This is a genomic window from Salegentibacter haimaensis, from assembly GCF_054121495.1.
In genome coordinates this window covers 1-103,412 of record NZ_JBSYGH010000013.1, presented here as the reverse complement: position 1 = coordinate 103,412, position 103,412 = coordinate 1, and the positions used below count along the sequence as shown (strand labels likewise).

The 103,412-nt window shown below is 41.3% G+C and carries 104 protein-coding genes; 23 read left to right on the top strand and 81 right to left on the bottom strand.

The features are described 5' to 3' along the window. Positions 1-98: 98 nt before the first annotated feature. The 5 genes from secDF to asnB all read right to left on the bottom strand — a co-directional run bounded on the left by secDF (position 99) and on the right by asnB (position 9,101). Positions 99-3,098 (bottom strand): protein translocase subunit SecDF, encoded by a 3,000-nt coding sequence (gene secDF / locus ACW6QP_RS12735; RefSeq protein WP_457911253.1) that lies wholly within the window; start codon positions 3,096-3,098, stop codon positions 99-101. 166 nt (positions 3,099-3,264) lie between these two features. Then, positions 3,265-4,191, bottom strand: coding sequence for a malate dehydrogenase (gene mdh / locus ACW6QP_RS12730; protein ID WP_457911252.1), 927 nt, complete (start codon positions 4,189-4,191; stop codon positions 3,265-3,267). 84 nt (positions 4,192-4,275) lie between these two features. Beyond that, the gene (locus ACW6QP_RS12725) at positions 4,276-5,244 is read right to left on the bottom strand and encodes a DUF6588 family protein (protein ID WP_457911251.1); all 969 of its coding nucleotides are present in this window, start codon (positions 5,242-5,244) and stop codon (positions 4,276-4,278) included. 115 nt (positions 5,245-5,359) lie between these two features. Further along, positions 5,360-7,300, bottom strand: a complete 1,941-nt coding sequence (gene gyrB, locus ACW6QP_RS12720) for a DNA topoisomerase (ATP-hydrolyzing) subunit B (RefSeq protein WP_457911250.1) — start codon at positions 7,298-7,300, stop codon at positions 5,360-5,362. Positions 7,301-7,478: 178 nt separating this feature from the next. Further along, a complete protein-coding gene (gene asnB / locus ACW6QP_RS12715) occupies positions 7,479-9,101 on the bottom strand; it encodes an asparagine synthase B (protein WP_457911249.1) in 1,623 nt (540 codons plus the stop codon). A 261-nt stretch (positions 9,102-9,362) separates the two neighbouring features. Between asnB and ACW6QP_RS12710 the strand changes: the two genes are divergently transcribed. Beyond that, positions 9,363-9,920 (top strand): DUF2911 domain-containing protein, encoded by a 558-nt coding sequence (locus ACW6QP_RS12710; RefSeq protein WP_457911248.1) that lies wholly within the window; start codon positions 9,363-9,365, stop codon positions 9,918-9,920. A gap of 92 nt (positions 9,921-10,012) precedes the next feature. Here the strand turns inward: ACW6QP_RS12710 and ACW6QP_RS12705 are convergent, their stop codons facing one another. From ACW6QP_RS12705 to ACW6QP_RS12685, 5 genes are all read right to left on the bottom strand, one after another. Further along, a complete protein-coding gene (locus ACW6QP_RS12705; RefSeq protein WP_457911247.1) occupies positions 10,013-10,645 on the bottom strand; it encodes a 7-carboxy-7-deazaguanine synthase QueE in 633 nt (210 codons plus the stop codon). A 55-nt stretch (positions 10,646-10,700) separates the two neighbouring features. Then, on the bottom strand, positions 10,701-12,146 hold the full coding sequence (locus ACW6QP_RS12700; RefSeq protein ID WP_457911246.1) for a M14 family metallopeptidase: 1,446 nt from the start codon (positions 12,144-12,146) through the stop codon (positions 10,701-10,703). Positions 12,147-12,153: 7 nt separating this feature from the next. Beyond that, positions 12,154-12,819: a peptidoglycan recognition protein family protein gene (locus ACW6QP_RS12695; protein WP_457911245.1), complete on the bottom strand. Its 666-nt coding sequence runs from the start codon at positions 12,817-12,819 to the stop codon at positions 12,154-12,156. Between the two features lie 67 nt (positions 12,820-12,886). Beyond that, positions 12,887-14,302 (bottom strand): SusD/RagB family nutrient-binding outer membrane lipoprotein, encoded by a 1,416-nt coding sequence (locus tag ACW6QP_RS12690; protein ID WP_457911244.1) that lies wholly within the window; start codon positions 14,300-14,302, stop codon positions 12,887-12,889. A 13-nt stretch (positions 14,303-14,315) separates the two neighbouring features. Next, positions 14,316-17,402: a SusC/RagA family TonB-linked outer membrane protein gene (locus tag ACW6QP_RS12685; protein WP_457911243.1), complete on the bottom strand. Its 3,087-nt coding sequence runs from the start codon at positions 17,400-17,402 to the stop codon at positions 14,316-14,318. A 182-nt stretch (positions 17,403-17,584) separates the two neighbouring features. Between ACW6QP_RS12685 and ACW6QP_RS12680 the strand changes: the two genes are divergently transcribed. The 5 genes from ACW6QP_RS12680 (at position 17,585) to ACW6QP_RS12660 (ending at position 22,447) form a co-directional block, all read left to right on the top strand. Continuing rightward, positions 17,585-18,892: a D-alanyl-D-alanine carboxypeptidase/D-alanyl-D-alanine-endopeptidase gene (locus ACW6QP_RS12680; RefSeq protein ID WP_457911242.1), complete on the top strand. Its 1,308-nt coding sequence runs from the start codon at positions 17,585-17,587 to the stop codon at positions 18,890-18,892. A gap of 50 nt (positions 18,893-18,942) precedes the next feature. Continuing rightward, a complete protein-coding gene (locus ACW6QP_RS12675) occupies positions 18,943-20,007 on the top strand; it encodes a S66 peptidase family protein (RefSeq protein ID WP_457911241.1) in 1,065 nt (354 codons plus the stop codon). Positions 20,008-20,014: 7 nt separating this feature from the next. Then, positions 20,015-21,544, top strand: a complete 1,530-nt coding sequence (locus ACW6QP_RS12670; protein ID WP_457911240.1) for a helicase HerA-like domain-containing protein — start codon at positions 20,015-20,017, stop codon at positions 21,542-21,544. An 18-nt stretch (positions 21,545-21,562) separates the two neighbouring features. Further along, a complete protein-coding gene (locus tag ACW6QP_RS12665; RefSeq protein ID WP_457911239.1) occupies positions 21,563-22,120 on the top strand; it encodes a hypothetical protein in 558 nt (185 codons plus the stop codon). Between the two features lie 126 nt (positions 22,121-22,246). Beyond that, complete coding sequence (locus ACW6QP_RS12660) at positions 22,247-22,447, top strand: hypothetical protein (RefSeq protein WP_457911238.1); 201 nt, start codon at positions 22,247-22,249, stop codon at positions 22,445-22,447. Between the two features lie 145 nt (positions 22,448-22,592). Here ACW6QP_RS12660 and ftsZ read toward each other — a convergent pair whose 3' ends face one another. From ftsZ to mraZ, 13 genes are read right to left on the bottom strand one after another with little or no spacing between them, the layout of a single operon-like run. Beyond that, positions 22,593-24,590: a cell division protein FtsZ gene (gene ftsZ / locus ACW6QP_RS12655; RefSeq protein ID WP_457911237.1), complete on the bottom strand. Its 1,998-nt coding sequence runs from the start codon at positions 24,588-24,590 to the stop codon at positions 22,593-22,595. Between the two features lie 28 nt (positions 24,591-24,618). Further along, positions 24,619-25,974, bottom strand: a complete 1,356-nt coding sequence (ftsA, locus tag ACW6QP_RS12650) for a cell division protein FtsA (RefSeq protein ID WP_457911236.1) — start codon at positions 25,972-25,974, stop codon at positions 24,619-24,621. Between the two features lie 2 nt (positions 25,975-25,976). Further along, positions 25,977-26,693 (bottom strand): cell division protein FtsQ/DivIB, encoded by a 717-nt coding sequence (locus tag ACW6QP_RS12645; RefSeq protein WP_457911235.1) that lies wholly within the window; start codon positions 26,691-26,693, stop codon positions 25,977-25,979. Continuing rightward, positions 26,683-28,038 carry a UDP-N-acetylmuramate--L-alanine ligase gene (murC, locus tag ACW6QP_RS12640; RefSeq protein ID WP_457911234.1) on the bottom strand — a complete coding sequence of 452 codons (1,356 nt, stop codon included), beginning with the start codon at positions 28,036-28,038 and terminating at the stop codon, positions 26,683-26,685. Before murC ends, ACW6QP_RS12645 begins: the two co-directional genes overlap by 11 nt. After that, positions 28,039-29,133, bottom strand: a complete 1,095-nt coding sequence (murG, locus tag ACW6QP_RS12635) for an undecaprenyldiphospho-muramoylpentapeptide beta-N-acetylglucosaminyltransferase (RefSeq protein ID WP_457911233.1) — start codon at positions 29,131-29,133, stop codon at positions 28,039-28,041. It abuts the gene before it with no gap. Then, positions 29,134-30,336, bottom strand: coding sequence for an FtsW/RodA/SpoVE family cell cycle protein (locus ACW6QP_RS12630; protein WP_457911232.1), 1,203 nt, complete (start codon positions 30,334-30,336; stop codon positions 29,134-29,136). A 15-nt stretch (positions 30,337-30,351) separates the two neighbouring features. Beyond that, on the bottom strand, positions 30,352-31,707 hold the full coding sequence (murD, locus tag ACW6QP_RS12625; protein WP_457911231.1) for a UDP-N-acetylmuramoyl-L-alanine--D-glutamate ligase: 1,356 nt from the start codon (positions 31,705-31,707) through the stop codon (positions 30,352-30,354). Beyond that, a complete protein-coding gene (gene mraY, locus ACW6QP_RS12620) occupies positions 31,707-32,942 on the bottom strand; it encodes a phospho-N-acetylmuramoyl-pentapeptide-transferase (RefSeq protein ID WP_457911230.1) in 1,236 nt (411 codons plus the stop codon). The genes murD and mraY overlap by 1 nt, the downstream gene beginning before the upstream one ends. A 6-nt stretch (positions 32,943-32,948) precedes the next feature. After that, positions 32,949-34,415, bottom strand: coding sequence for a UDP-N-acetylmuramoyl-L-alanyl-D-glutamate--2,6-diaminopimelate ligase (locus ACW6QP_RS12615; RefSeq protein WP_457911229.1), 1,467 nt, complete (start codon positions 34,413-34,415; stop codon positions 32,949-32,951). Then, a complete protein-coding gene (locus ACW6QP_RS12610; RefSeq protein ID WP_457911228.1) occupies positions 34,412-36,418 on the bottom strand; it encodes a penicillin-binding protein in 2,007 nt (668 codons plus the stop codon). Before ACW6QP_RS12610 ends, ACW6QP_RS12615 begins: the two co-directional genes overlap by 4 nt. Further along, positions 36,418-36,735 (bottom strand): FtsL-like putative cell division protein, encoded by a 318-nt coding sequence (locus ACW6QP_RS12605; RefSeq protein ID WP_457911227.1) that lies wholly within the window; start codon positions 36,733-36,735, stop codon positions 36,418-36,420. Before ACW6QP_RS12605 ends, ACW6QP_RS12610 begins: the two co-directional genes overlap by 1 nt. Positions 36,736-36,738: 3 nt before the next feature. Continuing rightward, positions 36,739-37,647, bottom strand: coding sequence for a 16S rRNA (cytosine(1402)-N(4))-methyltransferase RsmH (gene rsmH, locus ACW6QP_RS12600; protein ID WP_457911226.1), 909 nt, complete (start codon positions 37,645-37,647; stop codon positions 36,739-36,741). Further along, positions 37,622-38,089: a division/cell wall cluster transcriptional repressor MraZ gene (gene mraZ / locus ACW6QP_RS12595; protein WP_457911225.1), complete on the bottom strand. Its 468-nt coding sequence runs from the start codon at positions 38,087-38,089 to the stop codon at positions 37,622-37,624. The genes rsmH and mraZ overlap by 26 nt, the downstream gene beginning before the upstream one ends. 279 nt (positions 38,090-38,368) lie before the next feature. Between mraZ and ACW6QP_RS12590 the strand changes: the two genes are divergently transcribed. Next, the gene (locus ACW6QP_RS12590; RefSeq protein ID WP_457911224.1) at positions 38,369-39,133 is read left to right on the top strand and encodes an alpha/beta fold hydrolase; all 765 of its coding nucleotides are present in this window, start codon (positions 38,369-38,371) and stop codon (positions 39,131-39,133) included. A gap of 10 nt (positions 39,134-39,143) precedes the next feature. Continuing rightward, positions 39,144-39,746 carry a ribosome biogenesis GTP-binding protein YihA/YsxC gene (gene yihA / locus ACW6QP_RS12585; RefSeq protein WP_457911223.1) on the top strand — a complete coding sequence of 201 codons (603 nt, stop codon included), beginning with the start codon at positions 39,144-39,146 and terminating at the stop codon, positions 39,744-39,746. A 59-nt stretch (positions 39,747-39,805) separates the two neighbouring features. On the opposite strand, the gene ACW6QP_RS12580 is transcribed toward yihA, so the two are convergent. Genes ACW6QP_RS12580 through gldB form a run of 3 tightly spaced genes read right to left on the bottom strand, consistent with a single transcriptional unit; the run spans position 39,806 to position 41,459 of the window. Further along, the gene (locus tag ACW6QP_RS12580) at positions 39,806-40,165 is read right to left on the bottom strand and encodes a GTPase (RefSeq protein ID WP_457911222.1); all 360 of its coding nucleotides are present in this window, start codon (positions 40,163-40,165) and stop codon (positions 39,806-39,808) included. Beyond that, complete coding sequence (gene gldC, locus ACW6QP_RS12575; protein ID WP_457911221.1) at positions 40,165-40,500, bottom strand: gliding motility protein GldC; 336 nt, start codon at positions 40,498-40,500, stop codon at positions 40,165-40,167. Before gldC ends, ACW6QP_RS12580 begins: the two co-directional genes overlap by 1 nt. Next, positions 40,500-41,459: a gliding motility lipoprotein GldB gene (gene gldB, locus ACW6QP_RS12570; RefSeq protein WP_457911220.1), complete on the bottom strand. Its 960-nt coding sequence runs from the start codon at positions 41,457-41,459 to the stop codon at positions 40,500-40,502. The genes gldC and gldB overlap by 1 nt, the downstream gene beginning before the upstream one ends. A gap of 104 nt (positions 41,460-41,563) precedes the next feature. Here gldB and nadE point away from each other — a divergent pair, with 104 nt between their 5' ends. After that, entirely contained in the window at positions 41,564-42,355 is a 792-nt protein-coding gene (gene nadE / locus ACW6QP_RS12565; RefSeq protein WP_457911219.1) for an NAD(+) synthase, read from the top strand. A gap of 115 nt (positions 42,356-42,470) precedes the next feature. Continuing rightward, positions 42,471-43,112 carry a response regulator gene (locus ACW6QP_RS12560; RefSeq protein WP_457911218.1) on the top strand — a complete coding sequence of 214 codons (642 nt, stop codon included), beginning with the start codon at positions 42,471-42,473 and terminating at the stop codon, positions 43,110-43,112. On the opposite strand, the gene dnaG is transcribed toward ACW6QP_RS12560, so the two are convergent. The 4 genes from dnaG to ACW6QP_RS12540 all read right to left on the bottom strand — a co-directional run bounded on the left by dnaG (position 43,109) and on the right by ACW6QP_RS12540 (position 47,570). Further along, positions 43,109-45,067, bottom strand: a complete 1,959-nt coding sequence (gene dnaG, locus ACW6QP_RS12555) for a DNA primase (RefSeq protein ID WP_457911217.1) — start codon at positions 45,065-45,067, stop codon at positions 43,109-43,111. The genes ACW6QP_RS12560 and dnaG overlap by 4 nt on opposite strands. Before the next feature lie 117 nt (positions 45,068-45,184). Next, positions 45,185-46,216: a hypothetical protein gene (locus ACW6QP_RS12550; RefSeq protein ID WP_457911216.1), complete on the bottom strand. Its 1,032-nt coding sequence runs from the start codon at positions 46,214-46,216 to the stop codon at positions 45,185-45,187. Between the two features lie 69 nt (positions 46,217-46,285). Beyond that, a complete protein-coding gene (locus ACW6QP_RS12545) occupies positions 46,286-47,023 on the bottom strand; it encodes a hypothetical protein (RefSeq protein WP_457911215.1) in 738 nt (245 codons plus the stop codon). Beyond that, a complete protein-coding gene (locus tag ACW6QP_RS12540; RefSeq protein WP_457911214.1) occupies positions 47,010-47,570 on the bottom strand; it encodes an RNA polymerase sigma factor in 561 nt (186 codons plus the stop codon). The genes ACW6QP_RS12545 and ACW6QP_RS12540 overlap by 14 nt, the downstream gene beginning before the upstream one ends. Before the next feature lie 127 nt (positions 47,571-47,697). Between ACW6QP_RS12540 and rluF the strand changes: the two genes are divergently transcribed. From rluF to ACW6QP_RS12520, 4 genes are all read left to right on the top strand, one after another. Next, a complete protein-coding gene (gene rluF / locus ACW6QP_RS12535) occupies positions 47,698-48,525 on the top strand; it encodes a 23S rRNA pseudouridine(2604) synthase RluF (protein ID WP_457911213.1) in 828 nt (275 codons plus the stop codon). A 79-nt stretch (positions 48,526-48,604) separates the two neighbouring features. After that, a complete protein-coding gene (locus ACW6QP_RS12530) occupies positions 48,605-49,027 on the top strand; it encodes a VOC family protein (RefSeq protein ID WP_457911212.1) in 423 nt (140 codons plus the stop codon). A gap of 61 nt (positions 49,028-49,088) precedes the next feature. Further along, positions 49,089-50,108 (top strand): AI-2E family transporter, encoded by a 1,020-nt coding sequence (locus ACW6QP_RS12525; RefSeq protein WP_457911211.1) that lies wholly within the window; start codon positions 49,089-49,091, stop codon positions 50,106-50,108. 17 nt (positions 50,109-50,125) lie between these two features. After that, the gene (locus ACW6QP_RS12520) at positions 50,126-50,551 is read left to right on the top strand and encodes a YkvA family protein (protein ID WP_457911210.1); all 426 of its coding nucleotides are present in this window, start codon (positions 50,126-50,128) and stop codon (positions 50,549-50,551) included. A 56-nt stretch (positions 50,552-50,607) separates the two neighbouring features. Here ACW6QP_RS12520 and ACW6QP_RS12515 read toward each other — a convergent pair whose 3' ends face one another. The 4 genes from ACW6QP_RS12515 to argS form a co-directional block, all read right to left on the bottom strand. Continuing rightward, on the bottom strand, positions 50,608-51,501 hold the full coding sequence (locus tag ACW6QP_RS12515) for a bifunctional 5,10-methylenetetrahydrofolate dehydrogenase/5,10-methenyltetrahydrofolate cyclohydrolase (RefSeq protein WP_457911209.1): 894 nt from the start codon (positions 51,499-51,501) through the stop codon (positions 50,608-50,610). A gap of 34 nt (positions 51,502-51,535) precedes the next feature. Further along, entirely contained in the window at positions 51,536-51,901 is a 366-nt protein-coding gene (locus tag ACW6QP_RS12510) for a four helix bundle protein (RefSeq protein ID WP_457911208.1), read from the bottom strand. 115 nt (positions 51,902-52,016) lie between these two features. After that, on the bottom strand, positions 52,017-53,345 hold the full coding sequence (gene ffh, locus ACW6QP_RS12505; RefSeq protein WP_457911207.1) for a signal recognition particle protein: 1,329 nt from the start codon (positions 53,343-53,345) through the stop codon (positions 52,017-52,019). 117 nt (positions 53,346-53,462) lie between these two features. Next, a complete protein-coding gene (gene argS / locus ACW6QP_RS12500; protein ID WP_457911206.1) occupies positions 53,463-55,238 on the bottom strand; it encodes an arginine--tRNA ligase in 1,776 nt (591 codons plus the stop codon). A 113-nt stretch (positions 55,239-55,351) separates the two neighbouring features. On the opposite strand from argS, the gene ACW6QP_RS12495 reads away from it, so the two are divergent. Together ACW6QP_RS12495 and ACW6QP_RS12490 are read left to right on the top strand one after the other, a co-directional pair. Further along, positions 55,352-55,777, top strand: coding sequence for a hypothetical protein (locus ACW6QP_RS12495; protein ID WP_457911205.1), 426 nt, complete (start codon positions 55,352-55,354; stop codon positions 55,775-55,777). 99 nt (positions 55,778-55,876) lie between these two features. Continuing rightward, entirely contained in the window at positions 55,877-56,509 is a 633-nt protein-coding gene (locus ACW6QP_RS12490; RefSeq protein ID WP_457911204.1) for a MarC family protein, read from the top strand. Here the strand turns inward: ACW6QP_RS12490 and ACW6QP_RS12485 are convergent, their stop codons facing one another. Further along, positions 56,510-56,713, bottom strand: coding sequence for a hypothetical protein (locus ACW6QP_RS12485; RefSeq protein WP_457911203.1), 204 nt, complete (start codon positions 56,711-56,713; stop codon positions 56,510-56,512). A 71-nt stretch (positions 56,714-56,784) separates the two neighbouring features. Here ACW6QP_RS12485 and ACW6QP_RS12480 point away from each other — a divergent pair, with 71 nt between their 5' ends. Both ACW6QP_RS12480 and ACW6QP_RS12475 read left to right on the top strand, forming a co-directional pair. Continuing rightward, positions 56,785-58,218 carry an SDR family oxidoreductase gene (locus ACW6QP_RS12480; protein ID WP_457911202.1) on the top strand — a complete coding sequence of 478 codons (1,434 nt, stop codon included), beginning with the start codon at positions 56,785-56,787 and terminating at the stop codon, positions 58,216-58,218. A gap of 12 nt (positions 58,219-58,230) precedes the next feature. Further along, positions 58,231-59,718 carry a BCCT family transporter gene (locus tag ACW6QP_RS12475; RefSeq protein WP_457911201.1) on the top strand — a complete coding sequence of 496 codons (1,488 nt, stop codon included), beginning with the start codon at positions 58,231-58,233 and terminating at the stop codon, positions 59,716-59,718. 161 nt (positions 59,719-59,879) lie between these two features. On the opposite strand, the gene ctlX is transcribed toward ACW6QP_RS12475, so the two are convergent. From ctlX to rpsL, 37 genes are all read right to left on the bottom strand, one after another. Further along, positions 59,880-60,806: a citrulline utilization hydrolase CtlX gene (ctlX, locus tag ACW6QP_RS12470; protein ID WP_457911200.1), complete on the bottom strand. Its 927-nt coding sequence runs from the start codon at positions 60,804-60,806 to the stop codon at positions 59,880-59,882. 1 nt (position 60,807) lies between these two features. Then, positions 60,808-61,719 carry a dimethylarginine dimethylaminohydrolase family protein gene (locus ACW6QP_RS12465; RefSeq protein ID WP_457911199.1) on the bottom strand — a complete coding sequence of 304 codons (912 nt, stop codon included), beginning with the start codon at positions 61,717-61,719 and terminating at the stop codon, positions 60,808-60,810. Positions 61,720-61,800: 81 nt separating this feature from the next. Next, positions 61,801-63,084, bottom strand: coding sequence for a citrate synthase (locus tag ACW6QP_RS12460; RefSeq protein WP_457911198.1), 1,284 nt, complete (start codon positions 63,082-63,084; stop codon positions 61,801-61,803). A gap of 195 nt (positions 63,085-63,279) precedes the next feature. Further along, entirely contained in the window at positions 63,280-64,566 is a 1,287-nt protein-coding gene (eno, locus tag ACW6QP_RS12455; RefSeq protein WP_457911197.1) for a phosphopyruvate hydratase, read from the bottom strand. 257 nt (positions 64,567-64,823) lie between these two features. Then, a complete protein-coding gene (gene carA, locus ACW6QP_RS12450) occupies positions 64,824-65,936 on the bottom strand; it encodes a glutamine-hydrolyzing carbamoyl-phosphate synthase small subunit (RefSeq protein ID WP_457911196.1) in 1,113 nt (370 codons plus the stop codon). Positions 65,937-66,069: 133 nt separating this feature from the next. Further along, the gene (gene rplQ / locus ACW6QP_RS12445; protein WP_457911195.1) at positions 66,070-66,570 is read right to left on the bottom strand and encodes a 50S ribosomal protein L17; all 501 of its coding nucleotides are present in this window, start codon (positions 66,568-66,570) and stop codon (positions 66,070-66,072) included. Between the two features lie 70 nt (positions 66,571-66,640). Next, entirely contained in the window at positions 66,641-67,633 is a 993-nt protein-coding gene (locus tag ACW6QP_RS12440; RefSeq protein WP_457911194.1) for a DNA-directed RNA polymerase subunit alpha, read from the bottom strand. Between the two features lie 20 nt (positions 67,634-67,653). Continuing rightward, positions 67,654-68,259, bottom strand: a complete 606-nt coding sequence (gene rpsD / locus ACW6QP_RS12435; RefSeq protein WP_457911193.1) for a 30S ribosomal protein S4 — start codon at positions 68,257-68,259, stop codon at positions 67,654-67,656. A gap of 88 nt (positions 68,260-68,347) precedes the next feature. After that, positions 68,348-68,734 (bottom strand): 30S ribosomal protein S11, encoded by a 387-nt coding sequence (gene rpsK, locus ACW6QP_RS12430; protein ID WP_457911192.1) that lies wholly within the window; start codon positions 68,732-68,734, stop codon positions 68,348-68,350. 8 nt (positions 68,735-68,742) lie between these two features. After that, complete coding sequence (gene rpsM / locus ACW6QP_RS12425) at positions 68,743-69,117, bottom strand: 30S ribosomal protein S13 (protein ID WP_457911191.1); 375 nt, start codon at positions 69,115-69,117, stop codon at positions 68,743-68,745. Between the two features lie 2 nt (positions 69,118-69,119). Then, positions 69,120-69,236 carry a type B 50S ribosomal protein L36 gene (gene ykgO, locus ACW6QP_RS12420; protein ID WP_013621733.1) on the bottom strand — a complete coding sequence of 39 codons (117 nt, stop codon included), beginning with the start codon at positions 69,234-69,236 and terminating at the stop codon, positions 69,120-69,122. Positions 69,237-69,352: 116 nt separating this feature from the next. Further along, the gene (infA, locus tag ACW6QP_RS12415) at positions 69,353-69,568 is read right to left on the bottom strand and encodes a translation initiation factor IF-1 (RefSeq protein WP_013073244.1); all 216 of its coding nucleotides are present in this window, start codon (positions 69,566-69,568) and stop codon (positions 69,353-69,355) included. 2 nt (positions 69,569-69,570) lie between these two features. After that, a complete protein-coding gene (gene secY, locus ACW6QP_RS12410) occupies positions 69,571-70,908 on the bottom strand; it encodes a preprotein translocase subunit SecY (RefSeq protein WP_457911190.1) in 1,338 nt (445 codons plus the stop codon). 12 nt (positions 70,909-70,920) lie between these two features. After that, positions 70,921-71,373, bottom strand: coding sequence for a 50S ribosomal protein L15 (rplO, locus tag ACW6QP_RS12405; protein WP_457911189.1), 453 nt, complete (start codon positions 71,371-71,373; stop codon positions 70,921-70,923). Between the two features lie 9 nt (positions 71,374-71,382). Beyond that, entirely contained in the window at positions 71,383-71,565 is a 183-nt protein-coding gene (gene rpmD, locus ACW6QP_RS12400) for a 50S ribosomal protein L30 (protein WP_457911188.1), read from the bottom strand. Positions 71,566-71,578: 13 nt separating this feature from the next. Continuing rightward, on the bottom strand, positions 71,579-72,103 hold the full coding sequence (rpsE, locus tag ACW6QP_RS12395) for a 30S ribosomal protein S5 (RefSeq protein WP_457911187.1): 525 nt from the start codon (positions 72,101-72,103) through the stop codon (positions 71,579-71,581). 7 nt (positions 72,104-72,110) lie between these two features. Beyond that, the gene (gene rplR / locus ACW6QP_RS12390; protein ID WP_457911186.1) at positions 72,111-72,464 is read right to left on the bottom strand and encodes a 50S ribosomal protein L18; all 354 of its coding nucleotides are present in this window, start codon (positions 72,462-72,464) and stop codon (positions 72,111-72,113) included. Positions 72,465-72,476: 12 nt separating this feature from the next. Further along, on the bottom strand, positions 72,477-73,019 hold the full coding sequence (rplF, locus tag ACW6QP_RS12385; RefSeq protein WP_457911185.1) for a 50S ribosomal protein L6: 543 nt from the start codon (positions 73,017-73,019) through the stop codon (positions 72,477-72,479). A 19-nt stretch (positions 73,020-73,038) separates the two neighbouring features. Further along, a complete protein-coding gene (gene rpsH, locus ACW6QP_RS12380) occupies positions 73,039-73,437 on the bottom strand; it encodes a 30S ribosomal protein S8 (protein WP_457911184.1) in 399 nt (132 codons plus the stop codon). Between the two features lie 67 nt (positions 73,438-73,504). Beyond that, positions 73,505-73,774 (bottom strand): 30S ribosomal protein S14, encoded by a 270-nt coding sequence (rpsN, locus tag ACW6QP_RS12375; RefSeq protein WP_457911183.1) that lies wholly within the window; start codon positions 73,772-73,774, stop codon positions 73,505-73,507. A gap of 2 nt (positions 73,775-73,776) precedes the next feature. After that, entirely contained in the window at positions 73,777-74,328 is a 552-nt protein-coding gene (gene rplE, locus ACW6QP_RS12370) for a 50S ribosomal protein L5 (RefSeq protein WP_457911182.1), read from the bottom strand. A 2-nt stretch (positions 74,329-74,330) separates the two neighbouring features. After that, positions 74,331-74,642, bottom strand: coding sequence for a 50S ribosomal protein L24 (rplX, locus tag ACW6QP_RS12365; RefSeq protein WP_457911181.1), 312 nt, complete (start codon positions 74,640-74,642; stop codon positions 74,331-74,333). An 11-nt stretch (positions 74,643-74,653) separates the two neighbouring features. Further along, positions 74,654-75,022 carry a 50S ribosomal protein L14 gene (gene rplN, locus ACW6QP_RS12360; protein WP_457911180.1) on the bottom strand — a complete coding sequence of 123 codons (369 nt, stop codon included), beginning with the start codon at positions 75,020-75,022 and terminating at the stop codon, positions 74,654-74,656. A gap of 2 nt (positions 75,023-75,024) precedes the next feature. Then, entirely contained in the window at positions 75,025-75,282 is a 258-nt protein-coding gene (gene rpsQ / locus ACW6QP_RS12355) for a 30S ribosomal protein S17 (RefSeq protein WP_013073256.1), read from the bottom strand. A 17-nt stretch (positions 75,283-75,299) separates the two neighbouring features. Further along, positions 75,300-75,491, bottom strand: a complete 192-nt coding sequence (rpmC, locus tag ACW6QP_RS12350) for a 50S ribosomal protein L29 (RefSeq protein WP_457911179.1) — start codon at positions 75,489-75,491, stop codon at positions 75,300-75,302. Between the two features lie 12 nt (positions 75,492-75,503). Further along, complete coding sequence (gene rplP, locus ACW6QP_RS12345; protein ID WP_457911178.1) at positions 75,504-75,923, bottom strand: 50S ribosomal protein L16; 420 nt, start codon at positions 75,921-75,923, stop codon at positions 75,504-75,506. 19 nt (positions 75,924-75,942) lie between these two features. Further along, positions 75,943-76,662, bottom strand: a complete 720-nt coding sequence (gene rpsC / locus ACW6QP_RS12340) for a 30S ribosomal protein S3 (protein WP_457911177.1) — start codon at positions 76,660-76,662, stop codon at positions 75,943-75,945. 8 nt (positions 76,663-76,670) lie between these two features. After that, on the bottom strand, positions 76,671-77,078 hold the full coding sequence (gene rplV / locus ACW6QP_RS12335; protein ID WP_457911176.1) for a 50S ribosomal protein L22: 408 nt from the start codon (positions 77,076-77,078) through the stop codon (positions 76,671-76,673). Positions 77,079-77,086: 8 nt separating this feature from the next. Next, positions 77,087-77,365 (bottom strand): 30S ribosomal protein S19, encoded by a 279-nt coding sequence (gene rpsS, locus ACW6QP_RS12330; RefSeq protein ID WP_457911175.1) that lies wholly within the window; start codon positions 77,363-77,365, stop codon positions 77,087-77,089. A gap of 6 nt (positions 77,366-77,371) precedes the next feature. Then, entirely contained in the window at positions 77,372-78,199 is an 828-nt protein-coding gene (gene rplB, locus ACW6QP_RS12325) for a 50S ribosomal protein L2 (RefSeq protein WP_457911174.1), read from the bottom strand. Positions 78,200-78,208: 9 nt separating this feature from the next. Continuing rightward, positions 78,209-78,499 carry a 50S ribosomal protein L23 gene (rplW, locus tag ACW6QP_RS12320; RefSeq protein WP_457911173.1) on the bottom strand — a complete coding sequence of 97 codons (291 nt, stop codon included), beginning with the start codon at positions 78,497-78,499 and terminating at the stop codon, positions 78,209-78,211. A 5-nt stretch (positions 78,500-78,504) separates the two neighbouring features. After that, positions 78,505-79,134 (bottom strand): 50S ribosomal protein L4, encoded by a 630-nt coding sequence (gene rplD, locus ACW6QP_RS12315; RefSeq protein ID WP_457911172.1) that lies wholly within the window; start codon positions 79,132-79,134, stop codon positions 78,505-78,507. Next, positions 79,134-79,745 carry a 50S ribosomal protein L3 gene (gene rplC / locus ACW6QP_RS12310; RefSeq protein WP_457911171.1) on the bottom strand — a complete coding sequence of 204 codons (612 nt, stop codon included), beginning with the start codon at positions 79,743-79,745 and terminating at the stop codon, positions 79,134-79,136. The genes rplD and rplC overlap by 1 nt, the downstream gene beginning before the upstream one ends. A 203-nt stretch (positions 79,746-79,948) precedes the next feature. Further along, positions 79,949-80,254 (bottom strand): 30S ribosomal protein S10, encoded by a 306-nt coding sequence (gene rpsJ, locus ACW6QP_RS12305; protein ID WP_072318085.1) that lies wholly within the window; start codon positions 80,252-80,254, stop codon positions 79,949-79,951. Between the two features lie 10 nt (positions 80,255-80,264). After that, on the bottom strand, positions 80,265-82,373 hold the full coding sequence (fusA, locus tag ACW6QP_RS12300) for an elongation factor G (protein ID WP_457911170.1): 2,109 nt from the start codon (positions 82,371-82,373) through the stop codon (positions 80,265-80,267). Positions 82,374-82,377: 4 nt separating this feature from the next. Continuing rightward, positions 82,378-82,854: a 30S ribosomal protein S7 gene (rpsG, locus tag ACW6QP_RS12295; RefSeq protein WP_457911169.1), complete on the bottom strand. Its 477-nt coding sequence runs from the start codon at positions 82,852-82,854 to the stop codon at positions 82,378-82,380. Positions 82,855-82,878: 24 nt separating this feature from the next. Further along, a complete protein-coding gene (gene rpsL / locus ACW6QP_RS12290) occupies positions 82,879-83,253 on the bottom strand; it encodes a 30S ribosomal protein S12 (protein WP_010230128.1) in 375 nt (124 codons plus the stop codon). An 802-nt stretch (positions 83,254-84,055) separates the two neighbouring features. On the opposite strand from rpsL, the gene rlmB reads away from it, so the two are divergent. Then, the gene (gene rlmB / locus ACW6QP_RS12285) at positions 84,056-84,808 is read left to right on the top strand and encodes a 23S rRNA (guanosine(2251)-2'-O)-methyltransferase RlmB (protein ID WP_457911168.1); all 753 of its coding nucleotides are present in this window, start codon (positions 84,056-84,058) and stop codon (positions 84,806-84,808) included. Positions 84,809-84,834: 26 nt separating this feature from the next. Here rlmB and ACW6QP_RS12280 read toward each other — a convergent pair whose 3' ends face one another. Further along, positions 84,835-85,608 carry a rhomboid family intramembrane serine protease gene (locus ACW6QP_RS12280; RefSeq protein WP_457911167.1) on the bottom strand — a complete coding sequence of 258 codons (774 nt, stop codon included), beginning with the start codon at positions 85,606-85,608 and terminating at the stop codon, positions 84,835-84,837. Positions 85,609-85,697: 89 nt separating this feature from the next. On the opposite strand from ACW6QP_RS12280, the gene ACW6QP_RS12275 reads away from it, so the two are divergent. Beyond that, complete coding sequence (locus ACW6QP_RS12275) at positions 85,698-86,972, top strand: replication-associated recombination protein A (protein ID WP_457911166.1); 1,275 nt, start codon at positions 85,698-85,700, stop codon at positions 86,970-86,972. Here ACW6QP_RS12275 and ACW6QP_RS12270 read toward each other — a convergent pair. Genes ACW6QP_RS12270 through ACW6QP_RS12235 form a run of 8 tightly spaced genes read right to left on the bottom strand, consistent with a single transcriptional unit; the run spans position 86,969 to position 94,833 of the window. After that, positions 86,969-87,826 (bottom strand): hypothetical protein, encoded by an 858-nt coding sequence (locus ACW6QP_RS12270; protein ID WP_457911165.1) that lies wholly within the window; start codon positions 87,824-87,826, stop codon positions 86,969-86,971. The two genes, ACW6QP_RS12275 and ACW6QP_RS12270, sit on opposite strands and share 4 nt — an antisense overlap. An 11-nt stretch (positions 87,827-87,837) precedes the next feature. After that, positions 87,838-89,247, bottom strand: coding sequence for a DUF5723 family protein (locus ACW6QP_RS12265; RefSeq protein WP_457911164.1), 1,410 nt, complete (start codon positions 89,245-89,247; stop codon positions 87,838-87,840). 2 nt (positions 89,248-89,249) lie between these two features. Then, positions 89,250-89,801, bottom strand: coding sequence for a hypothetical protein (locus tag ACW6QP_RS12260; RefSeq protein WP_457911163.1), 552 nt, complete (start codon positions 89,799-89,801; stop codon positions 89,250-89,252). 51 nt (positions 89,802-89,852) lie between these two features. Next, positions 89,853-90,542, bottom strand: a complete 690-nt coding sequence (locus tag ACW6QP_RS12255) for a YjjG family noncanonical pyrimidine nucleotidase (protein ID WP_457911162.1) — start codon at positions 90,540-90,542, stop codon at positions 89,853-89,855. After that, complete coding sequence (locus ACW6QP_RS12250) at positions 90,529-91,818, bottom strand: polysaccharide deacetylase family protein (protein ID WP_457911161.1); 1,290 nt, start codon at positions 91,816-91,818, stop codon at positions 90,529-90,531. Before ACW6QP_RS12250 ends, ACW6QP_RS12255 begins: the two co-directional genes overlap by 14 nt. 9 nt (positions 91,819-91,827) lie before the next feature. After that, the gene (gene radC / locus ACW6QP_RS12245) at positions 91,828-92,529 is read right to left on the bottom strand and encodes a RadC family protein (protein WP_457911160.1); all 702 of its coding nucleotides are present in this window, start codon (positions 92,527-92,529) and stop codon (positions 91,828-91,830) included. A 49-nt stretch (positions 92,530-92,578) separates the two neighbouring features. After that, entirely contained in the window at positions 92,579-93,934 is a 1,356-nt protein-coding gene (locus ACW6QP_RS12240; RefSeq protein WP_457911159.1) for a UDP-N-acetylmuramate--L-alanine ligase, read from the bottom strand. Between the two features lie 59 nt (positions 93,935-93,993). Then, on the bottom strand, positions 93,994-94,833 hold the full coding sequence (locus tag ACW6QP_RS12235; RefSeq protein WP_457911158.1) for a tetratricopeptide repeat protein: 840 nt from the start codon (positions 94,831-94,833) through the stop codon (positions 93,994-93,996). A 244-nt stretch (positions 94,834-95,077) separates the two neighbouring features. On the opposite strand from ACW6QP_RS12235, the gene ACW6QP_RS12230 reads away from it, so the two are divergent. The 3 genes from ACW6QP_RS12230 to ACW6QP_RS12220 are packed head-to-tail and all read left to right on the top strand — an operon-like array spanning position 95,078 to position 103,299. After that, entirely contained in the window at positions 95,078-100,642 is a 5,565-nt protein-coding gene (locus ACW6QP_RS12230) for a gliding motility-associated C-terminal domain-containing protein (protein ID WP_457911157.1), read from the top strand. A 25-nt stretch (positions 100,643-100,667) separates the two neighbouring features. Continuing rightward, on the top strand, positions 100,668-101,609 hold the full coding sequence (locus ACW6QP_RS12225) for a PorP/SprF family type IX secretion system membrane protein (RefSeq protein ID WP_457911156.1): 942 nt from the start codon (positions 100,668-100,670) through the stop codon (positions 101,607-101,609). Between the two features lie 13 nt (positions 101,610-101,622). After that, a complete protein-coding gene (locus ACW6QP_RS12220) occupies positions 101,623-103,299 on the top strand; it encodes an OmpA family protein (protein ID WP_457911155.1) in 1,677 nt (558 codons plus the stop codon). Positions 103,300-103,412: the final 113 nt, after the last annotated feature.

Sequence of the window (103,412 nt, the reverse complement as noted above, 5' to 3'; positions counted from 1 at the left end):
GCTTTCATACCATGAAAATAATACTATCCTGAATTATTTCCAATAAAAAAGAGACTGCCTTTTCAGACAGCCTCTTTGTTTATTATAAAGATTCTAACCTAGGCAGTAGCTTCAGCTTCTTCTTCGGTTAACTTTTTCTTGCTTTCAATTTTAGATTTGTCGGTCACACTGTCTACCATCACCGGAGTGGCGATAAACATAGATGAGTAAGTACCCACAATCACACCAATAATCAGGGCAAACATAAATCCTCGAATACTTTCTCCACCAAAAATAAAGATGGCAAGTAGTACAAGTAAGGTAGTAAGCGAGGTATTTAAGGTACGGCTTAAAGTACTATTCAAAGCAGCGTTTACGGTTCTGTGTAGGGGCCACGAAGTATGTTCATTAACAAATTCACGAATTCTATCGAACACTACCACCGTATCGTTAAGCGAGTAACCAATTACGGTTAAGATCGCGGCAATAAAAGCCTGGTTAATCTCCATACTAAAAGGCATTACTTTGTAAAGCAAAGAGAAAATACCCAATACTATGACAACATCGTGAGCTACGGCAGCTACCGCTCCAATACTAAATTGCCACTTTCTGAATCGCAACAGGATGTAAAGGAAGATCACCACCAAAGATCCAAGAATCGCCCAGAAGGAATCGTTCTTAATATCATCGGCAATAGTTGGTCCCACTTTCATAGATTGCAGAATTCCAATTTGACCATCTTCAGGATTAACGAATTGCTCAAAAGTTACATTTTCGGGCAATTCAGCCTGAAGCGCATCGTACATCCCTTGTTGAATTTCACGATCAACTCCGGTACCATCTTCATCAACCTTATAGTTCGTGGTAACTTTTACCTGGTTTTTAGGTCCATAGGTTTTTACCTCTGCACTACCAAAAGCAGCTACAAGATTACTTTCAATTTCACTTGGGTTTACTTCCTTATCGAAACGAACTGTATAGGTTCTTCCTCCAACAAAATCAACTCCCATGTTTAGATTGTTCACAAATAGAGAACCAAGGCTGATCACAATTGCAATACCCGATATTACATAGGCGATTTTTCTCTTTCCTAACCAGTTGATATTTACATTCTGCAAAAGACCTTTTGTGGCCGAGGTTGAGAAAGCCAGCGATTTTCCGTTTTTACCATAGCCATCAATAAACAATCTGGTGATGAAAATAGCGGTGAAAAGAGAAGTTGCAATACCGATTAATAAGGTAGTTGCAAAACCCTTAATAGGTCCTGTTCCAAGAATGAACAGGATAAAGGCGGTTAAACCAGTGGTGATGTTCGCATCAAGAATTGAAGATAGTGCGTTGTTGAAACCATCTTTAATCGCATCTTTTTGAACTTTACCTTTTGCAAGTTCTTCGCGTATTCTTTCAAAAATAAGTACGTTCGCATCAACCGAAATACCTATGGTAAGAACAATACCGGCAATTCCGGGAAGGGTAAGTACCGCTCCAAGACCGGCCAGAATTCCGAAGATCAAAAGGATGTTAAGAGCAAGTGCCACATCGGCGAAGGCTCCGGCTTTTCCGTAGTAGAAAATCATCCAAAGCAAAACAAAAATAAGCGCGATGATAAATGACATCATCCCGGCATCGATTGCTTCCTGTCCCAATGACGGACCTACAATCTCACTCTGAATAATATCGGCTGAAGCTGGCAGCTTACCGGCTCTAAGCACATTAGCTAAATCCTGACCCTGGGTGATGGTAAAGTCTCCGGTAATTTCACTTCGACCACCTGAAATGGCTCCAGTTGATACACCCGGCGCAGAATACACTATATTATCAAGCACAATCGCTATTTGACTTTGTTGATTTGAAGCGTAACCGGTCATTTCTTCCCAAATCTTGGCTCCACGACCATCCATTTGCATCGAAACCGCTACTCTCCCCACCTGGTCATAGGTTTGTTGTGCATCTGTAATTACACTACCACTAAGTGGTGGCTCCATATTACGGTTTCCTTTTAACGCGTAAAGACCGGTAACCCCTTCATCTTCAACTCCCCAAACGAATTTAGCATAACGCTGGTCTCCGCTTAGAAGGTTTCTAACTTCCGATCTTTTAAGGTAAGAATTAACCTTTGCGGTATCTCTTACTGAAAAATAGGCCAACACAGGTCCTCCCTGATATCCGGGTCCCTGTACAAGCTCGATTAATGGGTTGTTTCCAGGAGCTACATCTGAAGTGTCTTCGGTTTCAGCCAATAACTCCTCCAAATCATCATCCTGCTCTACGGCAGTAGTATCGGTTTGAGCAGGAGTTTCGGTTTTTCTCTCTTTGGCAACTACATCTCTAAGCACATTATTGGCCTGGCCAAGGAAGTTACCTAATTCGGTATTTTTATATACGTGCCAGAATTCAAGTTGAGCAGTACTTTGAAGTAGGCCCTGAACCCGCTCGATATCTTTAGCTCCCGGAAGTTCTACCAAAATTCTTCCTGAATTTCCAAGTCTTTGGATGTTAGGTTGAGTTACCCCGAATTTATCGATACGCTTTCTCAAAACTTCGAAAGCAGAGGTAATCGATTCATCAACTTTACGGCGAATCACTTGCTCGGTTTCGCTGTTAGACATCTCATAATTCAACTCGCCGCTTAGGGTCTTATTGGCAAAAATATCGGGAGATGCCAGGCGGGCATCAGAAATTTTATTGAACTCCTCAAAGAATAGATCAATATAGTCGCTCTGGCTGTTTTTCTGGGCTTCGTCGGCTCTGTTTAAAGCCTGATTAAATGCAGGATCGTTGCTGTTATTAGCAAGACCTTTAAGAATATCTTTTACTGAAATTTGAAGAATTACGTTAATCCCTCCTTTAAGATCCAGACCCTTATTTAGCTCCTTTTCTTTAGCATTATTGTAAGTAATTCCTGCAATGATTTCATCATCTCCAATAGAATCAAGATATCTTTGCTGCTCAGCTTCTCTTAAAGCTGAATAATCCTCTACATCTTCACCAACTTTTTGAACGGCGTAATCTTCGGCTTTACTTTCAATATTACTTGTAATAAACGTAAAAGATAACTGGTAAATACACACCAGCCCAAACAAGATCGCAAAAACCTTAATCAGTCCTTTATTCTGCATTATTCCTTAAATTATAATTAATTAGGTCGATTTTAAAAACGGACAAATATAGGGTTTCAAAATTCAAATCCCAATATTTTTTTTTGGAATAATTTAACTTTTTAACAGCAAAAAGGCCGCGAATTTCGCGGCCTTATCTCATATTTTTAGAAAGCTTTCAGAATGTTTACACATCCAACAATGCATTGGTCTTTTTCACACCTTCTGCACTTTCTTTCATTTTGTTTTTCTCGGCTTTGTCTAGTTCAAGCTCTACGATTTTCTCCAAACCGTCTTTCCCTAAAATGGCAGGTACGCCAATACAAAGATCTTCCATTCCATATTCCCCTTCAAGTAAAGCTGAACAGGGGAACATTTTCTTCTGGTCACAGGCGATTGCCTGTACCAATGCTGAAACCGCAGCACCGGGGGCATACCAGGCACTGGTTCCCAGTAACTTGGTAAGAGTAGCTCCACCTACTTTGGTATCTTCGGCCACCTGTTCTAAACGCTCTTTCGAAAGAAATGCATTTACTGGAATACTGTTGCGGGTAGCAAATCGGGTAAGAGGCACCATTCCGGTATCGCTATGACCTCCAATTACCATCCCATCAACATCAGAAGTTGGGCATTCCAGGGCCTCAGCAAGTCTGTATTTAAAACGGGCACTGTCTAAAGCTCCTCCCATTCCTATAATTTTACTCTTCGGAAGGTTGGTGGTTTTATGAACAAGGTAAGTCATGGTATCCATAGGGTTGCTTACCACAATTAGGGTTACATCTGGAGAATGCTTAATAAGGTTTGAAGAAACCTCTTTTACAATCCCTGCATTAATTCCTATTAACTCCTCACGGGTCATCCCGGGTTTACGCGGAATTCCACTGGTGATTACAGCAATATGGCTATTCGCTGTTTTCGAATAATCGTTGGTGGTTCCGGTAATTTTGGTGTCGAAACCGTTTAAACTGGCAGTTTGCATAAGGTCCATCGCTTTTCCTTCAGCAAATCCTTCTTTAATATCCAGAATTACAACTTCTGAAGCGAAATCTTTAATCGCTATATATTCGGCACAACTGGCACCTACGGCACCGGCTCCTACTATGGTAACTTTCATTATAAATTATTTTAAATCGATTAGTAATTGTTGCGAAAATACAAATTATGCAACAGGATAAATAATAAGGAATGGTTAAAAGCCCTATATCCTGAAATGCAAACCAAGGTTCGCATTGAAGAAATTACCGGCCGATAACATGCTGCTAATTTTAAATCTATTGAGATAGAAATTAAATCCGAGGTCTCCCTTAAACTGAGCTTTGGCATCATCGATCTCTCCCAGGGCAGTATTGATTGCTCCCAGGGCTACACCGGTTCCTCCCATTTCGTAAGTGAAATTAGAATTTGTAGCTCCCAGGGCTCCAAAAACTTCAAAATCACCATAGCGTTTTGAGCCTAATACAGAAGCTACCCATAAATTGGCATTTACATCTATTACATTGAGGTTAGCAAGGTTGGGAATATCTACAGGATTAAATTCATATTCCACATCAAATTTTGAATAAGCTAAAATCGCAGCAAACTGGAAATCTTCAGGTTCATTAAACCTGAAATACTGACTGAAGTTATGCTTTAATCCTGCCCCGTAAGTGCTGAATTTCACTCCATCTATCGTCATTGCCGGAAGCACTCTTATTGCAAGTTCAGACTCGTAAGGCAGACCTACAGTCACCTGCGGAAAGGCGTGAGGCACAGCGCTTTTATTCACCCCTTCCAGGGCCTGAAATTCAAAGGAATTTCCTCTAACCTCACCTTCAAAAAACACATCGGTGTCGCCACCAAAAGCCGAGGGCACTCTCACTCCTCCACTTTCGTCCTTTATTCTTAATAAGCTAAAACGATTGTTATTTACTGTAAAATTTTGTTTGCTGGTGGGAACAAACAAGGCGTTCCCGTGAAAAGAAACTTCTACCCGCCACTTTTTCAAACTCTGTGCAGAAGTAAACCAACCGGCACTGGCCTGATAGGAAGCCCCGTCGGCTGCGGGTCGCGCAAAGTTATCGGCTATAAATAAAAGATCATTAATTACTCGTTCTTCATCACTCTGTGCTGTTGAAATATGCCCCCAAAGCATACATACTGAGAACAGCACTAAATTGAATTTTTTCACAATAAGTAGGTTTTTATTAGTTAGGTAAAAATAACAAAAAAAGCATAGCTAAAATGTGGATAAAAAAGAAACCCGCATCAAAAATGCAGGTTTCCTGTTATATTGAAATAAACAATTATGCGTCTATATTGGCATACTTTGCATTCTTCTCAATGAATTCACGTCTTGGCGGCACCTCATCCCCCATTAACATAGAGAAAATTCTATCGGCTTCACTACTGTTTTCTATAGAAACCTGTCTCAGTTTTCTGAATTCAGGATCCATTGTGGTATCCCAAAGCTGAATAGCATTCATCTCTCCCAAACCTTTATATCGCTGAATTTGAACACTTCCACCAAATTCTTCGGCTATAGCATCCCGGTCTTTCTCGTTCCAGGCATATCGCTTTTTATTTCCTTTTTTCACCAGATATAATGGCGGGGTTGCGATATAAATATGCCCGTTCTCAATGAGTTCTTTCATATACCTAAAAAAGAAGGTAAGAATCAGAGTTTCGATATGACTACCATCTACATCGGCATCACACATAATGATCACCTTATGGTAACGAAGTTTTTCAAGGTTTAGAGCTTTACTATCTTCTTCGGTTCCTATAGTAACACCAAGTGCGGTATAGATGTTTTTGATTTCCTCGTTATCAAAAACCCGATGGCTCATCGCTTTTTCAACATTCAGAATTTTTCCCCTTAAAGGCAAAATAGCCTGGAAATTTCGATCTCTACCAGATTTAGCCGTACCCCCTGCCGAGTCTCCCTCAACAAGGAAAACTTCACATTGAGTGGGATCCTGTTCTGAACAGTCTGATAATTTCCCGGGCAGACCTCCAATGCTCATCGCAGTTTTTCGCTGTACCATCTCACGGGCTTTCTTAGCCGCATTCCTGGCCTGGGCCGCAAGTATCACTTTTTGAATGATCGTTTTGGCATCGTTAGGGTTTTCCTCAAGGTAAATTTCCAGCATTTCAGAAACTGCCTGCGAAACCGCCGAAGTTACTTCCCGGTTCCCCAGTTTGGTCTTGGTTTGCCCCTCAAACTGAGGCTCGGCAACCTTTACCGAAATTATCGCAGTAAGCCCTTCGCGGAAGTCATCTCCGGTAATCTCAAATTTTAATTTATCCAGTAAGCCAGAGGCATCGGCATACTTTTTAAGAGTGGTAGTAAGCCCTCGTCTGAACCCCGAAAGGTGAGTTCCCCCTTCGTGAGTGTTGATATTATTTACATAAGAATGCAGGTTTTCATTAAAACTGGTGTTATACACCATAGCAACTTCAACCGGAATATCATTCTTTTCCCCTTCCATCGAAATCACATCGGCGGTAATACGCTCACGATTTCCATCAAGGTATTCAATAAATTCCTTTAATCCTTCTTCAGAATGAAAGCGCTCACTTTTAAATTCGCCTTTATCATCTTTCTCCCTTTTATCGGTGATAATGATCTCGATTCCTTTATTTAAAAAAGCGAGTTCACGCATACGGTTAGCGAGCGTATCGTAATTATATTCTGTAGTTTGCTGAAATATGGTGGGATCGGGCATAAAGGTCACCACAGTACCGCTAAGCTCGGTTTCCCCCACAGGTTTAACCGGATACATTGATTTACCTCTTTCGTATTCCTGCTCCCAGATTTTACCATCGCGATAAACCGTGGCTTTTAAATGGGTAGAAAGAGCGTTCACACAACTAACCCCTACCCCGTGAAGACCTCCTGAAACTTTATAGGAGTCTTTATCGAATTTACCACCTGCACCAATCTTGGTCATTACCACCTCGAGCGCAGAAACCCCTTCTTTTTTATGCAGGTCTACAGGAATACCCCTACCATTATCTTCGGTAGTTACAGAGCCGTCTTCATTAATAGTAACTTTAATGCTATCACAGTGACCTGCCATAGCTTCATCTATGGAGTTATCAACAACCTCATAAACCAAATGATGTAAACCTCTAACCCCGGTATCACCTATATACATCGAGGGTCGCATGCGCACATGCTCCATTCCCTCCAATGCCTGAATGCTTTCTGCCGAATAACTATGTTTCTTGGCTTCTTCGCTCATATAATTTGCTAATTAAATTCGTGTGATTCTATAACGAACAAATATAACAAAACGCATACTTATCAGGGCTCAGGACAGGTGATTAAGCCTTCAAGTTATTAACAATTTGTGTAAAAAAAGCCCACAGCAGGCTAATTCGTAACCTGTATCTGCGGGCTTAACAAACCACACGCTTGCTTTATGAGGCCTCGGCCAGTTTTTCCAATTCTTTCTTAGCTGTAGTAGCCACGTGAGAGGTGTTGGCACGCCCGCTTGGGTCGAGATCGGCCTGCCATTTTGGAACCCATCTTTTTACGGTTTTTGCCGCGCATTCCTGCGGAAAATGCTCTGCAAAAATCTCGCGATAAAAATAGGCCTCTTTGGTAGCCGGAGTGTTATATGGATATTTCTCTGAAGCCGCTTCCATCTCAGCATCACTTACACGAGCTGTGGCATAGGCAATAAGCTCGTCTATCCAGTTATACCCAACCCCATCGCTGAACTGTTCTTTTTGTCTCCACAAAACCTCTTCAGGCAGAAAAGGCTGCTCAGGAGTATCGAAGGCTTTTCTAAGTATATATTTCTCCACTCCGTCATAGGTATGCGGCATTTTAGCTTCAGGCCTGGTTTGCATTGCCACTTCCAGGAATTTCTTATCCAAAAACGGAACCCTGGCCTCCAGCCCGTGAGCCATTGTAGATTTATCGGCGCGAAGGCAATCGGCAGTTGCCAGCCTTTGAACCCTTCTAATGGTTTCCTTTTGAAACTCATCGGCCGAAGGTGCATTTTTAAAATACAGGTAACCCCCGAAAATCTCATCGGCTCCTTCGCCACTCAACACAACCTTCACTCCTTTTTCGGCGATGGCCTTCGAGAGAAAATACATAGGGGTACTGGCTCTGATGGAGGTCACATCGTAGGTTTCCAGATGCCATACCAGTTTTTTCAGGATTTCGATTCCTTCTTCTACCGTGAAATAAATTTCTGAATGCTCTGTACCCAGAAACTCTGCTACTTTTCTTGCGGCTATTAAATCGGGGGCATCGGCATCAAGACCTATCGAAAAAGAATGCAGCTTTTGCCCTGAATCTTTCATCAATCGGGCAGCGATCGAAGAAGTTAAGGAAGAATCCAGGCCTCCACTCAACAAGACGCCAAGGGGAACATCGGCCATCAATCTTTTTCGGGTGGCATCGATTAAGCTTTCTCTTAATTTATCGAGATCCAACTGTTTATCGGCTTTTTCAAAATCAAACCAATCTGGTGTATAATATTCTACAAACCCGGTTTTAGGGGTGTAGTAATGCCCGGGAGGAAATGCAGCGAAAGAACTACAGCTCTCGGCTAAAACCTTCATTTCAGAAGCAAACCAAATTGCACCGCTTTCGTCGGTTCCGTAATAAAGCGGTTTTACCCCAATCGGGTCACGGGCTGCGATAAAATCGTCGCCATCTACCACTACGAAAGAGAAAACCCCATCGAGCTTGTTGACAAACTCATATCCAAATTCTTCATATAGATGAACGATTACTTCCGAATCTCCGCTGGTTCTAAATTGGTGGGATTTCAGTTCATTTTCGCGCAGTGCCTTATGGTTATAAATCTCGCCATTGTGAACCATCCAGGCCGATTTACTGCCCTGAATAGGCTGCTGGCCGGTTTGGAGATCTACAATAGACAGGCGCTCGTGACTTAACACATAGCCTTTTTCGGTAACCTGAAAACCTCTTTCATCGGGACCCCTATGAGACATTCTTTTGGAAAGCTTACTTATTTGAGCTTGCTTAAGGTCTTTTCCAATTACTGCTAAAATTCCACACATAACATTTGCTTTATTAATTCAATACAAATATTACCCAACGGTTACATTTATTAAACATAAGTATCGCAAATGGTGTTATTTGAAAACAAAAATGATTAAATTTAGTTTCAAATGAAACATTCCGGCTTTAATTTTCAGCAAAATCTTGTCAGATGTAAATTCGACATATAATTTTAACGAAACCGCCCAAAGATTTAACTATGGCAAAGCTCTTGATATACTATCTTTAAACCCGTATCTTTAATTCAAACATTAAAACCGATGAAGAAAATACTTTTTACTGCCCTAATCGCAGTTGGATTTTTGGCAACTACGAATGTACAGGCTCAGGAAACCGATACTACAGGTCCTAATTTTCCTAAAGTTGATGCCAGCCCGCTAGATCTTGTGGTCTACCGCAATAACAATGATGAAGCAGTGGCCCGGGTGATCTACAGTAGACCTAAAAAACGTAATCGTGAAATTTTCGGAAAACTGGTTCCCTATGGCCAGGTTTGGAGAACCGGCGCAAACGAGGCGACCGAACTTACCTTTTATAAGGATATGCAAATTGGCGGCGAAACCGTTAAGAAAGGCACCTATACGTTATACACTATTCCTGAAGAAAAAGAATGGACTATTATCCTAAACAACAAAACTATGACCTGGGGTGCTTACGAGTACACCGACGAACAGGATATCGTGCGCATTAAAGTTCCCGTGAGAACTACCCCTACCCCGGTAGAGCATTTCTCAATGACCTTCGAAAACACTGAAGATGGCGCTAATCTTTTAATTGGTTGGGACACCAGTTATGTGAAAGTTCCATTTAAGGAATAAATTTAACTTCAGGTAAATAACAAAAAAGCTGCTTTTCAAGGCAGCTTTTTTGTTATACGAATAATTCTTTGAAAACCTCAATTTTCAATACTCTACGGAATATTCAAATACTTATGAGTTTGCAAACTCACCTTCCACTTTGGATTTTTCATTACATAATCTACGATGAGCGGCATCATTTTTTCCCGGTTACTCCACTCAGGCTGCAGGTATAAAATGCAATTCTCCCCTACTTTTGCGGCCTGCTCTTCAGCAAATTTAAAATCGCTTTTATTAAAAACAATCATTTTAAGCTCGTTGGCCATAGGGTAAATTTCATCTACCGGAAGTTTTATTTTCTTGGGTGAAAGGCATATCCAATCCCATTCGCCGGTCACCGGATAAGCTCCACTGGTTTCGATATGAGTTTGGCAGGAAAGGGCTTTTAGACCTTTAGTAAGATGATCCATATTCCAGGTGAGCGGTTCTCCCCCGGTAACCACCACAGTTTTACTGGAGGCTGCAGCTTTTTCGATGATTTGACCCACATGAGTGGGAGGATGTAATCCCGCATCCCAACTTTCTTTCACGTCACACCAATGGCAACCTACATCACAACCACCAATTCTAATAAAGTAGGCAGCAGTCCCTTTATGAAAGCCTTCCCCCTGTATGGTATAGAATTCTTCCATAAGCGGAAGCATAATCCCCTCCTCTACAAGCTCTTTTGTCTCTTCTGAAATCATAGCCTGCAAAGATAAGCAATCTTATCCTGTTTAAAACTCTATGCCTGGCCAGATTCTATTTCAGGATTAAAGCGTTTTCTATTGAAAGTATTTCTGAAGAAAGATCTATTAGAAACCCGTTGATCACGGCATATTTCAGACTCCCCTCTTTTTCCAGAAAGAAAGTTGGAGTTAAAGTTTGAGGCGCCTCAAAGTCTTCGCCTACAAAATTTACAGGCATTTCTGAATACGCCACATCTTCGGGCAGATTCTTTAGCTTCACGTAAGCGAAGCCATCATTCAGAATTTGACTAAGATCCTGGTCTTTCAAATCTTCGGGTTTTTCCAGGGTTTCCCCGTAAACTTTGGGTTCAACGATTTTATAGCCTGCCGCGTTAAAATCGGCATAGCCATAACTGGTTGACAAGTCGCCACGGTCGGCGATATAGCCTCGGTAATAAAAATCATCGCCTACCTCAACTTCCGAATGATTAATGCCCAAATCGATGATATATTCATTTCCGTGTAACTCATAACTCAAAGCTTCCAGTTTCAAGTCAAACAACATACGATCGTTATTGGGGATCTCTTCATAACTTTCAAGTTCGTTCATTTTATACGACTCATCGGCAATAGCGAAAAGTGAAGCTAGAATAATGCTGAAATTCAACCTGCGAATTTCCTGCTTTTCTGGATCGCCGGGATATCCGCCAGATTCGATCAAAATTGTGCTGGTGCCCCATTTCTGAATATTGTCACCAAAAGCCCTGGGCTCAAAATCATCGTTGTAACGTCCCACCTGCCCCGGGATTAACTCCTGAAGCAATTTGTTCATCTCAACTATAAGTTTCATCGCATCTCCCCTCACCTCATTAATTTCCTTTTCATAATTATAAGCCGGGGCCAAAAATGAAATAGTAGCCGGTTTTTCTGTTCTGGAAGCATTATAGTATTTGCTCTGGTCGTGCAGATTAAAACCAAAATCGGCATCGAGACTATCCCGTATTCGCTTCAGGGTTTTGCTCTCAGGATTCTGAAGCCGAAGTGCATCCCGGTTCAGGTCTACTCCCAAAGCATTGCGGCGTTGAAATTTCTCGGCACCATCGGGATTGAGCATAGGCAAAAAATGAAGTTTCAGCCTTGAAAGCATTTCTTTCTTTTCTTCGGAATAATCTTCAGATTTCAAAAAATTGAAAATATCGAAAAGCGCCATGGTTGCGGTGCTTTCATCGCCGTGCATTTGAGACCATAGAAAAACGTCTATATCCCCGGTCCCGGTGCTCAACAAATAAAGTTCCCGACCTTCTATGGAGGTGCCTACCTGGCTGATCTCAAAATTTTCAACAGACGATAGGTTTTCAAGACTCTTTTTAACCTGGCTGTGCTTGAAACGCCGTGTTTCAAAGCCTTCGGCCTTATACTTTGGCCAGGATTCGAATAATTCTTTATAAAGTTGAGGAACCTGTGCCTGGGCTGAAGAGACGATTAAAAAGAAAAGCAGGCTAAATTTTAAAAATTTCATGTTGAGTTTATTTTGTGGGAACGGGTTTAAAATTAAAGCTTTTGGTGGCATTTCTTAGCTCCTGCATAAAATTTTCGCCGGGATCGGTCTTTGTAGTGCGATAGTCCGCATCTCTTTCCAACCAGAGTGCATGTCCCTCAAAAAGGGTATATTCAAAATGACCAATTAAATAGTCGATTTCATATTGTTTTGAAAGATATTTAACGAGCTTAATATTTGCTTTAAGCTGGGCCCTGGTCAGGGGAGTTTCGGGAGTGCCACCTACATTTTCTATTCCTAGAGCCACGTGGTTAAGCCCAATTACGTGGCGGGCCATTATATTTTCGGGCATAAGGCGATAGATAGTTCCGTCTCGGTCTATTAAAAAATGAGCGGAAACATTCAAATCTCCCGCCGATTTGATATCTCCTCGCGCCCCGGGAAGTTTCACCGGGTCAAAAGCCTTAAAAGAAGCCTCTAAAGTTGGAATAGCCGTCCAATGCACCACGATCATTTTTGGGTTAATAGTGGCATCTTCCGCTTTTAAACCATAGCGTTCTTTTAAATATTCTCTTGTTAGTTCCAATCGTTGCTGGTTGAATTCAATTGGCCTATCTACAATTTCCGGGACGGTCTTAGCCGGCCCGCAGGAAATCTGAAAAGCGGTGAGTACAATTAATATTATTTTTTTCATAGCTATGCTCTTAAACAAAAATCTCCCGGGAGTGCCGGGAGATTTATTTTATTGATTTCAATTAAAATTACTCATCCCAAAAAATGCGATCCAGTAAAGTTACAGAAGGCACATTGCTTCCGTTTCTACTCAATTCAGAATCGGGATATCTTAATCTTCTTAAGAACTGCCCGTTTAAATTCGGGTTAAGGTTAGCCGGAAGATCAAAATTCTCATAAGCATAATCGAATCTTCTGGCGTCATTCCAGGCCTCTGGGTGCAGGAATAAAGCAACCCATTTTTCTTTGAAAATATCGGCGATGGTGAAGGCATCAACTCCCATTGCTACCTCAGGATTACTAAGATAAGCCTCTATTTGAGCACTCTCAACTCCAATCTTGGTCATATGAGCGCGAATTCCATCCAGGTAAGCCTGGTAAGCACGGGGCTTGTCAATCTCAAAGGCAGCTTCGGCCTCGATGAATTTTTGCTCGGCGTAAGTGGCGATTAAAACCGGAGAAGTTTCAGAAGTATAGAAATCGCCGGTCACTAAAGTAGAGCGTTCGCCTTGCTCTGAAGCGCTACCTCTACCGGCACCATTGGGCACCCCTACATAGTCACCATCATCGGTAGTACCGATCATATATCCAATTCTGGGATCTTCAACTCCAAAGGTAGTACCATCTGTAGCCTCTACTAATTGTTCAGAAATCCAGCCACCAAGCAACAGGTTTTCGTTGTTTAAAGCCAGTAGAAACCAGGGGTTTCGGGCTTCTTCAAAATACTCTACCTGCGCATCGTCGGCATTGGAATCGAAACCTGCATCTATAGCCGCAAGTATCTCAGATGGGCTATACTGGCCGGTTTTACTCAAATGATTGAGGTAACGTGCCTTAAGCATATTGGCAAATTTAATCCACTGCCCGGTGTCGCCTCCGTAAATAAAATCATCGGCTCCCATACTCAGGTCGCTTTCCTGGGATAAATTGGCGATTCCTGAATCAAGATATCCAAAAACTCTGGAATATAATTCAGCATCATCATCATAAGCAGGAGTGATACTTTCGAAGTTAAAACTCTGGCTAAATGGCACATCACCAAACAGGTCTACGGTCATAGCAAGGTTCAAAGCCATTAACACCTGGCCAGCACCTTCGTAATGCGGCGCGCCTGTCTCATTGGCTTCGATGATCATATCATTAAGATCGGTCATCACCCCGTACAGGTTTGCCCAGGTGTTATCGAAACTTTGAGGATCCATAACATCGGTTCCGCTTGCAGGGTTAGGCGAGGCCAAATGCTGTACATAAAATGAGGTAGTGCTACCTACTCTATAGGTATTCTGGGCCGTTTCATAAGTGGTATGTGCCATTAGACCGGCCAGAGGCGCATCGGTTGGATTATTAGGATTATCATTGATATCCAGATAATCATCACAGCCGGCAAAGGCGAAAAAGACAGTTGCCAGCATTAAAATTTTATATGTTTTATTAAAAATCTTCATAGTCATTGTTTTTTTATAGGCCTAAGTTAAGAGTAAAGAAGAAACTTTGAACTCCCGGATACCCAAGGCCGGTAAATCCGGTGGCATTCCCTCCGGCACCTGCGCTGAATGATTCAGGGTCAAATCCATCCCAGGGAGTGTAAAGAATGATATTATTAGCAGCTACCGAAACTCTGGCGGTTTCAATCGGCAGGTTACTTAATAAAGCATCACCAAAATTGTAGCCAAGGCTAATATTTCTCAATTTGATAAAAGAAGCATCGTGCACAAAGTTTTCACTCATTCTTCTATAGGTATTTCTATAGAAACCTGCACCGTAATCTCTTCCATCTGGTCCCACACCCTGGCCTAACCATACTTCCTGAGTATTTGGTGTTCCATCGGCAAGCACTCCTTCAAATACTCTGAAGTCATTTCTATCTAAAGTATATTCAGAAATACCAAAGGCAGAGAAGAAGTTATCATACTGGCTGTATTGTTCGATTCCTGTTCTAAAGTCGATAAGGAATGAAAGATCCCAGTTTTTGTAATTGAAGTTATTTCTTAATCCTCCAATCCATTTTGGAACGGAATTCCCCAGAACTTTAAGATCGAAATTCATATTTGGGAATCCATTTTCACCAATCACTACAGGTAAATCTCTGTTCAGGTAGATATTATCTTCTGAAGCACCAAAACGCTGGTAACTACTTCCCCAAAGGTTACCATAAGGCTCCCCTTCGGTAAGAATCGTATAAACTGTACTTCCCACGTATCCAAACTGGCTTCCTAACTGGATTTGTTCAATTCCCTCACGTATGCTAACCACTTCGTTTTGGTTATAGGCGGCGTTAAAAGATACATTCCACGAGAAATCTTCATTTCTTACCGGGGTGGCATTGATGATAAATTCAACCCCAGAGTTTTGAATTTCTCCGGCATTCGTGATAAAGGTTGAGAATCCTGATGTTTGAGATACCGGCACCGGAATTATCTGATCTTTTGAATTGGTTTTGTACCAGGTAAAATCAAGACCCAATCTATTATTGAAAAACCTAAGGTCTGTACCTAATTCCAAAGAAACCGTTCTTTCAGGAAGTAAGCCAAGGTCTCCAAACTGGCCGTTTCTGGAGAAACGCACCTGCCCGTTTAATGGCACTCCAACCGAGTTATAGGTTTGCCCTATTCGATAAGGATCGGTGTCTTTACCTACCTCAGCATAGGAAGCACGAATTTTTCCGAAGCTAAAAAAATCTGGCTGGTCGAATGACTCGGTGAACACATACCCAAGGTTTACCGAAGGATAGAAGAAAGAGTTATTTCCTATTGGTAGGGTTGAAGTCCAATCGTTACGTGCGGTGATATTAAGGAAAAGCATATCGTTATAATCTATGCTTAAATCACCGTATAAACCTACCAGTCTTCTTTTTCTAAGAAATTGATCGTTTGAAATCTGGCTGGCATAGTTGAGATGGTAAAATCTTGGAATCACAAAATCGGTTCCGGTGGCAGCTACTCTTTCATAATCTCTTTCGAATACATCATTACCTACTCTTAGAGTAGTGTTCCAACGCTCATCCCATTGTTTTTTAAGAGTCACAAACAGGTTGGAGTTAAGATCCCTACTATTAATGCGGGTTTCGGTGATAAAACCTGTAGCACTAAGCGGCACTTCTCCATCTATTCCCAGAGGCCCCGGTGTAATTTCGGTTCTTGAATCGTTGAACCAGTCAGTACCTACAATATAATTTACGTCCATCCATTCAAACGGCGAATAGGTAAAATTAAGATTACCGACCAGGCGGTTTACCTCGTCTTCAAAAGTACTGAAACGCGCGTCATAAATAGGGTTTGTATTACTCCCAATACTCTTCATCGTTCCATCTGGGTTTATATAGTCATTGATATCCTGCATTGGAGTATTGTACACCATACGCTCCATAAAGCGATCGTGTGGTACACGATTACCTCCCGATACTACATAATTCATATTGGCAGCAACCTTAAACTGGTCGCTGAATTTTAATTCTCCATTTAACCTGGTTGAAGTTCTACCCCAGTCACTAAAAGGAATTACCCCTTCCTGGTCCAGGTTGCTAAAGGACGCATAAAAGTTAGCAGTTTCTGTTCCTCCCGAAATATTAAATGAGTTCTCGAATTGAACTCCAGTTCTCATCGCCTCTCTCCAGATATCACGAATTTCGGCATCGGGATCGGTTTGTCTAATCTCATCTATTGAAGGACCCCAGTTTGGCCAGAAAGAGTTTGGATCGTAAACGCCACCAAATCCCTGTCCGTAAACATCCTGAATTCTTGGATATCTATTGATTTCTTCAAATCCGAGGCTGGAATTCAGGTTAATTCTAACAGCGCCTTCTTTACCTTTTTTGGTAGTAATAATTACCGCACCATTCGCTGCACGCACTCCATAAAGAGCAGTTGCCGCTGCACCCTTAAGTACGTTCATAGATTCTATGTCGTTAGGGTTTAGGTCGGCAGCACGGTTTGATAGACCACGCGGAGTCCCGGCACTTTCGGTGGTCGAGTTATCCATTGGCACCCCATCGATTACAAATAATGGCTGGTTATCGGCTCCGGGATCGAGCGAGTTGATACCACGAATAATAATTCGGGCACTTTGTCCCGGCGCACCTCCCGAGTTGGTAATCTGCACCCCTGCGGCCTGCCCCTGTAAGGCGCTCACCACGTTAGGCTGCTTGGTTCGGGTGATGTCTTCCCCGCTTACTTCCTGCACGGCATATCCCAGGGCTTTCTTTTCCCTTTCAATACCAAATGAGGTTACTACTACCTCCTCAAGACTTTCCAAATCTTCCTGAAGTCTAACATCGATAGTACTTTGGTTCCCTACCGTAACTTCACGGCGTTCAAATCCCAATGAAGAAAAAACCAAAACGGCTCCCTCATTTACATCAATCGAATAGTTCCCGTCAAAATCGGTTACGGTACCCTGATTGGTTCCCTTTACGAGTACGTTTACGCCGGGCAGGGGCATCCCGTCAGCTTCAGAGCTTACCTGACCGCTAACAGTACGTTGCTGCGCAAACAAAATCGTCATCTGAAAAACAGCTAAGACAGCCGTTAAAATAATTTTGTTTTTCATTCCTTGTTGTGTTAATGTTCTGTGAATTAAATTTAAATATAGATAAATCGATTCAACCTGTCCAAGAAAATTTGTTACAAATTTTAACTTTTGCTAAATTTTTTAAAATTAAACTACCTTAGTGAAAAATTCTAAAAAAGCATTTCAGCGATAATTAATCTTATAATTCCCTGACACTAAAAATGATAATCCGAAGCCTTAAATTTAGTATCCTTAGCCTGTTTAGTCTCATTCTCTTTTCCTGTGCCGGCACCAGGAAAATCGAGAAAAATGCTTACCAATCATTTAATAACTCCCCGGCCTTTAAGCAGGCTTTTGTAGGTTTTATGTTATATGACCCCGAGTCGGGAAAAACTTTGATCGAGCATAATGCCCATAAATACCACACCCCGGCTTCAAATACCAAATTATTTACCTTATATACAGGTCTTAAAATCCTGGGAGATTCCCTGCCCGCCTTAAAATACACTATCAAAAACGACAGCCTGTATTTTACCGGCACGGGAGATCCATCTTTTTTAAATCCTAATCTCGGGGAATCCCGGGTTTTAGAATTTCTAAAAAATAGAGCTGAAAACCTGGTGTACCTTCCACCAAATTTTACCGAGAAACGTCTGGGGCCGGGTTGGTCCTGGGATGATTATAATTCGTATTATTCGGCTGAACGTACCCCTTTTCCCATTTACGGAAACCTGGTGAACTTCAGCAAAGAGGAAAATGGAGAGCTTCAGGTTTTTCCTACTATTTTTAGGGATAGTCTCTCAAAAAATAAACTCCTAAGCCCACGAGGAATTAAACGAAATTCTGAAGCCAATATCTTTAATTATGGAGAGCTACGGGAAAGCTTCAGCCAAAATATCCCTTTTCATTATTCAGAACCTATGCTGGTAAAAGCATTAGAGGATACCTTAAAAAGAAAAATAAGCTTTCATAAAAATCCTTCCGAAGAAATTAATCTGGATAAGACCTTATATAGTATCCCGGCCGATAGTATCTATAAACGAATGATGGAGGTGAGCGATAATTTTATCGCAGAACAAATTCTCCTTATGGCCGCAGGGGTTTTAGAAGACAGTCTAAAAGCCGGAATCGCGATAGATTATATGAAAGAAAATCATTTAAATGATTTACCCGACGAACCCATTTGGGTAGATGGATCAGGCTTATCCCGCTATAATCTTTTTACGCCCAGGAGTATGGTAAAATTGCTGGATAAGATTCAGCAGGAAGTACCCCGCTCCAGGTTATTTTCAATGCTGGCCACCGGGGGAGTTTCGGGAACCCTTAGAAATTCATATGCAGGAGAACCTCCATATATTTTTGCAAAAACAGGCACTCTTCGCCATAACCACAGCCTTAGTGGATATTTAATAACAAACAGCGGCAGGATGCTGATTTTTAGTTTTATGAATAATAATTACACCGTTCCTACCAGCGATTTAAAGCTGGAGATGGAAAAGGTTTTACAAAGCATACGCGATAATTACTGATTTTTTCGGTTCAAAATTGCTATTTTAGAATTTCAATCAAGCAGCCCGATATGCAACGCAGAAAATTTATTCAGAATATTGGCCTGAGCAGCCTGGCACTTCCCCTGGCCGGCTTCGCCAATTCCAAGCCAATCAATTTTACCGATAGCCGCCTTCCCAACAATATCACAATACCAGCCGCCCTTAAACCCGGCGACACTATTGGAATTGTGAGCCCGGCCAGTGCAATTTTTGAGTCTGAACCCTATGAAATCGCCAAAGAATCATTTGAAGCGATGGGCTTAAAAGTGAAATTCGGAGCTTTTGTAAAAAACAGGCTCGGGCATCTTGCCGGAAGCGATGAAGAACGCGCCGAAGAGCTTAACGATATGTTTAGAGACCCCAAAGTTCACGGCATCATCGCACTAAGAGGCGGCTCGGGCTCGGCAAGAATTCTGGATAAACTGGATTACCAGGCCATAAAAAACAATCCAAAAGTTTTTATAGGCTACAGCGATATCACTGCGCTGCACCTGGCGATTTATAAGAAAACAGGATTGGTTACTTATCACGGCCCGGTGGCGGTTTCGGTTTGGAACCAGTTTAGCAGTGAGCATTTAAAAAGGTTACTGTTTGAAAAAGAAGCTATGCTTTTCCAAAACCCTTCAGAAAAAGGTGGCCAATTGGCGCAAACAAAAAATCGTATTAGAACTATTAATCCGGGAAGGGCTAAAGGCCATTTGCTAGGCGGAAACCTTTCTGTAATGACCGGGATTATGGGCTCTGATTTCTTTCCTGAAGACTGGGAGGGAAAAATTCTCTATCTCGAGGATGTTGGCGAGCAAATCTATGCCGTAGATCGCATGATGTCTCAACTATATTTAGGCGGAGTTTTAGATAAAATTGCCGGCTTTGTCTTCGGAAAATGCAGCAGTTGTAAACCCGGCGGTAGCGGCTATGGTTCCCTTACGCTCGAAGAAGTTATTGATCATTACATCAAACCCCTGGAAATCCCCGCATTCTCTGGAGCGATGATAGGACATATAGACGACAATATTACTGTTCCTAACGGAATTCAAGCTGAAATCGATGCTGAAAAAGGCCAAATTCAACTATTGACCTCTGCCGTTAAATAATCATATTATGAACAGGGAAAAGGAGTTTGTTGAGCATATTGCAAAGGGTTATCAGCCAAAAGGAAATTATATCCACCTGGGCGCGGCGATGCTGGAAGGCGTCACTTATGCTGAAGCCGCCGTTAAGATTCCGTTGAAAACCTTAAACCGGCACGGATTAATCGCGGGAGCCACCGGTACCGGGAAGACAAAAACCCTTCAAATCCTGGCCGAAAATCTATCCCGGCAGGGGGTGCCTTCGCTATTGATGGATCTTAAAGGCGATCTAAGCGGAATTGCACAAACAGCCGAAACAAAAGATTTTATCCTGGAGCGGCATCAAAAAATCGATCTGGAATTTAGCCCGGGCGCAAGCCCGGTAGAAATTTTAAGTATTTCAGAACAGGACGGCGTGCGACTAAGAGCTACTGTGAGCGAATTTGGCCCCGTCTTGCTCTCCCGAATTCTCGATCTTAGCGATGTTCAAATGGGTGTGATGGCGATTTTGTTTAAATATTGCGATGATCATCACCTACCCTTGCTTGACTTAAAGGACCTTAAAGAAATTATTCGGTATTCCACTAATGAAGGCAAGGAGGCTTTCGAAAAAGAATATGGAAGAATTTCAACCGCCTCTACCGGTGCGATTTTAAGAAAGATAATTGGCCTTGAACAACAGGGCGCCGAGCTGTTTTTTGGTGAACGCTCTTTTGATCCAGATGATCTCACCCGTCGCAATGAGAAGGGCGAAGGCATAGTGAATATTATAAGATTAGATGATATCCAGGATAAACCCGGCCTGTTTTCCTGCTTTATGCTGTGTTTGCTGGCCGAAATCTACAATACCTTCCCGGAAAAAGGCGACAGCGACAAACCCGAGCTGGTTCTATTTATAGATGAGGCGCATTTATTTTTTAAGGAGGCTTCTTCAGCGCTTTTAGATCAAATTGAAAGCATCGTAAAACTTATTCGTTCGAAAGGGGTTGGGCTTTTCTTTGTCACCCAAAACCCTACCGATGTTCCTGAAGCCATCCTCGGGCAATTAGGATTAAAAATTCAGCATTCGCTTAGGGCTTTTACCGCCAAAGACCGCAGGGCGATAAAACAGGCGGCAGAAAATTATCCCATATCAGAATTTTATGATACCAAAAACCTGCTAACCTCGTTAGGTATTGGGGAGGCTTTTGTTTCGGCTCTGGATGAAAAAGGCCGGCCCACGCCCCTGGCAGCTACTATGCTTAGAGCTCCTATGAGCAGAATGGATATTCTTAGCGAGCAGGAACTAAAAGAACTTTTAAAAACTTCAGTGCTAAAGCCGAAGTATAATGATAGTTTAGAGCGGGAAAGCGCTTATGAATTGCTTCAAAAGAAAGTAGCCTACGCAGAAACCGAAAAAGCAAAAAAAGAAGCCGAAGAGGAGCGTAAAAAATTAGAAAAACAAAGCAAAAGCAACCGAGGTTCAGGCAATAAAAAAACCCAGGGCGCCCTGATTAAAGTGCTCACCAGCGCTACATTTATTCGCGGCGTTATGGGAGTGCTCAATAAAATGATGAAATAAATCTTACTTAAATCTATTATGAAACGAAACCTGTTTTCACTACTACTAATTTCACTCGTACTTTTTTCATGTTCTAAAGATGAAGACAATCCATTTCTCATCACTGCAACCCAGGTGGGTCCTATAAAGAAAGAAACCCGTATTAACCAGTTAGATTCCATCTTTGCAGAAGATTCGCTGGTAAGTCAAACCAGCGGTAGCCAGCAGCTTCGAAGCACCGATGAGATCAAGATTTTTGAAAAAGGTGGGAAAGCTTTGTTATTGCTCGAACCGCTTCAGGAATTCGACAGCACCAGCACGATTGGCTATATTCGCATCCTGGATGCCCGCTACGAAACCAAAGCCGGGTTGAACACCGGGAGCAGCTTTAAAGACATCGTTGAGAATTACAATATCTCCCGCATTGAAAACACCCTGAATGCTGCGGTGATCTTTCTGGATGAAATAAATGCGTATATCACCATAGACAAGAAAGAACTCCCGGCCGATTTACGATATGATACCGACAGCAGAATTAGGGCCTCTCAAATCCCCGATGATGCGAAAATTAAATATTTCATGATCTACTGGGACTAATAGAGAAAAAGTTGAAATTAAGTTAAAAATCGACATATTTTCAGCTTTCAGTCTTTATTAAATGTTAATCATATTAGGAGTATTAAATCTTTATATAACTTTATCCTCTAACCAAAACCCTAAGCTATGATTAAAATTCTGGGAATTATTCTTACCATTGGTGGTGCCGTGGCACTGGTAATGGGAGTTTTAGGAATCTTTGGAAGTATTGGCCTTATGCTAAGCCCCTGGGCCCTTACCATTATTGGTTTTATTTTCTTTATTTCGGGTATTTCCCTGATTAAGCGAAGAAAAGACACCGAAGATATCGAAGCCGAAAATCATTAGGCTATTATCCTTATTTATAATACCAAAAGCCGTCTTACACGACGGCTTTTTTTGTGCCTTAATCCGTAGAATTTTCAAAAAAAAAGAGCCGTTTCAATCAAATTGAAACGGCTCGGAATTATGAACAGTAAAATAAATTGGGAAATTAGTCTACATTATCGTGCAGAAACGAATTATTTCTTCTGAAGTAAAGTTCATCGTTATCATCCTTTCCTACACTGGTTCGGGATAAATTGCCCTCCCCGGGCCTGTTTGAATCCAAATCTACCCCGGCTCTTTTATAAGCCGGCTGGCGTTCAATTTCATCTATTTGAGCCGCATTGCTTCTAAACCTATAATTGAACTCCTTCATTTTAGCCCGTCGCTCGGCAGCTCTTTCCTTTAAAATTTCTGAAATTGGCGCGTTAAACGGATCTTCCTCATTATTCTCTTCCTTTTGCTCTGGCGCTGCAGGAACTACCTTTCTTTCGATGGCAATTGTCTCGTCTTTAGGCTCGGCTTTTTGAGAAGGTCTGGAGCTTTCAAGGTTTTTTTCCAACTCCATATAATCCTCAAGGCTGTAGCGTTTTACCTGCTTTTGAGAATTTTCGCTGGCCGGAATAATCTCAATATGCTCATTTACCTCGATATTGCGGGTTTCCTCGTGCAATTCGTGGCGTACCAGGCGTGATTCGGGCATTTCGGCCTTCTTCTCCGGCATTTCCATTTTTGGAGTTTCGTTCTCTTTTTTCTCTTCGGAAGTATTCAACGGAAGATCGAAAGTAAACATAAACTGATCTTCATTTTGTGTTTTTTCAGGCTTTTCTTCCTCCTTCTTAACTTCAGCTGAAGCAGTATCGTTAATGATAAAATCTTCAGGATTTACCTCCTCAAACGAAACCTCCATTTCTTTTACCGCTCTGGGAGTGCTGAACTTATCTTCTTCCAGGCTGGTGATATTTCCCACTTCATCAACTTCTTCTACCGAATCATCGAGAGTGTGTACAATTTTGTTTTTTGGCTCTTGAGGCTCAGCTTTATTTTCTTCAGATTTTGGGCTAAAGAAATCCATCATTGGAGAAGAACCGGTGCTTTTCGGATTTAATTGCTGTTCAGCTTTCTGTTCGTCTTCAAGAGTGTGAATAATTTTCTTGGTTTCAGTATTCACAATTTCATTTTGCTGCTCCACGTTAAACCCCGTGGCAATAATAGTTACCGAGATTGCCTCATCGAGGGCTTCATCTTCTCCAACCCCCATAATGATGTTGGCAGAGTTCCCGGCTTCTGCCTGGATATGGTCGTTAATTTCTCCAATTTCATCTATAGTGATTTCTTCAGAACCAGAAACGATTAGCAGTAATACGTTTTGCGCTCCGGTAATCTTGTTATCATTAAGCAAAGGAGAATCCAGGGCTTTCGCGATAGCATCCTGCGCACGGTTGGCGCCAGAAGCCTGAGCCGATCCCATAATGGCAGTACCGCTGTTGCTTAGTACAGTTTTGGCATCGCGAAGGTCAATGTTTTGTGTGTAGTGATGGGTAATTACTTCGGCAATTCCGCGGGAAGCTGTAGCAAGAACCTCATCGGCTTTAGAAAAACCGGCTTTAAAACCAAGGTTTCCGTATACCTCACGTAGTTTATTGTTATTGATCACGATAAGGCTGTCTACGTGACTGCGAAGTCTTTCAACCCCGGCCTGGGCCTGCTCGTTTCTCATCTTACCTTCAAACTGAAACGGAATGGTAACAATCCCTACAGTAAGGATGTCCATTTCTTTGGCTTGTTTAGCGATGATAGGCGCTGCTCCCGTTCCGGTACCTCCGCCCATCCCGGCCGTGATAAATACCATTTTAGTATTGGTATCGAGCATTTGTTTTATCTCATCAAAACTCTCTACCGCGGCCTGTTCACCAATATGCGGATTCGCCCCTGCTCCAAGACCTTCAGTAAGGCTTACCCCTAACTGAATTTTATTAGGCACGGGACTGTTTTCAAGGGCCTGGGAATCGGTATTACAAATCACGAAATCCACTCCCTTGATTCCTAATTGGAACATGTGATTGATAGCGTTGCTTCCTCCACCACCAACACCAATAACTTTAATTACGTTCGATTGATTTTTGGGCAAATCAAATGCGATGTTTCCGAATTCTGTACTGCTCATAAATTCTATTTTACTGGTTCTCTCTCTTTTACTCTGCGTTATCTAAAAAATCTTTAAACTTCTCGGCCCATTTATCGAAAATGCTTTTGCGATTTTGCGATCTCTGGCGTTGCTCGGCCTGGATTTCTTCCTCTTCGTGGGTTAGGTCTCCCTGGGAATCGACCTCCATTACCGGTTCTTCTTCATTATTTGAAAGCACGGCTTCTTCCTGAAATTTCTTCTTGCCCTGCTCTAAACTGTTCATCACCAATCCAACTGCGGTGGCATACACCGGGCTGGTGGTTTCGGTATCATTGTTTCCGGCTAAATGCTCATTGGGATATCCAATTCGGGTATCCATACCGGTAATATATTCAGCCAGCTGTTTTAAGTGATTTAGCTGGGCGCCACCACCGGTTAATACCAAACCGGCGATAAGTTTTTTCTTTTGTTCTTCGTGCCCGTAATTTTTAATCTCGAGATATACCTGCTCGATAATCTCAACCACGCGGGCGTGAATGATCTTTGATAGGTTTTTCAAGGTAATTTCCTTGGGCTCCCTTCCGCGCAAGCCTGGAATAGATACAATCTCGTTGTCTTTATTTTCCCCCGGCCAGGCCGAACCGAATTTTATTTTCAATAATTCAGCCTGCTTTTCAATGATGCTGCAACCTTCTTTGATATCTTCAGTAATCACATTTCCACCAAAAGGAATTACAGCAGTATGGCGAATAATACCATCTTTAAAGATGGCCAGATCTGTAGTACCTCCACCTATATCGATAAGGGCCACTCCGGCTTCTTTCTCTTCCTGGCTCAACACCGCATTTGCCGAAGCAAGTGGCTCCAGGGTAACAGCAGAAAGGTCAAGCCCTGCACTTTTCACACAGCGCCCAATATTGCGAATTGAAGAAACCTGGCCTACCACTACGTGGAAGTTGGCTTCCAGCCTGCCGCCATACATCCCGATAGGCTCTTTGATCTCGGCCTGCCCGTCTACCTTATATTCCTGCGGAAGCACGTGAATAATTTCCTCTCCCGGCAGCATTACCAGTTTATGCACCTGGTTGCAAAGGCTGTGAATATCTTCAGCATCTATCACTTCATCGGGGTTTGGCCTGGTGATATAATCACTATGCTGCAGACTTCTAATGTGTTGACCCGCAATGCCCACCACCACTTCACTGATATCCAAACCAGAATCGGCTTCAGCTTCCTGAATAGCCTGTTGAATAGACTGAATGGTTTGAGTGATATTATTAACCACTCCGCGGTGCACCCCTAAACTTCGGGATTTTCCAATACCCACTATTTCAACCTTGCCGTACTCATTTTTGCGGCCGATCATTGCCACAATCTTAGTAGTTCCTATATCTAATCCTACTGCAATGTCGTTTTGTTCCATAATCATTTTTTAGTACAAACAACCTGATTTCCAAATTGCAGGTTCACGTTTTTGTATGTATTTAATTTGTCCTCTTTAAGGGCTTTCTTATAAAAAGCCTTGAAATTGTTAAACTTCAATTCAATATTTTCTGCTTTGCCAAAAAACACGCTAAAATCGAGTTTACGCATTTCCAGCTCATATCGATCTCCCGGAAACCGGGAAATCCCGGTGATATGCCGGGTTAAAAATTCATCGGTGGTGATATAAGCTACTAAAGGAAATACTGCATCCAGGTTTTCCTGATCAAAGTTGTAAAGAAAAGGAACTCTTGCCGAGTAGTAGGGAGACAGCGGCATTAGCTTCCCGTGACGGTCGATATAGGAGGCTGAAGATCCGGCAAGTCTTCCTATGGGCTTGCGCTGGCTGATATCAGCCTTAAGTTTTCCGTCCAGGCTAAGATAAACTTCAGCTTTTTCTATCATGTCGTGATCGGTCAGCAGGGATTCCACCCTATTCAAATCTAAAGTTTCTTTAACTATGCTCGCAGGCTCCAACTTATTTTGTATTAACAACTTATTAACCGCTTCCTCAGTCACATAGAGGTTTTCTCCCGGCGCAAACTGAATGCTTATCTCACTGATTTTGCGTGACTTATGGCGCTCCCCGGCAAAACCATAAAGAAAGGCTACCAAAACCAGCAAAAACAAGGCTTTTATGTATCCCATCTTAGACTTCATTCTGAAGGAATTTTTTAAGGGGTTCAACTTCTTCTCCAATATCTCCGGCGCCCATCATCACTACCACCTGCGCAGCTGAAGCCTTCACTTCCTGCTGAATTTCATCTTTAGAAATAAGCTTCTTATTTTGGTTGCTGATTTTATCCAAAAGCCACTGCGAATTCACTCCTTCAATAGGCAATTCTCTGGCAGGGTAAATATCCAGCAGTAAAAGCTCATCGAATTGTGAAAGGCTTTCAGCAAAATCATCTATAAAATCTCTGGTGCGGCTAAACAAATGCGGCTGAAAAACCGCCAAAACCCGCTTCCCGGGATGCATCTCCCTCACCGCCTGATGTACCGCCGAGATCTCGGTGGGATGGTGGGCATAATCATCGATAAGCACCAGCTTCTCAGTTCTTATTTTGTAGGTGAATCGTCTTCTTACACCTTGAAAGCTTATTAAAGCCCTGGCAAGTTCAGCGGTTGGGGAGCCGTACTGAATACTCATTGCCAGGGCTGTAACCACATTAAGTAGGTTGTGCTTCCCCGGAAGGTTGCACTGTAAATTCGTTATAGTTTCTGTAGGCGTTTTGAGATCAAAAATGTAACGCCCATTATCTATTTTAATATTTTGAGCCGAAAAATCGGCATCGTCTTCTATACCAAGGCTTGTACCCTTAAGCGGCAGCCCATTTTTTATAAAAAGCTTCCCGTCATTGGGCACCAAAGCAGCAAAGTCTCTGAAGGTTTTTTCCAGTTCTTCTTTTGCTCCATAGATATCCAAATGATCGGCATCCATCGATGTTACCGCGGCGATATTTGGTGATAACTGCATAAAAGAGCGATCGAATTCATCGGCTTCTACAACAATTACCTGGTCACCCTTAAGGATCAAATTGCTTTGAATATCTTCACTAATCCCGCCTAAAAAGCCGATTACCGGGGCACCTGTCTCTTTTAGTAAATGACCTAAAATGGCCGTGGTAGTGGTTTTTCCGTGGGTACCGGCCACTGCAAGGGTAGTTTTCCCACGAGTGATTAAGCCTAAAACCTCAGCGCGTTTTTTAAGCGGAAAGCCTTCAGCAATAAAAAATTGTAATTGGGGATGTTCTTTAGGAATGGCAGGGGTATAAACCACCAGCATATTTTCTTTACTTCTGAAATTTTCGGGCAGTGCTTCCAGCTTTTCATCATAAATCACCTTGATGCCTTCCTGCTCCAGTTCACGGGTAAGTTGGGTTGAAGTTTTATCATATCCCGCCACATTTTTACCCTGAAATTTAAAATACCGGGCCAGGGCGCTCATTCCAATACCGCCAATGCCGATAAAATAAATGTTCTCTATGTGCTTAAGATCCTTCAACTATGCTTTTATTAATTTTTCTACTTCGTCTACAATCGCGGCCGTCGCATTAGGCAGGGCCAGTTTTTTTATATTTTCAGATAGTTTGGTCTGCTTCTCTTCTGATGCCAATAACTCAAAAAGTTCGCCTTCAAAACGGGTTTCCAGGTCGGTTTCCCTGATCAATAACGCCGCATCTTTATCGGCTACCGCTTTGGCGTTTTTGGTTTGATGATCTTCAGCCACATTGGGAGACGGGATGAAAATCACCGGTTTCCCCACAATGCATAATTCTGAAACGCTACCCGCGCCGGCACGGGAAATTATAATATCGGCCGCAGCATAGGCCAGGTCCATTCGGTTTAAAAACTCGTGAACCTGAACGTACTTTCCGGCGTAATTTTTATACTCCTGGTAATACAGCTTCCCGGTTTGCCAGATAAGCTGAATTTTCTCCTTTTCAAATCTTTCGGCATAGGTTTCAATCAATTGATTGATTCTTCTTGCGCCAAGACTGCCACCAAGAACTAAAATTGTTTTGGTTGCGGGCTCGAGTTTAAAAAACTCCAGGGCTTCAGCCTTTTTAGAATTCACTTCCAGCAAATCCTGTCGTACGGGATTACCGGTGATAAGGGTTTTATCTTTCGGAAAAAATCTGTACACTTCTTCATAAGCCACACAAATTCTATCCACACGCTTAGAAAGAATGCGATTGGTAATTCCCGGCAATGAGTTTTGTTCCTGAATAAGGCAGGGAATTCCCTGGGAGCTGGCCACTTTGAGCAGTGGTCCACTGGCAAATCCGCCGGTGCCTATAGCCAAGTCTGGCTTAAAATCTTTGATTATTTTTCTCGATGCACTCAAACTGCTTAAAAGCTTGAACGGGAACATCAAATTATCCAGAGTCAATTTTCGCTGAATACCGCTAATCCATAAGCCTTTAATCTCGTAGCCGGCCGCAGGAACCTTTTCCATTTCCATACGATCTTTGGCGCCAACAAATAAAAATTCGGCATCGGGAAATCTTTGCCTGATTTCATTGGCAATGGCTATGGCCGGGTAAATATGCCCCCCGGTGCCTCCTCCAGATAATATGACGCGCAAATTCTTCTTCATTTATATAGCTTCGCTGAGTATATCCAGCGGATTTTCTTCTTCGTTTAATCTTTCTTCAGCTTCCTTGATCTCTTCCCGTTTGGCACTAACGCTTAAGATTATACCCAGGGCCATACAGGTCATCCAGATCGAGGTTCCTCCGCTACTAATAAGCGGCAGGGTTTGACCGGTAACCGGGAATAATTCCACGGCGACGGCCATATTTACAAAGGCCTGAAAAATTATGGGCAGACCCACCCCTATCACAACGAGCTTACCAAAGACTGTATTGGCTTTGGTAGCCACTATTATTATTCTAAAAAACAGCATGAGGTAAGCACTCATTACCAGCAAGCCTCCTATTAACCCCATTTCCTCTACAATTATCGCGTAGATAAAATCGGAAGAAGACTGGGGCAAAAAATTTCGCTGCACGCTTTTACCTACTCCAACTCCGGTTACCCCGCCACGGGCAATCGCGATTTTTGCCTTTTCGATTTGGTAATCGGCTTCGGTATCTTCAGCATTGGCAAAATTTTCGATTCGGCTGGTCCAGGTATCCACCCTGTTAGGTAAAACCCCGGGGAAAGCCTTGGCGATTAGAATGAAAATCGCAAAAATCACCACCGCCGAGCCTACTATGGCTCCCAGGTATTTTATAGGATAGCCTCCTAAAAACATCAACATCAACACCATACAAAATACAATAGCGGTTGTGCTGAAATTGGCCGGCAATATTAGCAATAATATCACTCCTACGGGCAGCCAAAGCGGTAAAATCGACTCTTTAAATGATGGGGTTTTATGCGTGATTTTTGACAGATATCTTGCCACATAAACCAATAAAACCACCGCTGCAAAAACCGAAGGCTGAAAAGACATCCCCAACACGGGAATTTGAATCCATCGGCTGGCATTTGCCCCGTCGATCACCGTGCCCTGTGCCGCGGTATATAATAGTAAAACGGCTACCACCGGCAATAATAAGATAGAAATCCCCCTAAAATAATGGTAGGGCACTTTGTGAACTGCAAACAGCAAACAAAACCCGAGCACCAAATGAAAAAAATGAACCACCAAATACTTAAAAGTACTGCCGTCTCCATAGAGATAGGCAAGATTACTACTGGCGCTATATACCGGCAAAAATGAAAATATTGCCAACAAGCCGGCTGTAGCCCAGATAACCTTGTCTCCTTTAAGATTTGAAAAAATATTGCTCATTCCTGGTTGTAACTGTTACAGGTTTCTTACTGCATTTTTAAACTGTCTCCCACGGTCTTCATAATTTTCGAAAAGATCGAAACTCGCACAGGCGGGAGATAACAAAACGGTATCTCCTTTTTCACCCATTCGGTAAGCCATTTTCACCGCTTCTTCCATAGACTGGGTTTCAACGATCATATCAACACAGTTTCCGAAAGCATTTAAAATCTTTGAATTATCCACACCAAGGCAGATAATCGCCTTTACTTTTTCATTGACCAGCGGTAAAAGATCATCGTAAATATTGCCTTTGTCTACTCCGCCAACAATCCAAATGGTTTCACTCTCCATACTGTCAAGCGCGTAAAAGGTGGCATTCACATTGGTAGCCTTAGAATCGTTGATGTACTGCACATTATTGATCTTAAGTACCTTTTCCAACCTGTGTTCTACCCCCTGAAAGCTTTCCATGCTCTCGCGAATGGTCTCTTTTCTAATTCTTAGCAACTGGGCCACGGTGGCCGCTGCCATTGCATTCTTGGTATTATGTTTCCCCTCTAAACCTAAAGTTGATGTTGGCATATTAAACTGATCGTTAGTTGTTTTAATTACAATATTTTCGTTTTCTATATATGCTCCGTTTTCTGTTTTCTGCTGAAGCGAAAACGGGAGTTTTTGTGCTTTAATCTTATTTTTCTGAAGCCAGCCTGCAATGATCTCATCGTCGCTATCATAGATGAAAAAATCATTCTCTCCCTGGTTCATCGTGATCCTGAATTTCGATTCGGTGTACTTCTGAAGCGAATTTTCATAACGGTCCAGATGATCGGGGGTGATGTTGGTCAACACCGCGATTTCGGGTTTAAAATCCACTATCCCATCCAGCTGAAAACTGCTTAATTCCAGTACATACCATTCGGGAGCAGTTTCGGCTACCTGTTTTGCAAAACTATCGCCCACATTCCCGGCCATCCCGACATTTATACCGGCTTGCTTAAGAATGTGATAAATGAATTTTGTGGTTGTGGTTTTTCCGTTGCTTCCGGTTACTCCAATGATTTTCGCTGAGGTATATCCTGCGGCGAACTCGATTTCAGAAATTACCGGGATTCCTTTTTCCCTTAGCTTTACAACCAGAGGCGCTGAATCGGGTATCCCCGGACTTTTCATCACCACATCGGCTTCAAGAATTACAGCTTCAGAATGAGTTCCCTCTTCCCACTGTACTTCGATATTTTCAAGAACTTCTTTATACTTTTCTTTTATCTTCCCTCCATCAGAAACAAAAACTTCAAAACCCTGTTTTTTGCCTAAAATGGCTGTTCCGGCACCGCTTTCGCCTGCACCCAGAATCACAAGTTTTTTCCCTTTTTGTCTCCAGTCTTTCATTATCTCACCTTAAGGGTTATAATGCTTACAATCGCCAGAAAAATCCCCACGATCCAAAAGCGTACAACGATTTTACTTTCATGGTATCCTCTTTTCTGATAATGATGATGCAAAGGCGACATCAGGAAAATTCTGCGGCCCTCGCCGTATTTTCTTTTGGTGATTTTAAACCAGGCAACCTGCAGCATTACCGATAGGTTTTCTATCAGGAAAATTCCGCAGAGAAGTGGAATCAATAATTCTTTGCGGGTGGCTATGGCCAGCACGGCGATGATCCCGCCAATGGTGAGACTTCCGGTATCGCCCATAAAAACCTGGGCCGGATAAGTGTTATACCAAAGAAAACCAACCAAAGCCCCGGCAAATGCCGTAATATAAATCGTCATCTCACCCGAACGGGGGATGTACATAATGTTGAGATAGTCTGAAAAAATGATGTTACCCGACACCCAGGCAAAAATCCCCAGGGTAAGCACAATGATAGCCGAAGACCCCGCTGCCAACCCGTCTATACCATCGGTTAAATTGGCCCCGTTAGAAACTGCGGCCACAATGAAAATCACGATGGGTATAAAAATTAGCCAGGCATAGTTTTTCAAGACCGGGTTAATCCAGGAAATAAGACTGGAATAATCAAATTCGTTATTCTTTACAAACGGGATGGTGGTTGTAGTCGTTTTCAATTCAGGCCCCATCACGATTTCATCTACATCGGTAATGAGTTCGGATTCGGCACGATTGCCGCGGTTTAATTCTTCCTTTACGGTGATTCCAGGGTGAAAGTACATTATAGAGCCAACTATTAAGCCAAGGCCCACCTGTCCTATAATCTTAAACTTACCTTGCAGCCCCTCCTTGTCCTTTTTAAAGGTCTTGATATAATCATCTATAAACCCAATAGTACCCATCCATAAGGTGGTGATGATTAGCAGGATCACATAAATATTTTCCAGTTTGGCGAAAAGAAAAACCGGGATTAGGGTAGCGATGATAATAATTAGCCCACCCATAGTAGGAGTACCGGCTTTCTCGCTTTGACCTTCAAGCCCTAAATCTCTTACACTTTCACCAATTTGTTTGGTGCGCAGGTAATTGATGATTCGTTTCCCGTATATGGTAGAAATAAGCAATGCGAAAATAATCGCCATCGCCGACCTAAATGAGAGATACTGAAATAAACGCGCCCCGGGCACCTGGTATTCGGCATCTAAATATTCGAATAAATAGTATAGCATGGCGGTTTACTTTTCGAGTTGTATCAAAAATTCGGTTACTATTTTCAAATCATCGAAATCAAATTTTTCATTATTGATTTCCTGATAGGTTTCATGTCCTTTGCCTGCAATAAGAATTATATCTTTCTCACCGGCGATTTGGCAAGCCGTTTTAATAGCCTGCTTTCGGTTGGTAACCGAAGTTGTTTTTTTGAAATTCTGAGGTTCAACTCCAGCTTCAATTTCTTCTATGATTTTTTCGGGGTCTTCGGTACGGGGGTTATCACTGGTAAAAATCACCCTGTCACTTAAAGCCGAGGCAATATGACCCATTTTGGGGCGCTTGGTTTTATCTCTGTCACCTCCACAACCTACCACCGTGATTAGATTCTCATTTTTAGTTCGAATGCTGTTGATGGTTTCTAACACATTTTTCAAAGCATCGGGAGTATGAGCATAGTCTACTATGGCGGTGATTTTTTTATTTTTTGAAATGCTGTATTGAAATCTTCCGCTTACAGAATTTAATTCGCTTATGATTTTCAAACTCTCCAGTGGATTTAAACCCAATAATTCTGAAGCTGCATAAATCGCAACAATATTATAGGCATTAAAATTCCCGATTAACTTGGTCCAAAGCTCCTGCCCGTTTACTTTCAGCAATAAGCCTGTAAATTGATTCTCCAGAATTTGCGCCTGATAATCGGCATAGGACTTCAAAGCATAGGTATATTTCCTGGCCTTTGTATTCTGAAGCATCACCGACCCGTTTTTGTCATCCTGATTGGTAAGCGCAAAAGCACTGGCTGGCAGTTCGTCAAAAAAGCGCTTTTTTACATCTCTGTATTCTGCGAAATCTTTGTGATAGTCGAGATGATCATGTGAAAGATTGGTGAATATTCCGCCGGCAAATTGCAAACCGGTGGTACGGTGTTGCGCTATTCCGTGGGAACTCACTTCCATAAAACAAAATTCCACCCCCGCATCGTTCATCTTACTCAGGTAAGAATTAATACTAATAGAATCGGGTGTGGTTCTTTCGGCCTTAAATTCCTCATTTCCCACCATCACTTTTACGGTAGACAGCAGTCCTACTTTATACCCGGCCATTGTACAGAGTTCATAAAGTAAAGTGGCAATGGTAGTTTTCCCATTGGTACCCGTAACCCCTACCAGCTTTAATTTTCCTGAAGGATTTCCGAAATAATTAGCAGCCATCAAAGCCAGGGCTTTTTGTGAATCGGACACCTGCACATAGGTTATCCCATTGACAAGATTCTTTGGCATTTCTTCACAAATAATAGCCAAAGCCCCCTGGTTTACCGCCTGCTCGATAAATTTATGCCCATCTGCCAGGCTTCCTCTAATTGCTACAAAAACATCATTGAGTTCCACCTTACGGGAATCAAAATGAATATCTTTAACCGTTACTGAAGTGCTTCCACTAACGGCTTCCATTGAAACTTTATATAGTATGTCTTTTAAGACCTTCAACCTAGATTGAGTTTTATTTGTTGATTAGTTTTTATTTTTTGTCCTGCGGTAACCGATTGTGAACTCACCTTTCCGCGGCCATCAAGAATTACTTTCAAACCCAGATTTTCAAGGAGAGACACCGCATCCATAGCAGGCATTCCCCGAACATCGGGCATCAGCAGTTTTTCATCCTGAAGCCGTGTAAAATATTGTTCAAAATCATCCTCGATTCTTTCATTTTCCACCTCAAGACCTTCGAGTTCATCTTCAATGGGAGTATCGGTGAAAATTTTCTGAGCGATTCTTTTAAATACCGGCCCGCTAACATCGGCACCGTAATAACCCTTGCGGGTACTGGGTTTGTGAATCACCACAATTGCCGAATATTTAGGATTTTCGGCCGGGAAAAATCCGGCGAAAGAAGAAATATATCTTGGGTTTCTACCCCAGTCTTCCATCCAGTATTCGGTTTGAGCTGTTCCGGTTTTTCCTGCCATCGAGAAACTTGGAGAATAAAGACTTTTCCCGGTACCACGCTCAACCACATTTTTGAGCATTTCCTGGACTTTTCCTAAAGTCTCAGGGGTACAAATAGCCGGGTTAATCACTTCCTTATCGAATTTCTCCACTGTTTTATCCCACTCTCTTATTTCCTTGATAAACCGGGGGCGAAGCATTTCGCCGTTATTCGCAATCGCGTTATAGAAATTTAGAATCTGCAATGGCGTCATTTGTACACTTCCGTAGCCATAAGCCATCCAGGGTAGCGACAAACCACTCCATTTTTTATCACCAGGCTGAGGTATATAAGGAACTCCTTCTCCCTTAATCGAAAGTCCCAAAGGCTCATTCAGGTGCATTTCGTTTAGTTTATTTACAAATTTCTTCGGGTTCTCCTTATAATTTTCATAGATCATTTTAACGGCTCCCACATTAGAAGAAACCTCGAAAGAACGGGCCAGGCTAATTTCCCCGTACCCACCGTGTCTTGAGTCTCTTACTCTTCTTCCACGGATAAAAATCTGACCTTTTTCAGTATCAACCACATCTCCTGTATCGACTACCTTATGGTCCAGGGCCGCTACCATCGCCATAAGTTTAAAAGTAGAACCGGGCTCGTGAAGCTCCCCTACGGCATAATTGAGCTTTTCGTAATAAGTGCCTTCTGATGTTCTACCCAGGTTTGAAATCGCTTTAATTTCGCCGGTTTTTACTTCCATCACTACCACGCTCCCGTGATCGGCTTCGTAGAGTTCCAACTGCTTCAGCAAAGCGTGATGGGCAATATCCTGGATATTCACATCTATAGTTGAGATTACATCATAGCCATCTTTTGGCTCTACTTCATTATTATCTGAAATAGGCTTCCACTGGCCTTTGGCGATTTTTTGCTTGAGTCTCCTCCCGTCGGTGCCACGTAAATAGTTACTGTAAGCTCCTTCAAGGCCAACCCTGGTATAGTACCCCTGGTCATCCTTGCGCTCGTAACCCACGGTTCGCTCACCCATTTTCCCCAGGGGATGTTCTCTAACCGTTTTCTGCTCCACAATCATCCCACCCTTATAGGTTCCCAGATTAAAAATGGGAAAGGATTTCATTTTTAAATATTCTGAGTAGCTTAGATTTCGGGCGATAAGCACATAGCGCTGGCCATTGCTGCGGGCCTGCCTGAGTAGCTGTGCATAATAGGTTTCAGATTTTCCCAGCATTCCTGCCAGGGCTTTGGCCAGGGGCATCACATTTTCCTGGAAGTCTTTTTCCGGAACCGTTACCGCATCAAATCTTATATCGTATTTTGGAACTGAAGTGGCCAGCAAATTTCCGGTGGCATCGTAAAGATTACCACGATTTGAAGGAATACTGAAGTTTTTATAAGTGCGCTCTTCTGCTAATTGACGGTAATGCTCCCCGTCTACGAACTGAATATCCATGAGTTTTACACCCACGGCTACTGCAAACAGAAACATTAGCCCTGCCACCACATATAAACGGTTCAATATGCCCTTCTCGCTTATTGCCATTATTCAGTTATATTCACTTTGATTTTAAAAGGAGGTGTGTCACTGGGACCAATCCCCCTGCTGCTCATTCTACGGGTAATGGTAGATTCCATCTTAATTTTCATCAATGCCGATCTCCTGTCTACAAACTCACTTTTCAATTCTCTAACTTCATGGTGCAATTGAGCAATCTTATGCACCTTTCTCTCGGCACTATGCGCACTGGCGATCATAATAATAGCCAATACCGTACAATACACTATAAACCGCCAGTTCTTCACCGCGTCGCGGCTCACTAAAAAATTCGCTTTTAAAAGATTGTAAAAACCTTCTTTCATAGATCAAATTCTTTCGGCGATTCTTAATTTGGCACTTCTGGCTCTGCTGTTTTGAGCAATTTCTTCTTTAGTAGGCACGATGAGTTTTCCCACCTTTTTAAACGGAACATTAATATTCCCGTACATATCTTTTTCGGGCTCACCTTTAAACAAACCACTTCGTATATAGCGCTTCACCAATCTATCTTCAAGAGAGTGATAGGATATAAGACTAATTCTCCCTCCCTTTTTCACCACTTCTTCGGTTTGCTGTAGAAACTCCTTCAGCACCTCTATTTCCTGATTTACCTCTATACGTATAGCCTGGTAAATTTGCGCCAGGATTTTATTTTCCTTTCCTTTAAACAAATGCGGCTTCAGCAATTCATTCAGGTCTTCGCTGCTTTCTATCGCCTTGTCATTGCGAGACTCACAAATCAACCTGGCAAGTTTGGGCGCATTTTTCAAATCGGCATATTCATAGAAAATACGTTTTAGGTCCTCTTCAGCATATTCATTAACCACCTCATAGGCACTTAAAGCTCCACTTTGGTTCATTCGCATATCCAGGCGTGCATCGAAACGGGTAGAAAAACCTCTTTCAGCCTCATTGAATTGGTGCGAGCTCACCCCAAAATCGCCTAAAATTCCATCTACCTGCTTAATGCCGTAAAAGCGCAAAAACCTCTTTAAAAACCTGAAATTTTCACTTATTAAAGTAAACCGGGGGTCTTCAATTTTATTCTGAAGCGCATCTTTGTCCTGATCGAAGGCAAATAATTTCCCCGACGGGCCCAGCCTGCTTAAAATCTCCCGGGAATGACCACCTCCACCAAAGGTGACATCGACATAAACCCCATCGGGTTTTATATCCAAACCTTCAACAGATTCTTTTAACAGTACCGGATTATGGTATTCCATGAAAGTCATCATTTCCCATTACCTCTTCGGCCAGTTCAGCAAAATCGTCTTCCCCGCCGTTTAATGAATTCTCATACTTATCTTTATCCCAAATTTCAATGATATTAATCGCCGAAGACAATACGATCTCCTTGCTTATTCCGGCAAAACCAACCAGGTCTTTCGGAATCAACAACCGGCCGTTTCCATCTACTTCCACCTGTTTTACCCCGGCAGTGAATTTTCGAATAAAGTCGTTGTTCTTTTTAACAAAGCGGTTTAGTTTATTCATTTTCGCCATTAGTTCGTTCCATTGATCCATAGGATACAACTCCAAACAAGGCTGAAACACCGAACGCTTTACAACAAACCCCTCCTGCAGCGCAGGCGCGAGCTGTTTTTTCAATGCTGAAGGCACCATTAACCGGCCCTTCGCATCTACTTTGCATTCGTATGTTCCAATGAGATTTACCACTTCTAATCTTTACAAAGTCAAATATATTGAAATTATTACCACTTTTTACCACCTTTTACCACTTTGTTGATAAGTTTTACCCACCTATTTTCCTGAAAGACTATTAAATACGCCTATTTCTCTATGATTCAACCTCTTGGTTTTTTCCTGAAATTTTTTGTTAAAAATATGCGCTTTGGCTGTTAATTTCGGCCGGAAAATAGCGGGGCTATTAGTGAAAATTGGTTATACTTGTATCGAATTCGCTATATTTGCGAATCCTAAACCGCAAGGGTATTCATGAAAAATAATCTAAAGCAAGAGGGAAAATTCACATATTTAGAAGTAGGAGAAGGTACCCCGATCGTGATCTTACACGGCCTTATGGGAGGTTTAAGTAATTTTGACGGTGTTGTAGACCACTTTCCCAAAAAAGGTTACAAGGTAGTAATCCCCGAACTCCCGCTATATTCAATGTCCCTTTTAAAGACCAGTGTGGGCACTTTTGCCAAATATCTCAAGGAGTTTATCGATTTTAAAGGCTACGAAGAAGTTATTTTGCTTGGAAATTCCCTGGGAGGCCATATAGCGCTTTTGGCTACAAAAATGTACCCCGAAGTTGTTAAAGCCCTTGTGATCACAGGAAGTTCCGGATTATATGAAAACGCTATGGGTGAGAGTTACCCAAGAAGGGGTGATTACGAATTTATAAAGAAGAAAGCACAGAACGTTTTTTACGACCCGGCAGTGGCGACCAAAGAAGTGGTAGATGATGTCTACGAAACGGTAAGCGACCGAAACAAATTGGTAAAAACCCTGGCTATTGCTAAAAGCGCCATAAGACACAATATGGCTAAAGATTTGCCAAAAATGGAAACTCCCACCTGCATAATTTGGGGGAAAGATGATAATGTAACCCCTCCAGAGGTGGCCGAAGATTTTCAACGGCTTCTACCCGATGCAGATCTATACTGGATCGACAAATGCGGACACGCTGCTATGATGGAACACCCTGAACTTTTTAATGAAATTTTGGGTAGCTGGCTGGATAAGCGAAACTTCTAATTTAACTTCCATGAAAATAAAAACTGCCGAGTTTGTTATAAGCAATTCGAAGGTGGAGAAATGTCCCGATTCCCGTCTTCCAGAATATGCCTTCATCGGCAGGAGTAACGTGGGAAAATCTTCCCTTATCAATATGCTTACAGGAAGAAAAGCCCTTGCAAAAACCTCGGCCAAACCGGGAAAAACCCAGCTCATAAACCACTTTCTGATCAATAAAAACTGGCATCTGGTAGATTTACCGGGTTATGGTTATGCGAAGGTTTCAAAATCGGTAAAGCGTACCTTTCAAAAATTTATCACGGCCTATTTTGAAAAGCGCAAGCAAATGGTATGCGCTTTTGTGTTGATAGACAGCAGGCACGAACCTCAAAAAATCGATTTGGAATTTATGCAATGGCTTGGTGAAAACCAGGTTCCGTTTTGTATAATTTTCACTAAAGCCGATAAATTAAAACCTAAAGCTTTAGAGCGAAACATCAACGAATATCAAAGACAAATGCTGGAATTCTGGGCAGAAATGCCTGAATTTTTCGTTAGCTCGGCCACTACCGGATTGGGTCAGGAAGAAATTTTAGGCTATATTGAGGCGATCAACCAACAACTTTCTGCATAAAGGCGAATCCTGAAATTTGCTTTTTTTAGAGTTAAATAATTCCTGAATTCTTCAGAAAATTAAACCCGCTCTTTAATTAAATTTATTAACCTGGTCACCGAATCGATTTCTGCCAATTCTTCAGCAGTTACAAGTATCTCCAGGTTTGCGCCATTAGACCTCAACACCACCGGGAAATCATACTTATAGCCGAATTTCGAAGCATATTGCTTTCTGAATTCATCGAGATGCAGAAACTCCATTTCAAAATTAGCTTCTTTCCGAAACTTTTTCCAATCAGATTTTTCAGAAAAAACCCCGTGAGTGATGCGGCAGAGATCACAGGTGTAAGTCCCGGGACTAAAAAATTTATGCATAGAATCCAGGACCCCATTATGAAGTCCTGAAAATGCATTATATACAAAGATTAAGCGATCCACTACTTTTTGGTGAGCTCGAGCTTTTCAGCGAAATAATCACAAAAATCTTTCATAGTGGCGGTCATTTTTTCATCCTGGGTGGCGCGTTGAAAGGTATCGCTCATCGAAACCAGGGTTTGATGAAAAAATTTCTTCATCTCATCTACCGGCATATCTTTGGTCCAAAGGTCTATTCGCAAAGTTTCCTGCTGCTTGCTGTCCCAAACCGAGAGCATCAGGGCTTTTGACTCCTCTTTATATACATTGCCATCTTCGGCAGTCCAGTAAATTTCTTCAGGCACCCGGTTTTCATCGGTTACTACCTCAATATTGATATTAGATTTTTTATATGCCATTATTTCTTAGGTTTATAATTTGAATTTTTAAAGATTTCTTCAGCAGTTTTTTCAAGCATTTTCTGCACACTCACCTCATTGCGATCCATATATTGCCGAAGCATTTGCAGCCCAATAAACTGCCCTAACCTATCGGGCGATTCATTGTCGAGTTCCAGGTAAAATTTGGAAAACGGCCCCGGATACAAAAATCGGGTATACAGTTGTGAATCAGTATCGTATATGATTTGGTTTTCTATAAAATACCGCCAGATCTGCTCTTCGTTAGCTTTTGCCCATTGCAACTCTTCTTCGGTATAACCTATAATTTCCCAATCTTTTTTAAAGGGAACAAAAACCTGTTTTAAATACTGAATTTTCCCATAATAGACCATATGGGCCAGAAAAGTTCGGTTTTCAGGGCGGGGAACGAATTTCTCGGCATAAGCCTGCGCTGCATCGGGGGCTATTTGCTCTCTTCGGAAATTTTTCTTCAAATAGGTTTGCAGGCCCATATAAAAATGATGCTCTTCGCCCAGGTAAGTATCCAGCGAGATCAACAATTTATCATCGGCTGCGATTACCTTGTTTTTGTAGTCAACTTCAGAAGTTAGCGTAATTACATCGGGAACCTCAAATTCAGGGAAATAATATTTTATATGCTGAAACAAACGATGCAATTCGTCTTTCTCCTTTTCTAAATTAGGAAAAGCCTTCTCCACTTCAATTTCGATCTCCTGCTGAATGCTGTCCTGCATCATCGCTACCCAAACCGAATCGGGGTATTGCGCAGGAAACAGAAACGGATATTTATCCTGTAATTCGGGCAGATCTTCAGGCTTTGCCTGGGCAAATTCCCTGTCAAATCGGTAGATCTCAAAATCTACATCTACCTGGGCTATTTCTTTCTCCACCCGGGATTCTTTCTTACAGGAAAAACAACAGGCAATTACGGCGAAAATCAATAAGTATTTAATCATAACAGAGTTTAGCAAGGCTTTAACGCAGCAGGCTTTTAAAAATTATCGCTAAAGCTTAGCTTTGTGTGCAAAGGTATTATTTAGAAACTTAATCGCACAATATTATGCAAGCTGAAAAAGTCGCCGATCATATTACACAATGGTTAAAAGATTACGCCACCAAAGCCGGAATGAGCGGATTTGTTATCGGAATAAGCGGCGGGGTAGATTCGGCAGTTACTTCAGCCTTATGTGCGCGCACAGGTATAAGATTGTTATGCCTTGAAATGCCTATTCATCAGGATCACTCGCAGGTAAGCCGGGGCCGAAAGCATATAGACTGGCTTAAGCAGAATTTTGCCAATGTAACCGATCTCGAAGTGAACCTCACCCCGGTTTTTGATGCTTTTACGGCAAGCGTACCAGATGCCAGCGAAAATGAAAACCGTGATCTTAGCCTGGCAAATACCAGGGCCCGTTTAAGAATGACCAGCCTTTATTATTTTGCCGGATTGCACAAATACCTGGTGGCCGGTACAGGCAATAAAGTGGAAGATTTTGGAGTAGGCTTTTTTACCAAATACGGAGATGGCGGGGTAGATCTTAGCCCCATCGCCGATTTGATGAAAAGCGAAGTCTATGAATTAGGGAAGTATTTAGGAGTGAGCGATGCGATACTGGAAGCCCAACCTACCGATGGCCTCTTTGATGACAGCCCCAGCGATGAGGAACAAATTGGTGCTTCTTACGATGAACTCGAATGGGCTATGAATGCCAAAGAAGAAGGAAAAACAGCTCAGGATTTTGAGGGTAGAAAAAGAGAAGTTTTTGAAATCTACCTCCAGAGACATCGTGCAAATCTGCATAAAATTGAACCTATCCCTGTGTGCGAAATTCCCGTTAATCTAAAGAATTAAGCTTTTTATCGAATAAATAGACTGGATTTCAGTAACATAGAAATTAAGGCTTAAATTAGAAGTAAGATTAAATTTTTGCCCCCCCTACCAGTACTACTTTACCAAGCAAAAAAATATGAATAAGGTTTTAATTGCAGACAATCATCCTGTGATTAGCCAGGGGATCGGCTATATTCTTAGAAATAATCCGGCGCTGGAAATCATTGGTAATGTAACAGGCGGGAAAGAATTATTTAAATACCTAAGCCATCGCGTACCCGATGTTCTTATCATCGAAATTGACCTTCCCGAAATAAATGGGATCAATGCGATTAGATTGATAAAAAAGGAACACCCGGGGATAAAAATTTTAATTTTCAGTTTTCATCCTGAAGAGATGTATGCTTTAAGCGCAATTAAAGCCGGGGCGGCAGGTTATCTTTCCAAAACCGCCGATCCTTCTACTATAGAATCTGCAATTTACCAGGTAGCAAGAGGTGGCATCTACCTCAACAAACAAATTTCTGAACGCATTAATACCGGTCTAAACCAAGGAAGAAACCTCATCTCAAAATTCAAAAAATTATCTACCAGGGAAGCCGAGGTGCTTAATTTACTGGCATCGGGCAAGCGAAATAAAGATATTGCCGAAGCGCTTTCTATCAATGAAAAAACGGTAAGTACCTACAAAACCAGGCTTATGAAAAAACTCAAGGCCGATAATGTAGCCGATCTCATTACCAGATCAAGACTGTTGCAAATAAATTCTGAAATTTAAACCACCCGGTTTAAATGATTGGAAAGCAATTTTTTTAATCCCTGATAATCCATAATTTCTGAAATCAATTCTGAATTATCGGTGTCGGGTTGATTCTGTTCTTTTACCCGCTCCATAAGTTCTTCTATCTTTTCATTTATAAGATAGCGACGCAGTGACAGTATGGTTTCACTTACCAGGCGGCAAACCGATTCTTCCTTTTGGGTCACAAAGATATTCTGGCTTTGCCAGTCGTGAAGTTCGTACTGCTCTTCCTCCATCAAAATATTGGTGATTTCTGAAGCCTGCTCGGGCTCTACCTGGCTCACAAAATTTTCGATTGCAAAATTTTCATCAGAATTTAAACGCTCTACTAAATGGGAATAAATATTTCTGAAGTTTTCATTGGCCAGGGCGATCTCATCTTCCTGCAGATCCATAAACACCTTTTCACAAACCTTTGCGGTATGCTTTTCGGGTTCCAGCACGATTTCTCCTTTTTCATTTTCCTTCAGCAACAAATCTTCAAACTCCTCTACTTTTGTTCCATAAAGCAGTAAGATGCTAATGATTTTTTTCTCCAGTTCATAGAGGTGGTCTACCCTGGCTACAGGTTTTTCTTCAGCCTTAACCGGGCCGGGAGCAGCCTGCGGTTTGGGAGCCGGGGCTTTTCCTACTTTAGCATGCTGCTGCGCCAAACTTGAAAAAAGCACCTCTTCAGAAATATCCATAATGCGTGAACATTCCTGTATATAGACCTCGCGTTGAATGGTATCGGGAATTTTAGAAATACTGGTCACCATATCCCGAATAAGCCCTGCCTTTTTCACCGGGTCGCTCTTGGCCTCATCCATTAGCAATTCAGCCTTAAAGCGAATAAAGTCGCGGCTGTTCTCCTGTAAATATTCCTTTAATTCTTCATCTGAATTTTTTCTGGCAAAACTATCGGGGTCTTCTCCATTGGGGAAACCACAAACCCTCACGTTCATTCCCTGCTCAAGAATAAGGTCTATCCCTCGCAGAGAAGCCCGAATCCCGGCGGCATCACCATCAAAAAGCACGGTGATGTTTTTGGTTAGCCGGTTGATAAGACGAATTTGTTCGCTGGTAAGCGCCGTTCCCGAAGAGGAAACCACATTCTCAATCCCGCTTTGATGAAACTGAATCACATCGGTATACCCCTCTACCAGGTAACAGTTATCTTCTTTGGCGATGGCCTGTTTGGCGAAATTGATTCCATACAGCACCTTGCTTTTGTGATAAATTTCACTCTCGGGAGAATTAAGGTATTTGGCGGCTTTTTTATCATTCTGAAGAATTCGCCCACCAAACCCCAGCACCCGGCCAGACATGGAATGAATAGGGAACATTACCCGGCCTTTAAATCTGTCGAATTGTTTTTCGCCTTTTACAATACTAAGCCCGGTTTTTTCAAGATACTCGAGTTTATAACCCTCGGCCAGGGCTTCCCGGGTAAAGGCGTCCCACTCATCGAGGCAGTAACCCAGTTGAAATTTCTCAATGGTTTCAGCGGTGAATCCGCGTTCTTTGAAATAGCTATAGCCTATTGCCCGGCCGGGATCGGTTTTATGAAGTATTTTCTGAAAATATTTATTGGCAAATTCAGACACCAGGTACATGCTCTCTTTCTCATTCGCCTGCTCCTTTTGCTCATCGCTTTGTTGAGTTTCCTCAATCTCAATCCCGTATTTTTTGGCGAGATATTTTATGGCTTCAGGATAAGTGAAATGCTCATGCTCCATTAAAAAGGAAACTGCATTCCCACCTTTCCCACTGGAAAAATCTTTCCAGATCTGCTTCACCGGCGACACCATAAAACTGGGGGTGCGTTCATCGGAAAAAGGGCTTAATCCCTTAAAATTCGCCCCAGATTTTTTCAGCTGGACGAAATCGCCGATAACCTCCTCAACCCGGGCGGTTTCAAAAACAGTATCTATGGTAGATTTGGAGATCAAATTTAAATAGTTTAAGTCTATAGCCCTCACAGTCCCGATGCATCGGGACTGTGAGGGCTACAAAATTAAGAAATAAAATGTGGCTAATTCCTATAATTTAGCGAGGATGAAGTTTCCTTAATCTACATCGAAACGCAGGCCTAAAGAGAAATTATGCAATTCGCGGTTAGGATCTTTAAATATGGGATTAAGGTCATACTTTCCATAAAGGGTTGCACCTCCCCAGCCTAAATAAGCACTTAAACCATAGACCAGATCATTGGTATTATAGTTGTTTTTGAGCTTTTCTTTAACCTTTTCCCCATCTACTTCATATTTGAGTTTTTGGCGTTGACCAATATTAAATCCGGCATAACCTCCCAGACCAACTTTAATTTTGCCTGCGGTAGAAAACCGCACCTTATCTTCGTACTCATTCCTCTTCGAAGGCCCAAATTCAAAATGCACCGGCACTACAAGGTTGTCCATTCTAAATTTTGATTTGTTCAGATCTATATCGAATTCCTGAAGAAAAGTTTCCTCGCCATCCTGCATAAAAATGCGGTTGTTAGTAGGTTTTAAGCCATTAAACTGAAATGAGACCCCATATCGAAACCTCAGCCAATTTGATCTTTCGAAAACGCGGGTCTTCCAGGCCCAGCCAATTTCAAAGAAACGACTTCCCGCAAGTTTAAAATCGGAATCATTTAGAGACTGACCTTCTTCCAGGGCATTGTTAAATCCGGCAGCAATGACAATATCATTCGTTGTACGTTTGTCATATTTATTAAAATTCGTTTTAAAACTCCCTACGGTGCCATCTTCTCCTAGAAGCAAAAGAACTCTTTTAGAATTGGGGCGGTTTCTGGCTTCCAGAGCTAATTCATTCTCCAAAATTGCAATTCTATTTTCGATGTTCTGTGCGTGTTTTTCGGCGGCAGCTTCCTTTTGAGCCTTTGAAGATTCTTCAGATATTTTACCCTGTTCCAGAAGACGGTTTAAGCTTGCAACGGTTTTTCTTAGTTCTTCTTTTTCTTCCGCAATAATTTCCTCTTTCAATTTCTCAATTCGTTCCTCTTTCTGATAATCTGAATTTTGGGTTTGAGCGGAAATTTGCTGATGCATAAAGAGACTCAAACTAAGAATTAAATAAATGATAACTGCTTTCATATAAATTATTATTGATGATTGATGAATGACCCTTGATGGGCTACTTATTAATGATTAATTTTTCTCTACTTACCTGTTTGATAAAGCATAACTGGCTTCCTGAAAACCTTCTTTTAAAAGTTCAAATACTTTTCTGCGGAAGGATTGATCTATTTCTGAATTCACCTCAGCAAGGAGGCTCGAAGCACTAATTGAAATATCTGTATTATAATTCTTCTTAGCAGCAATACGATTAGCGGCCTCCAATAATAATTTGTCAACCTCCTGCTCTGAAAGGTCATTTTCTAGCTGTTCGGCTATTACCCCGGCAATAAGATTTTGCATTTCATTATTGTTGGTCTTAATCTGTTCTTCAGGCTGCTCAATTTTCAATTTAGACATCACTTCCCTGGAAGAAACATCGATTTCAGTCACAGCGGTTATTTGTTTGCGTTCAAAGTTTTGATTCTGCGGCTTTGGAATCAATACTGAAGGTGATTTTTCAGCTTCGTTCTCAGGCCTATTTTCTTTTGAAGCCATTTGAACCGGAACAGTAAAATCTTCAGTCTCCCCTGTTTTTTCCTTGAAATTTTCTTTTGGTTCTTCTACAATAGCAGGTGGACTTTGAAAATTCTCAAAAAATGGATTCGCTACGAGAAAAGCCACGACCGCTATGGCTGCAATCGCAAACCAATACTTCGTAAAATTTCTTTTGCCTTTCTCTCCTTTAAGTTTAGCGTCCAGTTTTTCCCAACTCCCTTCAGAAGCGTTTATTTCCCGGGAAGCCAATTTCTTTTTCGCTATTTTTTCAAAATCATTCAGTTCCATAACCGGCCATATTTTTAATTTTCAACTTTTCCTGCAACATCTTCCTCGCTTTAAACAGCTGTGATTTGGAGGTACCTTCAGTAATATTCAATTCGCTGGCAATTTCACTGTGTTTGTAGCCTTCTATGGCATACATCACAAAAACCAGTTTATACCCCTCGGGAAGGCTGTCAATTATCGCCTGGATTTCTTCAGCTTCCAGCTCGCCCGAGATATTTTCATCGACTTCAGCCTCGAATTTATTTTCCTCCAGGAACTCGATTTTCTTATTTTTCCGAAGAAAACTCAGGCATTCCCTTAGCATAATTTTTCGCATCCAGCCTTCAAAACTACCTTCGAACCTGAATTTATCCAGATTGAGGAAAACCTTGTAAAAAGCCTCCAGCATCACCTCTTCTGCCTGTTGCAGGTCTTTTATATATTGCCGGCAAACCCCCAGCATTTTTGGCGAATACTGCTCATAAAGATGCCTTTGGGCGTCCCGGTTGTTTTTGGAAGCTTTTTTAATAAGCTGATTTTCGTTTTTAAAGAGTTGAATTACTTTCATTAAGGCAGCCTTCTATTCTATAGACGCAGGAAAGTTACGAAAGGTTGCCTGAGCTTTAACTTTTTTGAAAAAATCTTTAATTGGGCGGCTTTTTAAAACTCGTATCTTTGCTTCAGAAGTGAAAAATATGGCTGAAGAAAATCTTACCCGCATCAACAAATTCCTTAGTGAAGCCGGTTATTGCTCCCGACGCGAGGCCGATAAACTCCTGGACCAGGGGCGAATCACCTTAAACGGTAAAGTTCCCGAACTCGGCACCAAAGTAGCCCCGGGAGACGAGGTAAGAGTAGATGGAAAACTTATTAGCGAAGCCCGAAAAAAAGAGCCCGATGTTTACCTGGCTTTTAATAAGCCGGTGGGAATTGTGTGTACTACCGATACCCGGGTTGAAAAGGATAATATTATTGATTACATAAATTATCCGCGGCGAATTTTTCCTATTGGCCGTTTGGACAAGCCCAGCGAAGGCCTGATATTTCTTACCAGCGACGGGGATATTGTAAACAAAATTCTGCGCGCCAGAAACAACCACGAAAAAGAATATATCGTACAGGTGAACCGACCCATCACCACCGATTTCATTAAAAGAATGGCCAATGGGGTTCCCATTTTGGATACAGTGACCAGGAAATGCGAAGTTGAAAAACTGGGAAAAAATGAATTCAGAATTATTCTTACCCAGGGCTTAAACCGCCAAATAAGGCGTATGTGCGAATACCTTGGGTACGAGGTAACCGCTTTAAAAAGAATTCGCATTATGAATGTGAATCTGGATATTCCGGTTGGGGAATACAGAGAACTTACCAGCGATGAATTGAGCGAGATTAATCGCATGATCAATGAATCAAGTAAGACCGAGGAAGCCTCCCGCTTAAAAGGAGAAATTCCGGGGATTAAAAGAACGCGAGCTGCGGGGCAGCAAAAGGCCCGCAAGCGTAGACCCCGAAAATCTTAACAGCAGTTTAGCGAACCAGGCGCTATATATTTAGGAATTCTTGTTAATTTTAAGACATTGCTAAAACAACCAAACCATTATGAAAGTACAACCTTTTCACCTGGCTATCCCCGTTTCAAATCTTGAAGAAGCACGCAAATTTTACCGTGAAACCCTGGGTTGCGGAGAAGGCAGAAGCAGTGATCATTGGGTTGATTTTAATTTTTTTGGGCACCAGTTAGTCATTCATTATAAACCACCACAGGAAACCGAAAAAGCTCATTCTAACCCCGTAGACGGGAAAGATGTACCTGTGCCGCATTTTGGTGTAGTACTGGAATGGGAAGTTTTTCACGAATTTGCAAAACTGCTGGAAGCTAAAGGAATTAACTTTATAATTGAGCCTTATATTAGGTTTAAAGGAGAAGTTGGAGAACAGGCCACTATGTTTTTTAAGGATCCCAGCGGAAATGCGCTTGAATTTAAAGCCTTTAAAGATAAGTCCCAGCTTTTTGCCAGCTAGGTGATTTTTTTAATAAACGGAGCCTCTATTTATTCGCTTAGATTGATAAAACAATTACTATATGGATAGATTAAAACCGGGTTTGGTAAGGCAGATTTTTGTATTACTACTCATCCTGTTTTTGTCGGTTTTAATTTTCAAGGAAGTACTGCCATACCTCTCTGGAGTTTTGGGAGCGATTACCCTTTACGTGGTGCTTCGAAAATATATGCAAAGGCTTCTCAATCGCGGATGGAAACCCGCCGTGGCCGCCTCCCTGCTTATGTCGATTTCTTTTGTATTGATTTTGGTCCCGGTGGGAATCATCGTATTTATGCTTTCTTCCAAAATCGGAAAAGCGGTGGCTAATTCTGAAATGGTCATCAGGGCGATCAAGGAGCAACTCAATTCGATTGAATCCTACATTGGGTACAACATAAGCAGCAATATAGATACCGCATCGGTTACCGCCTGGCTAAGCTCAAATTTACAGGACCTGGCCGGCGGCACCTTCAATGCCTTTATCGCCATTGGTATCATGTATTTTATGTTATATTATATGCTGGTGTATCAGGATGAGATGAAAAACCACCTCGTTTCCTATATTCCACTGGGAAAAGATAACATCAATATTATTGGGGAAGAAAGCAATGAACTGGTAAAATCGAATGCGCTGGGAATTCCTTTAGTAGCCCTATTTCAAGGGGTAATTGCATTAATTGGTTACCTAATTTTTGGGGTACCTGAACCCTTATTTTGGTTTGTAATAACCGCAATCGGGTCTATGATCCCTTTTATTGGAACCGCAATTGGAATAATTCCGGTTGCTATCCTCTTATTCGCCCAGGGCTCAGATTGGCAGGCAGTAGCTATTTTAATTTATGGTTTTACCGTGGTTGGGGTTACCGACAATCTGGTAAGACTTTATATACTCGACAGGATGGCCAGCGTACACCCACTCATCACCCTTTTCGGGGTGATCATAGGTGTACAGCTTTTCGGATTTATAGGCTTAATATTTGGGCCTTTGCTCATTTCGCTATTCCTGCTTATCTTGAAAATTTATAAAAAAGAATACGGAAATTCACACGATAGATTATAACTGAAAAACCTAAAATTATGTTCGGAAGTAAAACAAAGATTGATGATAAATATGTTAAGGATAAAGTTGCTGAAGTAGATGAAGGTGATGTTGAAATCGCCGCAAAGAACCAAAAAGAAATTTCCAATAAGATCCTGAATGCGAATGCGCTTCGCAAATACGCCGAATTAGGTAAGGTAATGCTGGGAATGCTGGGCGATTATAAAAAAGGAAGTTACCGCGAGGTGCCGTGGTTCATCATTGCATCAATCACATTTGCTTTATTATATGTACTTAATCCTTTGGATATCATCCCCGATTTCATCCCCGGAATTGGCTATGTAGACGATTTTGCAATTTTTACGATCTCTTTACGATTCATTGAAACCGACCTTCATAAATACCTCGACTGGAAATTAGGCGAGGGCGATTTTGAAGAAAAAGAAGAAGGCGCTGAGGCATAGCCTTATCTTATCAAAATTGAAAAAGGCCATCTCAAATTTAAAGATGGCCTTTTTAATTAGTTCTGCATTCCTCTCTTCTTATGGCGTTCTCTGGCCAGAAGCGTATTTTTAAGTAACATGGCCACGGTCATAGGACCTACCCCGCCGGGAACCGGCGTGATATGAGATACTTTCTTACTTACATTATCGAAATCCACATCACCCTTGATCACATAACCTTTTTCGGCATTTTCGTCGGGGACACGGGTAATTCCCACATCGATAATCACCGCATCGTCTTTTACCATTTCGGCTTTTAGGAAATCTGGGATCCCTACGGCGATGATAATGATATCGGCCTGGGAGGTAATTTGGGTAATATTCTTGGTGAATTCGTGGGTAAGCGTAACGGTAGAGTTTCCGGGGAAACCGCTTCGTCCCATCAAAATACTCATAGGTCTTCCTACAATATAGCTTCGACCAATTACCACGGTATGTTTCCCTTTTGTAGGAATATCATAGCGCTCCAAAAGCTCCAGAATTCCAAAGGGGGTAGCCGGGATAAATGAAGTCATATCCAGCGACATCTTTCCGAAGTTGGTAGGGTGAAAACCATCTACATCTTTATCGGGGTCAACGGCCATCAAAACTTTTTGGGTATCTATTTGCGGAGGTAAAGGAAGCTGAACGATAAATCCGTCGATATCGTCATTTTGATTCAATTCCTCAATTTTATCGAGCAATTCAATTTCACTTACCGTATTAGGCAGGCGGTACAAAGAAGACTCGAAACCAACCCTTTTACAGGATTGTACCTTGGCGTTTACATAAGTAAGGCTGGCCCCGTCGTTTCCAACGATAATCGCCGCCAGGTGAGGCACCTTATGGCCTTTTTCCTTGATCTTTTTTACTTCCTTCGCAATTTCATCCTTGATGTCGTTGCTTGTTTTCTTACCGTCGAGTATAATCATTTTTTAGTAATCAGTTAGCAGTCACAGTTGGCAGTTAATCTACTCCAAATTTTCCTGGATTATTAATCATATAATTTATAAGCTTTCCTACCTCCGAGCTTTTTTCGGCTAAAGTGTCTTTTAATGATAAATCTATATAGCCACAGGCAAATGCAAATTCAAGCCAGGTCTGAGTTTCAGAATTTTCCGCATCAGCGTCGGTTAGCTTACTAATAAAATGTTTTTTATACCTCCTCTTCCTGTAAGCTTCAGCTACATTTACACATACCGACCTGGAGCTTCTTCTAATTTGATCAGTCAGCGAATAGGTTTCTTCACGTGGAAATTGCTTTGAAACCTCATAAATATTCATCGCCAATTCGAAACCAATTTTGTAAACCTGCAGGCTTTTAAAGTTCATAAAATTCCATTAAGATAAGTGCCAACTGAATACTGCAACTGCCTACTATTAGAGGCGAAAAATCGAAAAACAAAAGCGCAGAGGGACCAAATTCCCCCTTTGGGGGCAAGGGGGCTTACTTCATTCCCTTCATCATCTGCATCATTTGGCGGCCGCCACCACCTTGCATCATCTTCATCATTTTCCCCATCTGGTTGAATTGTTTCAGCAATTGGTTTACTTCCTGCACGCTGGTGCCAGAACCTTTGCTAATACGCTTCTTTCTGCTTGAATTTATGATTTTTGGGTTGCTTCTTTCTTCCGGAGTCATAGAATGGATAATGGCTTCGATACCTTTAAAAGCATCATCGTCTATATCTACATCCTTTAGCATTTTCCCGGCTCCCGGAATCATTCCCAACAGGTCTTTCATAGACCCCATTTTCTTTATTTGCTGAAGCTGGTTCAGGAAATCATCAAAACCAAACTGATTTTTGGCAATTTTCTTCTGAAGTTTTCGCGCTTCCTCTTCATCATATTGTTCCTGGGCACGCTCCACAAGAGACACCACATCTCCCATTCCCAGAATCCTATCCGCCATACGCGAAGGATAGAAAATATCGATGGCATCCATCTTCTCCCCGGTTCCGATAAACTTGATGGGTTTGTTCACTACCGATTTAATCGAAATCGCAGCTCCCCCACGGGTATCTCCATCTAATTTGGTAAGAATAACCCCGTCGAAATTCAGCCTGTCGTTAAAGGCTTTAGCCGTATTCACGGCATCCTGACCGGTCATAGAATCTACCACGAACAAAGTTTCATGAGGCTCAATAGCAGAGTGTATATTGGCGATCTCGGTCATCATTTCCTCATCTACAGCCAAACGACCCGCGGTATCGATAATCACCACATTATGACCATTCTCTTTGGCGTGGGCTATCGCATTTTTAGAAATCGCCACAGGATCCATATTCCCTTCTTCAGAATATACCTCAACACCAACCTGCTCCCCTACTACGTGCAACTGATTAATCGCTGCAGGACGGTACACGTCACAGGCCACCAATAATGGTTTTTTAGTCTTTTTATTCTTTAGGAAATTGGCGAGTTTCCCCGAAAAAGTAGTTTTACCACTTCCCTGCAAGCCCGACATAAGGATCACAGAAGGATTGCCCGAAAGATTAATACCTTCTGCTTCACCCCCCATAAGCTCGGTAAGCTCGTCTTTCACGAGTTTCACCATTAACTGGCCGGGCTTTAAGGCAGTTAAAACGTCCTGCCCAAGGGCTTTTTCCTTTACTACATTGGTAAAATCTTTGGCGATTTTATAGTTAACATCGGCATCAACCAGAGCGCGACGAACCTCTTTAAGGGTTTCGGCAACGTTAACCTCGGTAATCTGGCCGTGCCCTTTTAAAACATGTAAGGCACTATCTAACTTATCACTTAAATTATCGAACATAATCTCTGCTGTGGTTTAATTTCCTGCCATCCCGGCAGCGGATTGCAAATTTAATGATTTGAGACTGAAGTGAAAACTTTTATTTTACTGCCGGTCTTCGTACTTCTAACTTGTAAATCACATTCTCTCCGGCACCTGAATTCCCAGCAATCCAAAACCTGTTTTAATCACATTGGCCACGGCCCGGGAAAGTTGTACTCTAAAGTTTTTCTCCTGCTCAGTATCGGCTCCTAAAATGCTTACATTTTGATAGAAACTGTTGAATTCTTTCACCAGCTCATACACATAATTGGCTACCAGCGCCGGGCTGTGATTCTCGGCCGCCAGTTGAATGGTTTCGGGAAATTGCTGAAGCTGTTTCAACAATTCCTTTTCCTTGTCGTGAAGCTTATAATTGGCTGGAATGCTCTCTTCACTATCCTTGGCCTTGCGCAAAATAGACTGAATTCGGGCATAGGTATATTGAATAAATGGCCCTGTATTCCCCTGAAAATCTACCGATTCTTCGGGGTTGAATAAAATACGTTTCTTGGGATCTACCTTTAGGATATAATATTTCAGCGCTCCCAGGCCAATGATTCTGTAAAGCTCTTCCTTTTCTGTTTCAGTATAACCGTCCAGTTTCCCCAATTCTTCTGAAATTTTTCGGGCGGTTTCGGTCATTTCTATCATAAGGTCATCGGCATCGACCACGGTACCCTCACGACTTTTCATTTTTCCGGTAGGCAGGTCTACCATCCCGTAGCTTAAATGGTACAGATAGTCGGCCCAATCGTAACCCAGTTTTTTAAGAATCAGGAAAAGTACTTTAAAGTGGTAATCCTGCTCATTGCCCACAGTATACACCATCCCGCTTATATCGAAATCTTTTACTCTTTGAATGGCAGTCCCAATATCCTGGGTCATATACACCGCAGTACCATCGCTACGCAGCACTATTTTCTCATCCAGACCTTCATCGCTAAGATCTATCCAAACACTGCCATCTTCTTTTTTATAAAAAACGCCTTTTTCAAGACCCTGCTGCACCACATCTTTTCCTAAAAGATAAGTGTCACTTTCATAATAGTTTTTGTCGAAATCTACTCCCAGTGCGGCATAGGTTTTTTTAAAACCGTCGTAAACCCATTGGTTCATTTTCTCCCAAAGCGCCACTACTTCCGGATCGCCGGCTTCCCATTTTCGAAGCATTTCTTTAGCGTCTTGCAGAATGGGAGCTTCAGCTTTTGCCTGCTCTTCGGTTTTTCCCCGGGCGATTAAATCTGAAATCTCTTTCTTATATTCCTGGTCAAATTTCACATAGTAATTCCCTACCAGTTTATCTCCTTTAAGGCCGGTAGATTCGGGAGTTTCTCCATTTCCGAAGCGTTCCCAGGCCAGCATAGATTTACAGATATGAATCCCGCGGTCGTTTATAATCTGGGTTTTATATACTTTGTTTCCAGCAGCCTCCAGGATTTCAGAAACCGAATATCCCAACAGGTTGTTTCGAATATGTCCCAAATGCAAAGGTTTGTTGGTGTTTGGCGAAGAATATTCTACCATTATGCCCCGGGCATCCTCAGACGGGGATACAATCCCGAAGTTATCCCTGGCTTTCATTTCAACAAAGAAATCGAGGTAATAGGAATCGGCAAGCACGATATTCAAAAAGCCCTGAACCACGTTAAAGCGATCTACTTCAGCTACATTTTCAACCAGGTAATCTCCTATTTCCTGTCCCAGTTTGGCAGGGTTGGTTTTTAACAACTTCAGCATAGGAAAGACCACCAGGGTAATATCTCCTTCAAAATCTTTACGGGTGGGTTGAAATTCGGTATTTTCTATTTCGATCCCGTGAAGAGATTTGACCGCTTCTTTTACTTTTTCTGAAAGTTTTGCCTGAATGCTCATTTTCTTTCTTCTATATTTTGGATTGGGCTTATTTTTCGAGCCGCAAAGATAAGAGAAAATGCACGTTTAGGAAGTGCTTTTAGGGTCAAATGCTTATCTTTAAGCAAAAAGCTATGCTGCTGAATATCTCCTATAACCGTCAAAAAATTCAGGAAAAAATATATGCTGAAGTGGGGCCTCCCTTCACCCTGTTTGAACGCATGAAATTAAAAGGCACCGGTTCGCCCAAACTTCATATAACTACAGCAAGCATCGATATTCACAATCTCCTGGTGCTCGATAACAACGCGAAAACCTGTAATGTAGAAATGAGGCCCAAAGGAATTATTGTAATGTTTCGGTCTCTTTTAGAAACCTATGCCCTTGTAATCCCATTTTACAAACTGCACCTTTATAAAGGCAAAGCCGAAGAATACTCACTTTACCGGGATCATTACCATATAAAAGTGAAGGCCGACACCCCGGCCATTCATAAATATTTTAAAAAGATACTGGACTATAAGGCAGACAATGCCCCTACCCAGGTGGAGGATCTTTAATTTAATTTAGGCAATTATTTAAGTAGTGTTTATTAACCCACAAATAAATATACTTTAATACACATTCCTGGGCTTTGCCGAATCTTTGCGGCAAAAACTATGGACATTTTCATTTATGTGTTTGCCGCACTTTTCTCGGTAATCAATCCATTGGGTACGGTTCCAATCTTTGTAGGTCTCACCACCGATTATGATTCTGCGGAAAGATCAAAAACTTCACTACTTACCGCCATAAATATTTTCGTAATTCTTACAATTTCTTTTTTCACCGGAAGATTCATCCTACAGTTCTTTGGGATAAGTATCGACTCACTTCGAATCGCCGGCGGATTGATTATCGTAAGCTCTGGTTTTGCCCTACTAACAGGGAGATTTACTAAGCATAAGGGAATGGACAAACCCCGGGTTAAAGATGATGCTTTTCAAAGGGAAGGGGTTTCCTTAACCCCACTGGCAATACCTATGCTGGCCGGCCCGGGTTCTATCTCCCTTTTAATTGGTTTGTTTGAGGAATATTCAGCATTAGAACAGCGATTTTATACTGTAGGCGCAATACTTGCGGTTTGTATTTCGACCTTTGTAGTATTGCATAGCGCTCATTATATAGTAAGAATTCTGGGAGCTTCAGGCATCAATGCAATTTCCCGTATAATTGGCTTTATAGTTATAGCTATTGGCATTGAATATATTAGTTCATCTATTGTAAATGTATTGCAGCTGATAATAAGTTAATTATCGCTTTTTAAAGGCCAGACCTCCAATTAAAGCGAGTACGCCAAAGGCAATCATCGCTATTGGTTGGGTTTTATCACCCTGGGCTTCTACCTGCAAAGGCCCGGCATCGATTGAAACTTCAGGAGTTACCAGGGTATATAATCCATATACAATTAAACCTACCCCAACTACTAACAAAACGATTTTAAGGACGTTATTCATTTTATAAAGTTTTTGTAAACCAAAGTGAAAGTAAGAATTAATCGGTAATTTAATACTGAAAAAACTTACAAATGCGAATACTGCTTACCGGAGCTAACGGTTATATAGGAATGAGACTTTTACCTCAGCTACTCGAATCGGGTCACGAGGTGGTTTGTGCTGTACGCAATAAAAATCGGTTTACTTCCAATAAAGAATTAAGGGAAAAGGTAGAGTTAGTAGAATTGGATTTTTTGAAAGATGATTCTGCCCCCGATATCATCAAAAACATAGACGCCGCCTATTATCTCATTCATTCCATGAGCGCTTCCACCAAAGATTTTGATGAACAGGAAGCCAGAGCAGCAAGGAATTTCAACAAAATAATGGCTGAAACTTCGGTGGAGCAGGTGATTTACCTAAGCGGAATTATTAATGAAGAGAAACTCTCAAAACATTTAAAGTCTCGGAAACAGGTGGAAGAAATCCTTTATAAGGGAAACTTTAAACTCACCGTTTTGCGGGCGGCAATTATCGTAGGCTCAGGAAGTTCTTCATTCGAGATTATAAGGGACCTCTGTGAAAAATTACCGGTGATGATCACCCCCAGCTGGGTGAGAACCAGGTGTCAACCCATTGCCATTCGGGATATCATTCAATTCCTAACCGGGGTTTTGGGCAACGAAAAGTGCTATAACGATTCATTTGATGTAGGTGGCCCCGATGTGCTCACCTACCAGGAAATGATGGAGGTATATGCGAAAATAAGAGGATTAAAACTCTGGATTATTGGGGTACCAGTAATGTCGCCCAAACTCTCGGCCTACTGGCTGTACTTTGTTACCTCTACTTCCTATAAACTCGCACAAAACCTGGTAGACAGTATGAAAATTGAGGTGGTAACCAACGACACCCGGCTTCAGGAAATTTTGAATATTAAACCGCTCACCTATGAGGAAGCCATAAAGCTGGCTTTCTTTAAAATTGAGCAAAATCAGGTGATTTCCAGCTGGAAAGATTCTTTAAGCAGTGGGAGATTCAGAAAAGATTTAAACAAATACATACAGGTGCCCACCTATGGCTGCCTGAAAGACGAACAATCTGTAAAAGTGGAAAATACCGAAATGGTGCTGGATCGAATATGGGCAATCGGCGGATTAAACGGCTGGTATTATGGAAACTGGCTTTGGAAGGTTCGTGGGTATATCGACAAATTATTTGGCGGAGTAGGTCTTCGTCGTGGCCGCACCCACCCCTCCCAAATCGCTGCAGGAGATAGTCTCGATTTCTGGAGGGTCTTACTGGCCGATAGAGAAGAGAAAAGATTATTATTATTTGCTGAAATGAAAGTTCCTGGAGAAGCCTGGCTGGAGTTTAAAATTGATGAAGAGAATGTGCTGCACCAAATCGCAACGTTTCGGCCTAAAGGAATTTGGGGCCGGCTTTACTGGTATGCGATGTATCCCTTTCATTATTTTATCTTTGAAGGAATGATCAATAAAATCGCTAAACCCGAAACTGAATAAAACGTTTGATTTTTGAAAATTAGCATTCTGCTTCAGAAGAATAAAGTTCTGGCAATTTCAACCGCTGTTTTGCTGATTTTCGCCTGTGTCATTTTTTTCTTTACAAAAGAATTTTACTCGGCCATAGAAACCGGATCCCTGTGGGTTCGGGAGGTTTTTGGCAGCTTTTATCTCTGGCTGGGATTGTTTTGCGTATTCTTTTTGTTAGCCATAGCCTTCTCAAAATATGGAAAAATTAGACTGGGCAACTCCCCTCCTGAATTTGGTCTCCTTGCTTGGAGCGCTATGCTATATAGTGCCGGTATGGGCGCAGGCATTTTACTAAGGGCTGTACAGGAACCGGTATTTATGTTCTTAAATCCTCCATTAAATACCGGGAGTAAAGCTGAAATCATTGCCCTGGAATACACTTTCTATCAATGGGGGTTTACAGCCTGGGCATTCTATGGAACCTTCGCACTGATTATTGGCTATTCGCTATTTGTGCGGAAAAATAGAATCAATCTAGGACAGAGTTTGCCCGTATTACAAAAGTCCAGATTGCTGCCCGCCGGAATAGATATTCTCACCATTCTTACCACTGTTTTTGGTTTGGTAGCAGCCATTGGGCTGGGCACCACGCAAATGGAAGGTGGCATTAGTCATTTGAGCGCTAAACCTGCGGGAGACATCAGAATAAGCCTTACATTGGTTTTCATAATTTCTCTAATCGCTTTTTTCTCTGCCTTTGCAGGATTGAATAAGGGAATAAAACGAATTTCTACCTGGAATATATTTTTAACGCTCGCCCTGCTGATCTTTGTTTTTGTACAGGCTGATATCGCCGCGATTTTATCGAACTTTTTTGTGTCGCTTTATCACTATATCATCCACTTTATTCCGCTTAGCCTGGCCTGGGGAGATTATAATCCCGGGAAAGATTTTTTAACCGATTGGACCTATTACTACTGGGCATTCTGGCTGGCCTGGGCACCTTTCACCGGAATTTTCATCGCCCGAATTTCCCGCGGAAGAAGCATACGGCAAATGATTTTAGGGGTTCTACTCATTCCCTCGCTGGGTAGTTTCTTCTGGTTTAGTGTATTTGGGTCGGTTTCTTTTGATCTCATAAATCAAATGCCCGGGTACCAGGGTGAATTTGATAATGTATTCACCTCTATTTTTGAGTTCTTCAGAAACTTTCCCGCATCGGGGCTTATTAATGTTTTGGTGGTAATACTACTGGCGGGTTTTTTAATTACTTCGGTAGATTCGGCAATTTTTGTATTGAGTATGTTTAGCGACCGTGGCAGAGAAAATCCTTCAAGAACCTATAAATTTATCTGGGCCCTTATTTTATTGATCTTTTCTGCAGCTATTATCATCCTGGGAAATGCAAAACCCGAATCCGATGTACTCACAGCAATGCAAAAATTTTTGATTATAAGTTCATTGCCCTTTGCGCTGTTTACCGGGGCGATGCTGCTTCTCTTCTTCCGGGAATTGCGCAGAATGAATTAGTTTTCAGGTTGCAGTCACAGTAGGCAGTAAAATTAAAAGTTTGCAAATACAATCCTGGTTTAGGGTTTCGGGTTTCAAAAACAGTTCAATTTTTAACAGAGATACTCATTAGAAATACCTACCGCCAACTGCTTACTGCAACTGAATATTGCTCACTGCATCTATGCTTTAGGCAAAAAGACTTCGGCCATCATACAACGGGCACTGCCGCCACCACAGGTTTCAATCACTTTTAAGTCGCTGCTCAAAATCTCGCAGTGCTTTTCTATTCTGGAAATCTGGTCTTTGGTTAAACTTTTATGAGCCTGCTCACTCATTACCAGATATTTCTTATCGAAAGCCCCCTGCACCTGAAGCATATTTCCGGCGAAATTATGCATTTGAGCTTCAGAAATTTCTATGATTTCCTTGCCATCCTGCTTTAAGTGCTTCAACACATTTTTACGCTCCTTTTTATCATCGATGCTGTCCAGGCAAATCACGGCAAAATTTTCAGCAAGGCACATCATCACATTGGTATGATAAATGGCTTTTCTGCGACCATCTACATCCTGATTGGCGGTAAAAATCACCGGGGTAAATTCGAAATCCTCGCAAAATTCGATTAATAAATCTTCATCGGCCCGGGGAGAAATCGCGCAGTAAGCTTTCCGGTTCACACGATCCAGCAGCAGGCTCCCTGTACCCTCCAAAAAAATATCATCTTCTTCGGCCGAGGTATAATCTATGATATTTGTAATTTTAAAACCTTCTTCTTCAAGTTTTGCAAAATATTCCAGGCGTCTTTCCTTTCTGCGGTTTTCGGCAAACATCGGATATAGCGCTATGTCGCCAGATTCATGAAAAGATACCCAGTTATTGGGAAAAATCGAATCGGGGGTATCGTCTTCCTTTACATCGTCTACCACAATTACATTCACCCCTACCGATCTCAACTTTTTGGCAAAAGCATCAAATTCTTCCTGAGCTTTTTCGTTTACGTTGGCATCGTTAATGGCTTCCTGAAAATAATTATTAACGGCAGTTTGCTCATTCATTCGAAAAGCTACCGGTCTAACCATTAAAATTGTATCTGTAATTTGTCGCATTTTATTCTCTAATTAACGGAAGGGTTGAACAACGCAACAGGCCTTCCTGTTTTGAAATTTCGGCATAAGGCACCTCTTCTACGGTGATGCCCTGTTCTCTGAGCCAGGTGTTTAGTCGGGTAAAATTCTTTTCAGAAATCACTACATCTTCAGAAATAGAGAAAATGTTAGAATTCATATTATACATCTCATCACGCGTAATCTCGAAAACATTCTCTTTTCCGAAGAAATTCACCAACCACTCATATTCATTTTCATCTAAAAAACCGCCTTTGTAGATAATCGCTTTATTCTTTCCCACCGGTTGAAAACAACAATCCAAATGCAGGGCATTATCGCGGGGCTCAGAATTCGATTTTCGCAAATTGAAAGAGACTAGCTTTTTATTTGGAAATAACTCCTGCAAAGCTCCTACAGCTTCTACATTAGTTCGGGCAGTAATAAAATCTTTATAATCGGCTCCTTTGTAAGTGCCCACAAAAATATAATCGCCGTGTGGCATCACATCCCCACCTTCTATATGAGCTTCTTCGGGTAATTTTATCACTTTCGAGGGATCGATTTCGGCAATTACGTGATTTATCGCTTCGATTTCCTGCTCGCGGTCGGGAAGTATATTCGACTTTATAAATTTATCATCGATCACAAAGGCAATATCCCGGGAGAAAATTTGATTATAATCCTTAATCACCTTAGGCCGAAAAACCTTTACATTGTGTTTTTCTAAAACCTTAGCCACAGCTTCCATCTCTTTTACCATATCGGCTTCAAGCGGATAAGTCCCCGCTTTGATATGTTCTTTAGATTTTGGGTCATAAGCTTCAGAAAATTCGGGTGTGGGGCCGCAGCTTTCGGCGGTTCCCAAAACCACAGCCTTCAAACGGCCGGTTTCATTTGTGATATGCAACTTCATATGCAAAATTTTGTCAAATATAGAAAAAGCCTCATCGTGAAATGAAGCTTTTCCTAATTGTATTAAAATTTCTGGATTTTACTAACGATTATCTACAGAAACAAATTCTCTGTGATTTGAACCGGTATAGATTTGACGTGGACGCCCAATTGGTTCTTTCTTAAGTCGCATTTCTCTCCATTGTGCGATCCAACCGGGAAGTCTCCCCAGTGCAAACATCACGGTAAACATCTCTACCGGAATGCCCAGGGCACGGTAAATAATACCCGAATAGAAATCTACGTTTGGATATAACTTTCTATCTACAAAATAAGAATCTTCAAGTGCTTCTTTTTCAAGACCTTTGGCAATTTCCAATACAGGATCTTCTACTCCAAGTTGAGCCAGTACATCATCGGCTGCTTTTTTGATGATTTTAGCACGGGGATCGAAATTCTTGTAAACTCTGTGACCAAAGCCCATTAGACGGAAAGGATCGTCTTTATCTTTGGCTTTTGCCATAAATTTCTTGGTATCCCCACCATCTTCCTTGATTTTCTCAAGCATTTCTATAACCGCCTGGTTGGCACCACCGTGTAGTGGCCCCCAAAGCGCAGAAATACCTGCTGAAATGGAAGCAAAAAGACCGGCGTGTGACGAACCAACCATTCTCACGGTAGAAGTAGAACAGTTTTGTTCGTGATCGGCGTGAAGAATTAGCAATTTGTCAAGCGCATCGATTACGGCCTGATTTACTTCATATTTCTTACCTGGTTTTTCAAACATCATTTTATGCAGATTCTCTACATAGCCCAAAGAATCATCTCCATAATTTAGCGGAAGACTTTTCTTCTTTCTCAGGGTCCAGGCGGCTAACACCGGGAATTTCCCAAGTATTTTAACGATGGCCTTGTACATAGCATCTTCAGAAGAAACATCTACTGAAGACGGATTAAATGCAATTAATGCAGAAGTAAGAGACGATAGCACGCCCATTGGGTGAGCCGATTTTGGGAAGCCGTCAAGGATCTTTTTCATTTCCTCATCAACTTCAGACTCTTCTTTGATATCTGAATAAAATTTATCCAGTTGTGTTTTGGTAGGAAGTTCTCCAAAAATCAACAAGTAGGCTACTTCGAGAAAATCGGCTTTTTCGGCCAGTTCTTCAATTGAATATCCCCGGTATCTTAAAATCCCTTTTTCACCATCGAGAAAGGTGATCGCACTTTCACAGCTTCCGGTATTTTTAAACCCGGGATCAAGAGTGATCACTCCCGATTCGCCACGTAAAGATTTAATATCTATTCCAAGTTCATTTTCGGTTCCTTCAACGACAGGAAACTCATATTTTTTCCCGTTTATTTCTAGTGTAGCTACTTTTGACATATCTTCTTTTATATACTAAATTCAACTAATTTTCAAGTGTTGCTAAATTACAAAATATAGGGCAAATTCTATATTATGCAGGCATAATATTTTGCTGAAATCCTACAATATCAGGCATTTTTTGCTAAAGTTTCATTAAAAAAAATCCCCTTTGAAAATTCTTCAAAGGGGATTGAAATTTCGCTTAAAACGAAATTAAATTTTAAAGGCATTTTGCTGCGGATAGTAAGCCACATCTCCAAGTTCTTCTTCAATGCGAAGTAACTGGTTATATTTTGCCATACGGTCACTTCTTGACGCAGAACCGGTTTTGATTTGACCGGTATTAAGCGCCACAGCAAGATCGGCGATGGTATTATCTTCGGTTTCTCCAGATCTGTGAGACATCACTGAAGTAAAGCCTGCATTATGGGCCATATTTACAGCAGCGATGGTTTCGGTTAGCGTTCCAATCTGGTTTACTTTAATAAGGATAGAGTTTGCAATTCCTTCTTTAATCCCTCTGCTTAATCTTTCTACATTGGTTACGAATAAATCGTCACCTACCAATTGCACTTTATCTCCTACCAGGTCGGTTAGCGCTTTCCATCCTTCCCAATCGTTTTCATCCATTCCATCTTCTATAGAGATAATTGGATACTTAGAAGCTAATTCGGCTAAATACTCAGCCTGTTCCTGGCTGGTTCTTACCTTGCCTGAGTCACCTTCAAATTTGGTGTAGTCATATTTCCCGTTTTCATAAAATTCAGCAGCAGCACAATCAAGAGCGATCATAACCTCGTCGCCTCCTTTGTAACCTGCGTTTTTGATAGCTTTTAAAATGGTATCCAGGGCATCTTCAGTCCCATCCAAAGTAGGTGCAAAACCACCTTCATCGCCCACTGCAGTGCTTAGCCCACGGTCGTGAAGTACTTTTTTAAGATGGTGGAAAATTTCAGTTCCCATTTTTAATGCTTCTGAAAAGCTTTCGGCTTTCACAGGCATTACCATAAACTCCTGAAATGCGATAGGCGCATCGGAGTGTGAGCCTCCATTAATAATATTCATCATAGGCACCGGAAGCGTATTGGCGCTAACCCCACCGATATAACGATATAATGGCAATCCAAGTTCATTAGCTGCGGCCTTTGCTACGGCAAGCGAAACTCCTAAAATAGCATTAGCTCCTAACTTGCTTTTATTGGGCGTACCATCAAGGTCGCGCATAGCCTGGTCTATGTGGTTTTGTTCGAATACAGAAAATCCAAGAAGTTTTTCAGCAATTACATTATTTACATTGTCTACGGCTTTAGACACTCCTTTGCCCATAAAATCATCCCCCCCATCACGAAGCTCCACAGCTTCGTGCTCTCCGGTTGAAGCACCCGAAGGAACGGCGGCTCTTCCCAGAACTCCATTTTCGGTTACAACATCTACTTCTACGGTAGGATTCCCTCGGGAATCAAAAATTTGACGGGCGTGTATATCTAAAATCGCGCTCATAATTATTTCTTTTTTAGTTAATTGTTGAAGTATGCAAGATACAAATAGCCCCTCAAAAAATCGAGCAAAGTCCGTAGTTTTAAAGCTATTATAACATTGAATTATTAACTCAAACGTTTTCTGAAAATCTGAAATTGTTTTTATTATTAAAATTCGCAGCTTAATTTTACTTAAACGATAAAAACTCAGTTATAGAGCAAATGAAAAAAGCTCAAAACCGGGGGTTTTGAGCTTTTAAATAATCTTCAACTTTAGAATTAGGCTTTCACCCTTTGAATTCTCTCTATAAATTCGTCGAATAAATAGCTGGCATCGTGAGGGCCCGGGCTGGCTTCAGGGTGATATTGCACCGAAAAACAATTTTTGCTTTTCATTGCGATACCTCCAACCGTATCGTCGTTTATACACAAATGAGTTATTTCTACATCGGGATGTGCTTCGGTTTCAGCTTTATCTACCGAGAATCCGTGGTTTTGAGATGTAATTTCTCCTTTTTTGGTTTTAAGATTTAAAACCGGGTGGTTAATCCCGCGGTGACCGTGATGCATCTTATAGGTTTTGATCCCGTTAGCTATGGCAATTACCTGGTGGCCAAGACAAATTCCAAATAAAGGATGATCTTTTTCAAGAATTTGTTTGGTTAATGAAATCGCGCTTTCAAGAGGCTGCGGATCACCAGGACCATTTGAAAGGAAATACCCATCTGGATTCCATTCACTCATTTCCTGGTAGGTCGCATTATAAGGATACACTTTTACATACACATCTCTTTCAGCCAGATTGCGAAGTATATTTTTCTTAATCCCAATATCGAGGGCGGCAACTTTGTACTTTGCATCTTTATTTCCGAAGAAATAAGGTTCTTTGGTCGAAACTTTAGAGGCAAGCTCCAGCCCATTCATATCGGGCACCAGCTTCAATTCTTCCTTCAAACCGTCGATATTATCAACATCGGTAGAGATGATCCCGTTCATCGCTCCGTTTTCTCTAATGTAGGTAACCAGAGCCCGGGTATCTACGTCCTGAATTCCAAAAATACCGCTTTCGTCCAGGAAAGTCTCCAGGGTAGAATCGGCTGCTGGGCGGGTTTGAACGTAGCTAAAATTCTTGCAGATAAGCCCCGAAATTTTAGCTTTATCTGATTCGTTCTCGTCTTTTAGAGTGCCATAATTCCCGATATGAGCATTGGTGGTTACCATAATTTGCCCGTAATAGGAAGGATCGGTGAAAATTTCCTGATATCCGGTCATTCCGGTGTTGAAACAAATTTCACCGGTGGCACTACCTTCTTTATTCCCAATAGATTTACCGTAAAATATAGTCCCGTCGGCTAAAAGGAGAATGGCTTTTCTTCGGTTTTGATATTTCATAGTTTTAAAATAGTATGTGTTGTTGTATTGAGATTTCCGTCTTCACGGAAATAGCGAATTTCACTTGAATATATAAAAAAAGGATAAACCCGAAAGTTTATCCTTTTTTGAATTGTTAAAAGAATGAATCATTTTATTCTTCTTTTTTATCCTCTTTTGGTGAAGATTTCTCTTCGGTTTTAGCTTCAGCTTTTGGAGCCGTAGTTTCAGAGGCTTTTTTCTTCCCAGCTCTACGAGTAGATTTTTTCTTCTCGGGTTTGCTTAGGTTATAAGTTTCGTTGTAATCTACCAGTTCGATAAGGGCCATATCGGCGTTATCTCCAAGACGATTACCTAATTTGATAACCCTGGTATAACCTCCGGGACGCTCTCCTACTTTAGGAGCCACATCACGGAATAATTCCGCAACAGCTTCTTTTTGGCGAAGTTTACTAAACACAATTCTACGATTGTGAGTAGTATCTTCTTTAGACTTGGTTATTAATGGCTCTACAAAAACTTTTAAAGCTTTTGCTTTGGCTACGGTGGTATTAATACGTTTGTGTTCGATTAGAGAACAAGCCATATTAGCCAGCATAGACTTTCTGTGAGCGGTTTTTCTACCTAAATGGTTTACTTTTTTTCCGTGTCTCATTTTTCTGTTCTTTTTTCATTTTCCCAAAGCGGGACTTCTGCCGGCTTTTATGGAAAACTACTGTATATTATTAGTCCTTATCTAATTTATATTTGGAAAGGTCCATCCCAAAATTAAGGCCTTTGTTGCTTACCAGTTCTTCAAGTTCGGTAAGAGATTTCTTTCCGAAGTTTCTAAACTTCATAAGATCGTTCTTATTGTAAGAAACAAGATCTCCAAGGGTATCTACCTCGGCTGCTTTCAAACAGTTTAGCGCACGAACCGAAAGGTCCATATCTACCAGTTTGGTTTTAAGCAACTGTCTCATATGAAGAGATTCCTCGTCATAGGTTTCAGTTTGAGCGATCTCATCGGCCTCCAGGGTTATGCGCTCATCAGAGAACAACATAAAGTGGTGGATTAGAGTTTTCGCTGCCTCGGTAAGAGCATCTTTAGGGTGAATAGAACCATCGCTTACGATTTCAAAAACCAGTTTTTCGTAATCGGTTTTTTGCTCTACACGATAGTTTTCGATGCTGTATTTTACATTCTTGATTGGAGTGTAAATAGCATCGGTAAAAATTGTACCTATAGCTGCATTGGACTTTTTATTTTCCTCGGCCGGAACATAACCTCTACCTTTTTCAACGGTAAGCTCCATAGTGAAGTTTACCTTTTTATCCATATGGCATATCACAAGATCGGGATTCAACACCTGAAATCCTGAGATAAACTTCTGGAAATGCCCTGCAGTAAGTTGGTCTTCACCAGAAACAGAAACAGTAACAGATTCGTTATCTATATCGTCTATTTGTCTCTTGAATCTTACCTGCTTAAGGTTAAGGATGATTTCTGTTACATCTTCTACCACTCCTGGAATTGAAGAGAACTCATGCTCCACCCCTTCAATACGAATAGAGGTGATCGCGAATCCTTCAAGAGAAGATAACAGTACTCTTCTTAAAGCGTTACCAACGGTTAATCCGTAGCCAGGTTCCAAAGGACGAAATTCAAATTTCCCTTCGAAATCGGTAGAATCAATCATTATAACTTTATCGGGCTTCTGAAAATTTAGTATTGCCATATTACGACTTCTGTGAATTATTACTTCGAATATAATTCGACGATGAATTGTTCATTTATATTTTCGGGGATCTGAATTCTTCCCGGTACAGAAACAAAAGTTCCTTCTTTCTTTTCGTTATTCCAGGTAATCCACTCATATACACTGCTTGAAGATGAAAGTGAATCCTGAATAGTTTGAAGTGATTTCGACTTCTCACGTACTCCAACAACATCTCCTGCCTTCAATTGGTAAGAAGGAATATTCACAAGCTCTCCGTTTACGGTGATGTGCCTGTGAGATACTAATTGTCTTGCAGCTCTTCTTGAAGGGGCAACACCCATACGGTAAACCACGTTATCTAAACGAGATTCACATAGCTGAAGCAATACCTCACCAGTAATTCCCTGGGCACGGGTTGCTTTCTTAAACATATTACTGAATTGACGCTCAAGAATACCATAAGTATACTTAGCCTTTTGCTTTTCCATAAGCTGGATAGCATATTCAGATTTTTTGCCACGACGACGGTTGTTCCCGTGCTGGCCTGGAGGATAATTTCTTTTCTCGAAAGATTTATCATCTCCAAAAATAGCTTCTCCGAATTTTCGGGCTATTTTGGTCTTTGGACCTCTATATCTTGCCATACAATTTAATTTAAAAGGAAAGGGATTATGAATTAAGGCATACGTCCTTCGATAATCTTAACTCCTCTCCCAAATGATAACTTAATAATTATACTCTACGTCTTTTTGGAGGACGACATCCATTGTGCGGAAGCGGGGTAACATCGATGATTTCGGTTACTTCAATCCCACTATTGTGAATGGTTCTAATAGCAGATTCTCTACCATTACCTGGGCCTTTCACATACACCTTCACTTTACGAAGACCGGCTTCGTGAGCTACTTTTGACGCATCTTCGGCTGCAAGCTGGGCAGCATAAGGAGTGTTCTTTTTTGAACCTCTAAAGCCCATCTTCCCGGCCGATGACCATGAAACAACATCACCGTTCTTATTGGTTAAAGAAATAATGATGTTATTAAAAGAAGCAGTAACATGTGCCTGTCCTACCGACTCAACCGCTACCTTGCGTTTCTTTTGGGTTGTCTTCTTTGCCATACTACTTATTATTTAGTTGCCTTTTTCTTGTTAGCAACTGTTTTTCTTCTACCTTTTCTGGTTCTCGAGTTATTCTTGGTACGTTGACCTCTTAGCGGTAAACCGGTACGGTGACGAATACCACGGTAGCATCCAATATCCATTAGACGCTTAATACTCATTTGAACCTCAGTACGTAATTCTCCTTCGATTGTAAAGTTACCAACGGCTTCACGAATACGACCAATTTCATCGTCGTTCCAGTCTGAAACTTTCTTGCTTTCGTCTACTTTGGCTTCAGCCAGGATCTTTTGAGCCCTGCTTTTTCCAATTCCGAAGATATAGGTCAATGCTATAACTCCTCGCTTTTGTTTTGGTATATCAACCCCTGCAATTCTTGCCATAATTAGCCTTGTCTTTGTTTAAATCTAGGATTCTTTTTGTTAATTACGTAAAGCCTGCCTTTTCTGCGCACAATTTTGCACTCGGCACTTCTCTTCTTTATTGATGCTCTTACTTTCATCTCTTTAGGTTTTTGAAATTTCCCGTACTGCTCCTTTAGGAGAGCGGAAGATTTGCTATCCATAAATTTTCAGGTTGCAAAAGTACTGAAAATTTTATAAATAGCTCAAATTACTTTTAGTATCTGTAGGTTATACGAGCTTTACTTAAATCGTAAGGGCTCATTTCCAGTTTTACTTTATCTCCGGGCAATAATTTAATATAATGCATTCGCATTTTTCCCGAGATGTGTGCAGTCACTACGTGACCGTTTTCGAGTTCTACACGAAACATTGCGTTAGACAATGCTTCAATAATAGTTCCGTCTTGTTCTATTGCCGGTTGTTTTGCCATAATTAAGCTACTGCTTTTCTGTTTTTACCTGTTTTCATCAATCCGTCATAGTGGCGGTTTAGCAAGTATGAGTTTACCTGCTGCATGGTGTCTATTGCAACTCCAACCATAATTAAAAGCGAGGTACCTCCAAAAAACAATGCCCAACCAGCCTGCACACCTAATAACTGATACACTACAGCCGGGAACACGGCGATAAGTGCCAGGAATATAGATCCCGGAAGGGTAATTTGAGACATGATCCTGTCAAGGAAATCTGCCGTTTCAGACCCTGGACGAATCCCTGGAATGAAACCACCACTTCTTTTAAGATCGTCAGCCATTTTATTAGTGGGCACAGTAATCGCTGTGTAGAAATATGTAAACACAATGATCAATAATGCAAACACCACATTATACCAGAAACCAAACATATCACTAAAGGCCGCGGTGACACCCTGAGCGGTTTCCGAATCTGAAAGACCGGCCACAGCTGCAGGAATAAACATAATAGCCTGAGCAAATATAATTGGCATTACCCCCGAAGCATTAAGCTTTAAAGGGATATACTGGCGCGAACCAAATACATTCTTTTCGTATCCACCAGAAGCTGTTCTTCGGGCGTACTGTACTGGGATTTGTCTTACCGCCATTACCAGCATAACCGATGCCATAATGATAGCAAACCAAATCACCAATTCGATAAGGATCATAATTAGTCCTCCATTAGATTCAAATACTCTGGAAGCGAATTCCTGAATAAATGCCTGTGGAAGGGTTGCAATAATCCCCACCATAATCAATAATGAAATACCATTACCAATACCCTTATCTGTAATTTTCTCTCCAAGCCACATCGCGAAAATACAACCTGTAGTTAGTATGATTACCGCAGAGGCCACGAAGGTCACAGTATCTCCCAACAGAAATGCGCTTTGAGGCAGAGTAGCGAATAAATTATAAATATACCCGGGCCCCTGCACCAAAGTAATGGCGATGGTTAACCATCGGGTAATTTGATTAATCTTTCTTCTACCGCTCTCACCTTCTTTTTGTAGCTTTTGTAAATAAGGAATTGCGATTCCCATTAACTGCACTACAATAGAAGCTGATATATATGGCATAATTCCCAGAGCAAATACCGATGCATTAGAAAATGCACCCCCGGTAAACGCGTTAAGGAGGCCCAAAAGGCCTCCCTCGGTTTGATTTGCCAGGTTAGCAAGCTGTGAAGCATCTATCCCGGGAAGCACTACCTGCGCTCCAAAACGATATACCAATAACAAACCGAGGGTTACAAGAATACGATTCTTTAACTCCTCGATTTTCCAAATATTTTTGATAGTATTGATGAATTTCATTTGGCTTATCTATTATAAAGTAACAACTTCACCTCCGGCAGCTTCGATAGCTTCTTTCGCTGAGGCAGTAAATTTATGAACAGATATTTTCAACTTAGCCTTTAATTCTCCTCTACCTAATATCTTTATAAGATCGTTTTTACCTGCAACCCCGTTTTCAACCAGGCTATTTACATCTACAGTATCTTTAATTTTACCTTCATCAACTAAACGTTGAAGGGTATCCAGGTTTACACCCTGGTACTGTTTACGATTCCTGTTGTTGAATCCGAATTTAGGCACACGGCGTTGAAGTGGCATTTGCCCACCTTCAAAACCAATCTTTTTAGAATAACCAGAACGTGATTTGGCCCCTTTGTGTCCTCGTGTGGCAGTACCACCTTTCCCAGATCCCTCTCCACGACCAATTCGCTTACTGTTATTTCTAACTGAACCCTCTGCAGGTTTTAAGTTACTTAAATCCATGTGATATTATTATTTTGTTTCCTCTACAGAAACTAAATGTTTAACTTTATTTACCATACCAAGGATGTTTGGCGTATCGGCGTGCTCAACAGTCTGGCCTATTCTCTTAAGCCCAAGTGATTCAAGAACCAACTTTTGATTCTTTGAACGGTTGATCGCACTTTTTACTTTGGTTACTTTTATCTTTCCCATCTCTGTCCTTGATTTATCCTTTGAAAACCTTATCTAACGAAATACCACGTTGCTTGGCTACGGTTTCTGCACTTCTTAACTGAAGCAGCGCATCGAAAGTAGCTTTTACCACGTTATGCGGGTTCGAAGATCCCTGGTTCTTTGAAAGTACATCGTGTACCCCAACCGATTCTAATACGGCACGAATCGCACCACCGGCAATAATCCCGGTACCGGCAGAAGCTGGAAGAAGCAATACTCTTGCACCACCGTACTTACCTTTTTGCTCGTGAGGAAGGGTTCCTTTATTCAAAGGAATACGCACCAAATTCTTCTTGGCATCTTCAACGGCTTTGGAGATAGCATCGGCAACTTCTTTAGATTTTCCTAAACCCTGGCCAACTACTCCATTCTCGTCTCCTACCACTACGATAGCAGAAAATCCAAATGCTCTACCACCTTTAGTAACTTTGGTAACACGTTGTACTCCTACCAAACGGTCTTTTAATTCAAGCCCGCCCGGTTTTACATGTTCTACGTTTTTATAATCTTGATACATAACTTTCTTAGAATTTTAGTCCTCCTTCGCGAGCACCTTCGGCTAATGATTTAACTCTTCCGTGGTACAAATAGCCACCTCTATCGAAAGAAATGGTTTCTATACCGGCCTTAAGGGCCTTCTCGGCGATGGTTTTTCCCACCAGCTCAGCCTGTTTAGACTTATTTTCTTCACCAGAGATATCTTTATCTCTTGAAGAAGCTGCCACCAAAGTTTTGCCTTCAACATCATCTATAATCTGAGCATAAATTTCTTTATTGCTTCTGAAAACAGATAATCTTGGACGACTTTGGGTACCCGCAACACCTGCACGAATACGCTTCCTGATCTTATTTCTTCTATCTTGTTTTGAAACTGCCATATCTAAACTTTATTAAGCTGATTTACCTGCTTTTCTACGAATTTGCTCACCAACAAACTTAATTCCTTTTCCTTTATAAGGCTCAGGAGCTCTGAATGATCGTATTTTTGCAGCCACCTGGCCCACGAGTTGTTTATCGTATGAAGTTAATTTCACGATAGGGTTTTTCCCTTTTTCTGAAATAGTTTCAACTTTTACCTCGGGCGCCAAATCTATTACAATATTGTGAGAGTACCCAACAGCCAAATCTAATTTTTGACCCTGGTTAGAAGCACGGTAACCTACACCAACTAATTCTAATTGTTTAGTATACCCGTTGCTTACTCCTTCAATCATATTACTAACCAAAGCACGATATAGACCATGCTTTGCTTTTTGATCGCTTTTCTCTGAAGAGCGCTCGAATCTAATTACACCATCTTCTATTGAAAGATCGATGTCTTTAATTTCCTGCTTCAACTCTCCTAATTTTCCTTTTACCGTTACAATACCGTCCTTGTAATCTACATTTACACCTTCAGGGATTGTAATTGGGCTTTTACCTATTCTTGACATTTCTTAAGTCTTTTAAGTATTAGTAAACGTAACACAATACTTCACCACCCACTTTTTCGGCTTTGGCCTGCTTTCCTGTCATCACTCCTTTTGAAGTAGACACGATTGCAATTCCCAATCCGTTAAGGATACGTGGTAATTCATTGGTACCGGCATACTTTCGTAGACCTGGCTTACTTATTCGCTGAATTTCTTTAATTACCGGCTCTTTAGTTTCTTTATCGTACTTAAGAGCGATCTTGATGCTTCCCTGTGCGGTACTGTCATCAAACTTGTAACTAAGAATATATCCCTGATCGAATAATATTTTAGTGATCTCTTTCTTAAGATTAGAAGCAGGGATTTCTACCACCCGGTGGTTAGCTGCCACTGCATTTCTAATCCTGGTCAAATAATCTGCAATAGGATCTGTATTCATCTATAGATATTTGCGAATGTGGTTTTCTCCCGGTCTATCCGGTAGAACCTTCATTCAATTTATAATTTTACCAACTTGCTTTTCTTACTCCGGGAATAAGGCCTTTGTTAGCCATTTCTCTAAACATTACACGAGAAAGTCCAAACTGTCTCATGTAACCTTTAGGTCTTCCGGTTAATTTACAACGATTGTGCAAACGTACAGGAGAAGCGTTTTTTGGCAATTTTTGTAATGCTTCATAATCGCCTGCTTCTTTAAGAGCAGCACGCTTCTCAGCATATTTCTTTACCATTTTTTGGCGCTTCACCTCACGGGCTTTCATTGATTCTTTAGCCATAATTAATTCTTTTTAAAGGGTAATCCCAGTTCGGTTAACAATGATTTTGCTTCCTTATCGGTTTTTGCGGTCGTCACAAAAGTGATGTCCATCCCGGCAATTCGGTTTACCTTATCGATGTCGATCTCAGGAAAAATGATTTGCTCGGTTACCCCAAGATTGTAATTTCCTCTTCCATCAAAACCATTGGCTTTAATTCCGTTGAAATCACGAACACGTGGAAGTGCCGAGGTGATCAACCTATCAAGGAATTCATACATTCTATAACCTCTTAGAGTTACTTTAGCTCCAATAGGCATTCCTTTACGAAGTTTAAAGGAAGCAACATCCTTTTTAGAAATGGTTTGCACCGCTTTTTGACCGGTAATTGCAGTAAGTTCGTCTACTGCGTGGTCAATAAGTTTTTTGTCTGCTACAGCTGCACCAACGCCACGGCTCAAAACTATTTTTTCGAGTTTTGGGATCTCCATTACGTTTTGGTAGCTGAATTCTTCTTTAAGCGCAGATTTAACTCTGTCGTTATACTCTGCTTTAAGTCTTGGTACGTATGCCATAACTAAATTACTTCATTAGATTTTTTAGAAAATCTCACTTTCTTCCCATCTTCTTCTCTATATCCAACTCTGGTGGCATCACCTTTCTTGTCTACAAGAGCCAGGTTAGAAATATGAATAGGAGCTTCTTTCTTTACTATCCCACCCTGTGGATTGGCAGCACTAGGCTTTTCATGCTTAGATACTGTGTTTACACCTTCCACGATGGCTTTATTTTTTTCTAAAAATACCTTTTGTACTTTACCTTCCTGACCTTTATGGTCACCGGCCATTACACGCACGGTATCTCCAGTTTTTATTTTAAGCTTTCTCATTTTTTGATGTATTAAAGCACTTCAGGTGCCAATGATACAATTTTCATGAATTGCTTATCACGAAGTTCTCTTGCCACAGGTCCAAATACACGGGTACCGCGCATTTCACCTTGTGGATTTAAAAGCACACAGGCATTATCGTCAAAACGAATATAAGATCCGTCTGGTCTGCGTACTTCTTTTTTGGTACGAACAACTACTGCTGTTGAAACTGCACCCTTTTTGATATTTCCGTTAGGTGTAGCTTCTTTTACACTGACAACTATCTTGTCTCCAACAGAAGCGTATCTTTTCTTTGTACCTCCCAATACTCTAATGGTCAAAACTTCTTTGGCCCCGGTATTGTCTGCTACTCTTAGTCTAGACTCTTGTTGTACCATAATTACTTCGCTCTTTCAATTATTTCTACTAATCTCCAACATTTTGACTTACTCATAGGTCGTGTTTCCATGATCCTAACGGTATCGCCTTCGTTGCAGTCGTTTTTCTCGTCGTGAGCTACGTATTTCTTCGTTTTCAAAACGAATTTTCCGTACATAGGGTGTTTTACTTTCTTAACCTCAGAAACCACGATCGATTTCTGCATTTTATTACTGGTAACAACACCTATACGCTCTTTTCTTAAATTTCTTTTTTCCATGTTCAGCAGAATAACACTTATTGTTGTTCTCTTTTATTTAACTCTGTAGCAAGTCTCGCTATACTTCTTCTTACAGTTCTTAACTGTATTGGGTTCTCTAATGGCGAAACCGCGTGAGCCATTTTTAAATCTGAATATGCTTTTCTAGATTTACCAAGCTCTTCTTTTAATTCTGCCACAGAAAATTCTTTAACTTCTGATTGTTTCATAACGTATAAATATTAAGCCTGATAATCTCTAGCTACAATAAACTTAGTTCTTACAGGAAGTTTTTGAGCGGCTAACCTTAACGCTTCTTTCGCAACGTCTAATGGCACACCACCAATTTCAAACATAATTCTTCCTGGTTTGACAACAGCGGCCCAGTATTCAACAGCACCTTTACCTTTACCCATACGTACCTCAAGAGGCTTTTTGGTGATAGGCTTGTCTGGAAATATCTTGATCCAAAGCGAACCTTCCCTTTTCATATAACGGGTAGCGGCAATACGCGCTGCCTCGATTTGACGGGCGGTAATAAAGCTTGAATCCATAGATTTCAATCCAAAGGTACCATTTGAAAGACGATGCCCTCTTTGAGACACCCCTTTCATACGGCCTTTTTGTTGCTTGCGGTATTTTGTTCTTTTAGGTTGTAACATTTTTCTTTACTTTAAAAAATTACTTTCTACGACGTGATTTGTTACCACCTCGTCCGGCAGCGGGTTTTCCACCTTGTTTTTTGGCCAGGCCAACAAGCGGAGAAAGTTCCCTCTTTCCGTAAACTTCGCCTTTCATGATCCATACTTTAACACCCAATCTACCGTAGGTAGTGTGAGCTTCAACCAAAGCATAGTCAATATCGGCCCTAAAAGTAGACAAAGGAATACGCCCATCTTTATAAGATTCTGAACGTGCCATTTCAGCACCGTTTAGACGACCGGAGATCTCAATTTTGATACCTTCAGCGTTCATTCTCATTGCAGCCGCAATAGCCATTTTAATTGCACGACGATAAGAGATACGATTCTCGATTTGTCTTGCTACACTCGATGCTACCAAATGCGCATCAAGCTCAGGCCTTTTAATTTCAAAGATGTTAATTTGAACCTCCTTGTCTGTGATCTTCTTAAGCTCTTCTTTAAGCTTGTCTACCTCCTGGCCACCTTTTCCGATAATAATACCGGGACGGGCAGTGGTGATAGTAACGGTTACAAGCTTAAGGGTACGCTCAATGATTACCCGTGATACACTCGCTTTAGAGAGACGAGCATGGATATATTTTCTAATCTTATCGTCTTCGGCAAGTTTGTCGCCGTAGTCATTTCCTCCATACCAGTTGGATTCCCATCCTCTAATGATACCAAGGCGATTCCCGATTGGATTTGTTTTTTGTCCCATACTCTTACTTAGCTTTGTGTATTATTGTTTTCTCCAAGCACCAAAGTAACGTGGTTGGATCTTTTTCTAATTCGGTGTGCACGACCCTGTGGTGCAGGACGAAGCCTCTTAAGCATTGCTCCTCCATCTACACGGATCTCCTTTACAAAAAGTTCAGCATCTTCAAGACTGGCTTCTTCATTCTTAGCCTGCCAGTTGGCAATAGCTGAAAGAAGAAGTTTCTCAAGACGACCTGAAGCTTCTTTTTGGCTGAATTTCAATATTTGAAGCGCTTTTTCTACTTTTTCTCCCCTTACCAGATCTGCAACTAAACGCATCTTTCTTGGGGAAGTAGGGCAGTTATTCAACTTTGCAAAGGCCACATCTTTCCTGGCATCTTTTATTTGCTCTGCTCTTTCTCTTTTACGAACTCCCATAGCTTCAATTATTTTTTACCTTTATTTTTCGCACCAGCATGACCTCTAAAAGAGCGTGTTGGTGAAAATTCTCCTAGTTTATGACCTACCATGTTCTCGGTTACATACACAGGAATAAATTGTTTCCCATTATGAACCGCGATGGTTTGCCCAACGAAATCTGGAGTAATCATAGATGCACGAGACCAGGTTTTGATCACAGCTTTCTTTCCAGACTCAACATTTTGAGCAACCTTCTTGTCTAATTTATAGTGAACGTAAGGTCCCTTTTTTAATGAACGTGCCATATCTTATTATTTCTTTCTACGTTCTACAATATATTTATTACTCGCTTTTGTTCTTGATCGGGTTTTAAATCCTTTAGCAGGTAAACCTTTTCTTGAACGTGGGTGACCTCCTGAAGCTCTACCTTCACCACCACCCATTGGGTGATCAATCGGGTTCATAGCAACAGGTCTGGTTCTTGGTCTTCTACCCAACCATCTACTTCTACCGGCCTTACCTGAAATTTGCAGCTGGTGGTCACTGTTTGAAACAGCACCAATAGTTGCCATACAGGTAGACAGGATTCTTCTAATTTCTCCTGAAGGAAGTTTAATGGTTGCATATTTACCTTCTCTAGCTAAAAGCTGAGCGAAAGCTCCTGCGCTTCTAGCCATAACTGCACCCTGACCGGCTCTAAGTTCGATACAAGAAATGATAGTACCTAGCGGGATATTAGCCAAAGGCATTGCATTTCCAATTTCTGGAGCTGCAGCCTCTTTGCTGGATACTACATTTTGTCCAACCTGTAAACCATTTTGAGCAACAATATATCTCTTCTCGCCATCCTGATAGTTCAATAAAGCGATAAAGGCAGTTCGGTTTGGATCATATTCAATGCTAGCCACGGTAGCAGGGATTCCCTGCTTGTCGCGCTTAAAATCGATAATTCTGTAACGTCTTTTATGACCACCACCTTTATAGCGTATGGTCATCTTTCCCTGACTGTTTCTACCACCCGACTTTTTGATCGGAGCCAAAAGGCTTTTCTCCGGCTTATCAGTAGTAATGGCGTCAAACCCATTTACTACTCTAAAACGCTGTCCAGGTGTGATTGGTTTTAATTTTCTAACTGACATTTTTTAATCTTAAAGATTATTGTATAGATCAATAGTTTCACCTTCCGCCACCTGTACCAGTGCTTTTTTATAAGCATTGGTTTTACCAGTGATCATTCCAGACTTGGTATACTTAGTCTTTCGATCTGGGCGAACATTAATAGTACGAACTTTTTCAACTGAAACTCCATAAGCAGCTTCCACTGCATTTTTTATTTCAATTTTGTTGGCCTTACTATTTACCACGAAACCATAACGATTGTTTAGCTCGCTATCTGAAGTGGCTTTTTCCGTAATAATTGGTTTTATTAAGATATTCATAAGGCTTATTTACTTAAATTCGACTCAATTCCTTCCAGAGAACCCTCAAGAATAACAATATTCTTAGCGTTCAGTATTCTGTAAGTACTTAATTCTGAGGAGCTTACAACATCAGACCCCTTAAAATTACGTGACGACAAATATACGTTTTTATTTGACTCTCCCAATACTACCAGTGATTTTTTGTCCTGAATACCAAGGGCTTTCAAAAATTCAAGGTAATTTTTAGTCTTTGGAGCATCGAATGAAAAATCTTCTACTACAGTGATTTCATTATTCTTTGCTTTAAGACTTAAGGCCGATTTTCTGGCAAGACGCTTAAGGTTTTTATTCAATTTGAACCCATAGTTTCTTGGTCTTGGTCCAAAAATACGCCCACCTCCTCTAAAAACAGGAGATTTTATACTACCTGCACGTGCAGTACCAGTACCCTTTTGTTTTTTAATCTTACGGGTACTTCCTTTAATTTCGGCACGTTCTTTAGCCTTATGAGTTCCCTGACGTTGATTGGCAAGATATTGCTTCACATCCAGGTAAACAGCATGCTCATTAGGCTCTACACCAAAAACAGCATCAGAAAGATTTGCCTTTCTGCCTGTTTCTTTTCCTTTTATATCTAAAACTGCTACTTCCATTACTTGCTAATGATTACGTAAGAGTTCTTATGACCAGGAACAGCACCTTTCACTACGATAAGGTTTTTATCTGCCACTACTTTCAAAACTCTCAGGTTTTCTACTTTTACTTGATCACCACCCATTCTACCGGCCATCTTCATTCCTTTGAAAACTCTCGCAGGATAAGAAGCTGCACCAATAGAACCCGGGGCTCTTAATCGGTTGTGCTGCCCGTGAGTAGCCTGACCCACACCACCAAAACCGTGTCTTTTTACTACCCCTTGAAAACCTTTTCCTTTGGAAGTTCCAGACACGTCTACGAACTCACCTTCTCTAAAGTGTTCTACAGTGATAGCGTCACCTAATTTAAAATCTCCTTCAAATCCCTTGAATTCAACGACTTTACGCTTTGCAACGCTTCCTGCTTTTTTGGCGTGCCCTTCGGCAGCTTTATTTGCAGTCTTTTTGTCATCGAAACCAAGTTGAAGTGCTTCATACCCGTCAACCTCTTTGGTTCTGACTTGGGTAACTACGCAAGGACCTGCTTCGATTACGGTACACGGGATGTTTTTCCCGTTCTCGTCGAAAATGCTGGTCATGCCTACTTTTTTACCTATTAACCCAGACATAAATTAATTATTGATTATTACTTAATTGATTATTAAAAAAATTCAGGGCAGAAAAATACTTTCGCCCTGAATGTATTTTTCTCCGTTTTTCCCTCGCCAACTGCTTGGGACATGTAATCTTGAGTTTTGCTCAAGAGATCCCGAAACAAGTTCGGGATGTATTCAACTATGGTTTTCCGGAAAAACCGGAAAACCAGGTTTCATCACACTTTGATTTCTACTTCAACCCCACTTGGCAATTCAAGCTTCATCAACGCATCGATGGTTTTTGAAGATGAACTGTAGATATCCAGAAGTCTTTTGTAAGAGCTAAGCTGAAACTGCTCTCTGGATTTCTTGTTTACGTGAGGAGAACGCAAAACAGTAAATAATTTCTTGTGCGTTGGCAACGGAATAGGACCGGTTACCACAGCACCAGTGGTTTTTACAGTCTTTACGATCTTCTCGGCCGATTTATCAACCAGGTTGTGATCGTAGGATTTTAATTTTATTCTGATTTTTTGACTCATTTTCCTAAGATTAATCGTTTGTACCCTTTGCAGCCTTAATCACCTCTTCTGAAACATTCGAAGGAGTTTCGGCATAGTGAGAAAATTCCATTGTAGAGGTTGCTCTACCTGAAGATAGCGTTCTTAATGTAGTTACATAACCAAACATTTCAGAAAGCGGCACTTCAGCTTTTACAACTTTAGCTCCAGATCTGTCAGACATATTGTTAACCTGACCTCTTCTTCTGTTAAGGTCACCTACAATATCTCCCATATTTTCTTCCGGAGTAACAACTTCTACTTTCATAATAGGCTCAAGGATTACAGAACCGGCTTTTTTAGCAGCTTCTTTATATCCAAGTTTTCCGGCAAGTTCGAAAGATAACTGGTCTGAATCCACAGGGTGGAAAGAACCATCCTTAAGGGTTACCTTTAAACTATCCATAGTAAATCCAGCCAAAGGACCATTTTTCATAGCTTCTTTGAAACCTTTCTCTACTGAAGGGATAAATTCTTTAGGAATACGACCACCTTTAATCTCATCTACAAACTGAAGCCCTTCCCCTTCAAAATCTGAATCGGCAGGTCCTAATGTAAATACGATATCGGCAAATTTACCTCTACCACCAGTTTGCTTCTTATAAACCTCACGGTGATCGGCGGTTCTGGTTACAGCTTCCTTGTACTCAACCTGAGGCTGACCTACATTTACTTCAACCTTGAATTCACGTCTCATACGATCAATAATGATATCCAGGTGAAGCTCACCCATACCAGAGATAATCGTTTGACCTGAAGCCTCGTCGGTTCTTACGGTAAAAGTTGGATCTTCTTCAGCAAGTTTCCCAAGAGCCATTCCCATTTTATCAACATCGGCCTTGGTTTTTGGCTCAACAGCGATACCAATTACAGGCGCAGGGAAGGTCATAGACTCCAGTAGAATCGGGTGCTTCTCATCGGTAAGAGTATCTCCGGTTTTAATATCCTTAAACCCAACACCAGCTCCAATATCACCAGCCTCGATTTTATCGATAGGCTCCTGCTTATTAGAGTGCATTTGATAGATACGTGAAATACGCTCCTTTTTACCTGAACGTACGTTTAAAACGTATGAACCTGCATCAAGAGATCCAGAGTACACACGGAAGAATGCCAAACGACCAACGAAAGGATCGGTAGCAATTTTAAAGGCAAGTGCAGAAAATGGTGAGTCTACGTGAGGCTTACGACTTTCTTCCTTACCGGTTTCAGGGTTAGTACCTGTAATAGCTTCCACATCTGAAGGTGCAGGAAGGTATCTCATTACAGCGTCAAGCATAGCCTGAACCCCTTTATTTTTAAAAGCTGAACCACACATCATAGGAATGATACTCATATCTATGGTTGCAGCTCTAAGCGCTGAAATAATCTCATCTTCGGTGATAGAGTTCTCATCTTCAAAGAATTTCTCCATCAACGCCTCATCATACTCTGCAACAGCTTCAACAAGCTCAGTACGGTACTTATCAACATCGGCCTGAAGTTCAGCCGGAATATCGATAGTCTCATAGGTCATCCCATGATCTTCTTCATTCCAGATGATAGCTTTTTTAGAAATAAGATCTACCACACCTTTAAAGTCGGCTTCTTCACCAATTGGCACCTGAAGTGGCACAGGGTTACCCCCAAGCATTTCTCTTACCTGGCGACATACATTAAAGAAGTCTGCTCCCTGACGGTCCATTTTATTAACGAAACCAAGTCTTGGAACACGGTATTTATCGGCTTGTCTCCAAACAGTTTCAGACTGAGGCTCCACCCCGTCTACTGCAGAAAATAATGCAACAACCCCATCAAGCACACGTAGCGAACGCTCTACTTCAACAGTAAAGTCAACGTGACCGGGAGTATCGATAATATTTAAGGTATAATCCTGATCTCTATATTTCCAGTTACAATGGGTAGCAGCCGAAGTAATGGTAATTCCACGCTCCTGCTCCTGCTCCATCCAGTCCATAGTTGCAGCACCATCGTGAACCTCACCAATTTTGTGGCTTATCCCGGTATAGTACAGGATACGCTCGGTGGTAGTGGTTTTTCCAGCATCAATATGCGCTGCAATTCCTATATTTCTTGTAAATTTTAAATCTCTTTGTGCCATTTTCTTAGAATCTAAAGTGTGAGAATGCTTTGTTTGCTTCAGCCATTTTGTGAGTATCTACTCTCTTTTTAACTGCAGCTCCTTCTTCTTTGGCAGCGGCTAGAATTTCAGAAGCTAATTTTTGCGCCATACTCTTCTCATTTCTCTTACGCGAATAAGAGATAAGCCATTTCATAGCGGTAGAAACCTTACGATCTGGTCTAATTTGCATAGGAATTTGGAAAGTAGCCCCTCCAACTCTTCTACTTCTTACTTCTACGTGAGGCATTACATTAGAAAGAGCATCTTTCCATAGCTCTAACGCCGATTTTTCCTCATCCTGTTTTTTCTCTTCTATGATATCAATTGCATCATAGAAAATTTTAAAGGCAACCGATTTTTTTCCATCCCACATCATCATGTTTACAAAACGCGTAACAAGCTGATCGTTAAATTTTGGATCAGGTAAAAGCGGTCTTTTTTTGGCCTGTCTTTTTCTCATTTCTTTACTTTAAAAGTTTTTAAATTACTTCTTAGGGCGTTTTGCTCCATATTTGGATCTACGCTGGGTTCTTCCCTCAACACCTGCGGTATCAAGCGCACCACGAACAATGTGGTATCTAACTCCCGGCAAATCTTTTACCCTTCCGCCTCTAACCAATACTATCGAGTGCTCCTGTAAATTGTGACCTTCACCCGGGATGTAAGCGTTTACCTCTTTCCCGTTGGTTAACCTTACCCTGGCTACTTTACGCATCGCCGAGTTAGGTTTCTTAGGAGTAGTAGTATACACACGGGTACACACTCCCCTTCTTTGAGGACACGAATCTAAAGCAGCCGATTTACTCTTCTTGGTTATTTTGGCCCTTCCTTTTCGTACTAATTGTGAAATTGTTGGCATAATTTCTTTTACCTGTTAATATTTAATTTTAATTACCCCAATTTTTTGGGTTTGCAAATGTAGAAATAAAAACCAAGTATTCAAATCTTAATTGATTAATTTTCAGAGGGATTTATTAAAACAGTTAATTGCAGGATTTAAAGAACAATTTAATTTATGAACGAAATTAAATTTTGCCCCTTAACTATGAAATGTATGATGAGCATAACTTGGTCAAAGGCCTGATTATTCTGAACTCAAATTTCTGCTACTGTTTATAATAATGGGATAAATGTAATTACAAATATGAAGCGAGAGCGTTTATGAAAAAAAGGGAATAGATAGTGACGCTCTAAAAACTTTTACAGCATCACCACCAACTGCAAATAAAAAAACTTATTCACTCAGAAATATATAGCCTTATTTATGCAAGGTCATTAATCCTGGGGTGAATATAGAAGAATTGGGTATCCCAATGATGAAAGTATTGTGCTTACCGGGTGAAATATATGAATTACCTACAATTCAAGCAGCAGCTTCAAATTTAGAAAGTTATATTATCATTACTAAAGTGGAAAGAAGCGATCGATTTACCTGCTCGCTTGAGATATCCTGAAATTCTCCAAACCTTTAATAGAGATAACAGAGCCTCCACCCTTTCTCAACCGGAAAATGAAGATATCATATTTAGTAATTTATTTTTTGGAACATAGATTAGCATTAATTTTTTCAATATTATATTACGGAAGCCACCCCACGCTGGATGGCTTTTTTATTTTAAGCCTTAAGCCAACAGCCCAAATAATTCCCTAAATTTGTCCCTATGGAAAACAATACCACAATCTTCGGAATTCGGGCCATTATTGAAGCTATTCAAAGCGGAGAAAACCTCGATAAGATTTATATTCAAAAAGGCCTTTCAGGGCCTCTCTTTTCAGAATTGGAAAGTCTTCTTAAAAAGGCTAATTACAATGTTTCTTATGTTCCGCAAGAAAAATTATATAAGCTGTCCAAAGGAAATCACCAGGGTGTAGTCGCTAAAATTTCTCCAATTAGTTTTGGTAATCTTGAGGAAACGGTTCAGAAAATCCTCGAAAACAAACCCGCTCCCCTATTCCTTTTGCTAGATCAGATTACCGATGTGCGAAATTTTGGTGCAATGATAAGAACCGCCGAATGCACCGGAGTCGACGCCATTATAATCCCTGAAAAAGGCGGAGCACCCCTAAATGCCGATGCCGTTAAAACCTCGGCCGGCGGAGTTTTTAACCTTCCTATCATAAAGGTGAACCATATTAAAGATGCTGTTTTCTACTTACAGGCATCAGGAGTACAATTAATAGCGGCCACCGAAAAAACCAATCAAAGCATTTACGAAGTAGATTTTACTGGTCCTTCAGCAATTGTGATGGGAAATGAAGCTAAGGGCGTTTCAAACTCGATTTTAAAAAGCGTAGACAAAAAAGCGAAACTCCCCATGTTCGGGAAAATAGAATCTTTAAATGTATCGGTCGCCTGTGGAGTTTTTCTCTATGAAGTGGTAAGACAACGAAGCGAAAGCCCCCCGGCCCACTAAAGGGGAATTATATTCTATTCCCAGGCTTAGCTTTCCTTATTTTCCTCGTTTGATTTTTTATAGATATATCTATAAGTAATTTTGTTATCACTGTCATTTTGTAGGTCAACCTCTTGCTCCCCATCTGGAGGCTGGGGAACCGCTTCAATAAAATTGCCATTTTCATCAAAGTGTTTCATAAAGGGATCGTCTTCTTCCCGGTATTCGGGTTTTTCCCAGTCGTATTTTGGAGTTTTTGCGATACTATTTCTGAAGAAAAGGGAAAGCGCAAAACCGGAAATTAGACCCGACAAATGTCCCTCCCAGGAGATTTGGGGGTCTATGGGAGTTACATACCAAAGCATCCCACCATAGAGAAACACCACGATTAAGGAAAGCGCAACCAGCCGGTAATGTTTTGAAAAAACCCCTTTAAAGAAAAGGAAAGCAGCCAGCATATAAATAATCCCGCTGGCACCAATATGATTGGCGGGTCGCCCAATGAGCCAGGTTAAAACCCCGGTTAAAACCAGGCCGACGAGCAGTACTTTCCAGCTAATTCTTCGGTAGAAATAGAAAAGCGCCATAGAGAGTACCAAAAGCGGAATGGAGTTATTAAAAAGATGCTTGAGGCCGCTATGTATGAAAGGCGAGAAAACGATACCTCTCAAACCAAATATTTCCCTGGGCCTCACCCCATAATTGTTTAAGCTCACCCCAAAGCGCACTTCAAACCAGAAAACCAGCCAGATTGCAAGTACAAACAGTATGGGGTAGCCCACTACCCCGGTGGTAAATAAAAATTGAGGTTGTTGTTTCATATTTTTTATGAATTCATTACTGAAGATAACAAAAATTTCACCAGCTTTTATCCTGCGACAAAGTGCCAGACTATTTGTAATTTTGCCGAATGAACAAACCATTAGCTGAACGTTTACGCCCAAAAACCCTGGAAGATTACCTAAGCCAGCAACACCTTGTTGGCCCAAAAGGAGCCTTAAAAAGACAAATCGAACAGGGTATTATCCCTTCGATGATCTTCTGGGGACCTCCCGGAGTGGGAAAAACCACCCTGGCCAACATCATCGCCGAAACTACCGACAGACCCTTCTTCACATTAAGCGCAATAAGCAGTGGAGTTAAGGATGTGAGAGAAGTGATAGAAAAAGCCAAAAAAAGCGATGGCTTGTTTACGACCAAAAACCCTATCTTATTTATAGATGAGATTCACCGCTTCAGCAAATCCCAGCAGGATTCGCTCCTGGGTGCGGTCGAAAAAGGCTGGGTTACTCTCATTGGTGCCACGACCGAAAACCCAAGTTTTGAAGTTATTTCGGCATTGCTTTCCCGCTGCCAGGTTTATATTCTCAACGCTTTTTCTAAGGATGATCTTGTGGCTCTTTTGGAACGGGCAATGAAAAAAGATGAAATTCTTGCCAATAGAAACATCAAACTTCAGGAAACCGAAGCTTTATTGAGATTAAGTGGGGGCGATGCCCGCAAACTTCTGAATATTTTCGAACTCCTTGTCAACTCGGTTGAAGGCGATGTAGAAATCGCAAACGAGCTGGTACTTAATAAAGTTCAGCAAAACACGGTGCTATATGACAAAACCGGAGAGCAGCATTACGACATAATTTCCGCATTCATAAAATCGATTAGGGGCAGCGATCCCAATGCTGCGGTTTACTGGCTGGCCCGAATGATCGAAGGCGGGGAGGATGTAAAATTTATAGCCCGGCGCCTCATTATCCTGGCCAGTGAAGATATTGGTAATGCCAATCCTACGGCCCTGGTTATCGCTAATAATACCTTCCAGGCGGTTACCACCATTGGTTTCCCCGAATCCCGAATCATCCTTAGCCAGTGCGCTACTTACCTGGCCACCTCGCCCAAAAGCAATGCGGCTTATATGGCGATTAATAAGGCCCAAAGCCTGGTGAAAAAAACGGGAAATTTGTCTGTCCCATTGGCGATAAGAAATGCTCCCACAAAGCTTATGAAAGATATTGGTTATGGCAAAGACTACAAGTATGCCCATAACTATGAAGACAATTTCGCCGAAGCCGATTTTCTACCCGAAGAAGTTAAAGGCACTACTCTTTACGAACCCGGAAATAACCAAAGAGAAAATGCCCAACGCGAATTCCTGAAAAAACGCTGGAAAAGCCGTTATAATTATTAATTCTGAAGTTTATACTCGAGGGTTTCAGTAGAATTGGTATCTGGATTGAAGAATTCAATATTTAGATTCCCGGCCTCATCAAACCAGGCAACCCCTTGCCGGGTTAGGGAATTATAGATATAAGTATTTCCTTCCGCAGAACGAATAAGCATCGCAAAAGGTTCGGAAGCATTTCTCTGGAAAAAGGCGAAACCCTTTTCATTGGCGCGCAATTCATAGCTGGAATTGTTGTAGGAGTATAAACCTTTTTCTTGGTTTCCGGAGGTTTCGGTCATTTCCCTGTCGGTTTGGGAAGCTTCCGAAACTACTGCTTCATTGCTTTTATCTCTTTTAGGCGGCGCAGCACTAACCTCGACTGTATCGGGTTCTGCAGCGGCTCTTTTTGGACCTGCGGTCACCTCTACTTCAGCTACCTCTTCTTGTGATGGTATATATTGGTAATCGACTTCTTCCAAAGAGGTAAACGCATCGCGCAGGGCCTCGTGCCAGGCGGGTTCAAAATCCTTTTCCCTGCTTCTCCCCTCTTTACTGGTGAAGATTGTTTTCCCATAACAGTCTTTCAGGATCAGCGTCATTTTTGTCACAAACAAACCCGATTCGTCCTTAACATCGGCGTACATGGCCAGGCAATTATCGCGTTGTAAATCGGTCGGTTTTGATTCGTTATTCATAAGGGTTTCAAAGCCATATTTCTCGAATAAAAACTTAGCAAGTGCATTAAGTTGATATTGATTCTCCTCTTTTGAAAATTCAAAGGAATTAGGCACCACCACATATTTATATTGATTTAGATCCTGTGCGGTGGCATTATAACCAACGGCCAGGAATATGAGGACCAACAAAGTCTTTTTCATAACATCCAGTATTAAAATTCATCAAACACCAGCTGCAACCCAAGTTGTATAGAAGCCGAATGAGCTTTAGCCAAATTCGGAAACGCCAGCACATTATAGGTTGCAAGATAAACATTAAAATTCTTAAAGGTCGAGGTATACATTAGGCCAAGATTGGTTAAAGAATAATCGTCTAAAGTATAAGCCACTCTAAATCTTTGGGTTTCATTGATCTTGCGGTCCCAATAAGTAGACAGTGTATAAATTAAACCCTTAGGTCTTTTGACCGCCGCCATCTGCATTCCGATTAAATTCATAAACCTGATTTTTGGCACCGTGAGGTAATCGCAGGGCATAAAGGCAGGTCCAAAACCAAACTCGGCCGATAAATTCATTTTTACCGGCCTCCAGGTTACATATTTGCGATTATAGGTTTCATCGCGTAAATTTTCGTCGAGTTCGTCCTCAAAAATATCCCAGTAGGGCAAAGTACTTCCATCGGGTTCTATTTCGGGGAAAAGTGGCTCGATACCTTCGGTAGTATAATTCCCAAAATAATGGTAATTCTCCACATCTTTGGTTTGAAACATCATTCCCAGATCCTGCACCGAAGCCGTAAGAATTAATTGTTCGTGCATTAAATAACTTAATCCTAAATCCAATCCGGCACCAATATTTCCTCCAAAAAATGACCTGCTAAGCAACTCTCCGGTCGCCCTATCTACGGTCATGCCTTCAGTATCTCTTAAGGTCGAAAACCCTGAAGTATTAATTACCACATCGAGATTGCTAACCTCGTGCCGATAAAAATTGCGACCATCGGGGGTATCGTAGGTGGTAAATGTCCCGGTGTTTCCGGAAGTTTCAGCATTAAAAATTCCTGAGTATAATTTAGCCCGGGCACCCACTGTGAGTTTATTGTCAAATTTATGGTTGAGACCAAGATGATAGACCGTTAGAACCTCTCCTTCAAAAGCAACCTGAGAAAAATCGAAAGCTTTATCGAGATAATTATTATTTCCTTCGTTAGCCAATATGGCCAGGTCTTTTGGAAAATAGGCAAAGACATCCATCTCCTGGTAAACCCCAACCGAGAGGTAATTTCTGCGGTCTATTTTCCAGCCCAGGGAAATAATTTCAAGCTGCTCATTTGCCGACACAAAATCGCCGGCAGTCATATTATTCATCGTTCGGGAAATACGATCATTAATGTTGCTACCGTCGTCTGCAAAGATATCGTGTACACTGGCCCCACTACTTCCTGCAAAAAGATGAATTTGCGAAAAGAAAGGCAGTCCTACATGCCCCACAAAATCTATTCGGGCGCCGGGATTGCTCATAAGGGTTTGAGGCAAATCGTCTACATTGTAAAGCAATGGCTTATTCTGGGAAAACCCAGAAGTATAAAGGAATAATAAGACACAAATTATTCTCCACTGCATACTTAAAATTCAAACTTAAAGAGACCCTTGGAGGCAAAATCCAGATTGCCCGAAACCGGCTGGCCGTTGGGGATCATCTCGAGTTCTACGATCATTTGAATCGAATTGCGCACCAGGTGAATTCGATTTTGCTCTATGAATTCGGTATAAATTATTTCTGAAGGATTATTGGGCGAACCCGGGGGAATGGGATAATCGACAGAAAATTGCAGTTGACCATTTTCAGATAAAAACAAGATCCTGCTATCGATTTCCTGGGAAAAAGTATTGATGTGCCTGAAGCTGAATTCTACCGAGACCAGATCTTTTTGAATGTAATCGTCATCTAAAAATTCCAGGCGTACGGTATCGCGAATTACAGGTTTAAAGGCTTTGGTAATGCTATCGGTAAAGTAGCGCTCATCGATAGAATAAATAAGCAAATCGCTTTGAAGATCGGGGCTTAGGCTAATTTGCTCTGACTGATTGAAATCCACATCTTTAACACAACCAAAACAGAGTAAAGCTGCAAAGATGAGTAGGTTAAATTTATAGATTTCAGGGTAATTCTTCATTGGGATAAGCAATTAACACCTTCTTCTAACGAATCTAATAAATCTTTCTTATCAAAGGTAGTTTAGAAGTTCATTTAACTTTTTAACCGCAGGCACCTCGGTTATCTCATCACGCGAATAATAATCGAAAAAGACCGATTGAATTCCAAGATTTTTAGCTCCCATGACATCGGCTTCAAAATTATCGCCAACCATTAAACTCGATTCAGGTTTGGCAAGGGCTTTTCGCATAGCCAATTCGAAGATACCGGGATTGGGTTTTTTAACTCCGGCTTCTTCAGAAGTGGTAATACTTTCAAAATAGGTAGAAATTCCTGCAGTTTTTAACTTTTTATGCTGTACCTCTTCAAATCCGTTGGTGATAATATGAAGGGAATAATTTGCTTTTAATTCGTCTAATACCTCGATTGCTCCTTCCAGCAAATGATTGTTTAACGGGAGCATTTCAATATAATCTGACGCCAGGCTATTTATGGTTTCTACTGAAGTTTCATAACTCAAACTATCAAAAGTATCTTTAAGCCGGCCATATCTCAGGTCGTTTTTAGTAACGCGGTTTTCCTGATATCTTTTCCAGTAGTCAAAATTTACAGGACGGTAGGTTTCCAGAAATAGCTCTAAATCCAAATCGAGTCGATGCTTTTCAAACATCTGCTCGAAAGCCATAGCCGAATTTTTATCAAAATCCCAAAGCGTATGATCCAGGTCAAAAAATATATGTTGAATATTACTGAACTTCATAAATCTGTTTTAATATAGAATAATAAAATTTGCGAGGGTAATACCTGCTAAAATCCTGGTTTTTAAATACCGCAAGCAAACTCCCGTCTACCTTTTTGACTTCAGACAAAACTTTCCCCACCTGGCTGCGCATTTTTTCGGGTTCCTGGGGGTTTAAGGCAGCGCTGTGAAAAACATAAGGATGTATTCTAAGCGGCGTGGTTACCTCCAAACTTATATCATAAAAAAGAAAAGGCGAACAGGTACCAGCCCTAAATCCAAAGGTTCCCGGATAGCCCATAGAATAATCGTTTTGAATTTCAAGCTCATTGATATGGCTGTAATTCTCTGGCAACTCTAAAGGATGACGCATATTTATGATATGCTGAAGAGGCGCGTGGATAATGTTCTCCATTCTCAATTTTTCCTTTCTCAAAATCCTGATGTCTGAAAGCGAATAATAGCCCTGCAGCAAACCAACTCTGGCATAATCGGCTACAAACTTTATGATGGTTTGATGCGGAATGCGATTAGGATTTATATTTCGGTCGTGAACGGTAAAATCACTAAGCTGAAACATAAACAGCGGGTCGCAATGATGCTTTTTTATGAAGTTGATGATATCCTCAAAAATATCGAAAGGATCCCTCTGCAAGCCCAACAATACCTGAAAGCGGTCGAGAATTTTTCCGAAATTTAATCGAAAGAAATCATTGAAGATTCCTGCCAGGCTTCGAATAAAGCCTTTATTTTTATAATTAAAAATATGTTCTACGGCAAAAATTGCTTCCGAAGAAAAATCCCGGGTGGCAGGTTGTAAATCGGGAAACCGGTCTATCAAAACATCCCGAAATTTGTAGGCCCAGATATCAACCACCGGAGATTGCAAAAATCCTTCTTTAAACGCGAGACTTTCGGTAGCAGGAAAACGCTCACCATCGTCTTTTACATGTGGCAGATATTCTTCATACCGGCTTAACAGATAAAAACTGGCGGCAAAAATATCAAAGGGCAAAGCACTGTTCCCGGTTACTTCAAAAAAACAAAAACTGTCTTCCCAGGGCTGCACATTAATATCAACTTCAGAAATTCCCTGTTCCAGAAGCAAATCTACATTTTGAATAAAAAGTTCGTTCCCCAGGGCTTGTTTACCATAAGAGAGCTTTTCATTTTCGTGAGCTATAAATTCCTCGATTTTTGAAGTAAATTTCACTGGAATATCCAACAAATTGGTACAAATATGCCTAAATGCATAGATGATTCTGGGGGTGGTCTTCTGAGTGTAGATAAGTAACATAAAATCAACCTAAAGCATACCTTCATCGGCAAAGCTAAGGTATGATTTTTCGGTTACAATCAAATGATCGAGCACTTTAATGTCGAGGCTTTCAGCGGCAGTTTTTAATTTTTTGGTCAGGTGCCTGTCGGCTTCGCTGGCCACTAAAGTTCCAGAGGGATGGTTATGTGCCAAGATAATCGCTGTAGCGCTAAGTTCGAGGGCTTTTTTGAGCGCGATACGTACATCTACAAGGGTGCCGGTAATTCCGCCTTTGCTTAGCTGCATTTGCTGAAGCACTTTATTGGAATTATTGAGATACACCACCCAAAATTCTTCGTGGGCCAATTCGCCAATAATAGGTTGCATCAATTCAAATACCGAAGCACTCGAGGTGATTTTCTTAAGCTCCAATGCTTCCTGCATTCGGCGTCGGCGTCCTAATTCCAGCGCGGCAATTATAGAAATAGCCTTGGCTTCTCCAATACCTTTAAACCGGCACAGTTCTTCAACACTGCATTTGCCTAATTCACCAAGATTATTTTTATGAGCCGAGAGTATTTTTTTACTTAATTCTACTGCGCTTTGTTCTCTACTGCCCGAGGAGATTAAGATTGCGATGAGCTCGGCATCACTAAGGCTTAATTTCCCCTTTTGAAGCAATTTTTCCCGGGGTCTATCGTCTTCGGCCCAGTGTTTAATACTAAAACTGGCTTGGGTATATCCTTTCATAGAGCCAAAATTAAAAGCTCCAGATAAGCAACTTACACCAGGACAAAAATTAATGGATTAACCCCTTAATTTCTTCAGGCTTAAAACCTCCAAATTCGCCGCTGCTCATCATTAAAAGTGCAGCATTAGACAAGCCGAGATTTTGTAGAAACCCCTTCAATTCTTTGGCTTCAGTAAAAACTTTAAGATCTTTTTTGCCAAAAGCATCTTTTATTGTTTCTGCGGGAATATCGGGTCTCCCTTTTTGAAGCAAAGCCTGTTTAGAATAAAAAACGATAGCTTCATCGGCAGGGTTCAGGCTGTTTTTATATTCGGAAAGAAAATCTGAGTTAAGACTGCTAAAAGTATGCAGTTCCAAACAGGCGATTAACTTCCTGCCGGGATGAAGTTCTTTTACCGCTGCTACTGAAGCATTCACCTTGGAAGGACTATGCGCAAAATCCCTAAAGATCACCGCAGATTCATTTTCGGCTATTTTTTGAAGTCTTTTTGAGGCGCCCTTAAAACCAGCGATTGCTTCATAGAAATCATCTTCGTCAATTCCCATGTGCTGGCAAATCCATTTAGCACCTGCAAGATTATTCATATTATGTTTTCCGAAGATTTCAAGAGGTAATTCACCTTCAGGAGTATCCAGAATGCACTGCCCGTTTTCCAAATGATAGTTGGGTGTGCTATATGGATGTTTTCGCACCGGATTTTCAGAAGTTTCCACAATACTTTTCAATTGGGTATCTTCTTCATTATACACCAATATCCCGCCATTTACCAGAGAATTCACAAATAGGGAAAATTGTTCAGCGTAATCCTGTTTGGTTTTGAAAATATTGATATGATCCCAGGCAATACCGCTCACCAGGGCGATATTAGGCTGATAATGCAAAAATTTAGGCCGCTTATCTATGGCCGATGAAGGGTACTCATCGCCTTCAATAAGGATAAAATCATTATCGGGGCTGAGCTGCACCGAATGTGCGATGCCTTCTATGCTGGCACCCAGCATATAATCTATATCTTTTTCGTGATAATTCATCACGTGTAAAATCATAGCTGTAATCGTGGTTTTTCCGTGGGAACCTGCAATTACAACCCTGGTTTTGTCACGGGATTGTTCAAAAAGGAATTCAGGATATGAATATATTTTAAGCCCATCGGCCTGAGCCTTGAGAAGCTCGGGGTTATCGGCTTTGGCGTGCATTCCAAGAATAACGGCATCGAGTGGCGTATTAATTTTTTCCGGGAACCAACCTTCGGCTTCGGGAAGTAGACCGGCATTTTGAAGCGCCGATTTTGCAGGTTCATAGATTACATCATCACTTCCGCTTACCCGGTGACCTTGGTTTTGTAAGGCGATCGCCAGGCTATGCATCGCACTCCCGCCGATGGCTATAAAATGAAAATTCATAGAAAAAAATTTGCGCAAATATACTTAATTGCAACGAGGCAGGCAGCAGGAAGGGCTGCCTACATTTCCAAAATTCGGGCTTTCTCTTTACGAGCTTCAGGAAAATCTGATTTTGCAGAAAGCGCTTTCTCTACCAATTCGAGGGCCTGCTGTTTATTTTGTTTATTGGATTGCAGTCTGGCCATTTGAAGGTAAGCCCAGGCAGGAGATTTCAGGTCCTTATACCCATACCCCCGAATATAATTTTGAAGGAAGGCAATCCCGGCATCAGCATCAATTTTAAATTTGGCGGCGCGCTCACCGAGCTCGTAGAACAAATAATTTCTTACCACCAGAGACTTATCATTCTTTGCCAAAGAGACTGCTTTTTGGATAAGACTTCTGGCTTGTTCGGTTTCTCCGTCGTAATTATGAATATAGGCCTGGGCAAGCAAATAATCGATTGGGTTGATATTTTTAAGTTCACTGGCAAATGATTGAGCCGTGCTGCGGCTTCCACCCACTATAGCGGGGATTTGCATATAAAACTCAACCAGGGCACGTCTCACTTCAGGGTTTGTAGGATGAAGCTCTGCCGCCTTGTTAAGATATTTTTTAATATCACCCACCAGCATTGCCGCCTGGAATTTAGAACCCTCCATAGCTTTCATTCCCAGGGCGCCTCCCAATTTAAAATTATATACTCCAGAGTTAGGGTCTTGCTGCAATAAATCTTCGTAATAGGAAATTGCGGTTTCCCAGTCTTTCTCAAAGCTGGCAATATCGCCCAGGAGCTCCCGGGCATCAGGGTTTTCCGGGTATTTTTGAAAAATCTTTTTGGCTTGCTGAATTTTTCCTTCCTCAAGGAAGGTTTTTGCATCCTCAATCCCTTCCTGGGCCTTTACAGGCTCTACATTCATTAAAAAAAATACAATAAAAAAACAGGTGAAACCCCTCATATTTTAAAATTTTCCTAAATTTAACGTAACAAAAGTACCGATCCCTACACAAATAATTAACAAAGCACTTGTTAATTTAGCTGAAATGCTAATTATTGTTAAAGTCACAAAGTTCGTTAACCTAAAGTTTAAAATTTATTTGAATATTTGTGCTACAAAAATCTAGTTAAACCTAATACTAATAATTGAATTTAACACCTAGCCTATGCAAAATTTTACTTTTGGGAGGAAGGGAACAAATTGGTTCCTTTTCGCCTTTGTATTGTTAATTGGAACCTTGCCCTCGTTTGGGCAGGAATGCCCAACTGTAGACGAACCGACGCAATCATTTTGCGACGCTCTTTCAACAGTTTCAGACCTTGCACCAGCGGGCGCTACCTGGTACGCTGATGAGACATCAGATGAGCCTCTTCCTTCAAATGAATTATTAATAGATGGAGAGGACTACTATGCAGATTCTGATGATTGTACAACTCCAAGAAGTGATAGAAGAGTTGTAGTTACCCTAACTGAGCCAGTAAATGCACCTCTTGTTCAGGACGACTTTTTCACACCTTGTTCTGGTGGAGGACCTTATACTATAGCAGATCTGAAGGAAGCGATAGATGCTTCTGCAGCTCCTTCCGGTTATTCGCTGGAAATCTTTCCAACAAGATATGGTAAAGATGACGCCCCTCTGGCGGATTCAACTCCATTAACTACAGGGAATTACTTCGCGGGCTTTTATGATGGTTCAGATTGTCAATCCAGAAGAAGACCTGTAAGATTTGAGCCAGTTGAAGCTCCGGCTCCAGCTGCTGCTTCACCCCAAGTAGTTTGTGAAGGCACTACAGTTAGTGAACTAGAAGCAGAAGGTACAAATTTATGGTATAGAACTTCAACTTCAGAACCTGCCCTTCCAGATGATTTCATTGTTCAAAACGGTGAAACTTATTACGTATCTCAAGTAGTTCCAAGTGATGGACCACCTTGTGAAAGTGGTAGAACGGCTGTTACTGTAACTGTAGAAGATTTCGATGCAGGCGAAAATAGTCTTGGTAATGAAATTTGTCGGGCCGATTTGGATGCCAGGATAGCAGACCCTAACGAAAGTGTAGATGCAATCTTATTAAGCTTCCTTGGAGAAAGAGATCAACTAGAGGGCACTTCTGTAGAGTTTGACCCTACGATTGCTGAGTTAGGTGAGGAATACGGAACCAACCCTATACAAACTTTTACAATCACAGCTACTTTCACCACCGAAAATGGTTGTGAAGACGATGTGGTTATTGAACTAACAGTTAACGAGAGTTTCGATGCCGGAGACGATAATACCGAGGGCAACGAAGTATGTCGCTCTGAATTCTCTACCGAAGCTACTTCCGAAGAGGTTGAAAATTATTTAATCTCTCTATTAAGTGTAGACTTTGATGAGGATAACGGCAGTTTCAGTAATATAGATGCCATCGTAGCCGCTCTGAATAACAGCGACGGTAGCGGAAATTTTTCATCTACCTACACCGTAGGAGAAGGAACCGAATGTGCAGATTCAGCTGAATTGTCATTTACAGTTTTGGCCGATGCTTCTACAACACTTGTTCCAGTAGCCGATTTATGTAATTCGGACATACCAGCATTGGTAAATGAAATACCAGAAGATGTTGAAGCTTTATTCCTAGAGAACTTTGGAGAAAACATCCCTGAAGGAGAATTTGCTGAAGGCGATATTCAAAGAGTAATCAATGAATACAACGCTCAAAATATTGGAACTTTTACAGTAACCTATAATATTACTGACGAAAATTTCTGCGCCACTTCAATTGAACTTAGCAGAACTGTAGCAGAAGATTTTAATGCTGGAAGTGATAATACTTCAGGAAATGAAGTATGTTTTTCGAATGATGTGACCGAGCAAGAAGTTGAAGATTATCTTATCTCTCTATTGAGTGATAACGCCGATCAAGGAGGAATATTTTCTCCTACAGCTTCAGAAATTGCAAATGATATTCCTGGAGAAACTACTTTTAATGTTACCTATACCGTAGGAGAAGGAACTGAATGTGAAGATTCAGCTAATTTACAGTTTACTGTATTAGAAGATGCATCCGTTAATTTAGTTGAAGTAGCCGATTTATGTAATGATGATATCCCGGCTCTTGTAAATGAAATCCCAGAAGATGTTGAAGCTTTATTCCTGGAGAACTTTGGAGAAAACATCCCTGAAGGAGAATTTGCCGAGGGCGATATTCAAAGAGTAATCAATGAATACAATGCTCAAAATATTGGAACTTTCACTGTGACTTATAATTTTACCGGTGAAAATTTCTGTTCTGGTTCAATTGAACTAAGCAGAACGGTGATTGAAGGGGAAGAGGCTAACGCCGGAGCCTTTGATAACATCGAAGATGTTTGTACCAACGATGAGCCAATTGATCTAACTACATTATCTAATTCTAATTCTGAGGCTACCGAAGGTGGAACTTTCACCGGAGAGGGTGTTACCAATAATGTTTTTGATCCTTCAACAGTTGAACCCGGAACTTATGACATTACCTATACTGTTGACGAGTCTGTTTCCTGTATAGAGGGAAGCGACGAAACTACATTTACAATTGAAGTTATTCAAGGGCCGAATGCAGGTCAGGATATTTCTGGATCAATTTGTATAAGCAGAGTTGAAGAAATAGTGGCCGATAATTTCCCAAACAGAGAAGATATAATTCAGGCTTTATTTGAAGAATTCAATTTCACTGGTGAACGTGGAGGTAATATCGAAAGCAATCTTGGAAATGACTTTAATACTATAGCACTTGCTTTAGCAGCCTATTATGGTGATGACGAAAGGGATGATAGCCTTTTAATAGAAGGAACTTATACAGTTGGCGATCCTCAGGACGAATGTGGAACTGATGTTTCAAACTTCAGCATCACCATCAACGATACTCAGGATGCCAATGCTGGTTCTGATGTAACTTATACAGTTTGTGAGGGCGATGCAATGTTTGATCTTAGTGTGATATTAAGCGACGATGCGATGACTGAGGGTACCTTTAGCCTAAATGGAGAGGTCCTAACAGATAATATGTTTGATCCTTCCATTGGTATTAATGAAGACGGCTACATAGTAACCTACACCGTAACTGATTCTTCAAATTGTGTAACAGAAGGAACTTCAGATACAGCAGAATATAGAATTATAGTTTCAGAAGGCAGAGATCTAGGAGAAGAAATCACCGCTAACCTTTGTGTTTCTGATCTTCAGGACACCTATTCAGAACAAGTGATTAGAAACTATTTTGCGGGTTTAATTCCGAATTATAGTCCAGCTGGAACTTTTGATCGTTCTATAGCTGAAATCACAGAGCAATATAATTCTGCCGAGTCTAAAATAGGAACATATCAAACTACCTATACTTTAGGGACAGGTGCCTGTGAAGATTCAGTTACCATAACTGTAAATGTAGAGGGTGAAGTTAATGCCGATGCGGGAGATGACTTTACTACTACACTCTGTACTAACGAGGAAGCTATCAACCTTTTCAACGAACTTAGTGCAAATGCAAATCCTGATGGCTATTTCGAATATAATGGTGAAGAGTTTGATGGAAACTTCGATCCGGCTGTTTTTAGCGCTAGTAATGAGCCTTATGTTTTCACTTACTTCGTAGGTCCATCTACCGCTTGTGTAGAAGGAACAGATACAGCCGAGTTTAGTATTACCGTATATGAAGCTCCAAATGCAGGGCAGGATATATCAGAAAGCCTTTGTATTACCGAGGCTGAGGAAATGATCACCAACCCACAAGCCGCAATCGACTGGTTTAACAACCTAATCGATGTAGACGGAGTAGACCAGGATGGAACTTTCGATCCGGCTCTTGAAATCCTTGCAGCTCAAATTGTGGCTTATATCAGTAATCCTGAGGAAGCAAGTGAAACATTCAGCACTACATATACTGTAGAAAACGACAACTGTGAAGATTCAGCTACCATTACTTTAACTATTAATGATGAAGTTGAAGCTGAGGCGGGTGAAGATGTTGCAGTAACCTTCTGTGCATCTCAAGGTGAGATCGATCTTAGAGATTACTTAAGCGAAGGCGCTAATCCAAATGGATACTTCGAAGGTGATGATTTCGATGGAATCATCAACACCAACAATTTAGATCAGACTGAATATACCTATACTTACATCGTAGATGAAAGCGTAGATTGTGTAACCGGTGAAGATTCAGTAGAATTTACCGTAACAATAATTGAAGATCTATTTGTTGGAACCGATAAGTTTGCCTCAGTTTGTAATGCAAATATTGAGAACGGACAGTTCCCTAATTCTACTTCGGTTAGAGATTTCTACCTTAATTTGCTTGATGAAGGAGTTTCCAGAAACGGTACTTTCAGCCCAAGCATCCAGGATTTAGTAGACTGGTATAACAATGAGAGCGAACTGGGTGACTTTACCACCACCTATACGGTAACCCAAGGAGAGTGTTCAGCTTCTGTTCAATTGACTGTTACAGTTTACGACGAGGTTCCTGCCGAGCTTGAGCCAATCGACGATGTGACGCTTTGTTCAATTGACGAAGATCAGGACCTATACTCTTTCCTTTCAACTAATGCTATTATGGATGGAAACTTTATCTGGAATGACGAAGTGATCGAAGGAGGTATCTTGAGCCCATCTATGCTTGGTGCAGGTGAATATGAAATCACTTATTCTATCACCGATGAGACTCCTTGTGTATCTGGAGAAGCTTCTGAAAGCTTTACCGTAACTGTTCTTGAAACTGTTACTGCAGGTATGGATATGGACGCTGCTCTTTGTGCAAATCAGGGAGAAGTAAATCTTTACAATTATCTTGATGCTCAGGCTTCAGATAGCGGTGAATTCACTTATGAAGGGGAAGTTCTTGCTGATGGTATTTTTGATGCCAGCGCTATGGGAGAAGGTACTTTTGAAGTAACCTACACTGTAGAGCCTATCAATGAGTGTGGTGTTGAATCTTCAACTCTTACCATTACCGTAAACGAAGTTCCAGACGCTCCAGAAGCCGATGCTACTTTCTTTGCCTGTGAAAGCGATATGGCAACTGCCGCCTGGTTAGAAGCTGAAGGAACCGACCTTATATGGTATGCTGATGCAGACCTTACTATGATGGTTTCTGAAGAAGATATGCTGGAAAGCGGCTCTTACTATGTAACTCAAACGCTTAATGGATGTGAGTCTGAAGCTGCTGAAGTGGTGGTAACCATCAATGTGGTTCCTGCACCAACTGCAAGCACTACAAGTTTTGAGTTCTGTGACAGAGATGCAGCCACCCTTGCAGATCTTACCGATGCGATTTCTTTCGAAGGAACTTTAATCTGGTACGATTCAGCCGATGGCGACAACTCTTTAGGAACTTCTACCAGACTTCAAAACGGTACTTACTACGCCAGCCAGGATGATGGAGAGTGTGAGAGCCTTGATCGTCTTGCAATAACTGTAAGTGTAGAAAACTGTCCAATTATCTATCCTGAAGGTATTTCTCCAAACGGAGATGGTATTAACGACACCTTCATAGTAGAGAACCTGGAGAATGAATATCCTAATTATTCAATCGAAATCTTTAACCGTTGGGGTAACACTATCTATAAAGGTAATGCCTCTACTCCAGCCTGGGATGGAACTTCAAACCAGTCTGGTGCTTTAGGTGACGATGTGCTACCAATCGGGGTATACTTCTACGTAATTGATTACGGAGATGGAAGCACTGCTCCAAGACAGGGCAAAGTTTACTTAAGCAGATAATAAAAAGGATAAACACTAGAAAGAAATGAAAAAAACAATCACAAAATATTTACTATTCGCCGGCCTTATCCTTTTTTCTGTAAAAGGTATGGCTCAGCAAGACCCTCTTTTCACTCATTATATGTATAACATGAGTGTTATTAACCCAGGGTATGCTACCGATGATCCGGGCATACTTAACCTAGGGGGTATTTATAGAACTCAGTGGCAGAATGTTGACGGTGCTCCAAGCACCGCCAACTTCTTCGCCCACACTCCGGTTAGCGAACGTGTTGAACTTGGTCTTACAATCGTACACGATGAAATAGGAGATGTTGTAAAGGAAAACAACATCACTGCCGATTTCGCCTACGTACTACCAGCTGGAGAAAGAAGTAAAATCTCCTTTGGTCTTAAAGCCGGTTTAACCACATTTGATGCTAACCTGGCCGGATTGAACCTAAGACAACCTAACGATCCTGCATTTCAAAATGTAAGCGAGATCTTTCCGGTATTCGGAGTAGGTGCATTTTGGTTTGGAGATAATTATTATTTGGGTGCTTCGGCTCCAAACATCTTTACTTCAAAACATATTGAAAATCAGCAAGGTTTAAGAACTCTTGGTAAAGAAGAAGTGCATTATTACCTAACCGGTGGTTATGTATTCGATATAAGCCAGGATGTACGTCTTAAGCCTGCATTTATGGCCAGAGGGGTTCAGGGAGCGCCATTGGCTGTAGATGTTACTGCCAACGTATTATTATATGACAGGTTAGAAGCTGGTGTTGGTTACCGATTTAACGAAACCATCACCGGATTGGTAAACTTCAAGATTACGCCAAGCCTTAGGGTAGGTTATGCTTACGATCACTTTACTTCAGATTTCCTGGGGTATAACGTAGGTGGAACCCACGAGATCATGTTGTTATTCGACGTAGATCTATTCGGACTTACCAAAGGATATGACAAATCACCTAGATTCTTCTAAAAACCGATATAACATGAAAAATATATATAGTACACTTTTAATTTTACTGGTAAGCATTACCGCAATGGGCCAGTCTGCTGCGATTAAGCAGGGTGACAAATTCTTTGTTCAAAGAGCCTATATCGATGCTGCCGATGCTTACGAAAAAGTTGTAGATAAGAATCAGGAGGTTTTACAAAATCTTGGAGATGCTTATTTCTACACCAATCAAATGGAAAATGCAACTGAAGTTTATCAGTTGCTTTTCCTTAGACATGAAGCCAGTGTGGCTCCTGAATATAAATTCAGATATGCACACGCACTTAGAGCGGTTAACAAACACGAGGATGCCGATAAGTATATGAGCGAGGTTAAAGGAGAAGAAGTGAACTTCGACGCCTTCCAAAGAGAGCTTGACACTATCGCCCCACACGTGTTTACCACTAACCAGATCATGAACAATTCTGCTTCTGCAGATTTCGGAATCTCTTACTATGGAGACAGAATTACTTTTGCTTCTACCAGAAATCAGGCCCGCCCTATTTATCCGTGGAACAAAAGACCAACTCTGGATCTTTACAGCGCAGAAATGAGTGAAGACGGTGAACTAAGCGATATCATCCTTTTTGATGACAATATCAATACCGATGCTCACGAAAGTTCAGCTACCTTTAACCAGGATGCTACGGTAATGTATTTTGACCGTACCAGCGATAAGAGAGTTAAAGACGAAGAAGGTGTTCGCGTAGCGCACATCAAAATTTACCGCGCAGAGTTGGTAGATGGAAACTGGACCAATATCGAAGCTCTTCCTTTTACCAGCGATGAGTATTCTACTGAACATCCAAGCCTAAGCGCCGATGGAAGCAAACTTTACTTCGCCAGTGATATGCCGGGTTCTATGGGATCTTTCGACATCTACGTTGTAGACGTGAATGAAGACGGAACTTTTGGTACTCCTGAAAATCTTGGAGGCGGAGTTAACACCGAGCACAGAGAGCAGTTCCCATTCATCAGTGAAGAAGGAGTTTTATACTTTTCTTCCGATGGACATGAAGGCTTCGGAAATATGGATATTTACCGCAGTGAAGGAAACTTCAGCGAGGTGCAAAACCTTGGTGGTACCATTAACTCAAGCCACGATGATTTCGCTTTCGTAATTCGCGAAGGACAGGAAAAAGGATATTTCGCTTCAAACAGAAGAGGTACCGATAACCTGTATGTGTTTACCCGTGAAGATTATGTTCCTCCAGTGGTTGATTTCGACGATAGAGAAACCAACGTAGAAACCGGAAGACAGCAACTTCGTGACGTAGGAAACATTTACTTCGATTTCGATAAGGCTACCATTAAGGAGGAGTCTAAACCAACCCTTAATAAGGTAGTTGATATTATGAACAAATACCCGTCTATCAATATCGAAATTGGATCTCACGCCGATGCTCGCGGATCTGACCAGTACAACCTTGGTCTTTCTGAAAGACGTGCAGCTTCAACCCTTGAGTACCTAGTCGAAAATGGTATTGACCGCAGCCGTTTAACCTCTAAAGGTTATGGTGAAAGTATGCCTCTTAACGATTGTACTCAACCAACCGGATGTACTGCCGAGCAATATGCAGTAAACCGTAGAAGTGAATTCACCATTATGGATGATAAAACCAACAATGCTGAAAACACTGAGATGGATGAGGAAATGAATGAAGACAACTAATTTCCACTTAGCTACTAACTAACCAATCAAAAGTGGAGGAGGCTGTCTGAAAAGGCAGTCTCTTTTTTATTGGAAATAATTCAGGATAGTATTATTTTCATGGTATGAAAGCT

Bases quoted from the DNA above. Each gene is read 5' to 3' on its own strand.
- secDF (WP_457911253.1), bottom strand. From the start codon at position 3,098: ATGCAGAATAAAGGACTGATTAAGGTTTTTGCGATCTTGTTTGGGCTG.
- mdh (WP_457911252.1), bottom strand. From the start codon at position 4,191: ATGAAAGTTACCATAGTAGGAGCCGGTGCCGTAGGTGCCAGTTGTGCC.
- gyrB (WP_457911250.1), bottom strand. From the start codon at position 7,300: ATGAGCGAAGAAGCCAAGAAACATAGTTATTCGGCAGAAAGCATTCAG.
- asnB (WP_457911249.1), bottom strand. From the start codon at position 9,101: ATGTGTGGAATTTTAGCAGTAATTGGAAAAGACCTTAAGCAAGCTCAA.
- ACW6QP_RS12710 (WP_457911248.1), top strand. From the start codon at position 9,363: ATGAAGAAAATACTTTTTACTGCCCTAATCGCAGTTGGATTTTTGGCA.
- ACW6QP_RS12705 (WP_457911247.1), bottom strand. From the start codon at position 10,645: ATGATTTCAGAAGAGACAAAAGAGCTTGTAGAGGAGGGGATTATGCTT.
- ACW6QP_RS12700 (WP_457911246.1), bottom strand. From the start codon at position 12,146: ATGAAATTTTTAAAATTTAGCCTGCTTTTCTTTTTAATCGTCTCTTCA.
- ACW6QP_RS12695 (WP_457911245.1), bottom strand. From the start codon at position 12,819: ATGAAAAAAATAATATTAATTGTACTCACCGCTTTTCAGATTTCCTGC.
- ACW6QP_RS12690 (WP_457911244.1), bottom strand. From the start codon at position 14,302: ATGAAGATTTTTAATAAAACATATAAAATTTTAATGCTGGCAACTGTC.
- ACW6QP_RS12685 (WP_457911243.1), bottom strand. From the start codon at position 17,402: ATGAAAAACAAAATTATTTTAACGGCTGTCTTAGCTGTTTTTCAGATG.
- ACW6QP_RS12680 (WP_457911242.1), top strand. From the start codon at position 17,585: ATGATAATCCGAAGCCTTAAATTTAGTATCCTTAGCCTGTTTAGTCTC.
- ACW6QP_RS12675 (WP_457911241.1), top strand. From the start codon at position 18,943: ATGCAACGCAGAAAATTTATTCAGAATATTGGCCTGAGCAGCCTGGCA.
- ACW6QP_RS12670 (WP_457911240.1), top strand. From the start codon at position 20,015: ATGAACAGGGAAAAGGAGTTTGTTGAGCATATTGCAAAGGGTTATCAG.
- ACW6QP_RS12665 (WP_457911239.1), top strand. From the start codon at position 21,563: ATGAAACGAAACCTGTTTTCACTACTACTAATTTCACTCGTACTTTTT.
- ACW6QP_RS12660 (WP_457911238.1), top strand. From the start codon at position 22,247: ATGATTAAAATTCTGGGAATTATTCTTACCATTGGTGGTGCCGTGGCA.
- ftsZ (WP_457911237.1), bottom strand. From the start codon at position 24,590: ATGAGCAGTACAGAATTCGGAAACATCGCATTTGATTTGCCCAAAAAT.
- ftsA (WP_457911236.1), bottom strand. From the start codon at position 25,974: ATGGAACAAAACGACATTGCAGTAGGATTAGATATAGGAACTACTAAG.
- ACW6QP_RS12645 (WP_457911235.1), bottom strand. From the start codon at position 26,693: ATGAAGTCTAAGATGGGATACATAAAAGCCTTGTTTTTGCTGGTTTTG.
- murG (WP_457911233.1), bottom strand. From the start codon at position 29,133: ATGAAGAAGAATTTGCGCGTCATATTATCTGGAGGAGGCACCGGGGGG.
- ACW6QP_RS12630 (WP_457911232.1), bottom strand. From the start codon at position 30,336: ATGAGCAATATTTTTTCAAATCTTAAAGGAGACAAGGTTATCTGGGCT.
- murD (WP_457911231.1), bottom strand. From the start codon at position 31,707: ATGAAAGACTGGAGACAAAAAGGGAAAAAACTTGTGATTCTGGGTGCA.
- mraY (WP_457911230.1), bottom strand. From the start codon at position 32,942: ATGCTATACTATTTATTCGAATATTTAGATGCCGAATACCAGGTGCCC.
- ACW6QP_RS12610 (WP_457911228.1), bottom strand. From the start codon at position 36,418: ATGGCAATAAGCGAGAAGGGCATATTGAACCGTTTATATGTGGTGGCA.
- ACW6QP_RS12605 (WP_457911227.1), bottom strand. From the start codon at position 36,735: ATGAAAGAAGGTTTTTACAATCTTTTAAAAGCGAATTTTTTAGTGAGC.
- rsmH (WP_457911226.1), bottom strand. From the start codon at position 37,647: ATGATGACTTTCATGGAATACCATAATCCGGTACTGTTAAAAGAATCT.
- ACW6QP_RS12590 (WP_457911224.1), top strand. From the start codon at position 38,369: ATGAAAAATAATCTAAAGCAAGAGGGAAAATTCACATATTTAGAAGTA.
- yihA (WP_457911223.1), top strand. From the start codon at position 39,144: ATGAAAATAAAAACTGCCGAGTTTGTTATAAGCAATTCGAAGGTGGAG.
- gldC (WP_457911221.1), bottom strand. From the start codon at position 40,500: ATGGCATATAAAAAATCTAATATCAATATTGAGGTAGTAACCGATGAA.
- gldB (WP_457911220.1), bottom strand. From the start codon at position 41,459: ATGATTAAATACTTATTGATTTTCGCCGTAATTGCCTGTTGTTTTTCC.
- nadE (WP_457911219.1), top strand. From the start codon at position 41,564: ATGCAAGCTGAAAAAGTCGCCGATCATATTACACAATGGTTAAAAGAT.
- ACW6QP_RS12560 (WP_457911218.1), top strand. From the start codon at position 42,471: ATGAATAAGGTTTTAATTGCAGACAATCATCCTGTGATTAGCCAGGGG.
- ACW6QP_RS12550 (WP_457911216.1), bottom strand. From the start codon at position 46,216: ATGAAAGCAGTTATCATTTATTTAATTCTTAGTTTGAGTCTCTTTATG.
- ACW6QP_RS12545 (WP_457911215.1), bottom strand. From the start codon at position 47,023: ATGGAACTGAATGATTTTGAAAAAATAGCGAAAAAGAAATTGGCTTCC.
- ACW6QP_RS12540 (WP_457911214.1), bottom strand. From the start codon at position 47,570: ATGAAAGTAATTCAACTCTTTAAAAACGAAAATCAGCTTATTAAAAAA.
- rluF (WP_457911213.1), top strand. From the start codon at position 47,698: ATGGCTGAAGAAAATCTTACCCGCATCAACAAATTCCTTAGTGAAGCC.
- ACW6QP_RS12530 (WP_457911212.1), top strand. From the start codon at position 48,605: ATGAAAGTACAACCTTTTCACCTGGCTATCCCCGTTTCAAATCTTGAA.
- ACW6QP_RS12525 (WP_457911211.1), top strand. From the start codon at position 49,089: ATGGATAGATTAAAACCGGGTTTGGTAAGGCAGATTTTTGTATTACTA.
- ACW6QP_RS12520 (WP_457911210.1), top strand. From the start codon at position 50,126: ATGTTCGGAAGTAAAACAAAGATTGATGATAAATATGTTAAGGATAAA.
- ACW6QP_RS12515 (WP_457911209.1), bottom strand. From the start codon at position 51,501: ATGATTATACTCGACGGTAAGAAAACAAGCAACGACATCAAGGATGAA.
- ACW6QP_RS12510 (WP_457911208.1), bottom strand. From the start codon at position 51,901: ATGAACTTTAAAAGCCTGCAGGTTTACAAAATTGGTTTCGAATTGGCG.
- ffh (WP_457911207.1), bottom strand. From the start codon at position 53,345: ATGTTCGATAATTTAAGTGATAAGTTAGATAGTGCCTTACATGTTTTA.
- argS (WP_457911206.1), bottom strand. From the start codon at position 55,238: ATGAGCATTCAGGCAAAACTTTCAGAAAAAGTAAAAGAAGCGGTCAAA.
- ACW6QP_RS12495 (WP_457911205.1), top strand. From the start codon at position 55,352: ATGCTGCTGAATATCTCCTATAACCGTCAAAAAATTCAGGAAAAAATA.
- ACW6QP_RS12490 (WP_457911204.1), top strand. From the start codon at position 55,877: ATGGACATTTTCATTTATGTGTTTGCCGCACTTTTCTCGGTAATCAAT.
- ACW6QP_RS12485 (WP_457911203.1), bottom strand. From the start codon at position 56,713: ATGAATAACGTCCTTAAAATCGTTTTGTTAGTAGTTGGGGTAGGTTTA.
- ACW6QP_RS12480 (WP_457911202.1), top strand. From the start codon at position 56,785: ATGCGAATACTGCTTACCGGAGCTAACGGTTATATAGGAATGAGACTT.
- ctlX (WP_457911200.1), bottom strand. From the start codon at position 60,806: ATGCGACAAATTACAGATACAATTTTAATGGTTAGACCGGTAGCTTTT.
- ACW6QP_RS12465 (WP_457911199.1), bottom strand. From the start codon at position 61,719: ATGAAGTTGCATATCACAAATGAAACCGGCCGTTTGAAGGCTGTGGTT.
- ACW6QP_RS12460 (WP_457911198.1), bottom strand. From the start codon at position 63,084: ATGTCAAAAGTAGCTACACTAGAAATAAACGGGAAAAAATATGAGTTT.
- eno (WP_457911197.1), bottom strand. From the start codon at position 64,566: ATGAGCGCGATTTTAGATATACACGCCCGTCAAATTTTTGATTCCCGA.
- carA (WP_457911196.1), bottom strand. From the start codon at position 65,936: ATGAAATATCAAAACCGAAGAAAAGCCATTCTCCTTTTAGCCGACGGG.
- rplQ (WP_457911195.1), bottom strand. From the start codon at position 66,570: ATGAGACACGGAAAAAAAGTAAACCATTTAGGTAGAAAAACCGCTCAC.
- ACW6QP_RS12440 (WP_457911194.1), bottom strand. From the start codon at position 67,633: ATGGCAATACTAAATTTTCAGAAGCCCGATAAAGTTATAATGATTGAT.
- rpsD (WP_457911193.1), bottom strand. From the start codon at position 68,259: ATGGCAAGATATAGAGGTCCAAAGACCAAAATAGCCCGAAAATTCGGA.
- rpsK (WP_457911192.1), bottom strand. From the start codon at position 68,734: ATGGCAAAGAAGACAACCCAAAAGAAACGCAAGGTAGCGGTTGAGTCG.
- rpsM (WP_457911191.1), bottom strand. From the start codon at position 69,117: ATGGCAAGAATTGCAGGGGTTGATATACCAAAACAAAAGCGAGGAGTT.
- ykgO (WP_013621733.1), bottom strand. From the start codon at position 69,236: ATGAAAGTAAGAGCATCAATAAAGAAGAGAAGTGCCGAGTGCAAAATT.
- infA (WP_013073244.1), bottom strand. From the start codon at position 69,568: ATGGCAAAACAACCGGCAATAGAACAAGACGGAACTATTATTGAAGCA.
- secY (WP_457911190.1), bottom strand. From the start codon at position 70,908: ATGAAATTCATCAATACTATCAAAAATATTTGGAAAATCGAGGAGTTA.
- rplO (WP_457911189.1), bottom strand. From the start codon at position 71,373: ATGGATTTAAGTAACTTAAAACCTGCAGAGGGTTCAGTTAGAAATAAC.
- rpmD (WP_457911188.1), bottom strand. From the start codon at position 71,565: ATGGGAAAGATAAAAGTAACCAAAGTAAAAAGTGCGATCAACCGTTCA.
- rpsE (WP_457911187.1), bottom strand. From the start codon at position 72,103: ATGTATCAAGATTATAAAAACGTAGAACATGTAAAACCGGGCGGGCTT.
- rplR (WP_457911186.1), bottom strand. From the start codon at position 72,464: ATGGCAGTTTCAAAACAAGATAGAAGAAATAAGATCAGGAAGCGTATT.
- rplF (WP_457911185.1), bottom strand. From the start codon at position 73,019: ATGTCAAGAATAGGTAAAAGCCCAATTACAATCCCTGAAGGTGTAAAT.
- rpsH (WP_457911184.1), bottom strand. From the start codon at position 73,437: ATGAATACAGATCCTATTGCAGATTATTTGACCAGGATTAGAAATGCA.
- rpsN (WP_457911183.1), bottom strand. From the start codon at position 73,774: ATGGCTAAAGAATCAATGAAAGCCCGTGAGGTGAAGCGCCAAAAAATG.
- rplE (WP_457911182.1), bottom strand. From the start codon at position 74,328: ATGGCATACGTACCAAGACTTAAAGCAGAGTATAACGACAGAGTTAAA.
- rplX (WP_457911181.1), bottom strand. From the start codon at position 74,642: ATGAGAAAGCTTAAAATAAAAACTGGAGATACCGTGCGTGTAATGGCC.
- rplN (WP_457911180.1), bottom strand. From the start codon at position 75,022: ATGGTACAACAAGAGTCTAGACTAAGAGTAGCAGACAATACCGGGGCC.
- rpsQ (WP_013073256.1), bottom strand. From the start codon at position 75,282: ATGGAAAAAAGAAATTTAAGAAAAGAGCGTATAGGTGTTGTTACCAGT.
- rpmC (WP_457911179.1), bottom strand. From the start codon at position 75,491: ATGAAACAATCAGAAGTTAAAGAATTTTCTGTGGCAGAATTAAAAGAA.
- rplP (WP_457911178.1), bottom strand. From the start codon at position 75,923: ATGTTACAACCTAAAAGAACAAAATACCGCAAGCAACAAAAAGGCCGT.
- rpsC (WP_457911177.1), bottom strand. From the start codon at position 76,662: ATGGGACAAAAAACAAATCCAATCGGGAATCGCCTTGGTATCATTAGA.
- rplV (WP_457911176.1), bottom strand. From the start codon at position 77,078: ATGGGAGTTCGTAAAAGAGAAAGAGCAGAGCAAATAAAAGATGCCAGG.
- rpsS (WP_457911175.1), bottom strand. From the start codon at position 77,365: ATGGCACGTTCATTAAAAAAGGGACCTTACGTTCACTATAAATTAGAC.
- rplB (WP_457911174.1), bottom strand. From the start codon at position 78,199: ATGTCAGTTAGAAAATTAAAACCAATCACACCTGGACAGCGTTTTAGA.
- rplW (WP_457911173.1), bottom strand. From the start codon at position 78,499: ATGAATATCTTAATAAAACCAATTATTACGGAAAAAGCCACTTCAGAT.
- rplD (WP_457911172.1), bottom strand. From the start codon at position 79,134: ATGGAAGTAGCAGTTTTAGATATAAAAGGAAAAGAAACAGGCAGAAAG.
- rplC (WP_457911171.1), bottom strand. From the start codon at position 79,745: ATGTCTGGGTTAATAGGTAAAAAAGTAGGCATGACCAGCATTTTCGAC.
- rpsJ (WP_072318085.1), bottom strand. From the start codon at position 80,254: ATGAGTCAAAAAATCAGAATAAAATTAAAATCCTACGATCACAACCTG.
- fusA (WP_457911170.1), bottom strand. From the start codon at position 82,373: ATGGCACAAAGAGATTTAAAATTTACAAGAAATATAGGAATTGCAGCG.
- rpsG (WP_457911169.1), bottom strand. From the start codon at position 82,854: ATGAGAAAAAGACAGGCCAAAAAAAGACCGCTTTTACCTGATCCAAAA.
- rpsL (WP_010230128.1), bottom strand. From the start codon at position 83,253: ATGCCAACAATTTCACAATTAGTACGAAAAGGAAGGGCCAAAATAACC.
- rlmB (WP_457911168.1), top strand. From the start codon at position 84,056: ATGGAAAACAATACCACAATCTTCGGAATTCGGGCCATTATTGAAGCT.
- ACW6QP_RS12280 (WP_457911167.1), bottom strand. From the start codon at position 85,608: ATGAAACAACAACCTCAATTTTTATTTACCACCGGGGTAGTGGGCTAC.
- ACW6QP_RS12275 (WP_457911166.1), top strand. From the start codon at position 85,698: ATGAACAAACCATTAGCTGAACGTTTACGCCCAAAAACCCTGGAAGAT.
- ACW6QP_RS12270 (WP_457911165.1), bottom strand. From the start codon at position 87,826: ATGAAAAAGACTTTGTTGGTCCTCATATTCCTGGCCGTTGGTTATAAT.
- ACW6QP_RS12265 (WP_457911164.1), bottom strand. From the start codon at position 89,247: ATGCAGTGGAGAATAATTTGTGTCTTATTATTCCTTTATACTTCTGGG.
- ACW6QP_RS12260 (WP_457911163.1), bottom strand. From the start codon at position 89,801: ATGAAGAATTACCCTGAAATCTATAAATTTAACCTACTCATCTTTGCA.
- ACW6QP_RS12255 (WP_457911162.1), bottom strand. From the start codon at position 90,542: ATGAAGTTCAGTAATATTCAACATATATTTTTTGACCTGGATCATACG.
- ACW6QP_RS12250 (WP_457911161.1), bottom strand. From the start codon at position 91,818: ATGTTACTTATCTACACTCAGAAGACCACCCCCAGAATCATCTATGCA.
- radC (WP_457911160.1), bottom strand. From the start codon at position 92,529: ATGAAAGGATATACCCAAGCCAGTTTTAGTATTAAACACTGGGCCGAA.
- ACW6QP_RS12240 (WP_457911159.1), bottom strand. From the start codon at position 93,934: ATGAATTTTCATTTTATAGCCATCGGCGGGAGTGCGATGCATAGCCTG.
- ACW6QP_RS12235 (WP_457911158.1), bottom strand. From the start codon at position 94,833: ATGAATGTAGAGCCTGTAAAGGCCCAGGAAGGGATTGAGGATGCAAAA.
- ACW6QP_RS12230 (WP_457911157.1), top strand. From the start codon at position 95,078: ATGCAAAATTTTACTTTTGGGAGGAAGGGAACAAATTGGTTCCTTTTC.
- ACW6QP_RS12225 (WP_457911156.1), top strand. From the start codon at position 100,668: ATGAAAAAAACAATCACAAAATATTTACTATTCGCCGGCCTTATCCTT.
- ACW6QP_RS12220 (WP_457911155.1), top strand. From the start codon at position 101,623: ATGAAAAATATATATAGTACACTTTTAATTTTACTGGTAAGCATTACC.